Origin of the sequence: Pseudoalteromonas sp. Of7M-16, assembly GCF_022347805.1 — a bacterium.
In the GTDB taxonomy this organism is placed as follows: Bacteria; Pseudomonadota; Gammaproteobacteria; order Enterobacterales; family Alteromonadaceae; genus Pseudoalteromonas; species Pseudoalteromonas luteoviolacea_F.
This window is the reverse complement of the sequence record NZ_JAKRFY010000023.1, coordinates 1-111097: the sequence shown is the minus strand read 5'-3', so window position 1 is coordinate 111097 and position 111097 is coordinate 1. Positions and strand designations below refer to the sequence as shown.

81 protein-coding genes and 2 tRNA genes are annotated in these 111097 nt (G+C 41.9%); 63 read left to right on the top strand and 20 right to left on the bottom strand.

What is annotated here, in order from left to right:
- Positions 1 to 1302: 1302 nt before the first annotated feature.
- A complete protein-coding gene (locus tag MHN81_RS20815) occupies positions 1303 to 2343 on the top strand; it encodes a hypothetical protein (protein WP_023399329.1) in 1041 nt (346 codons plus the stop codon).
- Between the two features lie 114 nt (positions 2344 to 2457).
- On the top strand, positions 2458 to 4263 hold the full coding sequence (locus MHN81_RS20810) for a diguanylate cyclase (protein WP_239426598.1): 1806 nt from the start codon (positions 2458 to 2460) through the stop codon (positions 4261 to 4263).
- Positions 4264 to 4291: 28 nt separating this feature from the next.
- Here MHN81_RS20810 and MHN81_RS20805 read toward each other — a convergent pair whose 3' ends face one another.
- The gene (locus tag MHN81_RS20805) at positions 4292 to 5362 is read right to left on the bottom strand and encodes a DUF3083 family protein (RefSeq protein ID WP_239426597.1); all 1071 of its coding nucleotides are present in this window, start codon (positions 5360 to 5362) and stop codon (positions 4292 to 4294) included.
- Between the two features lie 215 nt (positions 5363 to 5577).
- Between MHN81_RS20805 and MHN81_RS20800 the strand changes: the two genes are divergently transcribed.
- From MHN81_RS20800 to MHN81_RS20740, 13 genes are all read left to right on the top strand, one after another.
- On the top strand, positions 5578 to 6819 hold the full coding sequence (locus MHN81_RS20800) for a WSD1 family O-acyltransferase (protein WP_239426596.1): 1242 nt from the start codon (positions 5578 to 5580) through the stop codon (positions 6817 to 6819).
- 289 nt (positions 6820 to 7108) lie between these two features.
- Positions 7109 to 7690, top strand: a complete 582-nt coding sequence (locus MHN81_RS20795) for a sigma-70 family RNA polymerase sigma factor (RefSeq protein ID WP_239426595.1) — start codon at positions 7109 to 7111, stop codon at positions 7688 to 7690.
- Positions 7691 to 8056: 366 nt separating this feature from the next.
- Positions 8057 to 8572: a UpxY family transcription antiterminator gene (locus MHN81_RS20790; protein ID WP_023399334.1), complete on the top strand. Its 516-nt coding sequence runs from the start codon at positions 8057 to 8059 to the stop codon at positions 8570 to 8572.
- Positions 8569 to 9000 (top strand): hypothetical protein, encoded by a 432-nt coding sequence (locus tag MHN81_RS20785; protein WP_023399335.1) that lies wholly within the window; start codon positions 8569 to 8571, stop codon positions 8998 to 9000. Before MHN81_RS20790 ends, MHN81_RS20785 begins: the two co-directional genes overlap by 4 nt.
- Entirely contained in the window at positions 9000 to 10937 is a 1938-nt protein-coding gene (locus MHN81_RS20780) for an ATP-binding protein (protein WP_239426594.1), read from the top strand. The genes MHN81_RS20785 and MHN81_RS20780 overlap by 1 nt, the downstream gene beginning before the upstream one ends.
- A gap of 1 nt (position 10938) precedes the next feature.
- Entirely contained in the window at positions 10939 to 11574 is a 636-nt protein-coding gene (locus tag MHN81_RS20775) for a Pvc16 family protein (protein WP_023399337.1), read from the top strand.
- 97 nt (positions 11575 to 11671) lie between these two features.
- Complete coding sequence (locus MHN81_RS20770; protein WP_239426593.1) at positions 11672 to 13735, top strand: tail fiber domain-containing protein; 2064 nt, start codon at positions 11672 to 11674, stop codon at positions 13733 to 13735.
- Positions 13736 to 13750: 15 nt separating this feature from the next.
- Positions 13751 to 15799, top strand: coding sequence for an Ig-like domain-containing protein (locus tag MHN81_RS20765; RefSeq protein ID WP_023399339.1), 2049 nt, complete (start codon positions 13751 to 13753; stop codon positions 15797 to 15799).
- Positions 15800 to 15907: 108 nt separating this feature from the next.
- Positions 15908 to 16333, top strand: a complete 426-nt coding sequence (locus tag MHN81_RS20760; protein WP_023399340.1) for a hypothetical protein — start codon at positions 15908 to 15910, stop codon at positions 16331 to 16333.
- 54 nt (positions 16334 to 16387) lie between these two features.
- Positions 16388 to 16777 (top strand): hypothetical protein, encoded by a 390-nt coding sequence (locus MHN81_RS20755; RefSeq protein WP_239426592.1) that lies wholly within the window; start codon positions 16388 to 16390, stop codon positions 16775 to 16777.
- A gap of 37 nt (positions 16778 to 16814) precedes the next feature.
- Complete coding sequence (locus tag MHN81_RS20750; protein ID WP_239426591.1) at positions 16815 to 17210, top strand: hypothetical protein; 396 nt, start codon at positions 16815 to 16817, stop codon at positions 17208 to 17210.
- A gap of 30 nt (positions 17211 to 17240) precedes the next feature.
- Positions 17241 to 19532, top strand: coding sequence for a GNAT family N-acetyltransferase (locus tag MHN81_RS20745; protein WP_239426590.1), 2292 nt, complete (start codon positions 17241 to 17243; stop codon positions 19530 to 19532).
- Positions 19533 to 19779: 247 nt separating this feature from the next.
- Positions 19780 to 20697, top strand: coding sequence for a hypothetical protein (locus MHN81_RS20740; RefSeq protein WP_239426589.1), 918 nt, complete (start codon positions 19780 to 19782; stop codon positions 20695 to 20697).
- Positions 20698 to 20959: 262 nt separating this feature from the next.
- Here MHN81_RS20740 and MHN81_RS20735 read toward each other — a convergent pair whose 3' ends face one another.
- Together MHN81_RS20735 and MHN81_RS20730 are read right to left on the bottom strand one after the other, a co-directional pair.
- Complete coding sequence (locus MHN81_RS20735; protein ID WP_239426588.1) at positions 20960 to 23323, bottom strand: TonB-dependent receptor; 2364 nt, start codon at positions 23321 to 23323, stop codon at positions 20960 to 20962.
- Between the two features lie 178 nt (positions 23324 to 23501).
- Entirely contained in the window at positions 23502 to 24209 is a 708-nt protein-coding gene (locus MHN81_RS20730; RefSeq protein ID WP_023399345.1) for an amino acid ABC transporter substrate-binding protein, read from the bottom strand.
- A gap of 382 nt (positions 24210 to 24591) precedes the next feature.
- On the opposite strand from MHN81_RS20730, the gene MHN81_RS20725 reads away from it, so the two are divergent.
- From MHN81_RS20725 to MHN81_RS20705, 5 genes are all read left to right on the top strand, one after another.
- A complete protein-coding gene (locus MHN81_RS20725; protein WP_239426587.1) occupies positions 24592 to 26082 on the top strand; it encodes a DNA/RNA non-specific endonuclease in 1491 nt (496 codons plus the stop codon).
- Between the two features lie 124 nt (positions 26083 to 26206).
- Positions 26207 to 29017: a hypothetical protein gene (locus MHN81_RS20720; protein WP_239426586.1), complete on the top strand. Its 2811-nt coding sequence runs from the start codon at positions 26207 to 26209 to the stop codon at positions 29015 to 29017.
- Positions 29018 to 29424: 407 nt separating this feature from the next.
- Positions 29425 to 32013 carry a hypothetical protein gene (locus MHN81_RS20715; protein ID WP_239426585.1) on the top strand — a complete coding sequence of 863 codons (2589 nt, stop codon included), beginning with the start codon at positions 29425 to 29427 and terminating at the stop codon, positions 32011 to 32013.
- A gap of 12 nt (positions 32014 to 32025) precedes the next feature.
- Positions 32026 to 35730, top strand: a complete 3705-nt coding sequence (locus tag MHN81_RS20710; RefSeq protein ID WP_239426584.1) for a DUF637 domain-containing protein — start codon at positions 32026 to 32028, stop codon at positions 35728 to 35730.
- 19 nt (positions 35731 to 35749) lie between these two features.
- Positions 35750 to 35947 carry a hypothetical protein gene (locus MHN81_RS20705; RefSeq protein WP_239426583.1) on the top strand — a complete coding sequence of 66 codons (198 nt, stop codon included), beginning with the start codon at positions 35750 to 35752 and terminating at the stop codon, positions 35945 to 35947.
- A 669-nt stretch (positions 35948 to 36616) separates the two neighbouring features.
- Here MHN81_RS20705 and MHN81_RS20700 read toward each other — a convergent pair.
- Complete coding sequence (locus MHN81_RS20700) at positions 36617 to 37597, bottom strand: hypothetical protein (RefSeq protein ID WP_023399348.1); 981 nt, start codon at positions 37595 to 37597, stop codon at positions 36617 to 36619.
- A 657-nt stretch (positions 37598 to 38254) separates the two neighbouring features.
- Between MHN81_RS20700 and MHN81_RS20695 the strand changes: the two genes are divergently transcribed.
- Genes MHN81_RS20695 through MHN81_RS20685 form a run of 3 tightly spaced genes read left to right on the top strand, consistent with a single transcriptional unit; the run spans position 38255 to position 45411 of the window.
- Entirely contained in the window at positions 38255 to 40846 is a 2592-nt protein-coding gene (locus MHN81_RS20695) for a hypothetical protein (protein WP_239426582.1), read from the top strand.
- A gap of 12 nt (positions 40847 to 40858) precedes the next feature.
- Positions 40859 to 44479, top strand: a complete 3621-nt coding sequence (locus MHN81_RS20690; protein WP_172642411.1) for a DUF637 domain-containing protein — start codon at positions 40859 to 40861, stop codon at positions 44477 to 44479.
- 2 nt (positions 44480 to 44481) lie between these two features.
- Positions 44482 to 45411: a hypothetical protein gene (locus MHN81_RS20685; RefSeq protein WP_239426581.1), complete on the top strand. Its 930-nt coding sequence runs from the start codon at positions 44482 to 44484 to the stop codon at positions 45409 to 45411.
- 596 nt (positions 45412 to 46007) lie between these two features.
- On the opposite strand, the gene MHN81_RS20680 is transcribed toward MHN81_RS20685, so the two are convergent.
- Positions 46008 to 46796: a hypothetical protein gene (locus MHN81_RS20680; protein ID WP_023399352.1), complete on the bottom strand. Its 789-nt coding sequence runs from the start codon at positions 46794 to 46796 to the stop codon at positions 46008 to 46010.
- Between the two features lie 423 nt (positions 46797 to 47219).
- The gene (locus tag MHN81_RS20675) at positions 47220 to 47822 is read right to left on the bottom strand and encodes a FecR family protein (protein ID WP_239426580.1); all 603 of its coding nucleotides are present in this window, start codon (positions 47820 to 47822) and stop codon (positions 47220 to 47222) included.
- 109 nt (positions 47823 to 47931) lie between these two features.
- Here MHN81_RS20675 and MHN81_RS20670 point away from each other — a divergent pair, with 109 nt between their 5' ends.
- Entirely contained in the window at positions 47932 to 48783 is an 852-nt protein-coding gene (locus MHN81_RS20670; protein ID WP_239426579.1) for an enoyl-CoA hydratase-related protein, read from the top strand.
- Between the two features lie 79 nt (positions 48784 to 48862).
- Here the strand turns inward: MHN81_RS20670 and MHN81_RS20665 are convergent, their stop codons facing one another.
- Together MHN81_RS20665 and MHN81_RS20660 are read right to left on the bottom strand one after the other, a co-directional pair.
- Positions 48863 to 49696 carry an SGNH/GDSL hydrolase family protein gene (locus tag MHN81_RS20665; protein WP_023399355.1) on the bottom strand — a complete coding sequence of 278 codons (834 nt, stop codon included), beginning with the start codon at positions 49694 to 49696 and terminating at the stop codon, positions 48863 to 48865.
- A 169-nt stretch (positions 49697 to 49865) separates the two neighbouring features.
- The gene (locus MHN81_RS20660) at positions 49866 to 50057 is read right to left on the bottom strand and encodes a hypothetical protein (protein ID WP_023399356.1); all 192 of its coding nucleotides are present in this window, start codon (positions 50055 to 50057) and stop codon (positions 49866 to 49868) included.
- Positions 50058 to 50379: 322 nt separating this feature from the next.
- Between MHN81_RS20660 and MHN81_RS20655 the strand changes: the two genes are divergently transcribed.
- The 20 genes from MHN81_RS20655 to MHN81_RS20560 all read left to right on the top strand — a co-directional run bounded on the left by MHN81_RS20655 (position 50380) and on the right by MHN81_RS20560 (position 79058).
- On the top strand, positions 50380 to 50790 hold the full coding sequence (locus tag MHN81_RS20655; protein ID WP_239426578.1) for a hypothetical protein: 411 nt from the start codon (positions 50380 to 50382) through the stop codon (positions 50788 to 50790).
- Between the two features lie 91 nt (positions 50791 to 50881).
- Positions 50882 to 51847 (top strand): hypothetical protein, encoded by a 966-nt coding sequence (locus tag MHN81_RS20650; RefSeq protein WP_239426577.1) that lies wholly within the window; start codon positions 50882 to 50884, stop codon positions 51845 to 51847.
- Complete coding sequence (locus MHN81_RS20645; protein WP_239426576.1) at positions 51840 to 52805, top strand: hypothetical protein; 966 nt, start codon at positions 51840 to 51842, stop codon at positions 52803 to 52805. The genes MHN81_RS20650 and MHN81_RS20645 overlap by 8 nt, the downstream gene beginning before the upstream one ends.
- Before the next feature lie 6 nt (positions 52806 to 52811).
- Complete coding sequence (locus MHN81_RS20640) at positions 52812 to 53651, top strand: hypothetical protein (protein ID WP_239426575.1); 840 nt, start codon at positions 52812 to 52814, stop codon at positions 53649 to 53651.
- Between the two features lie 13 nt (positions 53652 to 53664).
- Positions 53665 to 55302 carry a serine protease gene (locus MHN81_RS20635; protein ID WP_239426574.1) on the top strand — a complete coding sequence of 546 codons (1638 nt, stop codon included), beginning with the start codon at positions 53665 to 53667 and terminating at the stop codon, positions 55300 to 55302.
- A gap of 405 nt (positions 55303 to 55707) precedes the next feature.
- Entirely contained in the window at positions 55708 to 57447 is a 1740-nt protein-coding gene (locus MHN81_RS20630; protein WP_239426573.1) for a phage tail sheath C-terminal domain-containing protein, read from the top strand.
- Positions 57448 to 57574: 127 nt separating this feature from the next.
- A complete protein-coding gene (locus MHN81_RS20625; protein WP_023399363.1) occupies positions 57575 to 58021 on the top strand; it encodes a phage tail protein in 447 nt (148 codons plus the stop codon).
- 48 nt (positions 58022 to 58069) lie between these two features.
- On the top strand, positions 58070 to 58531 hold the full coding sequence (locus tag MHN81_RS20620; protein ID WP_023399364.1) for a phage tail protein: 462 nt from the start codon (positions 58070 to 58072) through the stop codon (positions 58529 to 58531).
- A gap of 12 nt (positions 58532 to 58543) precedes the next feature.
- Complete coding sequence (locus MHN81_RS20615; RefSeq protein ID WP_239426572.1) at positions 58544 to 58789, top strand: hypothetical protein; 246 nt, start codon at positions 58544 to 58546, stop codon at positions 58787 to 58789.
- 2 nt (positions 58790 to 58791) lie between these two features.
- Positions 58792 to 59529, top strand: a complete 738-nt coding sequence (locus MHN81_RS20610; RefSeq protein ID WP_023399366.1) for a hypothetical protein — start codon at positions 58792 to 58794, stop codon at positions 59527 to 59529.
- A gap of 1 nt (position 59530) precedes the next feature.
- On the top strand, positions 59531 to 61117 hold the full coding sequence (locus MHN81_RS20605) for a phage baseplate assembly protein V (protein ID WP_239426571.1): 1587 nt from the start codon (positions 59531 to 59533) through the stop codon (positions 61115 to 61117).
- A 13-nt stretch (positions 61118 to 61130) separates the two neighbouring features.
- The gene (locus MHN81_RS20600) at positions 61131 to 61532 is read left to right on the top strand and encodes a GPW/gp25 family protein (protein WP_023399368.1); all 402 of its coding nucleotides are present in this window, start codon (positions 61131 to 61133) and stop codon (positions 61530 to 61532) included.
- A gap of 147 nt (positions 61533 to 61679) precedes the next feature.
- A complete protein-coding gene (locus tag MHN81_RS20595; RefSeq protein ID WP_239426570.1) occupies positions 61680 to 65066 on the top strand; it encodes a hypothetical protein in 3387 nt (1128 codons plus the stop codon).
- 99 nt (positions 65067 to 65165) lie between these two features.
- The gene (locus MHN81_RS20590; protein ID WP_239426569.1) at positions 65166 to 67838 is read left to right on the top strand and encodes a hypothetical protein; all 2673 of its coding nucleotides are present in this window, start codon (positions 65166 to 65168) and stop codon (positions 67836 to 67838) included.
- A complete protein-coding gene (locus MHN81_RS20585; protein ID WP_239426568.1) occupies positions 67835 to 72829 on the top strand; it encodes a hypothetical protein in 4995 nt (1664 codons plus the stop codon). The genes MHN81_RS20590 and MHN81_RS20585 overlap by 4 nt, the downstream gene beginning before the upstream one ends.
- Before the next feature lie 2 nt (positions 72830 to 72831).
- Entirely contained in the window at positions 72832 to 76527 is a 3696-nt protein-coding gene (locus MHN81_RS20580; protein WP_239426567.1) for a contractile injection system tape measure protein, read from the top strand.
- Positions 76528 to 76678: 151 nt separating this feature from the next.
- Positions 76679 to 77260: a hypothetical protein gene (locus MHN81_RS20575; RefSeq protein WP_023399374.1), complete on the top strand. Its 582-nt coding sequence runs from the start codon at positions 76679 to 76681 to the stop codon at positions 77258 to 77260.
- A gap of 84 nt (positions 77261 to 77344) precedes the next feature.
- The gene (locus MHN81_RS20570) at positions 77345 to 77788 is read left to right on the top strand and encodes a hypothetical protein (protein ID WP_023399375.1); all 444 of its coding nucleotides are present in this window, start codon (positions 77345 to 77347) and stop codon (positions 77786 to 77788) included.
- A 102-nt stretch (positions 77789 to 77890) separates the two neighbouring features.
- On the top strand, positions 77891 to 78493 hold the full coding sequence (locus tag MHN81_RS20565; protein WP_023399376.1) for a hypothetical protein: 603 nt from the start codon (positions 77891 to 77893) through the stop codon (positions 78491 to 78493).
- A 112-nt stretch (positions 78494 to 78605) separates the two neighbouring features.
- Positions 78606 to 79058, top strand: coding sequence for a hypothetical protein (locus MHN81_RS20560; RefSeq protein WP_239426566.1), 453 nt, complete (start codon positions 78606 to 78608; stop codon positions 79056 to 79058).
- A 788-nt stretch (positions 79059 to 79846) separates the two neighbouring features.
- Here MHN81_RS20560 and MHN81_RS20555 read toward each other — a convergent pair.
- Positions 79847 to 80119: a hypothetical protein gene (locus MHN81_RS20555; protein ID WP_023399379.1), complete on the bottom strand. Its 273-nt coding sequence runs from the start codon at positions 80117 to 80119 to the stop codon at positions 79847 to 79849.
- A gap of 568 nt (positions 80120 to 80687) precedes the next feature.
- On the opposite strand from MHN81_RS20555, the gene glnS reads away from it, so the two are divergent.
- The 3 genes from glnS to MHN81_RS20540 all read left to right on the top strand — a co-directional run bounded on the left by glnS (position 80688) and on the right by MHN81_RS20540 (position 84679).
- Complete coding sequence (gene glnS / locus MHN81_RS20550; protein ID WP_023399380.1) at positions 80688 to 82349, top strand: glutamine--tRNA ligase; 1662 nt, start codon at positions 80688 to 80690, stop codon at positions 82347 to 82349.
- A gap of 98 nt (positions 82350 to 82447) precedes the next feature.
- Positions 82448 to 84259 (top strand): serine/threonine protein kinase, encoded by a 1812-nt coding sequence (locus MHN81_RS20545; RefSeq protein ID WP_239426565.1) that lies wholly within the window; start codon positions 82448 to 82450, stop codon positions 84257 to 84259.
- Positions 84260 to 84379: 120 nt separating this feature from the next.
- Positions 84380 to 84679 (top strand): hypothetical protein, encoded by a 300-nt coding sequence (locus MHN81_RS20540; protein ID WP_023399382.1) that lies wholly within the window; start codon positions 84380 to 84382, stop codon positions 84677 to 84679.
- Positions 84680 to 84819: 140 nt separating this feature from the next.
- On the opposite strand, the gene fur is transcribed toward MHN81_RS20540, so the two are convergent.
- The 5 genes from fur to MHN81_RS20515 all read right to left on the bottom strand — a co-directional run bounded on the left by fur (position 84820) and on the right by MHN81_RS20515 (position 87285).
- Complete coding sequence (gene fur, locus MHN81_RS20535; RefSeq protein WP_023399383.1) at positions 84820 to 85266, bottom strand: ferric iron uptake transcriptional regulator; 447 nt, start codon at positions 85264 to 85266, stop codon at positions 84820 to 84822.
- Between the two features lie 116 nt (positions 85267 to 85382).
- Entirely contained in the window at positions 85383 to 85910 is a 528-nt protein-coding gene (gene fldA / locus MHN81_RS20530) for a flavodoxin FldA (protein WP_023399384.1), read from the bottom strand.
- 13 nt (positions 85911 to 85923) lie between these two features.
- Positions 85924 to 86202 carry a LexA regulated protein gene (ybfE, locus tag MHN81_RS20525; RefSeq protein ID WP_023399385.1) on the bottom strand — a complete coding sequence of 93 codons (279 nt, stop codon included), beginning with the start codon at positions 86200 to 86202 and terminating at the stop codon, positions 85924 to 85926.
- Positions 86202 to 86423: a DUF2788 domain-containing protein gene (locus MHN81_RS20520; RefSeq protein WP_023399386.1), complete on the bottom strand. Its 222-nt coding sequence runs from the start codon at positions 86421 to 86423 to the stop codon at positions 86202 to 86204. The genes ybfE and MHN81_RS20520 overlap by 1 nt, the downstream gene beginning before the upstream one ends.
- An 88-nt stretch (positions 86424 to 86511) precedes the next feature.
- Positions 86512 to 87285, bottom strand: coding sequence for an alpha/beta fold hydrolase (locus tag MHN81_RS20515; RefSeq protein WP_239426564.1), 774 nt, complete (start codon positions 87283 to 87285; stop codon positions 86512 to 86514).
- 125 nt (positions 87286 to 87410) lie between these two features.
- Between MHN81_RS20515 and seqA the strand changes: the two genes are divergently transcribed.
- From seqA to ttcA, 7 genes are all read left to right on the top strand, one after another.
- Positions 87411 to 87959, top strand: a complete 549-nt coding sequence (gene seqA, locus MHN81_RS20510; protein WP_239426563.1) for a replication initiation negative regulator SeqA — start codon at positions 87411 to 87413, stop codon at positions 87957 to 87959.
- Positions 87960 to 87968: 9 nt separating this feature from the next.
- Complete coding sequence (pgm, locus tag MHN81_RS20505; protein ID WP_239426562.1) at positions 87969 to 89606, top strand: phosphoglucomutase (alpha-D-glucose-1,6-bisphosphate-dependent); 1638 nt, start codon at positions 87969 to 87971, stop codon at positions 89604 to 89606.
- Between the two features lie 68 nt (positions 89607 to 89674).
- Positions 89675 to 90706, top strand: coding sequence for a succinylglutamate desuccinylase (gene astE, locus MHN81_RS20500; RefSeq protein ID WP_239426561.1), 1032 nt, complete (start codon positions 89675 to 89677; stop codon positions 90704 to 90706).
- 245 nt (positions 90707 to 90951) lie between these two features.
- Positions 90952 to 92169, top strand: coding sequence for a thiamine pyrophosphate-dependent dehydrogenase E1 component subunit alpha (locus tag MHN81_RS20495; RefSeq protein WP_023399391.1), 1218 nt, complete (start codon positions 90952 to 90954; stop codon positions 92167 to 92169).
- Positions 92169 to 93146, top strand: a complete 978-nt coding sequence (locus MHN81_RS20490; RefSeq protein ID WP_023399392.1) for a transketolase C-terminal domain-containing protein — start codon at positions 92169 to 92171, stop codon at positions 93144 to 93146. The genes MHN81_RS20495 and MHN81_RS20490 overlap by 1 nt, the downstream gene beginning before the upstream one ends.
- A 9-nt stretch (positions 93147 to 93155) precedes the next feature.
- Positions 93156 to 94715, top strand: a complete 1560-nt coding sequence (locus MHN81_RS20485; RefSeq protein WP_239426560.1) for a dihydrolipoyllysine-residue acetyltransferase — start codon at positions 93156 to 93158, stop codon at positions 94713 to 94715.
- Positions 94716 to 94919: 204 nt separating this feature from the next.
- Positions 94920 to 95813 (top strand): tRNA 2-thiocytidine(32) synthetase TtcA, encoded by an 894-nt coding sequence (gene ttcA, locus MHN81_RS20480; protein ID WP_023399394.1) that lies wholly within the window; start codon positions 94920 to 94922, stop codon positions 95811 to 95813.
- Between the two features lie 38 nt (positions 95814 to 95851).
- On the opposite strand, the gene MHN81_RS20475 is transcribed toward ttcA, so the two are convergent.
- A complete protein-coding gene (locus tag MHN81_RS20475; RefSeq protein WP_239426559.1) occupies positions 95852 to 96688 on the bottom strand; it encodes a TIGR02285 family protein in 837 nt (278 codons plus the stop codon).
- 299 nt (positions 96689 to 96987) lie between these two features.
- On the opposite strand from MHN81_RS20475, the gene MHN81_RS20470 reads away from it, so the two are divergent.
- From MHN81_RS20470 to MHN81_RS20440, 7 genes are all read left to right on the top strand, one after another.
- A complete protein-coding gene (locus MHN81_RS20470; RefSeq protein ID WP_023399396.1) occupies positions 96988 to 97599 on the top strand; it encodes a hypothetical protein in 612 nt (203 codons plus the stop codon).
- Positions 97600 to 97622: 23 nt separating this feature from the next.
- The gene (locus MHN81_RS20465) at positions 97623 to 98582 is read left to right on the top strand and encodes a hypothetical protein (RefSeq protein WP_023399397.1); all 960 of its coding nucleotides are present in this window, start codon (positions 97623 to 97625) and stop codon (positions 98580 to 98582) included.
- 19 nt (positions 98583 to 98601) lie between these two features.
- Positions 98602 to 100848, top strand: a complete 2247-nt coding sequence (locus MHN81_RS20460) for an NAD(P)-binding protein (RefSeq protein ID WP_023399398.1) — start codon at positions 98602 to 98604, stop codon at positions 100846 to 100848.
- Between the two features lie 113 nt (positions 100849 to 100961).
- Entirely contained in the window at positions 100962 to 103199 is a 2238-nt protein-coding gene (locus tag MHN81_RS20455) for a TonB-dependent receptor (protein ID WP_023399399.1), read from the top strand.
- A gap of 48 nt (positions 103200 to 103247) precedes the next feature.
- Complete coding sequence (locus tag MHN81_RS20450; RefSeq protein ID WP_239426599.1) at positions 103248 to 105923, top strand: ATP-binding protein; 2676 nt, start codon at positions 103248 to 103250, stop codon at positions 105921 to 105923.
- A 99-nt stretch (positions 105924 to 106022) separates the two neighbouring features.
- A complete protein-coding gene (locus MHN81_RS20445) occupies positions 106023 to 106412 on the top strand; it encodes a hypothetical protein (RefSeq protein ID WP_239426558.1) in 390 nt (129 codons plus the stop codon).
- Positions 106413 to 106819: 407 nt separating this feature from the next.
- A complete protein-coding gene (locus MHN81_RS20440; protein ID WP_239426557.1) occupies positions 106820 to 108520 on the top strand; it encodes a hypothetical protein in 1701 nt (566 codons plus the stop codon).
- Positions 108521 to 108571: 51 nt separating this feature from the next.
- Here the strand turns inward: MHN81_RS20440 and MHN81_RS20435 are convergent, their stop codons facing one another.
- From MHN81_RS20435 to MHN81_RS20415, 5 genes are read right to left on the bottom strand one after another with little or no spacing between them, the layout of a single operon-like run.
- The gene (locus tag MHN81_RS20435; RefSeq protein WP_023399403.1) at positions 108572 to 108901 is read right to left on the bottom strand and encodes a TusE/DsrC/DsvC family sulfur relay protein; all 330 of its coding nucleotides are present in this window, start codon (positions 108899 to 108901) and stop codon (positions 108572 to 108574) included.
- Positions 108902 to 108904: 3 nt separating this feature from the next.
- Complete coding sequence (locus MHN81_RS20430) at positions 108905 to 109174, bottom strand: DsrH/TusB family sulfur metabolism protein (RefSeq protein WP_023399404.1); 270 nt, start codon at positions 109172 to 109174, stop codon at positions 108905 to 108907.
- Positions 109171 to 109530 carry a sulfurtransferase complex subunit TusC gene (gene tusC, locus MHN81_RS20425; RefSeq protein ID WP_023399405.1) on the bottom strand — a complete coding sequence of 120 codons (360 nt, stop codon included), beginning with the start codon at positions 109528 to 109530 and terminating at the stop codon, positions 109171 to 109173. Before tusC ends, MHN81_RS20430 begins: the two co-directional genes overlap by 4 nt.
- The gene (gene tusD / locus MHN81_RS20420) at positions 109527 to 109880 is read right to left on the bottom strand and encodes a sulfurtransferase complex subunit TusD (protein WP_036976152.1); all 354 of its coding nucleotides are present in this window, start codon (positions 109878 to 109880) and stop codon (positions 109527 to 109529) included. The genes tusC and tusD overlap by 4 nt, the downstream gene beginning before the upstream one ends.
- Positions 109881 to 109934: 54 nt before the next feature.
- Complete coding sequence (locus tag MHN81_RS20415; RefSeq protein ID WP_023399406.1) at positions 109935 to 110603, bottom strand: Bax inhibitor-1/YccA family protein; 669 nt, start codon at positions 110601 to 110603, stop codon at positions 109935 to 109937.
- A gap of 262 nt (positions 110604 to 110865) precedes the next feature.
- Here MHN81_RS20415 and MHN81_RS20410 point away from each other — a divergent pair.
- Both MHN81_RS20410 and MHN81_RS20405 read left to right on the top strand, forming a co-directional pair.
- A tRNA-Ser gene (locus MHN81_RS20410) sits at positions 110866 to 110956 on the top strand.
- A 43-nt stretch (positions 110957 to 110999) separates the two neighbouring features.
- Positions 111000 to 111090, top strand: a tRNA-Ser gene (locus tag MHN81_RS20405).
- Positions 111091 to 111097 lie beyond the last annotated feature (7 nt).

Below are 111097 nucleotides of genomic sequence, written 5' to 3'. Positions count from 1 at the left end.
TGAGTTAATTATCGTGGTCGGTAGCCCTTTACACTTAGTCGTATTACATCGCTGTTGTCCTTTGAACTTAGACCCTGAAACAAGTTCAGGGTGACGGAGTGGGGGAATGTGGTTGAGTTATTTATCGTGGTCGTTAGCCCTTTACACTTAGTCGTTTTACATCGCTGTTAGTCCATTGTACCGTCGTACTGAACTTGCACGATATCGCCCTGTACTTGCTTCGCTCGCATTTCGCATGATGTCATCCTGAACTTCGCACGATGTCATCCTGAACTTGATTCAGGATCCATGTTTTTAATACTAGCTACGTTTTAGAGGCGATGACCTCAACAACTGTCAAAGCTACCCATTTCCCCGAGCATAAAAGTGCGGGCTTTGTCATTGGGCTTTTGCACCTGACTTGCGTATTAGGAAGCGTCTTTGCCGCCTTCATTTGTTGTAGGCCTTTGAACTTAGACCCTGAAACAAGTTCAGGGTGACGGAGAGGGTGAATGTGATTGGGCTGTTTATCGTGCTAGGTAACCCTTTATGCTTAGTCGTTTTATATCGCCGCTGTCCTTTGAACTTAGACCCTGAAATAAGCTCTGGGTGAAGGAGAGGGTGAATGTGATTGGGCTGTTTATCGTGCTAGGTAACCCTTTACGCCTAGTCGTTTTACATCGCCGCTGTATTTTGAACTTAGACCCTGAAACAAGTTCAGGGTGACGGAGAGGGGGAATGTGATTGAGTTATTTATCGTGGTCGGTAGCCCTTTACACTTAGTCGTTTTACATCGCTGTTAGTCCATTGTACCGTCGTACTGAACTTGCGCGATGTCGCCCTGTACTTGCTTCGTTCGCACTACGCAGAATGTCATCCTGAACTTGATTCAGGATCCATATTCTCAATATTAGCTACGTTTTAGAGTTGGTAACCCCAACAACTGTCAAAACTATTAATTTCACTTTGCGCAAAAATAATGTCAGCACTGCGTGCATTGCCATTAGACTTTTGCACCTGCCTTGCGGGCCTGTTTGTTGGCACTATAGTAAAATTCATATGTTCGTATTTTCTCATGCTAATAATGAAATACTGTTGCTTTAATGGCAATAAAATCCTGGTGCACACGTAGTGCATAGATAGACCGAAATTGTGCTCTCATTGAAAAAATAAGCTAACCTATTTCATCTCTTATTATTAGTTTTTGACTTTAATCTAACGACTTATTTATTTTTAATATTTATCTGTAATTGATTGTACTTGAAGTAATACCATAAACCCTGTTATAAACTTCTTTTCGGCATAATAACAATAGGTAACACTATGTCCAAAAAGGACTTTGTTAGTCATTTACTTACAGAATGTGATGTCATGATCCGTTACGCGTCAGGCGAAGGGAAAACCATGCCAAGCTATATTCCAAATACTGTTTATCAACTACAAAATAAACAAGCGGTAAATGATGGGGATGGCCTGAACCTGCTTTTAGAGCATGAGTTGTCAGCGCTGACTAAATGCCATAAAGAATTATCTTTACTTGTCTATCCAGCTAAACCGCTCACATTATCTATTATGGACAAAGAGTCAAGTTCCGTTAGTTTGTTGAGGTTTTTAGGTCCAGTAAAGCTTGTTCGACATATGTCTTTACTTGCACTATTTTTCTTAGTTTCAATCATTGCATTGTCAATTTCACCAGAAGTAAACCAAAAGACAATCAATGAGGGGCTATTTAATTCAGAGGGCAAAGTATTATTGCTCAACCAACTATTTCTATTATGTTGTGCAGGGCTTGGAGCCACATTCGCGTGTTTACACAAATCTCGCAGCTTTATTCGCATGTGCAACTACGACCCTAAGTTCGATTCGACATATTGGTCTATGGTGATAATGGGCTTTATGGCTGGTTTGATGATTGCCGAGTTAATCCCCACTCAAGAAATTACCCAAAATCATTCTTCTTTAGGTGACTTTCACAAACCTTTGGCAGCATTGCTTGGAGGTTTTTCCGCAGATGTTATTTATAGTGTCCTTAGTCGTTTGGTGGAGGTTGTGAACCAATTGATGGGAAGTGCTGATCAAAAAACCAAAGAGAAGGTAAAAAATACGCTTACACAAGCCGAGTTAGCTGAACAATTACAACAGCAAAATAAAGACATTCAAGACTCTATTTCTCAGAATCAGAAAATAAACCAACACTTGCTGTCGACTATTGCAGATGAGCTTACTGTCTCACAGAAAAGCCAAGAGCAATTAGGTTTGCCAATGGAGTCAATGAAAAAATCTACTGCAATGAAGCCTACATCGTCTGTACAGACCGCTCGAAAGGTTACTTTGAATAAAGCGGAGGCAGCGGTAGCTGAATAATACTCATAATTATGTGCCTTGAAAGTATAGATAAAACTAGAGCCTGTAATTTATTGTACATTCTAAAATAAAGGATTACATTTAAAACGAGTGTTACAAAACAGGCTTGTCTATTTGCAATTATTTATCGTTTTCGCTGTTACCTTGCTTTGCTCGTTATCTGTATCCGCTTTTACTAAAAAGCAGTTGTTGGAGCATGAATTGCAGGTGGTCTCATCACCTTCTCTTGTTCTGTCCATGCAAAATCCACCTGCTGATATAGATAATGTATTTTGGTTAACCCTAAAGGCTCGGGCTGCTTTTTTTCGTGGAGATATCCAAGCTGCATCCTCGTATTTCGATGTAGTAAAATATAATGTACAAGATGCACCGTTACAGCTATCTTCAGGCTATTGGTTTCTATACCGCGCTTTTTTCTCTATAGAACAGGGTGACTTGGATAAAGCAAAGCAATATATTAACCAAGCTCGTTTAAGCTTCACTCACAATAAAGCGACTGATTTTCTTATCCGAACTTATGCTATGGAAGCCGTCATTTCCGTCTGGCGCGAAGAATACAGTTTCGCTCTAAAGTCGTTACAATCCGCTCAAAGCTATATGTCGAGAGGAAATTCTGAGCTCGATAGTATTACAAAATTGATGGTTTTTGATGGCCTGACAGCCTACTATTCAACATTGAAATTTTATGTTAAAGCGCTGGGCTATGCGCACCAAGCACAAGAGCTGGCGAGTAAACACAATAATATTTTGGATGGCTTACCGGTAAAGTACAACCTTTGCTTGACCTTACTTAGGGCACAACTTATTGACAAGGCTGAGCTATGTTATCAGCAAATGTATAAGTTATCTGAACAGCATAACTTGCCGAGATATCAATTTTGGTCTCTTTCAGGGCTTGGCAAAATAGCTCTGTCAAAAAAAGATTTTAGCAAGGCTATTTCGAACCTAAAAGCGGCTCAAAATACCCAGCATAATGCGATTATTAACCCAGCACATATTATTGTATTACATAACAATTTGGCTTATGCGTACTCTCAGGTTAAGCAGTTTGATAGTGCGCTTGCGCAAATCGTTCAATCCAAATCAGTACTTAAGTCATATCACAGTCCATTGAATAACCGCTATGCTCGTCAGACACTGAAAATTGAAGCCGATGTGCATCAATCGAAGCAAGATCTACCACAAACCATTTCCACATTGCGTACCTACATTAAGTTACTGGAAGATAACACGGCACAATCGCAAGAAAGGTTAGAGCATAATGCAATTGGGGCAGCTGTTTTCGACAGAAAAGACCTACAAATGCGTACCCCACAGCAAGGCAATGACTATATCTCAAGTTCATTCCAACGCAAGGACCAAGAGCTCACAAAGGCGTACATTATAATTGGTTTATTGGTCACGATTTTACTGGTCGTGGTTGTGTACTACAGACAATCTAGAAGTAACTTAACCAAGGTGTTGCATTACAAAGATCTGAATACTGGCCTATACAATCGCCGCTATTTTATTGAGCAGTTTGAGCGGATTACCAATAATGGTCTTGATTACGCTATGGCCCTTATCGAGTTCGATACGGACAATACTAACGAGTACGATAGATCTTTACTTAGCGAAAAAGAAGTTAAGTTTGCTGCGGAGCAGTTATCAATGCAATTTAGAGATGACGGTGACTTAGTTTGTAGGGTGAGTGAGCGTGAGTTTGTGATCTTGTGTCAGGGCATGAAAAAACCAGTTTTGCAAAAGCGTTTATCTGTATTACAGCACTTTTTTACAGCGCAAAAGCAGTTACACCCTATCAACTTTTCTGGTGCACTAATATGCTCAGAAGAGGGCGACTTTGGTAATATTTTTGCAGAGCTGGAGAGTCGCCTTATTCATGTAAAACGAACAGCGCATGGACAGGTCGTTGCCTTTTAAGCACCTGCCCAATACACCTTTAGTATTATTAATAGCTATAGCTAATGTGTTGGAAAAAGCGCATAGTCACGTCTTGTTTTTCAGGATTTATAGGTAACTGGGTAACAAAACGTCTTACCATGGTTTCAACATTATTCATAAATTTACCGTAACCAGCATCTTTGTTATCGCTATCATTTGCAACAAGGACAAAATGCATTACATCGCATAAGTGAGTGGCGTCCCATATTGTGTGGGTTTGTCCATCAACCAAAGAGGTATCAAAGCTGAGTTTTTGAAGCTCTCTGTTGTGGGCTGATTTGTCAATTTGGCTATTGCGAATAATGGGCATTCTTCCATCAGCGACAAAACCGACATGCGACAATTGAAGTTGGCTGCATGTTGTTAACAGCATATCTTCAATATGTCTGTAAAATGCGCCGTAGTCGCCAGGGCGTAACAAGTGCTGATATTCGGTTTTAATGGCACGAGTAATCGGGACAGAAAAGGTTACATAAGTAATTTCACTGTGTGCTTCGGGTAATGAGCAATTACGAGCTTGGTATCTAGGATACAGGCTTCTTAACTTGTAGCCATATGTCTCTCGGTGACCCTTAATTTTGGAGAAAATGTCATAAGTTAGATGCTGATGATCTCTGACTTTGAAGCTTATATTTTCTTCTTCATACTGAGTTTGAAGCGCGTCCAGTGCACGTTTAACTTTACTATGAAATGCTGCCGCATTTGCTCTTAGCTCATCACCAGTTGCTAAAAACAACAGTCGAATCTTTCTCGCTTGATGACCTTCATCACTATAAATTTTGTGCGCTTCATGGTACTTAGGGTTGTAGAAAAATAAAATTTGTTTGTCTGTTTGTAAGCTATATGCTTCTTCGTGGTAGCGCACAACAGGGAGCTTATCGTTGACAATAAGCTGTACGTTGTAAAGTTCATATTCATCACAAAGCGCAAACAGCTTTCTAGCGAGGCGCTGATAAGCACTTCCAACGTCGTCGAAACGATCATAGAAAGAGCTTTCAGGCTTAAATTCCGCCAAGATATAGTGGTTATTTCGAGCATTGGTTGGAATATAGACGCGATGTAAATTCAATGATGCCATTTTTAGTCCTTAACGATACACCTAGTTTTAGCTCATATTATTGAATTTAAATGACGATTTTATTGCGCTGGAACAAAAGTTGTCACATTGTTACAAGATCAAGTGTAACAATTATTAACGAGCCGGGTGTATTTGTACCGTAAATTAGAATAGCTCATTGGACAAGTAAATGATTCTCGTTTAAAGTTTGTGTAGTTGATATAGGAACTTTGAAAATGAATTTATTGCCTTTAAGCGATCGGTCTCTCAATTTTATAGCATTAGCAGCTGCCAACAAAAATAATGCAAATTCATGCGATCTCGCCATTTTGGAAGGGCATTATGACATTGATGTGCTAACAGAATGTGTCAATAAGATCGCAAGCACACATCCAATCATGCAAAGCCGTGTTGTTAAAAAGGGGTTTAGATATTATTGGCAATTTGATGCACAGCTTTACCCAGAAAAGCGATTTTTAGACTGGAGTGAGCAATATAGTAATGTTGAGCAATGGCATGCGGCTCTCCGCCAGTTTGTCATTGATAATCCCATAGATCCTTTTGACGGCTCTGGGGTTGCATTTGTATACGTTAAATTTAGGTCATACAGTGCGCTGATGTTTCTATCGTCACACGCTGTGTCAGATGCTCGAAGCGGTTATATTTTATTTGAGCAGTTGCATGCATTGCTGACTGATCAACCGATCCCAAATCAGGATAATAGTTTTTGTGAAGATCATTTGCTTTTTGATAGCGTGACCTATCAAGCGATGTTTAAAGCCGCAGCCCGTCTAGCATGTGAGTTATTCAAGGCAAAAAAAACAATTCCTATCAAGGCCTCAGGGCAGTGGCAGATTGACTATCACGACCTTGGCGTTGAAGCCACTGAGTCTGTTCTGGCGTGGGCAAGAAAGTATCAGTTTTCGGCAAACGTTGTACTGAACTATGTATTCAACAAGGTGTTAAACAATGGCAAAAAATACACCATGATAGAAACCATGTCGGTACGTACACTGTCTAGCCGAAATTTGTCTTCATCATATAACAACTTAATTCTGTCATTTGGCTCGGATATAGGTGGTGATAGTAATTGGATGCAAGTATATCAATCACGTTTAAACAGGTTGAAATCAGGTGACCATACAGTTCATCAAGCTGAGCAGCGTTTGCAGTCTTTGTCAATAAACTTGATGCCCAGGCGAGGGCTTAAGTTACTCGTAGATAGCTATAAAAGATTATTTCTTAATGGTAATGTGATCTTGTCAAATTTAGGGAAATTAGAGTTTGATTTAAAAAGTATCGGAAAATGTAAAATTATTGATATTTATAACTTTAGTGTTCCATTACCTCCAGCAGGATTGGCGATTGTCGTCAGTACTTATCAAGGAAGATTGCGAATTTCGTATGCTCATGAGGGTGGGGATATTACGTCTATCAAACGTGCTGTTGAGTGTGAAATCGCCTCGCTTAATGAGTAATTAGTCGTGTTGAAAGCATGCAAAACATGGCGGCAAGTTTTTAGTGAATGTTGACGCCACAATGATTAAGTGAGCATGCATTTTGTCTCTCTCATCATAACACTTTTTGTAATTGCGATTACGGGAAATTATGTTCACAACACCGCCTATTCTCGATTGAATTATTTTGTTCTACACAGAATTTGGTTATACATCAATTAAGTAATGGTTTATATATTGTATTAATTTTGTTTTCACATAATTCTTAAATGTACGTCTTTCCTCCGATATAAATTTTTTTATTGGAGAAATGATGTTACATACAGGGGAGTTAGTTGCAGCGAAACAAAGGCAACTAAAAGGACATAGTGAGTTTTGGACAATTTGGTTAGAAAACAAAGAAAAGTTATTAAGCTGTTGTCACCGATGGCTGAGAAATGATGGCGAAAAGGTTGAAGATGTTTTAGCTCTGACATGTGAAAAAGCATTTAGAGCTTATAGTCAGTCAAACTATAAGATAGAAAATGAATTTGCTTGGTTGTGTCGTATTGCTCATAACTTATGTATGGATGAGCACAGGGCAAAAGCAAAACATCAAGATATTGTGAATCACGTATCCGAATTACCCGACCATTTTTTTTTCGCAGATAACCAATCCGCATCATTAGAAAGCGACCACTGGAATACCAGTTTATATAATAAGCTCGTTAAAGAAATCGCTATACTACCCACAGACCTACGCTTGGTAATGCAATATAAATTTTTATACGAAATGGAATACGCCGAAATTGCATCCAGGCTTCAACTATCACTAGAAAATGTGAGGAAACGAGTACAACTAGCGCGGCGTCAATTGATCAGTCTTAAGGAAGAATATAAGAAGTACAGTTAAGACTTAATAAAACTTAAAATTTAGTATGAAAATAATAATATAAAAACTCTATACAGTCTCAGTGCATATCAATAAATTAATTCACAAATATCGATAGCTAGCGTTTATAAGTTGCTAGGTTTTTGAACATTAGCCCAACCTTTAAAGTGGCCTCTGTACTGAGGCCACTTTCTATTTCAACTGCAATTTACAGACTTCGTTTTAGATATCATCGAAAACTTTTCACAAAAAATATGTTGCTTCGTCAGTAGGGTATTACATTCGCAATAACCAGTCTAAAGCTGTTTATTGTTAAATCAATCAATAAGACTTTTCCGACTTGTCCCATGTTGTGGGAGATGTGGCGGAGCGTTTCTAGGATTTGAGATGACAACAATAAGAAATTGGTACGTTGTTTATACTAAGCCGAATACAGAAAAAAAATTCACGGAGCAAGTTTCGTGTATTAAAAGTGGTTGCGATGTCTTTTTACCTTTGCAGGTTGAAAAAAAGCAATGGAGCGACCGTGTAAAATCTATATCCACACCTTTGTTTAAATCATACGTGTTTGTTTATGTGGATGACTTTGAATACCACCATATTAAGCGCCTTAATGGCTTTGTTGACTACATTAAATTCAACGGTAAGCCTAGTATCGTAAGTCCTACCGAGGTAGCCAAAATTAAAGCCGTTATTGCATCTGGATATCGATGTGAGCCTGTCCCAAATCAATTGTCTGTTGGCTGCATAGCTGAGATAAAAGTGGGGGCTTTAAAGGGGTATCAAGGAAAATTACTTGAGCACAAGAATGATTCCGTATTTGCAATAGAGATTCAAGGCTTAGATCAAAGTTTACTGATGTCTGTACCTAAGGATATGTTGCAGATTGTGGAGGCATCATGAAGCGGTCTGTTTCACAAGAAGCCATTGAGTCTTTAAAAGTGCAATTGATTTGCCACGAAGGGTTGATCTGCAAGCCAACCCGAAATGCGCAGGGAGAACTGATAATAGGTGTTGGCAGAAAACTAGAGCATGTGGGAGTGAGTGAACAAGAAGCTGAGCGCATGTTGGAAAACGATATCACGAGTTTAATTCGAATACTGACCCATGAGTTACCGATTTTTAACCAACAGAGTGAATTGCGAAAATTAGTGCTTGTAAATATGGCATTTAGTATCGGTGTCGAAGGGTTAAAGAAGCTGAAAAAGCTATTAGCTGCGCTGTGTGTTGAAGACTATACATTGGCCGCTGATGAAATTTGGCATGGTGGATGGATAAGTGAGCATAGTGATAGGGCCATGGAACTGGCGATTATGATGAAGCAGGGGTGATGACGATGAATTCAACTGCGCAGCAGGCCCAATCACAGATTAAAATTGAAAAACAGCTTGCACAGCAGTTTTTCAAAGTTGGTGCTGCACTGGCAAACAATGATCAGGACTTGCAACAAAATTTGGCTGCACTGCAAAAAGTCTTAGATAAACTCGTTCACACACCTAGGTTTGAACTTGTAACCCGGGTTTTTTCACTCGAAGACTTTGAAGTAAGACTGATCGCATTAATCTATATCCAAACTCTTGAGCCTGACATTTTAACGCCTTATCTAGGTTTAAGTTGGTATGAGCAAGGGCCGCTACTGAGCTTGGATAAATTACTATTCCTTTGTCAATTTGGTGGTAAACGACAACTGCTTGCTCAAGGGGTTTTTTGGTGCTCTGCATTTAAATGGGGCCTATTGCACGCCGGCTCTGTGCCAAAGTTGCACGAAGGTGTTGGCTTGCATTCATATCTTTTGCAATTTTTGCAAACTGGGAAAGTTGTTTTGGCCCCAGAGCATCCCATAAAAGTGTTTGAGGATATAGAAACTGATCCGGTGTTTCTCGCTTGTAGCGAGAAATCGTGGGATCCCGAGCAAGCCAATTGCTTTTCTATCAATACAAAGGAGTCAGAAACAGCGAGATGGTACGCACAGCAGCTCGCTGCTAAATCAGATGCACTATTTGGCGTTATAAATAACGAGCAATTCGGTCAGCTCGAGAGCACCGACATGCTGCAAATACTTGCAGGCGTCATATTGGCGGCGAATGGCCAACGCATATTTCTCTATTTATCTGATTTTGAATGCCTTTTACCAATTGAAAATAAGCTACTTTCAAATCAGTGCCTAGTTGCGGCTAAGCTCCACTTATTTTCATTAAATTTGGGCCTTGTCGATAAAACACAGTTTAAGCCACATTTGGTCGAGTATCACGCGCCAAGTATCGACTCTTTGGCACGAGTTTGGAATACGCTATCACCAAATCACGATGATAAACAGGCTCATTCAATTGCCGCTCGATATCCAGTGTCCTTGTATAGAATGAACGAATTGGCACAGCAAGCGAAAGCTCACTCTAGTTCATCGTTTTGGCCTGCTTTGCAAGAGTTATGTTTACGGGAACTAAATCAAGGACCTGAGGAGTTAGCTAAGCTATCAGAGCCACGCTTTATGTTATCAGACATGGTTTTATCGTCTACTACTGCCGATCAGCTGACTGAATTAGTCGGGCGAGTTGAAATGCAGTCCCACCTCAAATTGAAGTTACCGAGGTTCACTCCAGGGTGCAAAGCACTATTTTGGGGAAAACCAGGTACGGGTAAATCTATGGCGGCTGAGGCCATTGCTGGAGAATTGCAGTTGCCACTTTACGTCGTGAATTTGGCAAATATCGCCAGTAAATGGATTGGAGAAACAGAAAAGCACCTTGCAAAGTTGTTTGACGAAGCTCAGAAGCACAATGCAGTGCTGATGTTTGACGAAGCCGACGCGGTTTTTGCTAAACGCAGTGCAGTTGAGTCTAGCCAAGATAAAAACGCCAATATGGGGGTGAGCTATCTACTTCAACGTATGGAACACTACAGCGGGTTGCTGTTGCTAAGTACCAATTTAAAATCGAATCTAGACGATGCATTTCTGCGCCGTTTCCATAACGTTATTGAATTTACATTGCCGACACCATCACAAAGGCTTCAAATATGGCGCCAAGTACTTGCAAGCAATGCAAACGAAGCTCTGATGCAATCCATCGATGACTTGGCGCAGCGATTTGAACTCAGCGCCGCGCAAATTATTAATATAACTGAATCTGCATTATTACAACGTTTAATGGTGCAGGAAGCGCACATTGATCCTATCTCATTGGCTAATGCACTTAAAAGAGAGCTTGCTAAACAGCATGAAGGGTTTATGGCGCAGCATGAAATTAAAGCTTGGTTGCAAGGAAACTAATATGGACCCAAAAATTGTTTATAACACACAGCAGGCACTGGAAACCTTTTTAACAGAGCGGATCTTGTCAATGAGCAAGGGAGTAGACGCGGAGTTAGAAGGCGATATCGCGCTGAGCTTTGTCGCGCCAGATAAGGCATTTTATGACAATAAAGTGAGCGACGAACCAACTGTAAACTGTTATTTGATAGGTGTGGCTGAAGACGTAACTCGTCGACAAAGCGAGCCACCAAGAAGTTATTTGAATACGGCGCAAACCCACCGCGTATATCATAAAGAGCCTAGATTTGTTTCCCTCACTTATATGTTGACAGTGTGGAGTAAAGCGGATGCAGGAAGTGCAGAGTTGGAGCATATGGTACTCAGTTATTTGCTATGTGGGTTAGGTGCGTATGACTTTTTGCCAGAGGATATTCTTGAAAAGCACGGAGTGGACGACAAACCCTATGGTGTTCGCACTCAGTTATTTGGCAATGAACACAGTGAAAAGGTCAGTGGGCAGGTTTGGCAGGCTTTAGGGTCAACGCCTAAACCAACGTTATTACTGTCGTTGTCATTACCTGTGCCGGTGTTTACTCCGGATATCTTACCTATTGTCCAAGACATTGAAACGCAAATGAATAATAAACAGGCTTAAGACCTTCATCAATAATCTAGCTCTATTTTACTTGCTACTCCTAACTCCCCTGAGTAGCAAAGCTTCTTAATTTACGACTAATCACCAAAGGTTAACTATGAAACATTCAGAACTTAATACTGAACTCCGTGGCTATTTCGAAAATGGAGACATCCCAACCGAACAGGAATTTGAAAAACTGATCGATGCAGCGACAGACAACAGCACCACGTTTAGCTTACTGGCACATTTATTTGGCACAACAGTTGATTGCGCAATTAGTGACATGATTGAAGACTTAAATAATACAGACACTTTGGCAGACGCGCTCGAGCCTTACTCTCTGGTCCCAGGAGAGCGTGTCATTTTATACCAGCAAAATAATGCCTCAGAGAATGGAGTGTATATTTATAGTCTGGTTGAGGCTGAACAGAGTGCTACGCCAAGCCTGACAAAACAGTCTGTCAACGAGTTTGAAGGGATGCTGATTAAGGCCAATCGATCTTTGGACGATAGAGCGAGCTACTATCACTACGTTATGCAAAGCGACTTACAAAACTTAGATTGGTCCAAAATTGAGAATTTTGATGTACCTGAATACTACTCTGAACACCTTCAAAATGCTCGTTTCCCAGCAACAGTAGACTTGACTCAACAAGGTGATATTGCCAATAGCCGACTCACGGCAAGTTACTTAGTTGGTAATGGTGAAGCGATAACAGATCTGAATAACAATAGCTTACCTGCGCAAATCGATTTGACTCAAGTAGCAAATGACTCAAGTATCACTGCTAAACATATTGTCGGCGATGGACAATATTTGACTAACTTAGACGCAGGTGAACTTACATTAGGTCAAGTGCCGTCACAGAGACTGAACTTTGCGCATATAGGTGACTTGAAACTCGGCAGTGACGAAAAGATATTAAACGCAACTCAGGGCCATTGGTTGAATCAAAAAATTCAATCGTTAGGTGCCTACACCTTCAATGAAACCGTGGTTACTTGTGCAGAGACGCAAGTCAGTATTGACCCTGCATTGCCACTAAACACATTAGATGGTGTTGCGCTTCAATATGGCGACCTAGTGCTGTTAAATGCGCAATATGACCCCCGTGAAAATCGAATTTGGCAAGTTCAAATAGATAAAACGTTGGCAATCCCGACGTCAGACATCACTTTGTACCCTGGTGTTGCTGTGGCAATTGCGGCTGGGACTCAACATCAACACAAGGTATTTGTATTAACCTCTCAGTTTACAGATGCACAAGGGCGCAATGAAAACCATTGGCAAGCAACTGCTCAGATAACACTGCCAGGGGCTGGGATTAAAGTCATCAATAACCAACTAGGAGTTGATGTCGCTACGCCAGCAGATATAGAAGCGGGTGTATCGGATAAGTTACTTGATGCAGCACAATTTAAAGCACAGCAATCGTCGGGTTCTGATGCGTTAAAAGCAGATTATAATGCCAAAATCACAGTTCAAAAAGAGCGCATTGATAGCATATTAGAGGCCAGTGACGCTGATGCTGATTCATTTAAAGAAATCGTAGACCTCATCAACTCTGTTGATACCGAATCAGATGAAGCATTTGCCAATTATGTATTGACCAATGATGCCCGTAGTTCGCAACTAGAAAGTGACTTGACGAACGAAACAAATACTCGTTCGCAGCAGGTGTCTTCATTGCAAACTAGCTTGCAGCAAGAAATTAATAATAGGGTGGCTGACTCGGCAAATCGTTATACAAAACCGGAATCTGACCAACGTTTTCTAAAAGCAGTGAATACCAAGTTAGTAGGTCAAGTGGATATATCACAGGCGACTTTTGCAGGCGACATGGCTGTAACGGGCGCAATTACTGCGACTGGTGATGTGACGGCATTTTCAGATGCTCGGTTAAAATCAAATATCAAAACAATTGATAATGCGCTAGATGTGGTCAATCAATTAGAGGGGGTGACGTTTGAGCGTGTTGATACACGTTCTGATAGACGCTATACAGGCCTGATAGCCCAAGATGTAGAAAAAGCCTTTCCAGAGGCCGTCTATAAACAAGATGAGCACCTATCGGTTGCGTATGGCAACCTCGTTGGATTGCTGGTTGAAAGCATTAAGGAACTCAACAATAAAGTGACTAGTCTGCAAAGCCAGTTAGTGGAACATGAGTCCAAATAACAGGGATAAAGTAAGATGACGTTACAAACAAGTGGTCCAATTTCGCTCAAAGATATCGGTGATGAATATCGAGATGAGCAGCCTCATGAGCTAGGCTTTTTTAGTGAGCATGTTAATAAACTACCAGGCGACACCATAGCTATCAGCGAGTTTTACGGAAAGTCTGCTAAGACTATTCGATTACAAGACAAGACATTTGAAGTTTATACGCAACGCTCTGCAATTATTCCCATTGCTAATGTGCTCGATGGTAGTTTTGATGAATACAGTGATGGGCAAGATCCCGTTAGCTTAATCGCGGTACACAACCCGCAATTTGGCACTGTACGAATAGATGGTGCAAATATTGAATTTACATCGACAAGTGGTGTGGGGAGCGCTGCGCGCTTTGATTATGTTGTTGAAAACAGCATTGGGATCAGAAAAACCCATTTTGTAACCATGTCAGTTGTGGCCGTTCCACCAATCGTCTGCAACCCCGATACATTCTCTTTGCAACAGGGAGAATCAATTTATATAAGCAAGCAGCAATTAATTGCAAACGATGAAGATGGTTCAGGCACGGGCTTGTCTTTGGTCGGAGTGGCTAACGCGCAAGGAGGTACTGTATCACAAAGCGGAGATACCATTACTTTTGTCTCAACAGGCCTTGCTGAGCAGCCAGCGCAGTTTAATTATCGGGTAAGAAACGGCCACGGTGTAGAGCAAACTGGTACTGTGTATATCAATATTACTCCATTGCCAGAGCTTGAGTCGTTTGTCTATCGCACTGAGGAACAATCTGATCAAGCGAGGCAAAGCTATAGCCCTCCGACGATGCAAGATATCTTTAACAATTGGGCGAGATTCAACGGCAACGAGTACTTTTTAAATAAGCAAGATGCGGAGGCGCGCAACAGTGCCAACGCTAAAGCCTGGTATTACAATGCGCCGACAGATAGCGTAGTAATGCCTCTGAATGTCTCACCGCCAAATGGATTTGTGTCAGCGGAAAAAGTAGACAATTACACGTTAGAAGCAACCTTAAGTTCGGACAGTAGTGATAACGATACCATCGGAGTTGTTGCAGCATTTGTCAGAGAAGGCAGTATAAATTATGTGTTGACTATTGTACTCAATACGGGCGGAACACCTCCTAGCTCCACCGGTTGCGGGGTGTATTTTGGCTACGTAGGTGTTGGATCTGGTGGGGATAAATTACTCGGACAATATAATATAGGTACTGGCGGTGGTTGGAGTAATAAACGAGTAAGGGTAAAAGTGCAGCGTCAGGGAGACATATTTAAGTTTTATGTCACACCTTGGAATCAAACAGACAACTTCCAGTCGGCCAGTGAAATTGTTGTTGATTTGAATGGTGATGCTGATCTACACCGCTTTAAAGGAAAACAGTCATACGGTTACATCACTTACTCGCAACCAAATTCGACTTATTTAGACACCGATTTACGCGGTGGCTTAGATGTTTCAAAAATCTACGATGCGCAAAACAACTATGTCTGGGAGTACATCAGCGGCAGTTGGCAGCGTATTGCAGGAAGTATTCAAAGTCACTTGGGCTACATTCGAAAAGTGTTTAACCCACAAAGTAAAGAACGCTTTTTAATCTCTCAAAATGCGGTTACTTATATTGGTAACTTGGTTGATAAGAACCAGTGGAATGATTCCTACTTGTTGAATGAGACGCAGAATGTTTTGGCAGATCAAACGCTATCGCAAAATGGTGCTCCTACAGGCAGACGTATCTTGGCGCTCTACACGGCTGGTAAAGAAGAGAAAAACTACCTTAAAGAAAAGCCAAGCGTTTCGACAACATCTGCGCATACTCACCATAACAGCAACCCAGGTTTTAATAACTTAGGTGCGAAAAACTGGTTTGCGGACAACCAAATAGATTTGACCATTACCGACTTTATTGGCGGCACGGTTGTCATTGAGGGCGGTATTGTTGGACGCATCACGCGAATAGGCAACGACAACGGCACCAGCGCTTTTGTGCACTATCAGGTTACGGATTATCGCTTATTTGAGCATATCCCTGATGTCTCTTCCCAATCTCTTTAGTACATACGCCGCAAAGTAGAGACATTGCGGTGGTTTTACTGAAGCACTTTATTTTCTAACCCATAGCGCACCAGTTCAGGTGCGCCACATTTATCCAAGGAGGCCACTATGGCTCAAAAAACACTTTCAGGTATTCTCGCAGCTATCGATGCAGAGCAAATCGCGGTAAATATGACTGCAACCAAATCTCTATACCGCTATACAGGTATTATTGATCGTGTAAATGCAGTCAAAAAAGACACCAATGTTGATTTATCGACAGCAAACAATGATAACTTTTTAACCAATACATTAAACCTCGCGGATGGCGATAAAATTTTGCTTACCAAGCAATCTACGCCATCTCAAAACGGGGTTTACCAAAGAATTGCAGACACTTTGAATAAAATTACTTATCCAAATGTAGAACTGGGTAACTTAGTTGAGTTGCTTGGTACTCCGCCTACGTCTTCCACAGTGTTTTATAAACTGATGGATGGCGATCAATGGGGAGAAGTGTTGCTCAGTGATGGTGCCATTGCTGCGGCCGTATAACTCGTTGACCAAGTGAATTCACTTGGTCTTTTTACATTGAGGTGAGCACCATCAATGATTAATAAATATATAAATATTAACGCGCTACTCAATCGTATTGTCGGTCATCAACAACATGTAGAGCGCTTTGTGGGTTTTATCGGTGTTGTTGACCGAGCGTTTCAGGTGCCTATGAACATCGCGCAGCCGCTGCCGCCAAGTGATTGGCAGTCTACTGTCCTGTTAACTGCACAACAAAACCTGAGTGAAAATGGGTTGTATCAAATTGACGAGCGAGGGCTATGGCAATCGCTTCCCACAGATCTAGAGCCTGGCAATATCGTGGCGCTTGGTAGCCAAAACCCAGAGTCGAATCGATATTTTAAATTGATTGAAATTAACTTACAAAAACAGATTTGGCAGCCTTTTGAGTTGAGTGGACTAAACCCGTTGCAGGTTCAATAGGTGTAAATCGGGTGGGTACAATTGAGCGGGAAACAGTATGGCTAATCTGCTGAGGAAAACCCTAAAGTCGTTCTTTAAACGTGGCAAAAAACCAACGGAATCACAATTTGCACAGTGGTTAGATGCGTGCTTACTGCAAGGTGAAGATGGCATTGAAAAGAGCGAAAAAGGTCTTGAAATTACGCAAAACTTGAGGATTAAAGGTGATCTGACGGTCGACGGCACATTTTGGCTTGCTAAGCACTGGCAATCATCGCCGCCTGATGTCGAAACTCAGTCGTCAGAATCGCTCCCTGAGGGTGCAATTTTTTTATGGTATGGTTCCAAGCTACCCCCAGGCTACGGGCTTTGCAATGGTAAAGAAGGAAAACCTTTACTGCATGCACCGCTCAATAGCACCCATCAACTCCAGTACATTATTAAATTGCCATAACCTTAATTCAAATAAAAAACAGGCATTACCATGATAGATGAGAGACTCTCCAAAAAACCGGAGGAGGTGTTTAATGGCGTCGAGTATGCGACCTTAACACCTGCTCCTATGTCGACCCTTTTAAGCGAAAAACAAAAACAACAGTGCAATTTTCAGAAAACCCTAAATGCTGGCATTTGGCCGACAAAACAAGTGCCATCATTTACGGACAGTTGGCACAGCCAAGCTTGGATTGAGGTATATTTGGATTCATTGCTTGCATGGTTACACGATTTAAAAGACAGTCAATTACTGAACAAATCTGAGCCAGTCTATTTAGTGTTACTGGGGGGCGAACGCTACGCGTTTGGTTTGGCGTTATTGCAAAAGCTATTGCAGGGGTGCCAACAGCAAGGTATCGGCGATATAAATGTCTGTTTGCTATTGAGTACAGTTGACCAAACCATGCAGACACAGCTGGTCCGTCATCCAGACTTTAATGAGTATAATCAAAGCGGGCAGGTCCGCATAATAAACTGGGATATGGCCTCGGGCCAGTCAATACCAAGTCATGATATCGACGGCGAACCTCTAGCGATAGAAGCAAATCCCGCTGCATGTTTAGCTCACGGCGTGCTTTCTCAATTACCACAAGCAATTTATTACATGCACTATCAAGATATCTATTGTGCCGAAATTGCCTGCATCCAAAACTCTGAACATGTTGAACATACACATAGCGATGAAAATCATCAAGAGCTACCACTCTTGTGGGATTTGAAGGTAGCTGAAAGCGCCGTAAAGAAAGACGATAAATGGTGTGCAGTTTATCAGTGGAGTAAGACTACTGTAGGTAGAGAAGTCGAACTGGTGGAGGGCGATTTAGCAGCTCAATTAGGCGAGGCGTTAAAAAAGCTTATCGCAAGAGGGGTAAGTAGAGCGGTTGCGATACCACTTTGCGCGGCTCAGCTTTTATTTCAGCTTGAACAGACTTTTTCCAAAGGTATGCTCCAGTTGATTAGCGATAATATGACCTCTGATAGAGGGGTTAATTTGCCAAAAGTTTTATCGAATACAGGGATGAAACTACCTGTAGATATGAATGTACTGAGTTGGATGAACCCTTGTCCATTCAACACCCAACTTGAACAGTTGCAGGGAAGTGATGTGGCGATATATATGAGCACAAGTCATGAGAAATCAAGTGAATTCAACTACACGCGGCATATATTTGAAAAGGCTTGTGCTTATCACTCACCAATTTGCCAAGCTGAAATTACTCAAAGTATTAAAAGCAGGGCGAAGGAATTAACTGAACCACAAATCTTAGCTTACATCAGACAAAGCAAATTTGATCCAAACGTGTTGGCTTTTTTTATACCTAGATTGCTTAAAGAAGGAGTACTAGTCGAAAACCGTATGCAGTGGTGTCACGTTCTATCGCAAGTATGGCAAAACCATATTATTGACTGTTCACATGAGTCCTTTGCCTTTGAACTCGGCCTGCTGGCCATTGATTTTAGTCATTGGATGTTGGCAAAAAACTGTATGTTAGCGTGTATGGAAGTAAATGGTCCAAACACCGTGTATTTACATAATTTGGCGCTGGTGGCATGGGCTACAGGTGAGCTTGAGATTGCAGTTCAAAGCGCTGAATTGGCGCTCGACTTTAGCCCTCAAGATGCACAGGTTAAAAAGCTTAATACGGATATTGCGAACTTCCAAGAATACTGTCAACACCTAGCTTGGTTTGACATGAAACGCAGTAGTACTCAATGTCAGGATTCCGGTTTGAAACTTTTACCCCTTGGCGAGCACCAGTTGGGCGAGTTTTATAGCCAATACCGGCAAAGTGAAATCGCTGAGCGTTTGCGCGGAGTAAAGCTCAATCAATTCAGCCAGCTAACAGGAATATGGCCAACTTGGCTTGAAGAGGGTCGCAGCGGCGAGAAGGGCCACTTTGCACTCATTCATGATTCGTTTGGTTTTGTCGGGGCTATCGTTATTGATTTTGCCCCACTAACTGATGGCGTTGACAGTCACATGTCATCAAATGATGCACATTTATCATTTTGGATAGGATGTGACTATCAAAGTCGCGGGTTTGGAAAAGCTGGTGTCAACTTAGCGATTAAAACTGTCCAGCATATCGCAGCAAAACTCAATATTTCTTATTTAAAGACTTCTGCTTGGGTACACAATACAGTCTCTAGACATATTTTAACACAGGCTGGATTTACTGCTTTGCAGGAAACAAAAGGTACTGGAGTTGAACAAGAGGTGTTTTATCAATTGACGTTGGCTAAGGGCGTTGCAGCGCAAAGAAACAGAATCTCTATTTAGTTAATGGATTATGGGCCAAATTAACACTTTTCTGTATAAATAAACAGTGTCAAAAGGCTGGTTATGATTTGTTGAAATAAAAAGGGAGTGGCTTATTAACAACTAGATTGGGAGTTAAAAGTTCACGTAATAATAAAGAGATAGTCGGGATAATCGGCACCGAGTTACAGTTTAGTCTAGTGGTGGTGTTGTAGACAATGAAAGGAAGCCTATAACAATGATTAAAGGAAGTTACTAAGGTTGAAATATGTACGCAAAACAAAAAGAAAACCCTAAAGAAAGTGCAAATAGTTCAGCTGTTCATGAACAAGAAATCGAGGCTCCCCATGCTACGTATTGGCACGAGCGTTTGGTACGTGATGATGGTTACTATTACACTCAAAACAACAGCGTTGCGGATACTACGGAAGAGTGGACGAGGATACGAGATATTTTTAAGGGACAGCGTGGATCCATAACCGAGAATATGAAAGCTAAACTAGGAACTTATTGGGTGATCGATGATGGGGAACTCGAGTATCAGGCAGATACAACCCATGGTAGTGACCACATAGAGGATCGAAAATTGTTGCGTGAAACGCATTTGGGAGCGCTAGATTTCCAACTTACATTGAGGCAGGAGGGCGAAACCCTATCTCTGGAAAATATACTTGTAAACCCGGTTATCTTTGATAATGGGTGGGGGGAAAATCTCACCCGGATAGACCCAACTGGCCAAGAACTGTTGAACGCAGTGATGAGTACCAAAGACGACTTTTCGAAAGCGCAGTTGATGGAAACGGAAGAGGAAGGAGGTATCCGTACCAGCCACAACCACAACAAGGTCAGGATCGGACATATAGTACACGGACGAGTTGATCAGGCATCTAAAGACATTCTGGACCCGATAAACTCAATAGCTAAGTGGGGCCAATTCCTCACTCAGAGTACAGTAACAGCGGTAGAGGCAACAGTTGAAGATGAAACAACGGTAATGATTAAGAAACTACGAGTTATAGCAAATCTACAAAATTACCCCGATCTAAACCGTGGTCCAGTGAGACTGGGTATCGGAACTATACAAGCACCTAAGGTAGTAACCGTGGAGTACCAAGGCTTGACGTGGTCGATTGAGGGCGAGCTTGAATTCGACGAGCTGTACATAGATGCGTATGCAAATAATTGATATAGACACTCGGCTTTATCTACGAAACAAATTTTGTATAACTGCTCGTCACCATATACTCTATTGAGAGTTAAATACGGTATCTACTTAATAACTCTGATAAAACGCAGGTTAGTCATATTTCGACGTAGGTTATGCAATTCAATAAAGTATGGATGGCGACCATAATAGGCACAGAGCTCATTAAATTGGCGTGACATAGTTGACTTCAGCGCCACAAAATCCGGCTTTATGTGTGAGCTGTTTAGTAATATAAACTCAACTAAAACTGCATGCTTAGCGTCAGCATAAAGCTGCGTTTTGGCTGTGGGATCAGAGAGTTTGCCCAGCCTTGTGAACGCTGTTCAAAATCGTCACCGCTGGCTGCGGCTTCTGCGCCAGAATGGTAATAGATTTCATCGAAGAGGTTCTTCACCTTTAATGCCACCGAGAAGGACTCCAATTGGTAAGAGATATTGGCATCCACGGTTAAGTAGGCGTCATTCTCTCTTTGCTTTGCGCGTAGCGCGTTTCTTAAATACAGTGGCTTGCTGGCTACCCAGTTGGCTTTTACATTTACGTTGAGCTCGTCACTGACTGGCACATTAATACCTACATTAATTTTATGTGGGGAAATATCGCCAAGCTCTGCATCTAGGTTACTGCATGGATCATAAGACAAGCTATGTTCTTGCGCTATTTGACTGCAATTCTCGATCCCTTCACCAACCCAAACACCGAGATCATGGTCGTAACTTACGCTACTTTTTGACTTGGTGTAGGTATAGTAGAGATATCCGGTGATATTCGCAGCGTCTGTTATGAAGTTACTAAACTCAAACTTGCCGCGATATTCCAACCCATAGGTGCTGCGCTTTCCGGCATTTTCTGCCTCTTCTTTAATGACATCATCGTATCTGGCAGTAAACAGCGACAGGTCGTGCAGCCAGTTGTCCTGCTGGTACATATAGATGACTTCAAAGTTCTTTGCTTTTTCGGGTTTCAGATTTGGATTTGCAGAGCGGCCGCTCCAGCCTCCCCACAGTTGTATTGGGGCAGGTTCCTGAAAAGCCGTGCCGTAAAGTAGCTTGATAGTGGATTGGTGAGAGAGAAAATAAATGGCTGACGCTCTGGGATTGGTAGTGCTGCCATACAGGCTGTTTTTGTCATGTCTCAGCCCTGCATTAATACGCCAGTCATTAATATTCCAGATCGCTTGAATGTAGGCCCCTCTGTCTGTCAAACTGGCTAAGTTTTCATCCGGCATCTGGCTTAATGTATCAGGCTGAATGTTAATGGTACTGTCTATGTTGAGTGCAACGCCATCACCTGCAGTTTCGGGCGTATCTGATGAGCAGAAGGTCTCGGGAAAATAGCCACAGGCATCATATGCTTTGGTCAGCTCTTTGTCTTCAAATTTAATGCCGCCGCTTATTTTTAACTGTTCGCTGTAGTCGAACTCGTAATCTTGTTTGAACAACCAGCTTTTGTTGCTGGTCCGCCAGTGCGAAATAGTCAGTGTTGAGACAACTTCAGGACCAGTTAGTGCGGTTGATCCCGGGAAGGACTCAACCCAGTAGCCACCATTATTACTTTTTCTGCTGAGCAGCATGGTGTCTACCTTCACTTTGTCTTTTAACGACCCGACATGACGTAAGTAATACTGTTCAGAGGTACGATACCACTGAGCCGCTGGTTGGGCTCTGTCGTGCGGGTATTGTGGGCCCCAGCCGTGACGCATATCCCATTCAATAATTCCAAAAGTCAGGTTTTTAAATTTCACATCGGCTAGAATTCCCCATTCCCTCTGTGGGTCATGGTAGCTGCCAAAGTCGTTGTATTTAGAGCTGTGGGGACAGCCATCAGCGTCGCAGTTAGCAGACAAAGCGGTGTCGTAGATCACCGGTCCCCAGATATCTCGGTTGCTCAAAAGCTCGTTACTCACAAACCCCCAAGGTGCCAAGTCATTAATATCCGCTTCATCACTGGAGTAGTATTTTGCGGACAGGTTATAGGTCAGCTTTTTGTGGTTGCCACCTGCGGCTAAATCAACGCTCTGGGTATCATAACTGCCTGACTGAACATTCACGGTAAAAAAGTCATCATTTTTATACCTGTCTTCGGCATTAGACGTAACTAAGTTGATGATACCTAAAAATGCATTGGGTCCGTAAACTGCACCAACCGGGCCATAGAGGACTTCTATCCGCTCCATGTTTGACAGCGGATAGTTTTTTGACAGGGTGGCTTCGTGATACCACAAATGGTTATCTACTATGCCATTGACCAGCATCAGTGTGCGTTGTGTAAGCGGTGTTCGATAGCCGCGCTGATAGGTGATCACGCCGCCATTACCGTTGGTGACAGTGCTGTCAAACCCAGGTAAGTCTAAGATGACCTCATCAATACTGGTGTAACCACGTTGTTCGATATCTTTGGCTGTAATGATCACCATGGCGGCAGGGGCATCACGTAGTGTTTCTTCAATACCTGAAGCAGATGACACGGTTAGGTTGAGCAAGTCCTCCAGACTGAGATCCATCAGTGCGCTGGGTTGCTCATTTTGCGCATAAGTTTTTGAGCTGGCGAGTAGGGCGGCGGAGCACATCAGGGCTATCAGGTTTTTGTGGTGGTGTTTTTGAGTCATGCTCTCGCCTTAACCCTACAAACTGCAGCGGATCAATGATTGTATCGCACAATCAATACGATGATCCTTTATAGTCAGTGAGGGTCTTACCTATATCTTTGGAGGGTAGGCTATACCGCTTGTTTGTCAAGGTTTGATGATAAGAGAGCTCAGGATTGGAAAGTGGGGGAATCACAAACTAAGGGGGAATTGTTTCCAATTGCTCAAAGGCCTGCTTAAGCGCTTCAAGAAAATGCTTCTCGGTTGACAAGCTCGCTACAACGTAAAGCCCTTGGCTGTCGTCTATGGCCTGATGACGTATATATTGAGTGGTATGTTTTGCCGCGACTCTGTCGGGGATATGAGATGCAAACATAGTGTGTACCCTGCCTTTGTTGAGCATTTGCCAGGCTTTGTCCATATCGGCAACGAGTACAAGGTTATCAGTTTCCGTAAAACCCAAACTTAGGAGCTTGCTTTCTTCATAGCTGCCCCGGATTGCGACAGTTGTATAAGTAAGGGCTTCCTCGATACTCGCTATTTTGACCTTGCCACTGCGCAGAGAATAAAAGTCGTACTTTAAGGTAGTGACTCTAAAAAGCCAGTGAAACAAGGGAGTTCGTTGGTGCGTTTTTGCCATAGAAAAGAGCAGCACATTGGGTTGGCTCAAAGCCATATCGTAGGCACGTGCCCAAGGGGCAACCTCAATATCGGTATCAATACCAGCCAGTGTAAGTGCCAGGTTGACTTGAGAAACGGCACTACCAGAAAGCCTTTTACCTTCTTCCACTATAGTATATGGGGCAAAGTGTTCGGTATATACAGATAGTGATTTTTCCTGAGCACCTATGGTGATACAAAAAAACAGAGCACCAGAGATGAAAGAAGAACTAAAGATTCGCAACATGCATGCTCTGCCAAGCCTGATTAATGATAAGTCTAGTTGCCTTCAGCCTGTTTTGCATGGTCTGAATTGACATACTCATTGTGCAGCCAGAATGTGTAATGAACTAATTTGTCAAATATATAAATGCGTTACCTAGTAAACAGGCCAACAGTGCACTAATTTGTGTCAGCTGTAATTACTGAGAGTCTCATACGCATTTTGCTACAGAGCCCAACACAACTCTGTAGCAAAATGTTTTTGTTCAACCATTGCATTCAAAATTTCAATACTAGTCAGCTTTTACGATAGGCCTTGATGTTTTCTATCTAGAATGGGTCTTTTCAAACTTACTTCGTATAACACCATCCAAACACAAATTAATTTCACAATAAGGCGACGCATTATGATGTCAGATATGGACTCCTCATACCTGCCTGATAGGCAAAAACAGCAACAAAGAGACAAAGCATTTCGACAGCGAAGACACAAATTGGACGAAGAGTCGTCGCGTTCGCGGGATCGCAGCCCTATTCGAGGCCCTAAACATGCGATTTCGAGGCAAAGTTCAGATATGAGTGTTCAAGACGAAGACATTGAGACAATTTTTCTTGATGATTTAGACTACGGTGAGTCCATCTCAAAGGACGAATATGATAGTTTTATACCGATTTTAGACCAGTACACGAACGACCTTGGCAGCACCGAGCAAGTTGAGCAAGCGGTCGAGGTTATAGCCAGCAGTTACTTTGATGTCTTATTAGACCCTGAGCAAGTTCAGGATGTTGCGCAGCTTTACTACCATGTAGTAGGTGCGCGGTTAAGCCATATCTACAAACTGCTTATTCCAGAAAGCCAGAATATTGATATGGCTTTTAGTGCAATCAATGAGTTAGCGTATAGCGAAATGCCCGGCGTCAACTTGATACAGAACTTTGCATATCAATACAATCAATATCAGGTGGGGACTTCGTTTTCAATTAACCCGGCATGGAATATTACAATCCCCGCAGGAGGTAGTGAAGAGCGGATCCGTGAAACAAGTGGTACTGATTCCATAAATGACACAAAAATAAAATTTTATTCAGCCAAAGACTTTAAGTATAAAAATGCCGCTGGTGGTGATGTCACCATCAATACAATTGTGGGTGACAAGGTTGAAGCCCGTTTATCCCGCTTGGCGCCGCGAGGTGAGTCGGCTGAGGTCAATGCTGATCAAAGTGATTTGATGAAAAATGTATTGGTTTATAACAATAATGGAAATAACGCCAATGAAAAGGGATGGATCCGAGGCCATTTACTCAATGACAATTTGGGGGGCTCAGCGCTGAAGTTTAACCTATACCCGATCACAGGATCGGCAAATAAAGAGCACCACTCACGCGTAGAGTCCCACGTAAAAAATCTAGTTGAAGCGGGCTACATCGTTGAATATAAAGTTGAAGTGGTACCTACAGTACCTGCACCCCATCAAAAAGAAACCGCCCCCGGATACAAAAGTGGTGCTGCGCCAAAAGCAAATTTTGTGTGTTCTGTAAAAGTATTGAGTGACACCAGTACGGATGCTGCCAGTAGTTACCATCCCGAAGGGTCATTTTCAGTGACCATCACATCTGAATACAAAACAAAACATGCCTCGACGGGAGATGTTGCAACTTTAAAAGCGTTTGCAAACAAAGCTGTCAAAAGTAAAGACAATAAGGTCGATAGTAAGGCGTATATGAGACCCTGGACAACCAAAAAAGGGTTGACTAAGCCGCTAGGTTTATCTCAGAGCGACGACAAACACATTCGTGATAAAGACTACAAAGATTGGACTGACAAGCAAAAGAATAGCAAGTTTTGGACCTGGGATCAGACTCGCATTGATGCTTTGAAAGCCGCTTTAAAAGGCTAACTGTATATTTAACTCGCCAAGGGCATATATTTTTATCTCTCTCAGCAGAGTTTGCAGCTTGTAAGCTCCCAGCAATTCTCCCAATTATTCATTTCAATACAAGCAACAAAAGGAAATCATCTACATGCTTCAAAAAGAAGAGTTAGCTACTTATCCAACGCGCACAGCGTCGTCGGTAAGTAATGCACTCAACTCAGACTCAGTGAACGTCGATTTGCTGTCATCAGGTGTCGATGTCGCCAAGCGTTATGCTTCCCAAGTAGTTTGGGACCATTTCAAAGGAGATGCCACAGCTAAACTGATCATCTCAAGTGTTTTCAATTATGCGGTTACGTCATTAAAGTCCTTAAATCCATGGGTAACGGCCATTTCTCAAGCTTTGCTGATGCTAGCAAAAGTACCACCAGGTGTTGTGTCTGCAGTACTGTGGGCTGTGGGGAAAATTTGGCTGTGGGCGGCCAATAAGTTTTACAATGGTGGCTGGATCGCTACCGCGTGGGGTGATATTGATGAGCCCTATATTTATCAATGGCTTAAAAAAGGAAGCGATGCTCATGGAGCATTGCGCGCATTAGTTGCAGACTTGCAAGCTTGGGTGCAGTACATTCAAGACAAACTTGCGAGCCGCGTTGCCCGTTTAATTGGGGTATCTGAAACGGATGAAGATGCTGATCCTGCTCAGTCGACAGATGAAGAGGAGCAGTCGTCGCCAAATATCGTTGATAATAAATTTGTGTCACTGGGTATAAATCAACCGGAGCTGATGGATTGGGAAGATGGAGTAAGCAAGTCAAAAAGAGCGGGGCTACATGGTACTGGCGTGGCAAAAGTAAACTTGCTCGGCCAACAATTTGGTGGGGACGTAGATATTAAACTCCCCTTTGGCAGTGGCTGGGAAGTGTCTGTTAAACCTGTGTTTGCCAGTCAGCAGGGGGTTGGTTTTAGTGGCTTTATCGCAGCGCATCAGGTGTTAGGTGATGAACTGGTGATAAATGAAGAAGGCTTATCTCGTTTTAAGGCCAGCATTGTTGGTCTCGATATTGCTGATAAGCGAGTGTATTCAGACTTAATGTCATTGGATTACAACAAGCAGCAAAAAGAAGTGCATTTTGCCGGTGATGCACATGTTCCTTTGTGGGACAAAAAAAAGCTGGATGGAGAGTTTGACCTAAAACTTGACACAGCTGGTAGATTCAAATCGGGCAGAACAAAAATTGCTTCGTCAGATACTTTTGAAGTGTTCCCTAATTTCCTATCAATTAGTAATCCTAGTGGTGAAGTTGACATTGCAAAAGACGCCGCACCAGAATTTGAGGTCAGTACTGATGCCTCTTTACATGGTTTACCTGGGGGCGTTAAGGCGTCGATTAGCCAAGCAAAAGTGATGTATCACGACGAGCAGCTAGGTGGTGAGATTGAGCAAGCAGATGTTGAGATCCCAGTCAGTAAGCATACGACTATGACACTGGCAATGACCAAGGCTAAGTTTACTAAAGATGCCATTGAAGCTGAAAATGCTTATATGGACCTTGAACACGACAACTCTAAGGTTTTAAACAAAAAGGCCATTGTTGAATCAGACTTTTTCTCTGGCAATTTTGATTTTGGAAAAGTATTTGAACTTAAACAATTAAAAGTGCACCAAGGGCTGAACTCACTCAAGTTTGAAGGTGGAAAGTTCACTTATGAAAAAGATGAGAATAATGGTTTACAGTTACTTAGAGCACGCATTTTAGGACTAGAAGCTTACTACGATAACGAAAAACGCGAAGGTGGAATATCGGGAGAGTGGAAGAAGGGCATTAGTTTTCCTGCATTTTCATTAGACTTTCCGGTTGGTGCAGGCGTCGCCGGAGTCGGTGTAGATATCACAGGAGGTTTTGATTTCGCTGCTGGAATTGGTGCTAGGATTCAAAACAAGGAAGAAGATAACACCGAAACTCAAATGCTCTTCAATGTATTTGGTGAAGCCTCTGCCAGTGCAAAGGCTAAAGCCAGAATCGAAGCCGGGGCGTTTGTTGGCGTTCCATATTTGGCAAAGGTTCAAGGTGGATTGTTTGGCGAAATACGCGGCGGTATTGAAGGCAAGATATTGACGTCGGGTCGTTTAAAATACACCCGCGGGCAAGGTGGAGATAGCTTTGGGCAGTTTGGAATTGATAAAGATTGGCCAATGCAAGGTGACTTTAGTTTAACTGGCTCGCTGGAAGCTGAGGTTGGAGCATCCATCAAGGCTAAAGTGCTGACATTTGAAAAAGAGATTGCATCTGTCTCCATAGGAGATTGGACCCTAGGTGAATATACGCTAGATGGTACAATTAAAAGGAGTCCAAATGGCAAAGGCTACATCGTTGAACGTTCACAAGGCAAATTTGTTAAAGATAAACCTGAACCCGTTAAGGTAACAAAAGAAACACTCTCTGTTGACAAGTGGGTCAATCAGTTAGAGAAAGACCACAGCCACATTGAATACACAGAAGATGAAGCGAAGAGAAAGCTACCGGAAGTTGCGAGGAAAACAGTTTATAGCCATTTGAGCCCACTGCAAAAAGAAGATGTGAGTGAAAGATACACTAACTTACTCAAGTTGATGCCGCAGCGTCTTAAGTTTGCAAAAACCTATCAAAAAATCAAAGCGGAGAGAGATAAGCTGCCAACTAGTGGCACTTATATATGGACACCCAAAGTGTGGAATGAAGCGGTTCAGCGCAAAAGTATTTGGATTTTTGAGTTTAGTACCAGTAAGGCACAAGTCGCAGAGCAATTGGAGAAATACCATAAAACCCACTCAATATTAGAGCGTAGAGTGATCCTCGCAAAACTTGAAGAGATTGCCACAGATTATCGTCAGAACAAGTCTAAAAATGAGGACAATAAAGAAGCAGCAAAAGACTTTTTAGAAAGTATAGAAAAAGAGCGACTCATTTTGATGTAGTTCAATTGCTACCATTGTCGTTTATTCAATGTGTGTAATACGTTGTAATAGCTATTCACTTATTTGTTTATTATGTTGCTCTCTATATTTGAGCGGGTGTCATTGCGCATCTACTTATATCGATACGACATGCTAAAGGAACAAATAACCATGCCAAAACTTAATTGGCAACACACAACTATGGTCAGAGATGGCCCTAAATATGGTGTATAAAAATATTCATAATTATGCATATAAGTTGAAATTTTTATTACGACTGAAATCTAAAAAAGCAGCCTTATGGCTGCTTTTTTATTTATATATCAAATACATCCTTTTATTTTGGCTAAGTTAACTTTCGGTACGTAAAAGTTGATGTTGTTTCTAATATGTATACAATGATTTTTTTTGTGAAATTAAGGATAGATATGGAAACAAAATGTTCTCAGCCTTTTCGGGTTGTGCTCTTATGTATGTTTTTCTCTGCATTAAGTACGGTAGTAAATGCTACTGAGCGTGTATCGGGATATATATATAATCAATCTTCTACTTTTTCGGTGCACCATGAACCTAGTGCCTCCACAGACTTTATGGTTGTAGAAAGTTCAGCAGCAGTGACAACGCTTAACTTTAATAAATTTGCAACAATTAAGCCTGTACTTATCAAGATCCCAAGTGACAGTAATATTGAAACCTTAGTGGTTAATGCGTCATCAATTGATATTCAAAATGCAGTTTCGGTGATGGGTAAGCCCGTGGATTTAGTGTTTATATCGAACGGAGGCTCTGTAAGTTGTAATAACTGTTCTTTTGATAATGCTGGGAGAGTTTCGTTTGTAAATGGCACATTTTCTGGTGGTATTGTTAGAACACGAGTAGGTGGTAAAGTGACTCTCTCAAACCTAAGTGCGCCAGGTTTGCAATCTCTTGAAGTGATGTCCGATAGTATTGTTACATCAGGTGTTATTGATTTGAATTTACGCGCAGAGCGTCATCCTAATAGCGGATTCATTCAATCAAGTAGGGGCACGTATGTGCTGGGATCAGGAGGTATTAACCTGTATCCCGGTCGCTTTTCTATTCGTTATAGCAATCTCGATATGATCTCTTCGACGACCCTTTCGAGTAATTACCAACCGTTTGGTACTTTTAAAGCTGCAAGTATTGGTATTGTTGCGTCGCAGCCAGTGACTATTCCTGCAAGCACTGTGCTCAATACCATGTCGGATGCTTTGGCGACCAGCACACGACAGGGACAATTTTACGCGCCAGCAGAAGGAGTGTTCATTCAAATAGCAGAACATGAAAGTGCGGCGCTGAATGTCTACGGTAAGCTTTATAGCGACCGTATCATCACAACGAAAGCTATCGGTGCGACGACTTATCGATCTGGGTCTAGGCTGATTGGTCAAACAATCAAGAGTTTTTCAGACCGCGGGATGTTAAATCAGGGCTACGTTGATGCAGATAGTATTGAGGTTGCTGCTAGTCGACTGATTAATTCAGGCACTTTAAATGGCTCAAAAGTTAATATCGAAGTCGAAGGTGACGTATATAATACGTTTGGTGGAGTGATAAAAGCGGGCACTTTGAGCGTCGATTTGAATGATGGTATTTTTACCAATGGCTCACGAACCAACAGACTATACTGGCCAACAAACAAGTCATTAAAGGCACCTTCTATTAATGTCAATAGCTTAAAACATGGCCCATATTCTGGTTATAGCACCGCGGGCACTGCACAAAGCCGCCTCAGTGCAAAAATTCATGCGAACACCATAAAAATTGTGGCTAAAGCTATAGAGAATATTAATCCTTACCACATTGAAGAGCCGAGTGGTGTTGACTGGAGTGTTGGTATTCGCGTAAACACCGCTCAGTCGGAGCAGGTCTCTATTGCGGCTGAGTCAAAAATAGAACTTAAAGCAAGTCAGTATATTCGAAACGCTTCTGCTATTTTGCGCCTCAACCAGCAGGGGTTATTCCATATTGACACACCGCTGTTATTTAATGAACGTTACCGCCTTGAGACGACCTCTTACATTATTTCTCGTTACGCTTATACGTCAGAAAATAAAGGAAGTCGCGATACGGTAGAGCAGGGAGTCGGGACGAAAATTGCGGCTTACTCACCTCCGGGGCGAATAGTCAGTTTTGGCGAGTTTCAAATTGGCAGTAAATCAGTACCTTCGAACAGACGTCGTTTTGTAAATGCATTTTCCTACATTGAGCTTTTCGGTAACGCGCGTTTCCAAAAACTAGATTTGGAATCAATTGGCATCAAATTGAGTAGTACTGTCGCAACAGATAATTTTTACGCCATTAAGCAGTGTATGGCCATCGGAAACTGCAGCGGTACATCAGTTGATACTTCTGTTGAAGGTGAAACCTTACTGGCCATTCACGGCAATGTGTATGGTATTAACCCCAATGTAGAGAGTCAAAGCGACCTGACTGTCACTGATTCAAATTCATTGAATGCGACGACCAACGCCAAGATTAGAGAGTACTTCCAACGGTATGTAAAAGTTGTGGATGAAGATACTTATGAAGGCTACTCATCTCCTAAAGTACAAGATCAATGGGTTACTGCGTATTTGTATAAATGTGATGGCTATCGATATGAAGAGCACGGTTTAGTTAAAACTGAGAACTGCAGTTATTCCACAGTAAGAGTGGCATTAAGTACGATACTTGGCGAAACATCAAGCGCAGAATTTGAAAATACAGGTTACACCTTTAAAGAAGTGACTGATGCTGCGAAATCTTATGCGAGTCGCAGGAGATATGTGAGCCGCGCTGAAGACTACCGCTGTGATAATCAACGTTACAGCTGCACCGCACAAAACTTTAAATACCAGAATGTTGTAGTCAGTGACGGCGGTAAAAAAGTGACAGTGAGTTACAAGTATGAAATCTCGATTGATGATGAGTTAGACGATTTCGACACACCCTTTATTCGCTATATCTCCAAATCACCCACGATCACAGTGGCGGAATTGATGGCTGGTAAATAAATGGAATTTAAAATGAAAAAAAATAATGAGGCTGATAAGCCCGTACCATTTTACAAGAAGGCCATTGCCTACTTAAATATTTTTATGTTGCTAGGGCAGGTGTGTTTGCCAACTCTAGCTCACGCATATAATGCTTTTGACAAGACGAATGCTGCACAAGTACTGGCAAGCTCTCCTGCTTTTACTAAGGAGCCAGGCAATCGTCAGACATTGTATGTTAAATCTGAGCACATCGTGGAGCAATCACGCGCTCAAAATGCTCAGACCATAGCTGGTTTTCATAAACTGCTTCTGGACAATAGAAAATCTGTACTGCCTTCACCACAATATATCCCTATTTCCACAGGCTCGATCACGGTTATTTTCCCGCATTACCCGCCGGCAAAGCTGGTGGGGGACAGGTTTGTTCAATCACGCCTGATCCGCTCGCAAATTTATGCCGAGCTGAACCGCAACATGATCTCAACCGCGTATGCTGATGAAACGGCTCAAATAACGCAGTTATACCAAAATGCATACGAACTGGCTAAAAAGGGGAGTGTTACTTTTGGTGAGAAAGTACCTAAGTCAGTTTACGACAGTTTTGGTAAAGATTTTATCTGGCCAGAGTTTAGAGATATCAATGGAGAAAAAGTACTGTCTCCAGTGGTACACCTGAGCGCATCGACAATAGAAACGCGCACCGTAAACGGTCACCTAGTCGAATTTACAGGCTCCGATGTAAACTTTAGAGACATTACTGTTAACAATGGCACCTTGCTAACAGGCCGTGATACTTATTTACGCACAGCGCGAAACCTTACTGTTAATCCTGGAGCACAAGTCGCTTCAGATGGCGATCTTAACCTATTTGTTGGTGGTACTTTAAGAAACCTATCAGGCAGCCTGACAGCAAGAGAAAATGTAGACATTATTGCTGGTCAATATGAGCAGAAAACGTTAGTACACCGTTTTTCTAGCCGCTATGAGCGAGGCTCTCGCTTTGGTGAAATTGCCTCGGTCAGTGGCGAGAATATTCGTATTCGAAGCATGGGTGACATTGTTATTCAGGGTGGCACGATAACTGGCAATACTATCGGTTTACGTGCTGATGGCAATATTCGACTAATTTCTCAACAAACTAGCTACGTTAACAATGAACCGGTTGGCGAATATTCGCAATCAACTTCTGAAGTCAAACACTTGACTACAAAACTGTCTGCTAAAGACAGTATCTACCTAATGGCGTCTGGTGCGATTGAACTCAAAGCAGCAGAGCTATATGCCGATGAAGGGGTTATTGAGCTATTGGCAGGCCAAGGTATTTTTGTATCCAATGAGTTTAATCAGTTCCAGAAGCAATCTAGTGCAAAGTGGGGTAAAACTACAGAGCAAGAGCAGGAGTTCCAGACTATTGCTGTGCGTTCAGCATTGGAGGCGGGCAAAGGCATAATGGTAGCGTCGGATTTCGGCGATATTACATTAAAGGCAGTCAAAATAAACTCTGGTGAAGGGACTACGATAGATGCCCGCAATGGCAAAGTAAATCTGTTGCTTGCCAAAGAGCAGGACCACTACTTTTATAATAGGGTTAAAAAAGGCACTTGGAAAATAAAGACCGAAACTAAGCAAGATACGGTTGATACTGCGGTTTATAACGAGATCATCGGCGGAGTTAAGGTCAAAGCGACTCACGGAATTACGCTTGAGCTGGGACAGTATGAAGGAGAAAGCCTACAGAATACGCTAAATACATTTAGCAGTAGCAACAGCTTAAGCTGGATGTCAGATCTGCACAATGATCCTGAGCTTTCAGGCAATATTGATCTCGTTTATCAAAAATTAGAAAGAATCCATAAACACGATAAAACCAGTACATTGAGCCCAGCAGCTATGGCGGTTATTGCTATTGCTGTATCGGTTGCGATGGGCCCTGGCGGCGCGGAATTAATAGGTTCAGGCGGAATTGGTTCCTTCGGTGTGATCAATGGTGCTGCGATGCAAGCGGGTGCTTTGGCGTTGGCAACACAAGCAGCTGTAGGAATAGCCAGTGGCAAGGGAATCGATGGTACTTTGAAGTCGATGTTACAAGAAGACAGTATCCGTTCTCTTGCGACTTCCATGGTTACAGCGGGGATAATAAACAGCGAAGCATTTAAAAGTCTGAAGTTTTTTAGCAATGCAGATATTGGCTCTGCATTGTTTGAAAGCCAGAATGCGATTGATTTAGCAAACCAGGTTTCGATGGCTGTTGCAAATGCTACAGTTAGTGCTGGCGTATCAACGCTAATTAACGGTGGTGATTTTGGAGACTTTAAAGGTCAGTTTGTAAATTCATTGAGAGCTTCTGCCATTAACACCGTTGGTGAAAAAATGGCGTCCAAAATAGGTGAGCTGGCGGATGATGGGACGATAGATCAAGCTGTAAGATACTTGTCACATGCTGCACTTGGCTGTGCAATAGGAGCTGCTTCAGCGAGTGCAAATAATGCTGAAAAAGGCACTGCATGTGCATCTGGGGCTGGCGGTGCCGTAATTGGAGAGGTAGTCGCAGACAAATACAAATCGAGTCAAGATTATCATACCAAGCAAGCTGAGCTAGAGGGTATCTTAAAAGACCTAGGTTTAGATGAGTCAAAATTTGTTGGGTTAACGCACGAGCAGAAGAAAGCACTTCTTAAATCTAATGCGCCAAATCTAATGAAACAACTTAGCGAAATCAAAGCCAAGGGGGTTGATCTTGCGAAGTTGGGTGCTGGAGTAGGGGCATTTATCGCTGGGGCTGAGGTTAATATAGCTGCTAATGCGGGCGAAAATGCAGCGGAACATAATGCATTTTGGTTTGTTTTACAGGCCGGTTATATGCTCTACAAAGCATACGACTTGTATCAAACAATTGAAGGTGCTGTCGCTATTGGAGAAGAGTTAGCCGCAGCAAAAGACAACCCTCAAAAACAGATCGAAATTATCAAAAAGCATGCTATTTCGCTTGGTATCGATATTGTTATTGGAAAAACTGCCGCAGAAACATTAGGCAGTTTGATTAAAATAGCGAAGTCTAAAGGGATTGTTCCTGAGCGTGTTGTTGAAGAGCTTAATTCTATACTGATTAAGCTAGAGTCTGGAAAACCTCAGAACTATAAACCTGGTGAAAGCCAGCAGTCTCATGTCGACTTTGAATTCGGGCCAGTTGCTTGGGGCGCCAAAGTTGAGAATAAACTTGAGTTAGGCAGCTTCATTGAAGACAATAAAATTAGTTTAAAATCAGGCTGGGATGCTAACAGGTTATATAATGAAGTCCTTAAAAAGCCAGAAAACGGAAAGAGGCCTCCAGTTGAAGACTACCTGTCACAGGAGTATATAGATTCTCACTTAGATAGATTCAAAGGGGGAGCAGTTCGATTTACTACAAAAGATGCCATCAATCAGTTTGATAGTATTGGCCCAAGTGAAGCTTTCATTATGCCTAAAAGTGACTTTGATGAAATTGTTCGACGTGCTAATGGCAATGTTTCTGAAATAGAAATTGCGCTGGGTTTAAATTCAGGTGATTTGAGCAATGGTGGTACCGTAGCCGCGCATATTCTACCTTCCGAATTAGGAGGTATACGTTTACCAAGTGGCAATGAGATGGGGGCAAACGATATGTGGGTACCTGGAGGTGTTACTTCTGGGGGGGTACGAGAAGCTATCTTAGATGTAACTCAGGTTCCCTTAAGAATGCTCAAGTTTAAGTAATTGTTTGGAGTATAAGATTATGAAACCAGATTATGAAGAAATAAGAGGGGTTTGCTGCATGGTTGTCCGAGAAAGAGGCAAGTTTTTTGTCAATTATGACAGTGGTGCACATGGATCAGGCGTAACCGTTAAGGAAATTACGGAACAGGACTTCAATGCAGTAAAAAGTGGCAAGTTAAAAATTGAAAATATAATAGATAAATATCGTTTTCAATAATTCGGTAAGACAAATTGACGGACAAGGCAGCTGCAAATTTATTGCTTAAATCAAGTTTTTCTGTTGTTTAAACATTCAGCTTCAGTTGATTTTTAAATTGAATGGCGAAAGCAATGAATACTTAATAGACTTGCCTTTGATGCCTTATTGTCAATTTAAAGCACGGTGTTTACACCGTGCTTTTTTTGTACAAGAGTAATACAGGGCATGACGGCTTATGTAGATTAAGATCCAATACGAGTGAATATGGTAAATAAGTTAAAAGCACGCGATTTTATCTCAATGTAAGCGCGGATCTCAAAACCGTTATCCCGATAAGGCCAATCAAAATAATTAACTCGCTACATCTCTCAATGACAGGATATGGTTGGTAGTTTACTTGGTACGCGTGTGGCAGAAGAGTTGAGTCGTTCAGTGCTGATAAAACGAGATGGCTTGGTGTGTATTCGGCTGTAGCGAATATTGGGAGCTGTGCTTAAATTTTAGTTAAAGCCTGCTCAATATAAAACGGTCTAACTTAATAAACACATGTACTTTTTTGGATGCGCTTAGTGGTATTGCAGAAAGTGTTGATTCTGTCCGATTTCCTTCAAGGATAAAAACAGTTGACTAAGCTCGTATCAGCAGCAAAGTAGTCAACTGTTTTTTGTTGATCAGACTAGCTGAAAATTAGTAGCAGTCTATTCCTTCGCGAGGTGAACACCATCCTTTGACGTTTAGTTTCTCTTCAATTTTCTTGAAGTCGCTGTTACCATTTTCATCAGTCACTACGGCCCATCCAGAGATTGTGAGTGCCTGATCGTACTTATAGCTGAAAGACAGAGTTAGGGAACCGTCTCTTGAGTCTTGCCCGAATGCTCTTACGTACGTTTCCAGTTTTTGGCCATCAGCTGAGTATTGAGGAACACTTAGTGTGATTGAGGACTGGTCAATCCCTTCAACTTTATTCACGACTACGAGCGCTTCAGGGCCAGATACATTAATTTTGCTCGTCGCATAGGCGTCAACTGCAATTCTGAAGCTACTTAAGTCACCACCATGTGTTGGATTGTACAGCTCAACCATATCAAACTCTTCATAAGCTGTAGGCTCACGGCTGGTAATAGAGCGGAAAGTGGCTTTAGCTACGTTCAGCAATGCAGTGTCAATGGGCAGATCAGCAGCGTGTTGGAAACACTGGTTTGCCTTAACCTTTTTGCCGATATTGGTATAGCGAGTATATGCGTCTTGTTGTCTCGGAATATAGTAGTCTTCATCTCGAACCCCAGCCATAACTTTCCATGCTTGCTCGACTAACTTCCATTCAGGCCCAAGCTTCTCGAACCATGATTCAGTTGCTTCTTCTCTGAAATCTGCTTTAAGCTGTTGGTCAGAACTGTGCCTCGTTTTACCAAGTGTCCAATAGTTTCTATCGTGTGTATTACATTCATCGGTGTACTCTTCAGCAATTTCGTTGACAATATCAAAGAACCAATTTTCTAGTTTGTCAGGCACGCCACCGATGTCAGATTCAACAATGGTGCAACCATCTACCGGTATAGTGAATGTCGGGCAAGCATAGATTTTTTCAGCCTGATGAGGTTCCAGTGGTGCAGGTCCATTTGCCTGTAGCACAGAGATTAAAATTGGTACAAATAGAGTAGAGTCCATTTTCTTATCCTTATTATTAGATTTATATCTTATGATATCCCTAATATTCACTTAATCGATTAAAGCTTGTCCTGTCCTGTAGCGATAATTGATTGATATTAGATGATATTAATTAATAGTGTACCACTTATTGCTCCTGTAGTTCAATTTATTAACTTGTCAATATAAGTTTATTCATAATGAGTGTTTTTAATTATATTTTCTGTTTGGCATATCCACTCCAATAAGCACACTTTTTTGTGTAAAAAATAGGCGTGTTCCGATTTGGAATGTGCCATCTACGAAGCAGTATTTACGCAGAAGCAGTAATAAATGAACGAGTTTCAAATTTTAATGAGCACGCTGCTGAGGCCTAGGGAACCAGCTAAGGTCAATGGTATTGGTTGTTAGCCAAAAGAGGGAAAACTTATTGGACAGACACAAATCTTTTTTGATGGAAATTGCGATTTAAATCAGGTTGAGCTCAATCTGGCGTATAAATATACTCATTAAAAAATCCGACTTTTTGTCGATTTAAGGATTGAGGATAAGTTATTTTTTATATTTATATCAGATGTAATTTAAAAATTAAAAGTCTTTTAAATTTTTAATTTGTAAAAGTTGATACCGTTTCTGATTTGTATAAAATTGGCGTTTTTTGTGAAAGTGAGGATAAAAATGAAATCAAAACGTTCTCAACCGTTTGGAGGAGTGTTTTTGTGTATATTTCTCTTTACGTTATGCACTGCTAAAAGTGTTGCTGCAAGCGTATCGAGTTATATATATAACCAGTCTCCGATTTTTTCAGTGCATAAAGAACCAGATGCGTCCAGCGATTTTCTGGTTGTTGATAGTACAGCTGCGATAACAACGCTTAATTTTAATAAATTCGCAACAATTAGTAAGCCTCTACTCATCAAAATACCTAATGATAGTAGCACTGAAACTTTAGTAATTAATGCAACAGAAATTGACATTCAAAATACAGTTTCAGTGATGGGGAAGCCGGTCGATCTAGTGTTTATCTCACAAGGTGGTACTGTTCGTTGCAGCAACTGTTCTTTTGATAATGCGGGAAGATTATCGTTTATCAATGGCACACTTTCGGGCGGCATCGTGAGAACGCAACCAAGTGGTAGGGTGACTATCTCAACTCTAACTGCACCAGGCTTGCAATCTCTTGAAGTGATGTCAGATAGCATCGCAACGTCAGGTGTTATTGATCTAAATTTACGCGCAGAGCGTCATCCTAATAGTGGATTCATCCAATCAAGTAGGGGCTCTTATGTACTGGGCTCTGGCGGTATTAACTTGTATCCGGGCCGCTTTTCTATTCGCTATAGTGATCTTGATATGATTTCATCGACGACTCTGTCGAACACTTATCAGCCGTCTGGTACTTTTAAAGCTGCGAGTATTGGTATTGTTGCGTCGCAGCCAGTGATTATCCCTGTTAGCACTGAGCTCAATACCATGTCAGATGCTTTGGCAACGAGCACAAGGCAGGGACAATTTTACGCGCCAGCAGAAGGCGTATTTATTCAAATTGCGGAGCATGAAAGTGCGACATTGAATGTTTACGGTAAGCTCTATAGCGACCGTATCATCACAACGAAAGCAATCGGTGCGACGACTTTTCGTTCTGGTTCTAGATTGATTGGTCAAACAATCAAGAGTTTTTCAGACAAAGGCCTGTTAAACCAAGGTTATGTTGATGCTGGAAGTATCGAATTCGCTGCAAGTCGACTGATAAACTCCGGTACTCTAAGTGGCTCAAAAATCAATATCGAAATCGAAGGTGATGTCTACAATACCTTTGGTGGAGTGATCAAAGCAGGTACTTTGAGCGTTGATTTGAACGATGGCATTTTCACTAATGGTTCTCGTACCAACAGGTTAAATTGGCCGGAAAATAAGTCACTGAATGCGCCATCTATTGACGTTAACAGTGTTAAGCATGGCCCATATTCTAGCTACAGCGCTACCGGATCTACACAGAGCCGCTTGAGTGCAAAAGTCCATGCGAACAACATAAAAATTATAGCTAAAGCGATAGAAAATATTAACCCCTACCATATTGAAGAGCCAAGCGGTGTTGACTGGAGTGCAGGTATTCGCGTAAACACTGCTCAGTCTGAGCAGGTCTCAATAGCGGCAGAATCTAAATTGGAACTTAAAGCAAGCCAGTATATTCGCAACTCTTCAGCCATTTTACGTCTTAGCCAACAAGGGATATTCCATATTGATACTCCCTTATTATTTAACGAGCGTTATCGTTTAGAAACTACCTCTTTCATCATATCCCGTTACGCTTATACGTCGGACAATAAAGGAAGCCAAGATACAGTTGAACATGGAGTTGGGACTCAAATATCGGCTTATTCTCCACCTGGGCGAATAGTCAGTTTTGGCGAATTCCAAATTGGCAGCAAAGCGGAACCTTCGACTAGGCGTCGTTTTGTCAATGCATTTTCGTATATTGAGCTTTTTGACAATGCGCGTTTCCAAAAGCTGGATTTAGAGTCAATCGGCATTAAATTAAGTAGTACAGTAGAAACAAGTAACTTTCATGCCATTAAACAGTGTGTTGCTTTAGGTAATTGTAGCGGTGCAGCAGTCGATACTTCTGTAGAAGGTGAGACCTTACTAGCCATTCACGGTAATGTGTATGGTATTAACCCCAATATGGAAAGTCAAAGCGACCTGACTGTAACAGAGTCAAACTCACTAGATGCAACGATCAATACCAAGATTAAAGAGTACTTCCAACGGTATGTAAAAGTTGTGGATGAAGATACTTATGAAGGGTATTCATTTCCCAAGGTTGACGACCAATGGGTTACAGCAAGTTTGTTTAAATGTGATGGCTATCGCTATGAAGAGCATGGTTTGACACAAACAGAAGATTGCACCTACTCCTCAGTTAGAGTTGCCTTAAGTACAATACTTGGCGAATCCTCAGATGCAGATTTTGAAAACACAGGTTATACCTTCCAAGAAATAGACGATGCTGCGAAAGCTTATGCTAGAAGCAGGCAGTACGTAAGCGGCTCTGAAGACTACCGTTGTGCCAATACTCGTTACTCCTGTACTGCGCAAAATTTCAAATATCAAAATGTTATTGTCAGCGATGACGGTAAGAAAGTGACGGTGAATTACAGATATAAAATTTCGATAGATGATGAGTTAAACGATCATGACACGCCAACTCTTCGCGACGTATCCAAATCACCAACGGTCACTGTGGCAGTCTTGATGGATGGTAAATAAATGGAATTAAAAATGAAAAAAGATAATTTGGCCGACAAGCCCGTGCCATTTTACAAAAAGGCCATTGCCTATTTAAATATAGTTATGTTGCTCGGGCAGGTGTGTTTACCAACTCTAGCACAGGCCTATAACGCTTTTGATAAGACCAATGCAAATCAACTGCTGGCAAGCTCTCCCGCATTCACTAAGGTGCCTGATAACCGCAGAACAATGTATGTGAAATCAAAGCACGTTGTGGAGCAACCTCGCGCTTTAAATACTCAGACCATAGCTGGTTTCCATCAAGTCTTGTTGGATAATAGAAAGGACGCATTACCTGAACCTAAAAAGATTCATCTTTCTGGCGGCTCGATCTCAGTCACTTTTCCAAACTACCCGCTATCAAAACAGGTTGGAGACCGGTTCGTACAATCACGCTTGATCCGCTCGCAAATTTATGCCGAGCTGAACCGAAACATGATTTCAACTGCCTATGCTGATGAAACGGCTCAAATAACGCAATTGTACCAAAATGCGTACGAACTGGCTGGAAAAGGCGGTGTAACGTTTGGTGAGCAAGTACCTAAATCAGTTTATGACAATTTTGGTAAGGATTTTATCTGGCCAGAATATAGAGACATCAACGGGGAAAAAGTACTGTCTCCAGTGGTACACCTGAGCGCATCGACAATAGAATCACGCACTGTAAATGGTCACTTAGTCGAATTTACAGGCTCCGATGTAAACTTTAGAGATATTACTGTTAACAATGGCACCTTGCTAACGGGCCGTGATACTTATTTAAGAACAGCGCGAAACCTTACTGTTAATCCGGGCGCACAAGTAGCCTCAGATGGTGATCTCAATCTATTTGTTGGTGGTACTTTAAGAAACCTATCTGGCAGTCTGACTGCCAGACAAAATGTTGACATTATTGCCGGTCAGTATGAGCAAAAAACGTTAGTGCACCGTTTTTCTAGCCGCTATGAGCGAGGCTCTCGCTTTGGTGAAATTGCCTCGGTCAGTGGCGAAAACATTAGTATTCGAAGCATGGGTGACATTGTTATTCAGGGCGGTACGATAAACGGTAATACAATTGGATTACGTGCTGATGGCAATATTCAGTTAATTTCTCAACAAACCAGTTACGTGAATAATGAGCCTGTTGGCGAGTATTCTCAATCGACTTCAGAAATCAAACATCTGACCACAAAACTATCTGCTAAAGACAGCATCTATTTAATGGCATCAGGTGCTATTGAACTCAAAGCAGCAGAACTGCATGCAGATGAAGGCGTGATCGAGCTTTTGGCTGGTCAGGGCGTATATATTCTTAACGAATTTAATCAAAATCAAAGTCAGAAATCTGGAAAATGGGGCAAGACCACTGAGCAAGAGCAGCAGTTTCAAACCATGGCTATTCGCTCAGCGCTAGAGGCGGGTAAAGGTGTTCGAATCGCTTCTCAATTTGGTGATGTCACCTTGCAAGCTGCTCAAATCACCTCAGGGGACGGCACGTCCATCGAGGCGCGAAATGGTCAAGTGAAGTTCTTATTGGCCAAAGAGCAAAAAGAATACTTCTACAACAAGGTCGAAAAAGGCACTTGGAAAATTAAGACCGAAACTAAGCAAGATACGGTCGATACTGCGGTGTATAACGAGATCATTGGCGGGGTAAAAGTACATGCGACCCATGGGATCACGCTGGAATTAGGGCAGTACGAAGGAGAAAGTATTTCATCGGTGATCAGTGACTTTGCGGGAGTTCCTTCACTGAGCTGGATGCAACAATTGCACGATGATCCTCAGGTTAACAGCAACCTAAGCATCGTCACTACAGAGCTAACAAAACTTCATATAGATGAAAGCACCAGTACCCTGAGCCCTGCGGCAATGGCTGTGGTAGCCATTGCCGTGTCGGTTGCGATGGGACCAGCTGGCGCACAATGGATAGGCACGGAAGGAGCCATCGCGAGTGCCTTTAGCCCAGCAATGGGGGCCGCGATGTCGGCAGCAGCAGTGACTTTAACTACGCAAGCTGCAACCAGTTTGGCGTCTGGCAATAGTGTTGGCGATACGTTAAGCCACATGCTAAGCAGCGAGAGTATTAGATCCTTGGTTATATCAATGGCTACAGCCGGTATGATGAGCCACTTCAGCGATCTACAGTTTTTTGGGGAAGTTAACCCTGATGCTGCGTTATTAAGTAAAGATACACTTATATCAATAGGTAACCAAGCAACTCAGGCTGTTGTTAATTCAACAATTAGTGCGGGAATTTCGACTGTAATTAATGGTGGAGATTTTTCTGAGTTTTCCTCGGGCTTCACTAACTCACTGAAAAGTGCTGGTATCTCGGCAGTAGGTGAGTATATGTCATCTACAATAGGCTCCGCGTATAGAGGCGGTGACATTACCAATTCTGTTAGATATTTAGCGCATGCTGGTGCTGGTTGTATTTTGGGTATAGCAACCAGCGAAGCAGGCCAAGCCTCTGGTGGAGGAAGCGAGAGCTGCTTGACTGGTGCCGGCGGTGCGGTTGTTGGAGAGCTGATAGCTGATACATATAAAGCAAATAAATTAGAAGAGTTTTACCAAAGAGAAGCTGACAGGGCTCAATTACTACGTGATGCTCAGTTTAGTGATGCTGAAATTGCCGCATTTTATAAGTCTGAAGGTGCTCAAGCATATTTTAACAAGGAAGTGGCTAAACTCAGTGCCATTGGGGTCGATTTAGCCAAGCTCGGAGGGGCAACTGCGGCACTTATCGCCAATAGTGATGTCAATTTGGCTGCGATGACCGCCGAAAATGCGGCTAAGCACAATGCATTTTTCTTGATCCCGCTCGGTTTAATGGTTTTGAAAGGGATTGATATCGCGCTTACAGCCAATGAACTATATGATATCTATGACACCATGGGTAAGGACCCTACTAAGGGTAAGGAAATGCTCCAAGAATGGCTTGTGGAGCAAGCAGCTGGTGGGCTAATTAGCAAGGCTATTCCCGGTTTTAAGTCTTTTGAAGAGATGCTTGACTGGCTAAAACGCAATGATGTACTGTCGCCAGCCATGCTCAAGGAGATTGAGGACAATATTGCTTCGGGCAAACAGGGCAAACCCAGTGGTGAAATTGGCGATATTAAAGTGGCCGATGCTGTTAAAAACCGTCTTGATTTAAGTGAATTTAAAGATGAGCACGAGTTTTTGGTTAAAGTTAATGGTTCACATGTGGCAGACCGCAACGACGGCTTTTATGGTGAGCAAATAGCCAAACAACTTTTTGAAGACAGTACGGGCATTGAGTTTAAAGACATTGTTAAAAATAAGTCTAACCATGGCGCTGACTTATTAGGTATCGACCCAGATCCAACAAAGAAAACGATTTGGTTAATTGAAGTTAAATCCAGTTATAGGAATAAATTTCCAAAACCGGATGACTTAAATTTGGCAAAACGTGGTAAAAAGTGGATAGAGCAGGTGGCGATAGGTAAGTTAAATGGGCAGAAAGTGACACCAGAAGCAGAGAATTTTGCAATTGAGTTGCAAAAGTTGATGAAACAGGGATATAAAATTAAACCCATTTTAGCGAAAGTCTCTGTTCCTGAGCCTAACACTACAGGTACAGCAACGGTTAAGATAGTACGAGCGAAATAATTATGATAAACGAGAAGCAACTAGAAAAGTTTTTACGCAAACGCAAGCGGTCGATAAAAAACCCGACTAAATATGCTGATGTAGTTAGGCGTAACGAAGAGAGAGTAGGCTTTTATTTAAATAATGGGAGCACAGGTGTTAGTGAAGATACAACTGTAAGTTTACCATTTTTGCCTTGGGAGTTTTTAGAAACAGAATTAGAAGTACCGACAGATTACTATGAAATGTCTGCACAGAGTATGCTTATTCAAGAGGGAAAATTGTGTAGTAATGCGTTAAGCCATAGTTTGTGTTTTGCCCATATAAATTGTATTATTACCTATTTTACTCACAAGCGTTATGTTATTCGCTTTGATAGGGAGCGAGAAGGAGGAGTTTCACCGGACAGTGTGTTTTATTTGGTCATGGCGGTTATTTTGCAGCAGTCTACACGGGCAGAGCATATATTTAAATTGCTACAAGTGGGTTATCCAAAGTTCTGGATAAACCGCTCAGAAAGCCATATTGGCGATTTTATTATACTCTTGTTTGATGCAGTTAAAGGCGGTAAACAGTTGGTGCCCATTGTTGATGATTTTGTTTATACGGACATTATTGCTCGTTGGGATACCGATGATGTACAAGAACTAACGGGTTATCTAACTCAATTATGTGATGACCAAGTAGCCCAAGTCGCGTCGCCACCGAGTAAAATGTATTTTGAATTCGATAATATGAATTGGCAGTTTACCCCATATGCAGCCTTGCTGTTATTGGCCCTTCGTGCGGAGCGTGGTTTACCTAATCCAGATTTTAGCCATCCTGGGTTTGGCAATATCACACAATTGCTACCTGATGAGCCTGTTGCGCCAGTAGAAGATGAGCTATTAAGCCAGCTCCTAGCTTGTATTCGTGACCAAGGCTTTGATGAAGAAACGTTGATGAATGCGTAATCAGCACTAAGCAACTATAACGAGACAGTATTTACTGTCTCGTTAATCGCTTTGAATGATCACTGGCAGCCAAATTAAGTACCCCTTCGTTCACAGTAAATTCTAACTTACCGGCAAGTTTTAACGCTCTTCTTACTATTTACCTTTCTCAATCATTATTCTTAGCGGGTTAAAATGACGCCGCTTTATTCTGTGTATATAGCGTGGGGTTGAGGTTTTTCTTACAATTTAGTTTTAACTAAAGCTGGTGCTGTTACAGAGTGTTCTGGTCTAGCTAAGGGAGAATATATTCTCCTATAGATCAAGAAATTGACTCCTACTTATTTTATGCAAAAATCTAAAGTGGTGTTTACTGCATTAATAGTAACTCTGAAAACTTACATAAAAAGCTTAACTCAGTTTCAGGAGTGATAATTAAGTTTTCAATATATATAGAGCGACATGGAGCAAAATATGAAGTGGGAACTGAAGATTGGATATGACTTTTCGATCTAGAAGCTAGACCACCTTACTAATTTTTATACATGAATCTTCGTTTAGATTCACATTCAAAAACTGATTAAAAGCAGCCCTTGGGCTGCTTTTTTTCGAAGAAATTACTTGATGATAAGTTGGTCTTCGTATGTGTAGATGCCGTTTGGATCTGTTAGGTTGAATACCTTAACAGCCATTGTTTTACCAGCAGCGTTTTCACACTGTACGATTTGGTATAAAACTGGCTGAGCAGTGTCGTTGTTGTACACTTTGTCTTGTGTGAAAACGTCAGAGTGGAACGTATTTGAAGTATCACGGCCGTGGAATAGACCTAGAGATAGGCCACGGTTTGCAACAGTGTGACAGTAAGACTGGCTCTTGTTTTGGTTGTTTACGTTAAGCGTGCTCTTTACACGGAACGCAGTGTGGTAACCAAAAGAGTATGGTTGGTTAACGAACTCACCAGCTGGCTCAACTGTGATGTCCCAGTTTACAATTGGTGCGCCAGGTACGTTTACAAGTACATTGTACCAAGTGTTGTCTGCATCGTAACAGCTTAAGTGAAGCGTTTTGTTGTGAGTCAGTTTGTCTTCTGCAATTGCATTTGTTACACCAACACTTGCTGCATTAGCGTTAGAAGCATCTGCTTGAATACCTACATTTACAACATGGCTGCTGTCAACGTTTGAATATAGGTTACCGTTATCGCAACGTGCGCCATCACGAAGCTCAATATCAGCTGAGAAGTTATGTGCGAATTCACTTGTGATAACCACGCGGCTAACCGGGCCGTATGAGTAAACAGTGTGACGATCATAACCATTTGTATCAGCGATATTAATAGGCGCAGCAACTGCACTTACAGTAGTTAACATAGCAGCAGCGAGAGTACCTAATTTAAACATTTTCATCTTCTTTCCTTTGGTCGTTCATTAGTTCGGTTGTTTATCACTTGTTAGTTTTGTCATTCATCACTTGGGCCCAAAGTGTTGACGAGATGCAAAGTAGCAAACGAAATGGGTACGAGCAAATTAGCCAATATAAGTAGCTATTAAATTGGATGATGAATTAATATTTTTATAAATATCAATGATATAAGGGTTTCTCTGGGCAGGGTTTATAAATTTAAAAGTATACCTACTATTTTATTCATAAGGTTCAATCACCATTACAGATAAGTTCATTGTTTATAAATAATTAATAATTTGAACTTTATGTAAAATAAAGTGTGTTTTTTTGATTTTTACAGCTTACTAGCGGTTCCCTCTAAGGGGCAGGAGAGAGTAATTTCAAACACTTTGAAAAACAGATGTGTTGTTTTACATGTCAATTAATTATTGAATCGTTTTGACTGCGTCCTGAAGTTTTTTATCTGACCATGTCTCAGGTGCTGTTGGTGCTTTGCCTTTTTGTAACGTAGTACCCATTCCTGGTTTTGAAATAACCACCCGTCCATACTCATTCTCAACCACGATTGGATGTTCACTGTCTAATAAAATGACATCAATAGTATCTTCGCTGTAGAGGTTTCCACCCCAAAAATCGGTGCCTCGTATACCGATAGAGCCCATTGGTGTTTTAATTTTAAAATTTGGATTGGTAACTTTGGTTATTTCTCCTGTAACTATCCGAAATGCGCCCGAGATAAATTCAAAGCTGGCATCTGAGCTTTGCTGATACTCAAATTGATTAACGACAAATTGCGTTTGTTCTCCCAAAGACAAGATGGTTCCCTCCGAGAATCTCACTTGTGCGCGTGCGTTTTTACCCGTATGCAGAGCGTCCTCGATAAATATAGGGGATTTACGCGTGAGATCACGATGCTGGTTGTCTGACTGAGCTGTGACCTGTTTTTTGGCAAGCATGACTTTTGCCACCTGATTATCAGCAAAACTGCACGTACTTAAAATAAGCAAACTCAGTAACAAGGCTTTCATTAATTGACTCCAGAGGTTTTATATAAAAATAGAAGCAGAATCGCCGAGTGTCGAATGCTGTTGGAAGGATAAGATTATTTCAAAGTATCTAATCACAAAGTGGCTGACAGTGCGTCAGCACTATGAACAACACATCAAAACAGGTAATGAATTTGTGCAAGTGAGAGCAACTTCCGTTTATGCCAGTGAGCCCTTGGCGATCATGCGATCTGGGTCGTTACATTGGGCAACAATGCAGCTAGATAAAGCTCCGTACTTTACTAAATCTTTGTTACAGCAGCTAGGTCACTTTTATCTACCAGAGTCCCGTGCTCAAAACCATACGATTAAGGTTTTGAGTAGTGATAAATCGGGGGTTTTTAGTCTGGGTGGCGATCTAGTGAATTTAACAAACTGTGTAAAACAACAAAATGAGCCTTGGCTCCGAGATTATGCTTTTAACTATATGACCTTGCTACATCGAATATTGGCAGGTTCTAGGCATAATCTAACCAGCATAGTGTTGGTACAGGGCAGGGCTTACGGAGCAGGAATGGAAGTCGCTCTTTGTGCTGATTGTGTTGTGGCAGAGGAAGGAGCAGAGTTTTTCTATCCGCCCGTAGCTTTTAATCACGGGCTAGAGCACTTACTGGTATCTAAGTTAAAGCACAAGGCGTCACGCTGTGCACTAATGGAAGTCATGTATTCTAATACACGTTTTAGTGCTCGTGATTTATATGAATTGGGGTTGGTCGATGTTTTGACAGAGTGTGGCAAAGGAGAGCAGAGTGTACGTGGTCTAGTTCAGCGGGCACAGGCCTGCGATATTGGTCACACAGTGTTGCAAAAATATCGGCACCGAAAAGAAACACACTCTGTCGGTCAATTTAGCTCATTGGCAGAAGCCTGGGTTAAAAAAGCCGTCAAGGTTGACGAAAATCAGCAAAAATACCTGCGTAGACTTGGGCGCGTAAGGTATTAAATACGGGACATGGCGATGAAGGCCGTTTACGCGCAGGGAAGGGGAAACGGCCTCATATTAAAACTAGCAGTAACGGTGTTTACTCGGTTGTCTGCTTACGGTGCTTTTTAACAGCTTTGGCTATACGTTTAGCGGCACGTTGCATGGTTTTTCGATTTGGATGTAAACCATCATCCATAGGTTCAAAACCGCGCCATATATCGAGAAAAATGGCATCAGGTACCTCATTTTTAAGACGGTTTAGCCTCAATTCTGAAAAGGTTTCATAGTTATCTTTGCTTATGATCCACGGCCAATTAAACCGTTGTCTAAGGGTTTCCCAGTCAATCGCATCGTAATCCGGTGCCTTTGAAAAAATCGGTGTGATCCCAGCGGCTAGCGCTCGGTTGGCAACATTGACGAAGGTGTCTATATAAGAGTGCATTTGTTCTAGAGTACATTCCGAAGTTTCTGACATTGGAATACCAAAAGCATCGGGGTGGTTGCAATCATTTCCACGAATAATAACGATGTATTGGGCGGATACTTCTGTGGAAAAGGAGGTCACTCTACTCAGTGCTTTAGTAAATTGCTTTTCATAACCTTCCCAGCCGGGCCCCACACACTCAGGACCTGGAAAACACGTCAACCTATCGAATGTGGTTGCGCCAGCTTGTCCTTCGTTGATTAGATGACCTGAGAGGCGAGGTTCTCTTATTAAGGCATTTCCTAGAGAAAGGTATCGGCCAGAATTAATGGCGATACCATTTAGTGGTGCTTGTAGGTTGTCAAAATAGGGCATTTTAGCATTGGCAAAAGAAGCACCGATCAAAAGCAGTGGCGCTTCTTCCGATTTTGGTGCTGCATGCAAGTTTGATGTAAAAGACAAGCTGAGGCTCAACAACAGGGTTTTTATAGTTTGAGAAGTGAACATGATAATCCTTTTGGTTAAATTGTAGCCATTACACGTTAGGTGATACGGATCAGTGAGTAAGTTAGACTTTGGTAGGTTATAGAAAAGTATTTTGATGAATATAAAGAGGGTTTAATTGTTTTAAGTAAGCAAAAAAGCGCCTTACGACGCTTTGGTAAACCTAAAAGTACTAATTTACACCGCCGCAGGTCCAACCCATACCGCAGGTCTTTGCTTCTCTATGGGTAAAGAACGGACAACCTCTATCGTATTCAGTCTCACGGCCGGGTCTGCCACCAGCAATAGCTGGTGTTGCATTTAAATCAAGAGATTGATTATTAGAAAGATTTTTAATTTTTGACTTGTTTAGTTTTAATTTCATTTTAATTTCCTTTTATGTTCCTAGAGACTATAAACTAGCCATAGATGTGAATATTGTCAACAGTATATTGTATGCAAAATTGCATTCTATCGAACTATTATTCATTTTATTAACGCGCCAATCCGGCGACTCGCGTTGGGAAGCAAACTAAAAGGTAATTATTGTTCACACATGTTTGGCTCACGCGTTGTAAGAGTAATAGTCCTTAATTTAAATAGCACCATGTATAAAACGTAAATCCAGCACAGTATTTGTTTTAAAAGTCTGAGTAAATTCGGGTTGCTAGATGTTTAACTATTTATTGATGGTGCGGGTAAAAGCAATGATTAAAATTCTTAACGAAAGTACGGTCTTCAACTTGCTGCTAGACAAAGGTGTATTGGTTGTGCCAACAGCAGGACCACTAGAAGTCGCATCTCAGGGAATGATTTGTCATGGTGAGATAGCTGTGCAAGACGATATCGAAAAGTTTCTGACGAAAAAGGTCAATATGTCACCTTACATTAACGGTGCATATGCGGCAGGCGGCACAGTGACGTTCAGCGCTATCAATGACATTGTTTTATCTGAAGTAACGTTCAAAGGAGGGGCGCCAATTGTGCTCAAAGGAGACATTGTGTGTGCATTAAGTGTGATACCAGCACTCAATCCACAAGGAGTACCAGATCCAGGCCCCCCCACTGAGCTTACGGTTAAATTTGAACCAACACAACCTGTTGTTATTTCTAAATAAAATTATTGCGTGGTTATTTTTTGTCGCATTTAATTTTCATTTTATATACAAAAATGGGCGCTATCGCTTGCAGGCTACGAAAGGATATCCAATGACTTATGTAAAACTCAGTACTTATTTTAGCCTAGCTATTGTGGTTGTGGCGCAGTTTGGTTGCTATAAAGAAGGGCTTATTAGAGGGAGCAATGAGCTTTTGCTCAATGGCAGTCTTTTGAAAGGACCTCTCGCAAATGCTTCAATTACCGTTAGTGATATTAATCACTTAACTGTTTGGCAAGGGCAAAGCAATGAGCTTGCGCAGTTTGAAAGTCAATTCAGTGTTCATGAAAATAGCTTATTTCATATCAAAATAGATGTACTAGATAATACTACTATGGTCTGCGATGCCGCAGAGTGTTTTGATCGTAATGGAAACTTAATCGCCAATTACCAAGAAGTTGTTCCTGCGTCAGAACTGACTGGGTTGAGACTCAGCCATTTGTCATCGTCCAACACCGAGCGTAACTCACTGCAAGTAAACGCATTGACAACTTTAGTTTATGACCAGCTCGTGAATCAATTACAAGATGGGGTTAACCAAAATGGGGTTGATTCGGCCTCACTTCAAGCAAGTCGGTTAGTTTTGACCGCGCTGAACTTGAGCGAGGATGATATCAACCTTTTGGACAGTACTTTGTCACAGGTTGAAAAGGTAAATGAGTCTTCAGATCAAACAATGACGACCTTAAGTCTTGTAAATGCGTCGATTGCAGAAAACATCACTTTATTGACCCCTTTGTCCTCGGCTATCAGCCAATTTGTATCTGAGCCCGATAATCACCAAGTCCAAGATACTTTGTCTGATCTTAAAACGTCAGTAATGGCAAGTGCCGTTAAGCTTGCGCAAAGTGGCTTAGTTAAGGGCGTGCCTGCAACGGTTGAAGAGTCACTTTTTGAAGCGCAAATAAACGCAATTGATTTTGAGTCGCTGCAAAAACAAAGTACCGAGCTACAGATGCAAATTCAGGCAGCCAATGCGGCGGCCTCGTTAACGGGGGCGACCGGTGCAAATGGCTAAAAAGAATCTGTTATCACGGCTAAGAAACGTGTATTTTCTCTCGCTAAGCTTGGCGGCGCTAATTTTCAGTGTAGATGCTGAAGCTCAACCGCTATTTGCTTTAAAGAAGAAACCAACTAGCAGCCAACCTTGGTATAAAAAAATCAATTATTTCAGCAATGTTGCCGTTTTCAATCAATCTCTTTCGTTGTCGAAACAGCCAGTAAATGATGCGGTGATCAGTGATACATTCGAAGGCGACTCAAATACCTTAGAAGGTCGTTTTTCTGTCGGTGGCAAGCTGTTTGCAAATTCCTCAATCTATGGAGAGTTAACTTTAGATCAAACGGCATTGAAGGGTCGAATAAATCGTAAAGGCGCGGCAAATTTTTCCGATTCTGTGGATTACCATAGATACAAATCTAGGTTTGAGCTTTTTTATGAGTATGCGCTGCCTCATGGGTTTTCTGGCGGTATAGATCTATATTTGGGTTCTGAAAGGTATCAGCATCGAGAAAACCATGTAACAGATAAGGAGTTTGGTGGAGCCCTCTTGCTGAGCCATGTTCAGTATTTTCACCTTGCTCATCTAGATTTTGATTATGTCATGAGCTATCGAAAACTAAATTTTGGCAGTACTTCTCTTGTTGATACTAGTCAGGTATATCACTCGCTGCTGGCCGAGTATGGCCATCATTTTTCAGAACAGCTGACAGGCTATATTGGTGGCCGTTTTTCTGTCTTTCCAAACTATAATAAACAAAGCTATTGGGGCAGCAGTAGGCAATATGTGTTGATGTCAGAAGTAGAATATCGGCTTACTTCCAGTTCCCTAGTTGCTGTTAAATATGAAAAGTTATGGTTGAGTAAAAACCGCTATACCCATACGGTATCAGCCCAATACGAGTATAAATTTGGCAGTAAAAAAACGAAAAGGCGCAAAAGGAAATATAAAACGCCCAATTTATTAATAAGGTAATTAGCTTTGGAAAACCAAGTAGATCTAAAAGTAGCAGTGTTTGGTGGAGCGGGTATTGGGTTACTGTTCGGTGTCGTCATGGGGACCAGCGTGACGCCAACCGTGACTATTTTACTTGGTGCCTTGACCACCATTTTAGCGGCAATTTTGGGGCTAAACGATCGTCACTTTAACGATGCAAAAGCAGCACGAATAGGCGCATTCGGCATCGCATGTGTAATCGGTGCATATTTGGGCATTTATGTGCGCTCGCATAACCTGTTAGCGCCATCTTTAGTTGAACTGAAAGCCCAGTATGTAGCTGCGGGGTATACTGAACAACAGGCGTTGCAACTACTGACTTTGAAAGAGTTTGGAATGCAATTAGATAACGCCTATGTCGATGATGAAATGCCGATTAAATCTGAATTTCGTTTTTCTGATCAGGCGGTAAATATATCAAATCAACATAGCAGTTTGCTGTTTAGTTCTAGTATCGTCGTGAATGGGTGTGATGAATTGTCCTACACGGATGGCAGTTTAGAGCTTGACGAAATCGTTAATAACTTCGAGTTAACAGGCGGAGTGTGGGCGACCTTGAGTGAAGCTATTGTTTCTGAGTTTGAGGGTTCTGAGCAAAAGAAAATGTTACTGGTGATCCGCGATTCTGTATGTGCTCATCAACAAGAGAAAATGCCATGTATTGGCAAGTCACAGCTAACAGATTTGCAGAATTTTACGCAGGTAAAGAGCGTGTTCGGGGCTCCTTGGACACATATTTACAAGCGCTTTGAAGAGCAAACATTAACAGAAAACAGCAAGCTACGTGGAATTAGTTTAGTCCATGATATGCTTTGTCCTGTCTGACAATGGAACGGTGATGGGAAAGTTAATATGTAGACTAAAGCTGTTGATATGCATACTGGTTTCGATTCAGACACTGGCTAATATCAATCCTGAACAGCTTAGCTTGAGTACCGTAAGAGTGGTTGTCAAAAAGCCCCACAATGAAATGAATGTAGCCTCGGGATTCTTGTGGCAAAAACCCCAGTGGGTTGTTACTTCGTTACATGTATTAGACGCACATGCCAAAAGTCGGATCATTATCGAATTTGGAAAAAAGAAACGCTTAGCGAAGGTATTGCGAGTGTTGCCTGAGGCGGATTTAGTGCTGTTGGAAGTAACGAAGCCACCAAAAGGGTGGTTACCTGTGACCTATTTCAAACAAACTAAGCCAAAGTATCGTGAGCACGTAACTGCACTGGGCTTCCATCATGGCGCTTTAGCAATGAGTACGAGAGAGCTGCTAAAAGGGTACGCAAAACCCGAAACTTTAAAACAGTTTCTGCCACCTTATGCTGTAGAAACACTAAAGAAAACGAATATTCCAGATATTGAATTTCCAATATATTATTTGGATGGTAGTTTACTCCCTGGCTTTTCTGGTGCGCCGGTATTTGATAACCAAGGTAAATTGGTGGGTATAGGGAATGGGGGTTTGGAAAATGGGGCTGCCAACGTGAGTTGGGTTATCCCGGCAACAAATTTGACTGCCTTGGTAAATTCCAAGCAGAGCACATTGCCAGCGGGGTTGCATAAGACTTCAAAGCTATTCACCTTAGATAAAGTGCAAACAAAAGCAACGCTCAATAGTCCGCCGAAACGGCGTATTGTGTTCAAGTCATTTGACGTAATAGCTTGGCTATTTGCACCTGCCTATGCAGCTTCTGATGAGTGGGACTTTGGCAGCAATTTAGTGGCTGAGCCAAGTGTAGTTCAGTATCAAAATTTCGAATTTTATAAAATTAAAACGCGCAGTATGTCTGAGCTTATTTCAAGTACTGCAACGCCTAGCGAACTGCACAGTATTAATCACTTGTTCAAAGCAATATTTGGTGAATTTAGCATTGATTTCGAAGCGACAAAGTTCGATATTTACAGCGATGCCTACTATGGCATCAATATTGTTGTTCCAGCTGGTGCCCGACTGTATGTTGATGAGCAAGGGTATTTGTTAGCGAAGAGCACCAGCATGTGCAGGCTGTGCTATTACGAGTTGCAGTACCATGCACGAACACTTAGCGATAAAAGTCAGAATGCTTTGATTCAGTCACCAACGGCTTTTTTTGACGAAAAATTAACGCAGCATTGGCAGGAGCTTAATGACGAAGGTGAATTTGAAGAGTATGTTGATTTTCGGCTTTTGACTAAGTATGGCGGCAAACGATTTGTTGCCAATGCCCTTTTTGCAAACTTTAATGAGCCGCTGGTTGAGCGCTTCGAAGTTAACTATGTATCGGTTGCGACAAACAGAGAAAGTTGGCTGCAAACACAGGCAATTAATAATCGGTTTGATGCCGAATATATGCAGCAATTATCGACTCATGCCGGGTTAAATTGCCAACGTGTTAACTTGTCCAGTAATGAAGTCCAATTATGCCAATCCCTCGTCTACGCATACACCTTACTTGCGAGTGTACACTTAACAGGCTTTTCTAACCGTTTCTACCCACTGTAACACGTTCTAATTCTCGCTTATGTTTGTCACCTGATTAACTGGTAGCGAGTAGCCTTTAAACTGTTTTTGGCAAATGTACACACTTTTGCTCTATATGATTACCCCTCATCTTTATTATTTTAAGTACTTAAAAAACAGCTATTTAAAAAAAGATCAGATTAATTTTCACAGCTTCCTACCCATGGCGTCATAGCAATACAAATTAATTAATAACACACATCGGTTGGGACTGATGTGGCGGAGCCGTGGAAACGCTCTTTGTTTTCGAGGCGCAGAGAAAAGGGTGGGTTTGTTCCCATTGATTTGCCACCTGAACTGTGATGACCGAGCAGCTTTGCGCCTCTTTTTCCCAAATTCTTGCCGAACCGGCTAATTAGAATGTAATTATCAACGTAAGGAAATATTATGCCTCAATATAAAACCCCAGACGTCTATGTACAAGAGAAGTCAACACTGCCACCATCAGTTGCAGAAGTGGCAACCGCTATCCCTGCATTTATTGGTTATACAACTAAGCTAGATGATGAAGGTAACGTTGCTTATATGAATTCCCCTGTGCGCATTACTAGCATGGTGGAGTTTGAAGCTGTTTTTGGTGGTGCATACCAAGAAAGTTTCGCAGTTGCACCAAAAGCTTCTGGTGGCTTTAACGTCACCTCAGACGGCGCAAATTTAGCGGACGCGTTCTTCTTTTTACACCAAGCGGTAAGTCATTTCTTTGCCAATGGTGGTGGCGCATGTTATGTGGTCAGTATTGGTCAAGCGAGTTCAACGCTTATTACAAACAGTGAACTTCAAAGTGCGCAAGCAGATAAATTTACCGCTGCAATTGCACTGTTGAATAAAGTTGACGAAGTAACCTTAATCTCTTGTCCAGAAGCCATTGGCCTGAGCACAGTTAAGCACTACGAAGTACAAAACAAAGCACTTGTTCATGCTGAAAAGAGAATGGATCGTTTTGCATTGGTTGACGTTCAAATGCAAGCAGACTCTATGAGCATTGACCCAATTTCTGATGATGCAAAAGCGCTAAGAGCTGGCGCAACGCTGGGTCTAAAATATGGTGCTGCGTACTACCCGTATTTAACAACAACAATGGCACGTACTTATGATGCCAAGCAAGTTGTTGTTAAATCACCATTGATGGCGCAAGTACTTTGGCCAAAGGATGAAGCGACTCATACATTGGTTTCTTTGAAAGCCGATGGTACCTGGGAAGATATTGCCAAAGATTATTTATCTCCAAATAATGCACAGAGTAATAATGCTGATGATGCAGTGTACGATCCTTCTGGCAAGCAATACCTAACTGCGGAAACTGTATTTATTGAAGCTGGTGACGGCGCTGCATATTACCGTCTAACTGATGGTAAAGAAGTTGTACTTGTTGAAGGTGAAATCAAAGACAAAGAGCAAGGCGGTAGCGTCGTGATCAATGACGTGTGCGAGCTTTTAGATGTCACTTTACCTACTTTACAGCTCGCTGCAATTGGCGACCCTGCTTATCCGTTCTCATCAGCAGATGTATACAACCAAGTAAAAGCTGAACTTGGTAAAAACTACCTGGACCTTCCTCCTTCACCTGCTATCGCTGGTGTGATGGCTAAAACTGACAAAGATCGTGGTGTATGGAAAGCACCAGCTAATGCGGCGCTTGCGCAAGTATTAATGCCAAAACTGGCTATCGACAATACAGAACAAGAAAACCTCAACGTAGATGCAACGTCCGGTAAGTCTATTAATGCTATCCGTACATTTGTTGGCAAAGGCACTTTGGTGTGGGGCGCGCGTACGCTTGCTGGTAATGACAACGAGTGGCGCTATGTTTCTGTTCGCCGTTTATTCAACATGGTTGAAGAGTCAGTACAAAAAGCAACGCACTTTGCGGTATTCGAACCAAATACACCGTTCACATGGTTAAAACTCAAAACCATGATTGAAAGTTACCTAGAAAACCTTTGGCGTTCAGGTGCATTCTTTGGCGAAACGCCAGAGCAAGCATTCTTTGTCAATGTGGGCCTAGGTCAAACCATGACTGAGGACGACATCAATAATGGCTTAATGAATATTGAAATTGGCCTTGCGGCAGTTCGCCCAGCTGAATTCATTGTTCTAACTTTCTCTCACAAGAGCCTAGAAGGTTAATAATCAACGCCTTTTTTGGGCAATTAGCTAATCAAACATGTCTATTTGACGCCTTTTTAGAGCGTCAGATAGACCACAATTATCACTACAGCTTGGCTGTAAATACCGAATTTTTTGGAGTTATTACATGGCTACTACTAAAGCAGATATCGCAGCAGAATATCCAATTCCCGTCTATCGATTTGTTGTCAGCTTCGGCGAAGAAAGCATCCCGTTTTCAGAGGTGTCTGGTCTAGACATTGGTGTTGAAACTATCACTTACAAGGATGGTTATGGAAAAAAACACATGCCTGGGCAACCAACGGATGTCAACATTACATTGAAGCGTGGTCTAGTTAAGCAGAAGAGCCAATTCTACGATTGGATTTCTTCTATCAGCTTAAATCTAGTGGATAAAAAGGACATCACGATCTCATTGACTAACGAAGACAGATCTCAGCCTATTGTTACTTGGAAAGTGATCAATGCATTTCCTAAGAAACTTACAGCACCTAGCATCAATGGCGGTTCGAATGAAGCCAGTGTTGAAGCACTAGAAATGATGGCAGACGACATCAAGATCGAATTCCATTAATTTTTAATTTTCTTTTAGGGCACGAAAGTGCCCGCTTAGGTGGCTAATATGTTTCAAGATCCTAGAACACCTATGGTTGGGTATCGATTTTTGGTTGGTATCATGGCCGCCGGTGTGCCAAATCCCATTGATATTTTGTTTAAAGAAGTCAGCGGTCTTAAGATGAACCGCACGATTGAATATACCAATAATCGAGTCAGTATCGCCAACCAAAAACAAGCAAAAACATTAACTCTAAAACGAGGCGTGTTTCAAGGTGGTAGCCTTTTGATGCTACAAAACCTAGTTTTTGGCGATGCATGGAATACTTACTTAGTTAAAAACCACATTTTGATCACCACCTTAGATGATAACTACTTACCATCACAAGCTTGGCTTGTGCAAAACGCATTTTTAGAAAGCTGGGAGTGGGAGGGGATTGATGCGAGCCGAAATGATGTACTTATTGAGTCTCTCAGTTTTAGTTATCGTGATTTGGTGGCAGTGCCTATTCCTGGCTTGCCAGTGTAAGGAGCCTCAAAGATGGAAATTAAGTGCAATCAAGTGCGGGTTAAAGCACGGATCCGTGCTGATCGCCCCTCCCAACCAGCAGAGCCAAGTTCAGGCGGTATGTCCAATGATGCGCAACAGCAGGCGCCCCAAGCAGAGCACTTTAGTAATACAGTGAGTCGATTTGAACTACAAGACTTATTGTGTCAGTTAGAGTCGGACATAAAACGACATATTGAATTTAGATTTGCGCGGCAAGGAAAAGAAAAAAGGCCCTGATTATGAACAAAGCGGACGGTATTAACGCAAGTGGTTTACCACTTTGCAAAGTGACATTTTATAAAAAAATCGAACGAGGTAATGGCAATAAATTGGGAGAATTAACCTTACCTTATGATCCCAAGTCACTCAACGTGACTCATCAAAATTACCTGATAGAGTCAAAAGCGATTGGCTCTGAAAGTGGCTCAGCCCGCTACCAAAAATCTCCTACGTCAATTTTAACGATTAAGTTTTTGCTAGATGACACGATTATCGAAACGCCTGCGCAGCTTGCAATGGGTATCAGTGGAGAGACCACAACCGAGGACAGTATTCAGCAAATGCTACAGTATGGTCTTGCCGTTCAAGGAGAGACACACTTACCCGCGTTTGTCACTATTATGCCGTTGAACATGGTTCTTAATCATGGCGCAGATGGCGGTTTCCACGGCATGTTCAACGATATTAACGTGATCAGTGAACTAGTTAATGCCAAAGGTAACCGAGTTAAAGCCCAAGTGGAATGTAATATCTCAGAGTGTTTATCTAATAAAGAAATTAAGCTTAGAACAGGCAAAAGCTCACCAGATCTTACCCACGAGCTGCAGTTTAAAGATGGAGACAGCTTAGTATCAGAAGTGGCCTCCATTTATGGTAAAGCAAACTATGTACATCAAGTTGCTAGTGTAAATAGGCTACCTTCGATTCGTAGTGCATCGGTCGGAGAATACGTTATATATCCGCCTTTGGAGCGCTAAAATGGATATTCGATATACGATCTTAGTGGGTGGCAGCGAGAAGAAACTAGAGGTCGGTGTGCGAGAGATTAGCACCCACCGAGGGCTCAATCAGATCTCTGAGCTATCGATTGTGTTTGAAGACGGTGATATGGCCGAAGAGGCCTATACGCTGGATCTCAATAAAGATTTTCAGCCAGGCAAGTCTATTGAGGTGAAAGCAGGGTTTGGTGAAGACCCGCAAATTACTTTATTTGTAGGTGTGATAACCGGTGGAAAAATTGGCTATTGCTGCGATCCGTATGTTGAAGTATTTGCAAAAGGAGAAGCCAATAAACTAATTCAATCTAAAATCAGTAAGCTCTACAAACCGGATTCGACCGATACAGATATCATCACTGACTTGCTCAAACCCTGTGCAGGAAAAAAAACCGTAGCTGACAGTAAAATAAAACACTATCAATATCTTATGGTTGAGAAAAAACCATGGGAAGTGATCATGAACCGGATTTTGACCAACGGTTTTGCACTCTACGAAGAGGAAGGGATCCAAATCGTTGATCTCACAAAACATAAACCTGCTGCCACTGAGTTTAATGTCGCAATGGACGGGTGTACGGAGTTTGAATTATGCCTAGATAATAGTTCTTACGCGCAAAAGGTTGATCACAGTGCCTGGGATATAAAAACCCAAGCTTTGTTAGTAGAGAATTATGATTCGGGAGAGAAAAAAGAAGGGGCTGCGGCGGATGTTGTTATTAAATCTCAGATGCCTATTGATAAGTTAGAGCTTGCAGCAAAAGCCAAAGCTGAGCAAGTTTATCGTTTGTTAGATACCAGCCAAGGCCGTATTCAAGTAGATATGTCCGTTGCAACCGCTTTACACAGTTTGAAGTTGTTAGATGCAATCAAGGTATCTGGAGCTGGTGAAAACAACAAAGCCGACTACATGGTGACAGAAATTCATCATCATTTGAATAACCAAGGTTGGTTTTGTGAATTTACATTGGGCTTATCTTTGACCAAAAGCGGCTGGTCTAAATGGGCTGAGTTGGCACCTACCCCGATGTTAGTTGGCACAGTTGCACCTTTTAAAGCAGATAAAGAGAAACTGCATCGAATACCTATCACACTGAACACGTTAACGACGGAGCCGATTTGGGCAAGGTTATTGACCACCTATGTAGGCAAAGAAGAAGGTTTATTCTTGCCGCCAAACCCTGATACCGAAGTACTTGTCGATTTTATCGGTGGAGACGCTAGGCACCCAGTTATTGTCGGTGCATGTCACAATCCAGTCGCGCCACCTCCGCTAGGCGGGTACAAAAAAGAATACGATGTTCGGGGGTTGTTGTTTAAAGAGCAAGCAACCGCAATTAAGTTCACTTTCAAAGATCCGCATATCATTTTAGAGGGCAGCAAAGAGCACTCAATTTCACTGGGTGACAGCTCAGGTTATGCCTTATCGCAAAAAGATAAAGCAGGTATGACGGCAAAAACAGATGTGGTTATAAAAACCCCTGATGACAGCCAAATTAAAATGGATAAGAGCATTACCATAGAAAGTGCAAAAGTGGTGGTTGCGACGGATAAGATGGAAATAGGATAACGAGGAGTTTTGTATGGACAATTCATTTCTTGGTCGGGGATGGAGTTTTCCCCCGAAGTTCACAAGCCCTGATGCAGGGCCAGACATGGCTAAAGACGAAGAATTAGTAAAACAAGCGATCACTGTAGCATTAAACACGCTGAAGGGGGAGCGACCTTATTGGAGTGAGTTAGGTTCAGGCTTGTCTAACTTCGTTTTTGAAGATGCCAGTGAATCTGCGTTGGTGACGCTGAAGCAAGAGATATCTGCGGTGTTGTTAAACTATGAACCAAGAATTATCTTAGAAGATATTTCATTCGATATGTCAGACGTTTACGAAGGTGCTCTGTTAATAGAGCTGACTTATATGATCCGCAAAACCAATAGCCGAAGCAACATGGTGTTTCCTTTCTACCTTGCAGAGCAGTCAGTTTAAACCCGTTTTTAAACTTTTATTGAACACGTCCTTTTCTTCTTTACTAGCCAAGTATCAAGCAGAACCACGCCGCTTACTTTTAGCAACGGTCAATCAGGCCAAGTAGCGCATAGATGTGCTCATATATAACATTAATAAGGTACTCTCATGACTTTTAAGTCTCGTAGTCAATCACTTGATTCAAAAGAAATAAAGGGGTTAAGTCAAACCGCACGACAGATCCCAGAGCTTTCTAGTGAATTTTTTAACATAGAGCCGCGTACTATAGAACAGTGGCTAAGTTACTTGTCGACGGTTGCACAGCATACTCAATTTATTGGTCAAGCAACTTGGCAGCCTGTTCAGACTTGGTACAAAGTGATCCCAGAGCCTGATAAATTTGCGGCATTAGCAAAGCTAATCGTGTCAGGCAGTGGTGATGCACTAATTAAGGGTTTAGCAAGCAGACCTGATTTGGCTTTATTGCTCACGTTTGTGGATTTATTGCAGCATACTCAGCAGCAATTTAATGGTTTTGTGCAGCGCCACTTAGATCACTACTATCGTGATGTTTTAGGTTTCGACCTGTTAGATGCGACACCTGACTCGGCGCACGTATTAATCGAACTCAACGAAGTTGACTCCTTGACCCTGCAACCAGGTACACAATTTGATGGTGGAAAGGACGAGCACGGACAAGACTTAGTTTACCAACTCTCTGAACCAAGCGCGATTAACCGTGCCGTGGTTGACAATGTCATCACGGTAAACAAAGCAAACGATGACTCAGGTATAAAAATCGGCCGAAATGTTTTGTTGGATACGGTACAAGGGGTAGAACTTGAAAGTAGCGCAATGACTTTTGGTGATATAGAGCAAGCACACCTGCAGCCCCCTGTGGAGATCGGCTTTAAGATTGCCTCTCAAGATCTATTTTTGAGTAGTGGCAAGCGGGTAATAGCACTGCGCTTTTCCACTGATGAGTTTGGCGAAACACCAATAGACTTAAGCTTGTGGCTTGAAAGTTTTGATATTCTGGTGAGCACCGAAGACGGACCTATTCAGCTAGACACGCAGCAAGTGTCTTTGAGTAACAATAATGAGCTGGTTATTCTTGTTGATGAACTGTTTGCGCCAATTGCGCCTGTAAAAGATGTGTTTATTGGTCGCGACAAAGTATTGCCTTACATTGCATTTGTGTTGAAGCAATCCAAATATGATGCTCTGTACGCGCTTGATTTGCAAAAAAGAGACGAAACACTTGCCCAGTTAACACGCAGCGAGATACAGGAAATTCAGCTGGCTGCTACGGTATTAGGTGCAGATGGTCTAATTGCCAATAATGGAATTGGTTTTTTGGATACTTCAAAGCCCTTTGAGCCGTTTGGTTTTACTCCTCAACTGGCTGAAAAGTTTGAGTTTACACACCCTGAGCTACTGTGCAAACGGGTTACGAGAGCGAGTGTTGAGTTTAATTGGGTAGGCAGACCAGAAGATTTTGATACTCACTACCAGACCTACCTGCTTTACAAAAAAGTTGTCACAAAATCGCCAGTTAATGTCGCAGATAGCAGCGATACTCTTCCTTGGCCGAAAAACCAAGTGCTGATCTCGCAGTCTGATGTAGCTTATAGCAGTGAGCAAACGAAAAAGGTATCAGATCTTTTTTACAATGATCCTGCATGGCAATTATCAGATGAAGATGCGGGGTTAGAATTGTTGCCACTTGTTGCCGTGCAGCAGAGCGAAGAACTACCAGAGCTGGTTAATAACGTTGCCACCAACCGCCTAGTTTTTACCTATGATGATGATAACGGTGGAGCTGATTATCTATCTTTACCTTTTAACTTAACTCAAGCAAAGCAGTGGCCTAAGTGGTACACATTAGAGCTATCTAATCAGGATTTTGGTCACCCACAATACACAAAAGTGTCTGAGTATTATGCATTTCAAAATAGCATGAAGTTAGCTAATTGGGATCCCAATGATGGCGACTTTATTCCGACGCAGGTTCTTGAGCCATACACGCCATTATTAGACTCTGTGAAACTGCATTACCGGACACAAAGTATTTCTCGGGCTCAAAGAGATGCGATAGGCAATGCTATTTGGATAGAGCATATTTCGCCAATTGGTCGTCAGTTGCAGATTTTAGAAACCCAAAATAGCCTTCATTTACTGCCAGAAATTGACGAACTTGGGTATCTATACATTGCGCTTGGCGAACTGCCAACGCCAGGGCAGTGCAGTGTTTTGTTCCAATTGGAAGCGGTGGATGGTTACAATTTTAGCGAACCACCGCAATTTAAATGGGAATACTACAATCAGGGGAGATGGCATCATTTTAGCCGTGATGACTCACAAGGCAGTGATCAAGAAGGCAGGATCTTACAAGACAATACTTATGATTTACTTGATTCAGGGATCATCATTTTTTCACTTCCTGAGTTTGATTTGACGGACCAGTTTAACCAAGATGGGAAAGTGTGGATAAGGGCTGTAATCGATTCAGAAACGCTGGCGGGAGATTACAAGCAACCTATCTACTCAAAACTAAAAGGGGTGTACTCGCAGGCTGTACAAATCACACTTAACTCCACGGAGCATGCGCAATCTCATTATTTAAAACCTCTCGAAGCGGGCAGTATTGGTAAGTTGTTGGTGACGGATCCGTCAATTACGTCGGTTGTTCAGCCATTTGATAGCTTCGGTGCCAAAGTTAAAGAGGACGATACCCGTTTGTATCGTAGAGTCAGCGAACGATTGAGGCACAGAGACAGGCTACTTACTGCGTGGGATTATGAACACTTCATTCTTCAGGCATTTCCAGAGTTACACTCAGTAACGGCATATCAAACAAAAGATGGTGTCAATATCACGGTGATCCCGCTGAACCACGACACGGATATTTTACAACCTAAAGTGCCGCGTTATTTGATGCGTAAAATACAGGAAGAAGTTGAAGCCCGCTCTGTTCCCGGCCTTAACGTCCGTATAGAAGACCCCAAATATGTGGAAGTGCAGCTGGAAATCATTATTCAGATTGATCCTAGATTCGATATTCAGACCACTGTCGTTGAACTCAATGAGCTGATTGTCGAAACGTTAACTCCCTGGAACAAACCAGACTCAGAGCTCTCAAAAACAATCTTCTTAACTGATGTGGCACAAGCTTTGGAAGCTCACCAAGCGGTCAATATGGTGCAAGTTATCCGTGGTAAACGCCTAGGTGAACAAACCAAAGAATACGCACAGATCTCGCCAAAAACTTGTTGCCCAGAAGGTTGTTGCTCTGAGGATTGCTGCCCGGATGGTAATTGTTCTGATGATTGTTGCCCAGAAGGTTGTTGCTCGAAGGATTGCTGCCCAGAAGATTGTTGTTCAGAGGATGGCTGCCCAGAAGGTTGTTGTTCAAAGAATTGCAACCCATCCGATGGCTGTCGCGAAATACTGGTCCCTACTCGCAACCACAAAATCTCTTTGACCAACGTTGATGGGGATGTGTTTGAAGGGATCGGTAAATGGAAAATTCAACATAACTTTGTTGTGCAGTGACCCAATTTACTTTCACTTGACGCTGAATTAAGAAAACCGTTCACAGTTTAAATATTTTGGCGTCTTCTCCCATATCGAATTACTTTCCAAAGGAAAATCATGGAAATCAACGCACTGAAAATTGCTTCAGATGCCACGCTACATTCTGGGCAGGACCTAGAAGAGCTGCGCGCGCAAGGCATTGCGCAGTTGCAAAAGTTAGCGCCGGATACCTGGAGCGACCACAACGTATTTGACCCAGGCATAACCTTGCTGGAAGTTTTAGCATATGTGCTATCGGACCTCAGCTATAAACTCAATTATCCAGTGGAAGATTTGCTCAATGCTGAGTACGACGAGCAGTCGACCTTGACACAATTTCTAACCTCAGAGCAGGTGATGTTTAGTCATTGTGTTACCTTGGCTGATTATCGACGCCTGCTATTAGACATACCGGAGATTAAAAACCTAACAATCGATGTGCGCAACGATGGGGAAAATGGAGCAACCGTACTCGATTTAGTTGTGCAGCCACATCAACATGCGCAGGCTTCACATCAGAGCTTACAACAAGAGATCCATAAAACTTTTGCCAAATCGCGTACAGTAACGCACCAACTCGGCAACATTGAATTTTATCAGGCCGCGCCTGTGCATGTAGGGATGCACTTAGTACTCAAAGATGCACAGGATCTGGTGCAAGTGTTGGCGGATATTCTTACAAAAATTGCATTGGAAATATCGCCAAATCTTCCGCGCTACAATGCACAGCAGTTGCTGGCACAGGGAATGAACATCGACGATATCTACGTCGGACCAGCACTAAAAAATGGTTTTATTCTAGATGCCGATTTAGACGACACACCAGTTAAAAAGCATCTGTATAGCTCTGATATTTTAGATGCACTGCGTGTACATCCAAACATAGAGCAAATAGAAGAGTTTCGCTTCATCGTTGAGCATGGTGCACAACCTGGATATGAATATTGGCAGATTGAAGTTCAAGATATAGACCCAAATTCAACAAACCTTGCACCGGAGCTGGGCTTTTTGTCAGAGCTGTTTTTTGACGGTATTACTTTGATGATTGAAGGTCAAAGCTACACATTAAGCAGTGATGAAATAGCGTCGATTAAAACAACCATTAGCGACAATATCATCAGTCAAAGTTTGGATTCTATCTCTCAAGAATCAAGTAGCTCACAGGCATTTTTACCTTTAAGTCATTATCATTCGTTGCAGCATGAACTGCCAAAGACTTACGCAGTGACAGAGCTATCCTTAAGCCGTGAAATAGACTCAGCACAAAAAGCGCAACTTCTGCAGTTCAAAGGCTATTTGCACCTATTTGACCAGCTACTAGCAGATCAGCATAAACAGATAGATGTTCTACCTCATATATTAGCTTTACCACAGTATATGCATTTTGAGCGACTTGGTCAGATCATGGACCTAATGCTCGCAAGTGAAGCGTTGTCGTCACCTTTGCTGGATGAATTTTGGCAGCGTGTTGCTTTGCTACCACATACCCAACTTAGCCAAGCTGTAAGTGGCATAAGTGGTATCAATCATTTGGTTAAGATGGTTATGGCAGAGTATCAAGAAAGTGGGTTGCAGCAGCAACTCGAGGCGGATTTTTCAATTTCGCAACTGACTCGTTTGAATGACAGTCTAGCGCATTTGCTTGCGCGTTTTGCAGTGAAATTACCCAATGCCAACTTACTAAAATACCGTGAAGTATTTGCTTTTTACGTCAATATACTAGGGGACTGTCATCAAGACCCAAGCCATCAAGAGGACTTGTTATCTCGGCTCGTTTTATTGCGCCAATACATAGACAAATGCCGTTTACTCAATGAGATGGGGATACTTGGCGAAAACCGGTGTCGCGGTTTTAACTATTTGTCTAAAACACCTAAAACAGCGCATCTGGCCAGCCTTGGTCGTTTAATAATGCGCAACCTTGGCTTTTCACATCACGGTCAAATGCCGATGGCAACACATAACCGTGAAAGCTTTTACTTGTTAGAAAGTGACTTACTTGGAAATACACGTCAAGGCATTTTGTATTGCATTTTGCCCAACTGGACAACGCGTATGCAAAGCGTTGAGTTTAGAGCCCTAGTAGAGAGCCAGATTACTAAGTTCAAACCCTTACATGTGAAAGTCCAGTGTATATGGCTAGATTCGGAGCAAATGAGCTTATTTGAGCGGTTGTATTTCGGATGGCTTAATTTCTATGGTCAGGCGCAGCGCGAAAGGTTTACAGGTGAATATGAGCATATTTCAAATGTTGCTCAAGATATCGGTGGCTTACTTGAGGAAATAGTGTCTACCGAGCCACAGAAGATCATCGAGAACATCATTGAATATGTGCTTGGCAAACCGCAAGGAATGGAAGTGCTCAACACGTACTGTGTGCAAATATTAACCGAGTACGCCTGCGAACCCAAACCAACGGATATTGAAATTAAAGGGCAAACTTATTTGCAGGTACTGAAAGCTGTAGAAACAGTAATTGATGATCACAGTGAATTATACCCTGATGGGTTCAATGAACATCACGTAATTTACTTAGCAGCGCAGCTTTGTATTGATCACATTTGCACGCCTAATGCATTTGCGCAGCCAAATGATACTAGGTTTACGGTCGGGTATTCACCCCTGCCATTTCTTAAACCAATTTTACCTGTGTCTTTTTCACAAATTAACTCAGATACCGCGGTGGTTTCGAAATTTATCGTGGCAACCAGCGAGCCGAATAGCATAAATCCTGAAGGAAACGAAGAATGAACAAATCCAGTGACCAAGAAGTGTTAGTCGAATGTGACCAACCATCTCTAGCCGAAAAGCGCAATCGCGCTGAATTATTTAAAGAGTTTGACGATCTCGCAACGCCGTCAGGGGATGATTTTAAATCGTTAATTCTCTCTGGCTTTAACCAATTAGATGATCCAATCGCTGTGGTTGAAAAAGATACGCTTAACGAAATTGAAGTAACTTCACCGCTAACGGTTAGCCCTGATGGTGAGAACGAACGGTTACGCGTAGACATGGAAGCGGTCAAAATTAATCATGATGTCGTGGTGTCGAATGAAGATAGCGAAGTTGATGTGCTATCCGCTGATGCACAAAGCGTTAATGTATACGACAAAGTTGTGGTTAACCCCAGCGCAGACGATGTTTTGCGTGTAACAGGAAATGTGAGAGCAACGCAAGCGCTTAAGTCTCAAACGGCGAATATTAGTCAGCATTTACAAGCCGGTGAATTATCTGTTGGCAAAGGAGCTGTGAACACCTTAGATGCAGGTTTGGATGATGAAGGCAACCCAACTATTACGGCACACGGCCAGGTAAAAGCGAAACAAGACGTTGCAGTTGGCGGACATATTCAAACCCAATCAATCACCGCATCGGGTACTGCAGAATTTCAAGGCAGCACGTCTGCGCACATGCTCACTGTTGAAGAGCGTACTGAACTCAATGGCGTGCTAGAAGCGCAAGAGGCGATTTTTGATGGGCATGTTGAAGTGCCAATGATGGGAGTTGGCCTTGAGCAGAACAGTACTTCGGCAAAGCTTCATATTGGCAAGCGCTCATCAGATACGACAGATTTGTTTCGAGTTGATGATTATAACAAGGATACGACACCATTTATCATTAACCCTGAAGGCAAGGTTGGTGTTGGAACTGATATGCCTCAGGCAAGTATGCACATTGCCCAAGATTTATTGGTCGGCCAAGGTGAAGCGCAAGCACATATTGCATTAAATAGTAATGGCGATGCTGAGTTTTCCGGTACAGTCACCACAGAAAACGCAATTGACGTAGGCACTGATATTTCTGTCAGCAATAACGCGTACATAAGCCAAATGCTTGCAGTTGGTAGTGAGTCACCAAGTGCGAAAGTAGATATTCAAGCCAACACAGGAGATTTGCTCCATGTAGGTGACAACAACTCGGCTTTTTTGAAGGTGACGAATACGCCGGGAGCAAAAGAGAAAAATGTCAACATCTTAACCGATGGATATGTGTCTGAAAATCTTACTGTCGATAAGCAGATAAATGCACAGACTGCGCAGATAGAAGAAGCTCTGAGCGCTGGTACAACAAGGGTAAGTGACATCAATGTACAAGCTGATGCACAGATCAGCGGACAAACTCATACTCAAAAATTACGAGTAGGTAATCCGCTAGGCACACCTACGAATGTTGGTGCGCTGATCAATACAACGCTTGACGTTCAAGATCATGCTGAATTCACGACAATTCATGCAAATAGCGACGTGACCATTGATACTAAGCTGACAGCTGCGGACGCGCTGGTGAAGCACAATCTAACTGTCGGGGAAGCGGCGACTAATGAAGCAGCTACGCTTACAGTGAAAAGCACAGCGTCTGAGCGCACGTCACTGCTGGTCGCGGATCAAGAAGGTAATTCGCTGTTAAATATCAATGATACTAAAACAGTGATGGGTAGTGCGCAGCAGCCATACACTTTACATGTTAAAGGCGACATTGTTACACCACTGCTTAAAGTCACTGATCGCGCGGATTTTAGTGAACAAGTGAAAATTGCCTCAGAGAGTGTGCAAAGCGATTGGACAACAAGTGCTAAATTGGGCGTGTTGGCACATAACGGCCAACCTCAAAGTGTTGATATAAGCTATTTCAATGGTCTAAATACCACCACTCTTATCAGCACACAGGCTGAACGTATAGGCCTATTCAAGCGCAGCCCTGAAGAAAGTCTGCATGTTGGTGAGTCGGCATTATTTGACAAGAATGTAACATCTCTCTCGGGTGTGCACGTTGTCAGTGATAACAGTGAAAGCGGCGGGTTTAGTGCGACGCTGACGCACACTCAGATTGGCACGAGTGACAAGTCTGCACACTTTAATGTTTACGGCGATTCATATCTATTCGGTGAATTCACGATCACAGAGAATGAACTTACGGCAGTTAATTTTGCCAATAGCCAGTTTGTATTAACTCAACTCTCAGAAAGCCCGGTTTTCAGAATAACCAACACCGCAGAAGATGCGGAAATATTGGCTGCTGCTGGCCAGTTGGCGATAAACCAAACCCTGCCAACTAATGGCGCAAACCTTGCGGTGACAGGTCAGGCAGATATCTCGGGTCAACTTAATATTTCAGACGCAGATTTGGCATTACACGTTGATGGCAAAACCAAATTACTGGGACATGCTGAGCTTAAAAATGGTGCGCATGTAAGTGTTACAAATAACTCTGGGGATATACCAAGAGCAGCCCTGCATGTGGCAGGAAAGACGCTGCTGGATGGCCAATTACACTTAACCCAAGAAGCACAGTTCGACTCCCAATTGACCGTAAATGGTGATGCTGAAATCAAGTCAAACCTGCAAGTTGGACGCAATACACAAATTAACGAAACTTTGAGTGTCTCTGGCGAACATTATGCTGGTGGCAGTGTTGAGATCGAAGGTACAGAAGGGCGAGATGCACTCACGGTCAACAATGACGCTACGTTTAGAGCTGACGCTAATGTGGGGGGCAACTTATCATTAGCCCCTTATCAGGCAACGGCAAGATTGCATATTTGTGAAACAGATCAACAGGCTATTCGAGTTGATGACCCCAGTGGCAAAGCACAGCTGGTCTTTAGTCATGGTAATTTAGGGCTAGGCGTTGAACGGCCTGATTATGTTCTTGATGTCGGTGAAGATGCTTGCTTTAGAAGAGACTTATCCGTGCAGGGTCGTGTAGAAGTTGATGACAGTTTGCATGTTAACGAATACGCAAGTTTCAGAAGTAATATCAATATTTACGGAACCTCAGAGCTTCAAGGTGAAACACGTATCGGATTGGCGATGCACACATCTGAAGAGGAAAAATTATCTACTCGACGTAGTGCCCAGGTAAGCATTGAGCAAAACCACTTTGAGCATGCATTTGCGGTATATCACAAAGGGGTTAACCCAATAGTATTCCAAAATGGCAAAGTGGGGATCCGCAATGACCAACCAGACGCGGAGCTAGATATTGTCGGCGATGTGAAAGTTGAAGGTGACATTGAATTAAATGGCGTGTTACGCGGTACAGGGCAGTTAGAGTGCTTAGATGGCGCGAAAATTTTAGGCGATGTTGAGCTTCGTTCTGACTTAACGGTTTATGACGATGCGTTGTTTAAAGATACGGTGACCATTGAAGGTTTAACCACAATTGAACGTAAGTTGAACTTATTAGCTGATGCCAATTTTGCTAAGAGCCTAATGCTTGGAGAAGAGTTAACTGTAAATGGAAATGCTTTCTTTAAAGAAGCCGTACACTTTGACAAAGATACCACTATTCGCGGTAGCTTGGTTGTTGAGGGGCTAGACGCCGCGAACCAAGTTGTATTCAAGCCTCATGTCGATATCCATAGTCATTTAGCGGTTAAAGGTGAGACAAACTTTAGCAGTGATACTCACGTCAAGGGCGACTCGTACGTCAGTGGTTCAATTCACGCAGCAAAACTGGCCACCCAGCATGGCATTCAAGTCGGTGAGTCACTCAATGAGAGTGCCATGGTGGCTGTCAATACCAGTGAGGGTGAAGCAGCTTTAAATGTCGCTGTGCGCGGAACTTCAGAATTCATCGTTGACGGAAGTGCTAATGTAGGTATTGGCTGTAAAATGCCGGAGCATAAACTTGATGTAAAAGGTGATGCACGCGTATCGGACAATTTAACCGTTGAAGGAGACTTAGTCCTCGCGAATACACTGAACTTAGAGCAAGGTGCAGAAATTATCGGTGATTGCTCAGTTCAAGGTCAGATTTCGCCGCAGCAATTTCAACTCCCAGAAGGCCCTCATATCGAGGCTGTTTCACCGGATTGCGAGCTTGGTGGGGACATGGCGTCTGACAATGTGCTTGCAACACAAGCCGCTGTAAAAGCCTACGTCGATGAACATGCATGGCGTTTTGGCCGCGGTAAAAAAGTCGTTGCGATACATAATCAGGAAGAATTTGATGATGTCTTCTCTCGAGATTGTTTGAGCAACATGACGATTTTATTGTTCCCTCACAATGGTCATCGCCAGGTTTCAAGAGCGTATAAACTCAAAAAAGCTGTGGAAGTTGGTTCAAACCTAACGATTGTTGGCTTCAACGAGCGGGAAACGCGCATTGTTAAAGCGCATTCAGGTTGTCGCTTCTTAATTCGCGGAGACCGCGATGCAACGGTTAAACATGTAAGTATGCATGGTTTCACGTTTGATGGTGCTATTCATGAAGTTTCTAAAGAGCTTAGCGCTTATGAAGGCAATGGCGGCGCATTCAATCTACGTTACGCCGATCAAATCGAATTAAACTGTGTAATTGAAAACCACGCAGTGAGTGGTGATGGTGGTGCTATTTATGGTGAAGACGTTACCAACATCGAAGCCAAAAACATCCGTAATTGTAGAGCTGGGCGACAAGGTGGTGCTGCATACGGCTTGAGGTATGCCATGATCCATGCACAGTACTGCTCAGCTGAACGGGGTGGGGCAGTTGCTCATTGTGATGATAGCGAAGTGACCGCTTTAAACAACACTGCACAGCTACATGGCGGCGGCGCTTACAAGTGTCAAAACCTGATTTGTAAAGGTTTTTGGCGTCGCAATAATGCGCAACAAGGTGATGGAAACCATATATTCAGCATGGGTTGCTATCACCTTGAGGAGCAAGAGGAGCATCACGGTGACTTCTTATGGCATGCTCTATTCTTAGATAAGCCATTGAACCACTCGCGTTTCTTCTGGCGTAATGACCACGTTTAATCATGAACTTGTCGATTGAACATATCGGGGCTGAGCTTGAGGCCCCATCTCACTTAGTGGACTCAGGGCAGCATAGCATTGCTGACCTTGAGTCGCTATTTAAGAACTGGTTGCATAAGGAGATCAACTGCTTACAAATTGAAATCCCAAACGTCAAGACATCTGTTGACTCACTGACTCTCAATGACATTGAGCTAGAGCTACCTGATATTGATTTACAAGCGTTAAAAGATAATCCAAGTGGATATTTCGCCCAGGTATTTAGCCCTGTTTTTTATGCAGCATTGGAACAGCAGTTATACAGAAAAATAAATGCGTTGGGAGTCGACGATTATGCGTTTGCGACGCCAGTTATCGATCATGTGTTGCAAAAGAAGCGAGGGCATTTGAGCTCACGCTCATGGCAGGAACTAAAAAGTGCGTGTTTATATAGTTTGCACAACCAACCAAAGATATTTTTAAAACTGCTCAATTCGCCAGAGTGGCCAAGTTTGCGAAGGCAACTGATATTACTTTTGTGTCAAAAGACATCGGATTTTAAAGCATTGCTCGCGGTCATATCAGCTGGGGTTATCAGTCAGAAAAGCGCTGATTTCATTAGTAAACTCTCGGTGCAGACGCGGATTGATTTATGGGCAGACATTGAATCGCTGTACACGGCTTATGTGTTCGATGCCGAAATACCTAAACAGCGAATGAGGTTGCTGGCAAAAGCATATCAGTTTTATTCTGAGCAGAGCGCTTTTGATAAACGCACTCGTACAGTTGTGCTCAAAGCATTATTGAAGCGCGGAGCAGCTTTGAATGCGCTTACAACATGGTTCGCCATCAAAGAAAAGTCTCAGTTAACGTCTGCCGACTGTAACACTCTGATATGTTTGGCACGTAAAGCCGGTGATAAATCTATGCCCGAACTTACCACTAGTGTCGTAGCGCAACCGAATCAGCAAAGTGTACTCGCAGAGCTGTTGAGTGTGAGTGATGATGTAGCAGATTTAGGTGGAGAGGCTCAGCATCAGCCATTAAGATCAACTGAGTATTTAGTCGCTCAAGTCAGATCTCAGATAGGCGGTGGGTGTAGAAAGACGATCCGCGCTCTTGATGCCTTATTAAAGCTGCTCCACAAGCAGCTTGCACACGCGGATTTACCTGCCATGAATCAGCTAAGTTGGCTCCAGTACTTAGCACAGCATGATATAGACCAATACTTACCTTCACCCATTCTAAAATCTTTGCAGCGCTTTTTGAACGAAGTATTACCTGAGCAGAAAGAGCAGTATTTACAATTACGAGTGATGGATCGCGCTTTGACACTGATCGGTCGTGAAAAACGTATACAAAACCAATTGGCTAAAACGCAGTATACGCTGCGTTATGCAAAACGAATTTTTGCCTTGTTGTGCCAAATTAAAAATATACCGCAACAATTTATTGAAAGCCTGAACACCATTTTAGTGAATCAACTAGATTCCAAGCAAGGGGTTGATTTGCAAAGAGGTATACCAGTATACCTCGAATCTTTATTGGCAATTGAAGCCTGGTTGGTTCGGGCTCGAACAGTCGCTGAACCGCTGCAAAATAGAGAGCTAGTCATTGAGCAGCCCATAGTGGGACGGCAGATGCACGAAGGTGCCTTGACGGTATCAAATAAAACAGCAGCAGACAGTGGCACGGCGCAAGAAAAGTCTCAGCTTGCAAGGGCTGCGAATTTAGCACTGAGTAATGTGAGTACAGCTGAGCCGTCAGCTCGAATTGTATTTCACTGTGGGCAGTCTTTGTATGTGGAAAGTATTCAACAGGCACAACAGAGACTCACACTGAGCGTACTTACATCGCAATTGAATATTCAGGCCAAGAACGAACTGATACAAAAAATTGCTGGTTTAGGCAGTACCGAGCTTGACCAATTTATACAAGAACATACAGAACGCTTTTTGGCAGAACAGGCACTGCCCATTAGCTATCAAAGCGATATGCATGGTGATGAGGCCGCTTCAAAAAAACAAAGTCATCCCCTCATTTTGAACCTCGTTCAAATTTGCGCGTCGCTAGTTAAAGAGCTCGATGGGATTTTAATATTGATCAATTCGGCGCAATCGCAGTGGACTCGGTCGACTCGTCAGGCTGATGATGGGTTTATAGCTAACCACTCTGAATGTGTGTTAAAAAATGAAAGCCAAATTAATGCCGGTGTGGACCCCACGTCAGAAAATGTTACGCAGCGTGTAGCAGTTGACGAATCACCTTCGCCTCATGCACAGCTTGATTTTGCGCGCGAGTTGCTATTGGTCTCACAGTTAAAGCGTTATTGCATGGCGTTTCATCAAGCCATCAATGTAAATAGAACTTTGTTTCAATTGCATAGTACGCATGATGTAACAGTGCAAATGATGGGGTATATCCAAAGCTGGCAAAACATGTTTACTACATTAGAACAATCGCAACGTGTCACCGCTTTACACCGTGCGCTCTCATTGAGCTTAACGGCGTTAAATACACTTAGGCAAAGAGTTTATGCGTTGAACCCGTATATACGAAGTCAAGCTCAAAAGCACCAAATGTGGTGGTTAACGCTGTTAGATATTGCGCACACGCCAGAAGAATTCTCCGCAGAATTAGCAAAAGAAAATCAACAGGTTGCTGAGCCTGAGACAAACGAAATAGCCTTAACTTCGCATGACAAAGCGCAACTCCTTGATACTGATAGTAGTTCCTCTATTGAGGTACCGTTATTTGATATTGGCGAATTGCAATCGGCTAAATCCTTGACAGAGGCAACAAAGCTGCTCAACACATACAAAACACACAACGGAACTGTCGCAACCAAAGTCAACTCGCTCCGCCCCAGTATAGCGACGAAGACACATGATATAGCAAAAGAACAAGGCTTTGTCTCGGGTGTTGCTGATGTGGCGCTGGGCCAAAATGAGTCACTAAACTCGTCGCTTGATGACCGTTTTGTAAAAACTGAAGGTGCAAGAGGGTCAATGCAACAGGACGCGTTAGGTGCCCTTAAAGCGGGCGCAGTAGATAAGCATGTGAACCGTGTCATTGCGCAAGTGTCGGAGCAGGCCAATAAACATCAAAATATCATGTTGCGTTTGGGTATTGAATCACTCAAGACCCATAGCGAACAGGTGGCTTCAGAATTAAAACATCAATACCAACAACCTTCAGAGCAATTGATCAGTGATGACGCTGGAGTGGTATTACTGTGGCCATTTTTTGAAATATTGTTCACAAAGATGTCGCTCTTGGATAAGTCTCAATCAGAGCAAGTCACTTTTAAAGATACGGCAGCCCAGCACAAAGCATATTCACTGCTTTGTTCATTGGCATCGCTAGAGCCAAATAGCACCGAAACTTATGTGATCAATGCTTTACTTGGCCTGCCTATTGAGTACGAATTTGAAGAAGTCGACTCGCTCAATGAAGAAGAGCTAGATGAGTTACACACTTTGGTGTCTGCAGCCGTTGCTCGCTGGGATGCGTTGAAAGGCATGCCTGTTGAATCGTTCAAGGCTATGTTTTTGCAACGTAGCGGAGAAGTGAAGCTCACAGCTAATGGCGTCAGTGTTGTGGTTGAAAGTAAACCGCAAGACGTTCTGCTAATGAAGTTACCGTGGGGGTTAGGCATTGTGCAACTACCTTGGTTAGGCAACGACTTGGTCAATATTGAGTGGCAATATGGATTCTAAAGTATTTAGCAAAACCTACCTTATTTAAACCGAATAAAACTTAAAACAAGGGCGTAATAGTAGACCTATTTATGCGCCTTAAAACCCAAGACCAATTATCAAATGGGATAGCCAATAATAAAGCTAACCGAAATTTAAAATGGAGAAGTGTATGCCTGTAAATAATCGTTCAAATCTACGCGCTTTAATTGAAGAACATCAAGTGCGTCAACAGCAGTATCAAGTTGCAGAAAACAAAGTGCAGTCCTACTTGGAGTACAACCGTCATTGTTTGCTCCAACATTTGAATAACTTATTTACAAAGAGGGTATTGCCACATTTAGAGCTAGCTAAGGCATTGCTAATGGAGCAAGGCTATCAAGCAGAAATTGAAGTTGAGAAGCAAACACTGCATGAAGAAAACTCTGCAATAGAGGTGATCACACAGGTATCGTTGCTTTTTTCCGGCAATCCGGACGACCAGGATGTCAGCCTTACACAAAATAGGTTATTGATTTTTACTAGGCCAAATCACGCATTTATTTATGCAAAATACATTACGGATCTGGTAACAAGCCAAACACAGCCACTGTTTTTCGCAGATGAATTTTACTATCAAAATATGCCGAATGTAGATGTTCAATTTCCGCATTTTCCGTTTCCACCAAATTTTGATGATCACAGTGAATTTAAGTCTATGCTCTCGGATTTCTTAAGTATGGTGTTTTTACAAATTAGAGGAAAATTGAGTTAACGAAAAATTGAGTGCAAACCTTGGTTTTTTGTCACAAAGGGATTTCCTCTGCGTCAGTGATTAAAGCAACTAAGGAGAGACATTGTGGCAAATTATCAAGAAGCGTTTGCATATGCTTTTTCGCACCCTAGTAAATACTTGCAGGGTGATTACTCAATATGGCGTTGTTTGACGTTGAAGCCGCTTTTGTTAGCTGAAGGGTTTTCAGACGATGAACAATACACCTTATTTGAAAAGATATATGCACCTGAGCTTTGGCGTGAGTGCAAAGGCGATCAAATTACAGATCAAAAAGTGGCAGGTTTATTATTATTGATCAATGCCAAAGGTTATTTAGCAACCATGCTAAAAGAGATGCAAAGCTATTTCAACATCACACCTAGTAGTCAAATGTGTGAGCGAACCCTATATCATATAAATTTATTGCCCAAAAGTGCATTGCTAGATTGGCTTGACACAGGTTTGCAGTATTTTTCTCTTGTTCAAAAAAAGAGACATGAATCGTACTTTCTCTGTGAGAGTGGTTGAAAACTAAATTTATTACCCGATATAGGAAAATAAGATAATATATGATTTCAAAAACGTAGCTACTTGATGGTGGGTACTAAAACGAACATTAGGGAAAGCACAATGACAATACAACTCCCCAATTTTGGTCAGTTCACTTTTGAACAAGAAGGGCAAGAAGGTGGCCCTTATCATAGCCGTACACTGCATGTTCCTTCTCAAAGTTCAGGCCTCACAATAGGGCGCGGTTTTGATTTAAAACACCGTAGTGCCGAACAGATAGTCGAACAGTTATTGCAAGCAGGTGTTGCGTATGACGATGCGAATAAGCTTGCTAAAGCATCAGGCTTACATGGCTCTGAAGCAAAACAATTCATAACAGAGCACGGCCTTCAAGGATTTGAGGTGAGCCCAAAAGAGCAAGTTAATTTGTTCGAACAAACGTATGAAGTGATGGCCAAAGATGTCAAACGCATTTGTGACAAAGCGGACTGTGTAGAAGTCTATGGCCCGGTCGACTGGGAAAATTTACATCACAAAATTAAAGATATCTTAATTGATTTAAGGTATCGAGGTGACTACACACCAGCAACACGCAAACGGATCCAACGTTATGTTGTTCTAAACGACCTGCAAGCTTTCAGCAAGGAGATGTCTGATAAAGAACTGTGGCACAAAGTACCAATAGAGCGCTTTAAACAGCGTTTGGCCTATTTAACGACTTAAAAAGCTGCTTATGCAGCTTTTTTTGTGAAGCTTTCATATTTTTGAAAAACAGAAAATAACCTAAACTGGTTTAACTCACGAATTAGAATATGGCTAAGGGGTTGATTTAGGCATGCAAAAAGTGACTATTTCTATTGTGATTTTCGCGTGTGGCCTAATGGCGATGTTCACCTTACAGCATTATGCTGAGCTTAATAAGCCCACACTTGAAGATTTTTCTGTTGTATCTCAAGCAGCCAGTGTGGATGTGAGTGAGAAGCTATGCAAAAGTGGTAAGTGTTCAGACTATCTTAATTTTACCGTAAAAAGTGTCTCATTTACTGTGAGTGAGTATTTTCCATATTACAATCAGATTAAAAGTAACTTACCCAATGGGCGAGTTCGAATATGGTATGACTCTAAGAATCGCAATAAGATTCTAAAAATCACTCAAGGCAACAAGGTCATTGCACCATTTGAAAAGCTAGTACACATTAAAGGGGATGCTAATAATGTTTCTGCACTGATACCGTTTGGTTTAGTTATTGTTTTTTTAATCGCATGGTGGAGAGATGAGCGGAAATAGCAATTAGGTTGACATGTTATCAATAAGCATACTTAGAATTTTGTAAATACGACGAATTTAGAAATGCAGCTATGCTTACTAAATAGCATATTAATCATGAATAGTGCCGAAGCATTTTATTTTTTCAGTTTATTGCTAGAAGGGTGTGAATACCCGTCAATTTCAGGAGTGGAGAGTAAGTAAGAATGAAATGTAATAATACCGGTACTTCTGCGGATCCGCTCTGCCCAAAAAAAGCCGAGGATTGAACCTAGCAGTGCACATCCAGTAGTTATGTGTATAGCTGTGCTTTGGTCAAAAAACTGTATTGATATCAACCCCAAAATCCCCATGAAAAATACGGGCGATAAGACGATTTGCAGATATAACAGGGAAACAACAACAGAGCCCAAAAAGATGAGGTGCCACTCAAGTACTTTAGTGATCATATTTATAAATATATTCCGAGATTTTATGTATTTAGTGCAAGCAGTAACAAGAGAGAGTATTTTAAATCATTTCTAAGAGGTTTTATACTGGTTAATAATTTGCACTGCAATAAGTATTTTTCTATTGGCGTTAACCCCAAAAGAATGACCCAAATAGGTGTTTAGTGTGTCATTGATTTTTTATAAGAGTTTTGGGAGTGCAGCTTGGCTTGCTGTTTGACACATCTGATTTGTTTGAACAGTGAAAAAACAAGTGAAGCAGGTACTAGTTAAGGGGTATGTACCCCAGGGCAATAAACTCAGTGCCACAATACAATTTGTAGCACTGCGGTCGTGCACGCATAGGGTGCCTTTCATCAATTAGCGAAATGTATAATATTGATAAATATACACGCCGCCTGGAGCCCAACCACCAGGGCCTGCGATAGTCCAGCTTGGAGGACAGTTTTGCCAAGGTCTTACTGTTTTTGTTTCCCAAAGAGGCGCTGTTGAATCGTTGTGAGCAGCAGTCAGCTTATAGTGGCATACCTTATAGGTTGCACTTGAATTGATGTTTTCTGACGCGTTGGCTGATTGGCCAAAAGTAACAGCCCCTACCATTAGAGCTGATAGCATTAAGGTTTTCTTATTCATCACATTTCCTTGATTACGTTCATTTAGTCGATGAAGATACTTAAATTCAATATGTCTTTAGCTTTGAATTAGACCCCATTACTTAAACATAATCTGAATGAAAAGTGAACGAGTGGAACTTGTTATATTTTCATGCTGTGTATTAACGAAACAAGTATAACTGAACGTGATATTGAGCCTGCGGATCACTTACAGTCTGCGGGCGTCAGATTTGTTTGGGTCTGAGCTTCTGTTGAGATAAAAGGATGTTGTATCGGGTTTGTTACACAATCGAGCATGTTGCTTCAATATTGACGAGGTTGTATGGACTGCGTGTTTGCAAAGTAATCTACTTTAACTTGACTTGTGCATGTATACGTCGCCATGGCAGTGTCTTGAAAATGATATTCGGCGGACACATAACAGTAATTTAAACAGTCAAAATGGCGTAAATTAGACTGTAATTTGCACAGCGCTTAAAAAACACAAAATAAATCTACTTTATGAGTAGATAAGCGCTGTAAGTTCCCAAATTATTTTGTAATAATGCGTCAGTTAACAAGCTACAAATTCAGAGGAAAGACCTCCTATGGCGGATACAGAGAATCGCCCAACTAACTTCATCAGAAATATCATTGACGGAGATCTGGCAAGTGGCAAACACGCATCTACACATACGCGTTTCCCGCCAGAGCCAAATGGTTTTTTACACATAGGTCATGCAAAGTCTATCTGCCTAAACTTTGGCATTGCACAAGACTACAAAGGCCTTTGTAATTTACGTTTCGACGATACTAATCCAGAAAAAGAAGACATCGATTACGTAAACTCAATTCAGAACGACGTTAAGTGGTTAGGTTTTGACTGGGATGGTGAGATTTGCTACTCATCAAACTACTTTGACAAGTTATATGGCTACGCAGTAGAGCTGATCGAAAAAGGCTTAGCGTATGTGTGTTTCTTGTCAGCAGAGCAAGCGCGTGAATATCGTGGCACACTTACTGAACCTGGTAAAAATAGCCCGCACAGAGATACTTCTGTTGAAGAGAACTTAGCCCTTTTTGAAAAAATGAAAAATGGCGAGTTCAAAGAAGGCGAGTGTGTGCTGCGTGCAAAGATCGATATGGCAAGCTCATTCATGGTGCTTCGAGATCCGATTATTTACCGCATACGTTTTGTTCACCACCATCAAACGGGTGACAAATGGTGCATTTACCCAATGTATGACTTCACGCACTGCATTTCGGATGCGCTAGAAGGTATCACGCATTCACTATGTACCCTTGAATTCCAAGACAACCGTCGCCTTTACGACTGGGTATTGGAAAACATTAGTATTGAATGTCAGCCACAACAGATTGAGTTTTCACGTTTAAATCTTGAATACACGGTTATGTCAAAGCGTAAGCTCAATGATCTTGTGGAAAACGGCCAAGTCGAAGGGTGGGATGACCCTCGCATGCCAACTATTGCTGGTCTGCGTCGCCGTGGTTATACACCTGCTTCTATTCGTGAGTTCTGTAAACGTATTGGTATTACAAAACAAGATAATATGGTTGAAATGGGTATGCTTGAAGCGTGTATCCGTGATGACTTAAATGAGAATGCGCCACGTGCGATGGCAGTTTTAGATCCTGTGAAGATTGTGATCGAAAACTATGATGCGGATAAAGTAGAAATGTTATCTGCGCCAAACCACCCAACTTTAGAGATGGGTGAGCGTGAGTTACCATTTACGCGTGAAATTTTCATTGAGCGTGAAGACTTCCGTATTGAAGCGAATAAAAAGTTCAAACGTTTAGTGTTAGGCAAAGAAGTACGTTTACGTAATGCCTATGTGATTAAAGCTGAGCGCATTGAAGAAGATGATTCAGGCAATATCACAACGATCTACTGTACCTATGATTCTGAGACACTAGGTAAAAACCCAGCAGATGGCCGCAAGGTTAAGGGTGTAATTCACTGGGTGTCGGCTTCTCATTGTATTGAAGCAGAAGTGCGTCAATATGATCGTTTATTTAGCGTGCCAAACCCAGCGGCTGCAGATGATTTCACTGCAACATTAAACCCAGATTCACTGGTTATCATTGCAAACGCGAAGCTTGAGCCTTCACTTGCCAATGCAAATCCAGAGCAGGGTTTCCAGTTTGAGCGTTTAGGTTATTATAGCCGTGATAACAAGTCTGAAAGCTTAACATTCAATCAAACAGTGGGTCTTCGTGATTCATGGGCTAAGATTGAAAAAGCATAAAGCTTGGTCAAACTAATCATTATTTTTTGTAAAAAAGGTCGACATTTGTCGGCCTTTTTTTCAATATATTCATCAAATTAGTTTTAATAAGTTGCGCCGTGAGCAAACAGTCAATTCACAACTTCTACATCAATGAACAGCAATCGATTTATTTGCTATCGCACCACGATGCGAAAAAACATCGTCAATGGCTAAACATTTGTAAAAAACAATTGTCGCTACTCGGATATCAAGATGTCGAGTTGATAGGCTCTGGCGCGTTTGGCTTTGTATTTGCTGGTGTTGAGGAAAGCGGTGCACAGTGGGTGTTTAAATTTTCGAGGATCACATTAGCGCAGAGTGTACGAGATCGACTCGAAGACGAAGCTTACATGTTATCTCAAATAAATAATCCTATGGTGCCTGAGTTTTTTGCTTTTGAGCGAGTCAAAAAGCAAGGGATATTAATGATGGCCCGCGCAAAAGGTGAGGATCTTGAGCAAATATCCTTAAAACAAGGGCGCTTAAAGCCTCGAGATCTCGTTAACTTAGCGCTAAAGCTTCGCAACGTCTTGCTTGATCTGCGTGAGCGAAAAAATGGTATGTCATTACAACCAGTTGTGCACGGTGATATCAAGCCATCAAATATTGTCTGGGACCAACAATCAGATGCGTTTTCTTTGGTCGACTGGGGAAGCTCTGTTTATGCGCAAATAGATGTTCATGGGGAGCCTGTCGCCAGTAATATTATGGATTTAATGTCTTCGGACATTGCCAGCACGAATGCTCGCATGGGAGATGTATACTTTATTGGCGACGAGCAAATGTCCGGGGCGCGCTCTTCACCTCGCTTTGATGAGCAGGGAGTTGCTTCGACAATTTATGCGCTGGCGAGTGCCCAATCTTGCCGTTTTGGCGCACAAGTAATTCCTGCTGCGAGCTTGGGTTTGCCAATAGAGTTCGCTCGTGTCATTGATGGTATGCTAAGCAAGGATAAAGTCACCAGAGACGCAGCAGGAGATTACTTTATTCGTAATATGCCTGCTATGGCAAAGGTATATCTCCCTGATATTTCTTTACCTCAAGCAAAGCCCTATATTCCATTTTGGACTGTACAACAAACTGATTTGCCAGACACTGTTGTATATAGCTCTCGGAAACAGTTTTTACGCCGAGCTGATCATAATCAGCAGTTACTTGATGTAAATGATGCTCAGCTCGACAGATACTATAAAGAGTTCTTGTTTGATACTGGCGATACCGAAAAGGCGTTTTTGGCGTCTATAAGCCGATTGGCAAAATATCCGGTAGTAGGCGGGCTGAGTTTTCACTGGCAACAAGAATCTCTATTTGTTGAGTCTAGCCTTATGTTGCATGACGAGGGTTTGCAGGATGCATTTACCGACGCCGTCAATGCTACAGTGATGTTAGCGCAAGGAATAAAACAAAAGGGGCTGTTTAAATGCTGCTTGTTTGATGCGCGACAAACCATTCAGTTAGAACGGGATGAAACGGGAGCATATATCTTTGAGCAGTTGCCTGAACTAAATTATAGCGTAAGCCACGTTGCTGCCTCAGAGGTAACGAGGCCTCATTCCTATTTTGAGGATGGAAAAGACCCTGATGAGCAACTTCAGTTACCTAAAAAAATAATTCAGTGTGTTTTTGAGCTGAACAAAATTCACCATACCGGATGTATTATTTTTGAATCACTCAGTGATCGTTTAAAAATACACTACTATTATCGGTTGCTGGACGCGGAGCAAGAAATCGCGTTTTCTGCACTGTTGAGAGAAATCATCCAATATACGGTCAGCATTCAAGACTATGGTGTAGCGGGGTTTATGAAGCTTCCTTATAAAAACACCCGTGAATTTGAACTGTGTACAACCCAACAAGTGCAATATTATCCAAAAAACCCCAAATGTTAAGAACGTAATGAACAACTGAAAGTTTGTACATGTTGTCTAGTAACAAATGGACTAGTATATGACGAATTGTCAATTGAAATTCCGTGATGCATATAGCACTCTGTTTCTTAGGAGGGCGCTATGGATAAACAAAAGAGACAGGAGATCTTAACCTTAAGTTGGGGGATCCATGATGACGTAGAGCAAGCTATTGCTCGACATTCAGCGGTAGAAGGGGATGACAATTGGGCTGATAAACAACGCTTGCTTATCGCCGATATGTCTTTGCATCTATTGCAGACAGCACTTAAGCCGGAGCCAATCAGTCATGAAAAGCTTAAAAATAACTTGAACGCTATTTTAACCTTGTCTGATGACTTTGTCAGTGAAGTAGATCTAAAGCGAGTGGCAGATGCGTTATATGGACTAGAAAAAATTTAAGCTAAGCGAATTCAATAAACGTTGAGCAGTAAACATGTGACCTTTTAGTGAATGGCATAAAGCCTAAAGTAAGTATTCTTAAAGCAAAAAAAAGCCAGCAATGTGCTGGCTTAATCAAAATTATACAGTGTATATTGTCATCAAGAGTCGTCAGATTCTGAAAACTTTTTACAAGCTTCTGCATCTTCACACTCACCGTAAAGGTATAGTGAGTGGTTAGTTAGCTTGATACCATTGCTTTTTGCAATTTCAAGCTGACGAGTTTCGATCACATCATCTTCAAATTCGATAACCTTTCCACACTTCAAACAAACTAAGTGGTCATGGTGTGTGCTACCTGATAATTCAAAAACTGACTTGCCGCCTTCAAAGTGGTGGCGTGTCACAATACCAGCATCATCAAATTGGTTTAATACACGGTATACTGTTGCTAAACCAATTTCTTCGCCTTTATCTAGCAAAATTTTATAAACATCTTCTGCACTGATATGTTGGTTTTCAGGAGATTGCAAGATCTCGAGAATTTTTATACGTGGTAAGGTGACTTTTAAGCCCGCCTTTTTAAGCTCTAAGTTGTGATCAGTCATTTAATCTGTCTCAATCTATTATCTTTTACTTCAATTCTTAAGAATAAGCACGACCATTTTCTTAAGAATAACGTGCACGGGCAACAAGTCAAAGCTTGTTTGACTAATTTGAAGAATTAATCTTCTAACTCGCTTAAACACATTTCATCATGCACTTGCGCGCACCAATCTTTAATACGCTTTTCAGTGAGCTCTGGTTGACGGTCTTCATCAATACCTAAACCAACAAAGTGGTTGTCATCAACAAGGGCCTTAGAAGCTTCGAATTCGTAGCCTTCAGTTGACCAGTGGCCAACCACGATAGCACCACGTTCTGTCACGATGTCATTAACCATACCCATCGCATCTAAGAAGTACTCAGCGTAATCTTCTTGGTCACCACAACCGAAAATTGCAACTAGCTTACCTTCGAAATCAATTTCTTCTAACTCAGGGAAGAAATCATCCCAATCACACTGTGCTTCACCGTAGTACCAAGTAGGGATACCAAATAAAATTAGGTCAAACTCTTCGATGTCTGCTTTGCTGCTTTTAGCAATATCTTTTACATCAATTAATTTTTTACCAAGTTCTTTTTGGATCAGTTTAGCAACGTGTTCGGTGTTACCCGTATCACTGCCGAAAAAAATACCTACGCTTGCCATTAATTACTTACCTTTATCTATTAATCGCTAATTTCTCTTGCAAGATGGTTTCTATGAGTGCGCTACGACTGATATTTTGTTCTTCAGCCATATCACTCAGCGCTTGGTAAAGTTCTGAAGAAACTTTGAACTCTACGCGCTTTAACCCTCTTGCTCTATCTCTTTTAATTTGATTACGCTTATTGATCTTGAGCTGCATTTCCCTGGGTAAGGGATTTGTTTTTGGCCGACCTGGGCGTTTTTCATTCTCAAATAAGTCGATAGTTGTTCTATCTAATTCAGACTTGGCCATTAACCAACACCCGCACCTTGCCAAAACACTTGGATAACTCCTTTGGCTATGAAACCTGAACAACCTAAAAACAACACCAGCCAAACGATGTATCGACCAAATTTAGGCACGTCACCTTTCTTTAAAACGTCCTGAATGGCCATTCCAATAAGAAAGAATATACATGCGAGAGCAAAGTAAAAACCAAGAGTTTCAAACTCATTTATGTATTGACTGATCATCTTTGCACTACTAAAACCTTAAACGGCGGCTACTATAGCATATCTAACGACAATAAATTAAGTTTCGCCGTATAAAAAAATCCGACAATTATTGAATAAAATCAATAATAGAACGATTGACAGCCTCGGGCTTTTCAGCATGCAGCCAATGACCAGCTCCTTGGATGATTTTTGCTCGTGCTTTTGCAAAAGCACTGACAATTGCATCTTTATGTTCTGGCAAAATATAGTCGGAGTTGTTTCCTTTGATAAACAGCGTATCACACAAACAGGTACGAGGTGTATCTATGTTCTCGATAATATGGGAATAATTTTCTTCTATTATCGGTAAGTTAAATCGCCATTCAAGCGTACCTTGCTCGTTTTTGGTTAAGCTTTTCAACAAAAATTGTCTTACACCAAGCTCTTCAATATACTCAGACATCACTTTGTCTGCTGCGCTTCGACTCGTCGGCGTTTGCTGACTGACTTGGTTAAGAGCATGAATGATAGTGTCATGTCTTGAGTGGTATTTTACCGGCGCAATATCCAAAACGACCAGCTTTTCTACTTTTTGCTCGTCAAGCATAGCCACTTGCATCGCTACTTTGCCACCCATTGAGTGACCTACAAGAGTCACCTTATCCAACCCAAAGTGGTGTATCAGAGAGAGTATGTCCTCAGCCATAACTTGATAATTCATGTCATCACTTTTGAACGACCGACCGTGATTACGCAGATCTACGTTAATGACATTGAAACTTGACTCCAATGCTCTAGCAATCACGTTTAGGTTTTCAAGAGAGCCAAATAAGCCATGGATCAAGATCACAGTTTTGGCGTTATTTTGGTCTAATCCACTTTGTTTAAAATTAAGTAACATACTACCTCCAAGTTTGCGCGGCTATTTTGCCAGTCTTAATTCAAAAATCAAAGCCGTAGAGGAAGAAGAAAAATTTAGATATAATCCCCCCAGATGCGGTAGATGTATAAAATGACAGGACAAGCATGAAAACAATAGAAATAGATGACGAGCTATATCAATACATTGCAAGCAATACGCAGAGTATTGGTGAGAGCGCCTCACAGATCCTGCGTCGTTTATTAGAATTAGAGCCAACTCAAGGCAATTCGGGAACCATTCAAACCGAAGTAAAAGAAGCAGAACCTGTTCAAATTGAGAACAAGGTAGAAGAGAAAATAGAACCAGTACGAGAGTCTGCAAACGTATTTAACATTCTAAATAAAGAAGAACTCGCTATGCAAAAAGGTGTAGTAGGGCGCTTTTTATTTATTTTGGCTGCATTTCATCGTACTCATAAGGCCCAGTTTAATAAGGTTCTTGAAATCAAAGGGCGAGACAGAATTTACTTCGCAACAAGTAAAGAAGCGTTGCTTGAAAGCGGGAGCAGTATGAATCCAAAAAATATCACTGAAAGTGAATATTGGGTCATGACCAATTCAAACACCACGCGTAAGAAAATGATGCTGCACGAGGTTGCGCTAATTTTAGGCTACACTCAGCAGCAAGCAGAAACCGTTCGAGACTACCTATAAGGAAATGTGATGGCAAACCATCCAAACGCAGGCAAAAAAGCTCCTAAGTCACAGCTCGCTAACATACCAAAGCTGGTTTCAGCTTATTATTTAAATGAGCCAGATCTTGAATCTAACCCGGAACAATGTGTTGCATTTGGCACGTCAGGTCACCGCGGGTGTTCGTACAACGTGAAATTTAATGAGTCACATATTTTAGCGATTACTCAAGCTATTTGTGATTATAGAAAGGCCAATAACATATTCGGTCCGCTTTATCTAGGTAAAGATACACATGCACTTTCTGAGGCAGCTTTCAACTCAGCGATTGAAGTATTAGTTGCAAATGAAGTACAGGTTATTACCCAAGAAAATGACGATTTCACGCCAACGCCCGTAGTGAGCCACGCTATAGTTTGCCACAATCGCACCCATCCCCATGAATTGGCGGATGGCATCGTAGTAACACCTTCGCATAATCCACCCGAGGACGGCGGCTTTAAGTATAACCCGCCAAATGGCGGACCAGCAGATACCGATGTCACGAACTGGATTGAGCAACGTGCAAACCAATTGCTGCGTGAAGATTTAGTCGAGGTGCAGTTATTTCCTTATGCAAAAGCAAAGCGTTCTGGTTTTATCAAATATGAAGATTTGATCACGCCTTACGTTGAAGACTTAGCGAATGTCATAGATTTTGAGGCCATTTCAAAAGCAAACGTCAATATTGGCATTGACCCACTCGGTGGTTCTGGGATTAATTTTTGGCCGGTTATCGCTAAGCGATATGGCTTAAATATGACGATTGTGAATGATGAGGTTGACCCTAGGTTTGCGTTTATGCCGTTAGACAAAGATGGCAAAATAAGAATGGATTGCTCTTCTCCTTTCGCAATGGCCAACCTAATTGCACTTAAAGATGACTATGATATTGGCATTGGTAATGACCCAGACTATGACCGCCACGGTATTGTCACTAAAGATGGTTTGATGAACCCCAATCATTTTTTAGCTGTTGCAATTGATTATTTGCTGCAAAACCGTGATTGGGCAGACAATATTAAAGTGGGCAAAACTTTGGTATCCAGCGGCATGATTGACAAAGTTGTGCAAAGCCACGGCAATGAAGTTTACGAAGTACCAGTTGGTTTTAAGTGGTTTGTTGAAGGGCTCAGTGAAAAGTGGCTAGCGTTTGGCGGTGAAGAAAGTGCTGGAGCTTCATTTTTACGAAAGAATGGTGATGTTTGGAATACCGACAAAGACGGCTTTATTTTGGGGCTTTTAGCTGCTGAAATTTTAGCGGTTACAGGCAAAACTCCTTCTGAACGATATAAAGAATTAGAGCAAGCATTTGGTGCACCAAGCTACAAACGAATCGATGCGCCAGCAAACGACGGGCAAAAAGCCAGATTAAAAGCGCTCAGTGTAGATGATGTCAAAGCTGATACACTAGCTGGTGACAAAATCACAGACATTCTTACCCATGCGCCAGGTAACGGCGCAGCGATAGGTGGGTTAAAAGTAGTTACAGAGTCAGGTTGGTTTGCAGCCAGACCGTCTGGTACTGAAGACATTTATAAAATTTACCTTGAGTCATTCAAAGGTGAAACGCATTTAGCTGAACTTGAAAGTGCTGCGAAAGCGCTAGTAGATAGCGTGATTAGCTAATAATCCAATTATTAAAGGCCATTTTAGATGGCCTTTTTCTTTTTTCACTTCTCTCATAAGGTGACAGTATGTACCTTGATACATTAAAAGCAACAGGGGACTTTTTAACCATAACTCGTGAAAATGAGTTTGAATTAGCGCCGAGCCAATTTACATTGGAAAACGGTACTGAGGTTAAAGTATTAGACACCGGTGTTATCCAATTTACGCCTCAATGTGAAACACAAAAAGACTTTGTGTTTTCAAGTGCGGTCCATGGAAATGAAACAGCACCAATCGAAATTTGCGACGAGTTGATCAAGCAAATTATCCTCGGTGAACTTGAATTAAAGCAGCGAGTTCTATTTATTTATGGCAACCCAAAGTCAATTAATATTGGCAAGCGTTTTGTCGATGAAAATTTAAACCGCTTGTTTAATGGTGCGCATGAAAACAAGAGTGATAACCCCGAGCAACTCCGCGCCGCGAATCTAGAAAAATATGTGCGCGAATTTTTCACCAGTGTTGAAACTGGCCGATATCGTGCCCATTACGATTTGCATACGGCGATCCGAGGCTCAAAAAACGAAAAGTTTGCGGTCTATCCTTTCTTGCATGGCAAGCCTTGGAAAAAGTCACAGTTGCAGTTCTTGTTGTCTTGCGGAGTCAATACTGTGCTAATGATGAGTTCGGCTGCCACAACATTCAGCTACTTTTCGTCAAAGCAATTCGAAGCTGACGCATTCACTGTTGAACTTGGGCAAGTGAAACCGTTTGGCCAAAATAATATGGCGAGTTTTGAAGCAACAAAGCAAACTCTTAGTGCATTAATTAGCCAAAAAGAAGTTAAATATAAAGATTTTGATGCAAAAGATTTTGAGCTGTTTACTGTTCATCGAACTATTAATCGGACATGTGAAGATTTTTCATTTCCTTTCCCTGATTCTGCGGTCAACTTCACTGGATTTGCAAAGGGTGAACTACTTGCAACTGATGGAAATACAGAGATATTTGCAGAAGTAGAAGGCGAAGCAATTATCTTCCCGAATGCTAAAGTAGCACTAGGTCAACGTGCATTATTAACCGTAATCCCTATGGAAGTGAACGAAAACTTTGTTTAACCCTCTGAAATAAAAGTTTTTTTGTAACCGTATCGAAATCTTTCCAGAATAAAAATGCAAATTATCGGTTATTCATCTAGGATTAGTTGAATAACCGTTTACGTTAACGTAAAGTGGCAAAAGCTTTAATTTAAGTAATTTGCATTTACCGCACTAATTATTCAAAAATCAATCCGCGGGCTTTATGTCAATGCTATTGGCTGCAAGTATTGCAAATTGGCGATGACAACAAGAGAAGGTAGGTTATGACTAACCCCAATAACATATCGTTAAATATAAGCCATGCACTCGAGTTTATCGATGGTCATGCGCTTAACATCCCAACATTGAAAATTTTAAGTGAGCAGGGAGATATCTTAGATGGCGCAACTAAGCCTGAATTAGATAAAGAGACTGCACTTAAAATATATAGCACGATGAGATTTATCCGTTTGTTGGATGAACGTATGCAGGCTGCTCAGCGCCAAGGTCGGATAAGCTTTTACATGCAGTGTTTAGGCGAAGAGGCGGCAATTACAGCCAGTGCTGCTGCGTTAAAACAAGATGATATGATCATGGCTCAGTACCGTGAGCAAGCAGCCCTCCACTACAGAGGTTTTACACTAGAACAGTTTATGAACCAGCTTTTCTCAAACGAAAAGGATTTGGGTAAGGGCCGTCAAATGCCTGTGCATTATGGCTCGAATGAACTGAATTACCTGACTATCTCATCACCTCTAGGTACGCAGATCCCTCAGGCAACTGGATATGCTTATGGTCAAAAGCTAAAGCATATTGATAAGGAATCAGGTGAGCTTAGCTCAGAAATCGACAACGTAACGATTTGTTATTTTGGCGAAGGTGCTGCTTCTGAAGGTGATTTTCACGCGGGTTTGAATATGGCTGCGGTTCACAAAGCGCCGGTGATATTCTTTGCGCGCAACAATGGCTACGCAATCTCGACTCCTGCGGACGAGCAGTTTAAGGGGGATGGTATTGCCGCTCGTGGTGTAGGTTACGGGATCAAAACAATTCGTGTAGATGGTGCCGATACACTGGCTGTTTACGAAGCAACTAAAAAAGCCCGTGAAATTGCAGTTTCTACAGGTGAACCTGTATTAATTGAGTCAATTGCTTACCGTTTAGGCGCACACTCAACATCTGATGATCCTTCAGGTTACCGCACAAAAGATGAAGAAGCTGAATTCAAGAACAGCTGCCCTGTGGCCAGATTTAAATCTTGGTTGTTGAAACAAGGCTGGTTAGATGAGAATGAAGACGAAGCGATTAAAGATAAAATTCGTGAAGAGATCCTAGCCGCACTGAAAGTAGCAGAAAAAGTACAAAAGCCAGCACTTGAAGAGCTTGTTTCGGATGTTTACGACACGCCAATTCCAGCACTACAAAAACAATACGAAGAACTCAAAGAGCATATCAAGCAATATCCAGATGCCTATCCAGTGACAGCAGGGAGAATTAAATAATGGCTAAAATGAATATGTTACACGCCATTAACTCGGCGCTAGATATTAGTATGGCAGAACACCCTCAAGCGTGTATTTTTGGGGAAGATGTTGGTTATTTTGGTGGTGTTTTCCGTGCAACGTCTGGATTGCAAGAAAAATATGGCAAGCACCGTGTGTTTAACACGCCATTGACTGAACAAGGTATTTTAGGGTTTGCCAATGGTCTTGCTGCTTTCGGCGCTCCAGCATTAGCTGAAATTCAATTTGCAGACTATATTTTTCCGGCATTTGACCAGATCGTCAATGAATCGGCAAAATTCCGCTACCGTTCAGGTAATGAGTTCGACGTAGGCAATTTAACAATTCGCACCCCTTATGGTGGTGGCATTGCCGGTGGTTTGTATCATTCACAATCACCTGAAGCATATTTTGCGCACACACCAGGCTTGAAATTAGTTGTACCGCGTAACCCGTATCAAGCTAAAGGTTTATTGAGAGCTTGTATCAAAGATGACAACCCGGTGATCTTTTTTGAACCGAAGCGTTTGTACCGCGCATCTGTTGGTGAAGTACCAGAAGAAGATTACAGCATTGAAATCGGCAAGGCTGAAGTGGTTAAAGAGGGCTCTGACATTACAGTGCTCGCTTGGGGTGCACAAATGGAAATCATTGAGCAGGCAGCTATTAAAGCAGAGGAAGCCGGGATCAGCTGTGAAATTATCGATCTTCGCTCAATTTTACCTTGGGATGCTGAGACGTTAATTGAATCGGTGACGAAGACCGGTCGATTGGTTATCAGTCATGAAGCACCAATCACGAACGGCTTCGGTGCAGAAATCGCGGCGACTATTCAAAAAGAGTGTTTCTTACACTTAGAATCACCCATTGAGCGTGTTTGTGGTTTAGATACGCCATATCCTTTAGCACTTGAAAAAGAGTATGTGCCAGATGCACTAAAAGTGTTTGAAGCAATTAAAAAGTCAGTGGAATTTTAAGGATAAGTCATGTCTAAAGAGTTTATTTTACCAGATATCGGCGAAGGCATTGTTGAATGTGAAGTTGTCGAATGGTTAGTGGCAGTCGGCGAAACAGTTAAAGAAGATCAGCCAATCTGTGATGTTATGACTGACAAAGCCTTAGTACAAATTCCTGCGGTCCATGACGGTGTGATCACACAACTGCATTATGAAAAAGGCGACATCGCAAAAGTACATGAGCCGCTATTTGCAATGAACGTAGCAGGTGAGGCACCACAAGAGGCTGCGAACAATGCTGTTGAAGAGAGTGAACAGGCAGTAAGCACACAGGGTGAACACCTTGAAGACTTTATCTTGCCAGATATTGGTGAAGGGATAGTTGAGTGTGAAATCGTTGAGTGGTTAGTAAGCGAAGGTGAGTCAATCAAAGAAGATCAAGCAGTTTGCGATGTGATGACTGACAAAGCGCTTGTCCAAATACCTGCTAAGTATGATGGCATTGTTGAAAAGCTTTACTACCAAAAGGGCGATATTGCTCAAGTACACAGCCCATTATTCCAAGTTCGTTTGGCGGACTCTGTTGGTGCTACATCAACACCTGCGAAATCAGTTGAAGCTGAGCTTGCTATACATAAACCACAAGCTGTCGAAACACCAGCAGCCCAGGCACCTGTCGTCAATGGTAAAGCGGTCGCTTCTCCAGCAGTTAGACGCCGTGCTCGCGAAATGGATATTGATATTCGATTGGTCCCAGGCAGTGGCAAAAATGGTCGTGTCTATAAAGAAGACCTAGAAAAATTCCTCAAACAAGGTGCTGCGCCAGCTGTAGCGACAACTGAGCCTCAAAGTCCAGTTGCGCCAGTAGCGACGCCAAGTGTTGGTGGCACACGCGTTGAGCCTATTCGCGGCATGAAAGCTGCGATGGCCAAGCAAATGGTAGCATCTGTTTCTACAATTCCGCATTTTACCTACAGTGATGAAATTGATTTAACAGATCTAATCGCACTGAGATTGTCTTTGAAAGAGCAGTATGCGAAGCAAGGCATTAAGTTGACAATGATGCCATTCTTTATCAAAGCGCTATCATTGGCAATTAAAGAGTTCCCAATCTTGAACTCTCAAGTGAATGATGACTGCACGGAAATCACCTATTTTGATGACCATAATATTGGTATGGCAGTCGACAGTAAGTTAGGTTTGTTGGTACCAAATATCAAAGGGTGCCAAAACAAGTCGATTGTCGATGTTGCTGAGGCGGTGACAAAGCTTACTGATGCGGCCAGAGAAGGGCGTGTATCACCAGATGACTTAAAAGGTGGCACGATATCGATATCTAACATTGGTGCAATTGGTGGCACGACTGCTACACCGATCATTAACAAACCTGAAGTGGCAATTGTAGCGCTCGGTAAGCTGCAACATTTGCCAAGGTTTGATGCAAACGGTAACGTAGTATCACGCTCTATTATGCAAGTTAGTTGGTCTGGCGACCATCGAGTTATTGATGGTGGAACCATTGCTCGTTTCAATAATTTGTGGAAGTCATACTTGGAAGAGCCAGCAAAAATGATGATGGCTATGCGCTAGATTCATTATTGTAAAGGTCCTTTACAAGCCTCAAAAACGCTGATTTTTGAGGCTTTTTTATGCCAGAAGAGCACTTTTTCGAAATGTAATTTGTTTATCTAAATTGATATGTTCCAACCTCATGTAAAAGCCCGTATAATTCACACCTTAAAATTTTTACCCGTAGCAATTAAAAGCCATCCGTTTTGGGCTTGAGAAGTCGTAATGAATCAAACAGACGATAGAAAAGAAATCCTAGAGTTTAATAAGTTGCAGAAGAAACTGCGCAGAAATGTAGGTAACGCAATTAAAGATTACAACATGATCGAAGAGGGTGATGTTGTAATGGCTTGTATTAGTGGCGGTAAAGACTCTTTTGCCATGCTAGATATCTTACTGAATTTGCAAAAAGCTGCGCCCATTAAATTTGAAGTCATCGCCGTAAATTTGGATCAAAAACAACCGGGCTTTCCCGAGCATATTTTGCCTGAGTACTTCGAAACCTTGGGTATTCCTTATTATATCGTTGATAAAGATACCTACTCAGTCGTGCGCGAGAAGGTGCCTGAAGGAAAGACAACTTGCGGTCTGTGTTCTCGCTTACGCCGTGGCACCTTATATTCATTTGCTGAAAAGATCGGCGCGACTAAATTGGCGCTGGGTCACCACATGGATGATATTGTTGAAACGATGTTTTTAAACATGTTTCATGGCTCTCGATTAAAAGCAATGCCGCCAAAATTAAGATCGGACGATGGTAGAAACGTCGTTATCAGGCCTTTAACCTATTGCCGAGAAAAAGATCTGATCAAGTATGCGGAACATAAAAACTTCCCTATTATTCCATGTAATCTATGTGGCTCTCAGGAAAACTTACAGAGGCAGAATATCAAGGCGATGCTTATCGAGTGGGACAAAAAGACACCTGGACGCGTTGACAGTATTTTCAAGTCTCTTCAAAACGTAAGTCCAAGCCAACTCGCAGATACCAACTTGTTTGACTTCGAAAACTTACCCATTGATAGAGAAGCTGATCGCGACGAATATCAATTCAGTGAGGCGACGGTGTCATCTACTAACATTGATGAGTCGCTGTTTATCGATGTGACAAATATTTAATCGATGCGTCCCAGATACTGAGAGATTTAGTATCTGGGTTATTCTGCTTTAGAGGTTTTCATCAGCGTGCTGAGCTTGATATTGAGGTAACTTGGCAGCCACTTTAGCATGATCTCTTTAAATGCCTGACTTTTAGCTACGTCGTTTAAAACCTGATCAATTTCATTAATTATTTGCTTACCATCCTCATTGTTAGTGCACCCAACATACCCATATGCAATGGGTTGCACATCTTCAATTAATAGCTGAACCATTTCTTTTTGACCAGTTAATTGGTGTAAGTAAAAGTGTTCACTTGGATAGCCAATGACGGCATCTACGCGACCTTTGCTTAACATGTGTGTCAAACTTTCCAGTGCATCCTGACCAGGCCGAACAACAACTTGCCCTTTAGGCATTGAGCCAATGATAGTATCTAATTGTTTACCGTATGAGCGTTGCATCATCACGCCAAGCACTAGCTTGTGTTGTTCTATAAAATTTTTGAGTTTGATTTGCTCAAGATCCTGATAGCCCAATGCCTCTAGTGTTTTTTTGGCCATGACAATAGTGGGGGAGAGCCCTACCGTGGTGTAATGATTACTAAATTGAATGAACTTTTGACGTTGCGGCGTTTTATGTAAAGAGAGCATACAAAATGTGTGTCGCTTGTCACTGAGTGCTCTTATCGCACGACTTGCCGGAAAATACACTTTGTTGTCACTGTATGCTGGTAAATATTGATGAAGTAAGTCAATGATCAACTCGTCTCGGCCCGTACCTTCATTGGCATCACTGATCATATAATAGGGCGGGAAGTCTGTGATTATCCAGTCAATGCTTTTACTTTCAGCTGCACATGTCAACATTATTAATAGTAGCAAAGCTTTGCGCACATCAAGCCCTCATGTTGTTGTTACTAATAAAGCTTAGCAACAAACCCCCTTGAATTGCCAATTCAGAACAAATTAAATAATTTTTCGTTATGTATATTAATTGTAATTTGTTTTACAAATTATATGTATTTGCTACATTTAAATTCGTACACCAGCCTTAAAGCAAGTTAAAGCGGTGGCCAATGAGTTAATTCAAGGATTGGTCTTGTTGTTGAGTATTAAAGAGTGTTCTACAAATCATACTTAAGGTAAAATACAAGGTTGGCGAGTTAAGTTAATTTCAATAATAAGAGAAAACTATGAATACGCTTATCGTCAGTGACATATTTGGACAAACGAAATGTTTAGAGAACTTCGTCAATGAGCTAGATGGAAATACCTCAATATGTTCTCCATACCCTTTTAGACAAGGGCATTTGAATAGAGACGAAGAAAGTGCCTATAAGCAATTTATTGGCTCTGTAGGTCATGATAAATATTTTCAAAAAGTGGTTGAGGCTATCTCAGACAAGCAACCTGATCTGATTATTGGCTTTTCAGCAGGTGCTGTAGCTAGCTGGCGTGCTCTTTCGGCAATGCCAATTAAAAGTACCACAAAACTTATCGCATTTTATCCAGGTCAAATTAGAAACTATTTGCAGCTTCACCCTAGATGTGATGTTGATATCTATTTCCCTTACCAAGAAAAGCATTTTGATATTAAACCTGTGATCCACCACCTCTCAACTATGCCCGGTATACAATGCTATCGAACACGGTATGAACATGGCTTTATGAATTCATTGTCTGCTCAATTTAATGCGTCTGCTTTACAGCATTTTACGGCATTGTGTCAGTACAGTATTGAAGAAGCAATTAAGTTGAAATTAGCCAACCGAAGGATAAAAAGTGGACTAGAATTGACTATGTAAAACTTAATGAAAAGGAGTTATGTATGTCAGATCAGCCCCGTATTCCTTATAGACACTTCCCCGGTAACCCAATTGCTAAACCGCCATGCAGAATGCTAAATGCAATGATGTATGGCTTTTTTGTTAAAGGGGAGCTGGAAACTATTCAAAGTTACGTTGACTCCACGCTCAATAGTGTTCCAAGTGAAACCATCGCGTTTAGGGCATTGTCGTCGTACTGCCTCTTAACATTTACAGATATTGAAAATATTGCCTCAAAAGTACCGCCGTTTAGTGATTATGGCTATATGCAAGAGACAGATATTATCGTTTGGTTGCCTATTGCTCAGATCAATAAACAACAAAATAAAATGACCCATCTGTATTGGTATCCCGCATTTATTACAGTGAATAATATCAATGCATTGGTCAATGGCCGCGAAACTTGGGGGTACAACAAGTATTTATGTAAGTACCAAATGCCAAGTAGCCAAGATAGGGCCGATCATTTTTCATTGAGCTTAGAGACATTTCAGCCTTTTGAGCCAAACAAAAAAATGGCTTGGTATGAACTGTTGTCGATCAATCGTGTTGCTGATGATGATACATGGTTTGAAGAAGCCATAGAGATTGGCAAAGAAGTGGCTGATTTGATCCACAGTAGTGTGCATGACTTGGGCGTTAGCATCGACTTTTTCAAACAACTGTTCACAGGTTTTACCAATCCACAACTCGCACAAATATTATTTAAACAGTTTCCAGATGGTTATGCTGAAAACAGTGTTTATAGTGCGGTTGTTCACTCTCCATCCACAGTGAAAAAAGTCCACAAGTTGGGCTTTTTGAAAGATGAATATAAGGTTACTTTTAACCAAGTGGATGCTTTTCCCTTACAAGAAATGTTCGGCATAAAAGTGGGTGAGCAATTTGCAAAGCTTCCTTACTTTTTATGCATGGACTTTGATCAAGACGGTGCAAAAGAGATCGTCACCGCAGATCTATAATACAAAGTAAGGGAACAACATGACTAAAGAACATATTGCTATTTTGGGCGGCGGTGTGTCTGCAATGACGGCCGCTGTCTATCTAACTGAAAAAGAAAATTGGCAAGACCTTTACGACATCACTGTTTATCAATTGGGGTGGCGTTTAGGCGGTAAAGGCGCAAGTGGCAGAAACGCACAGTTAGGTGAGCGAATCGAGGAGCATGGTTTGCATGTTTGGTTTGGGGCTTATGTAAACTCGTTTCGTGCGATAGAGACGGTTTATAATGAACTGAACCGACCATCGACCGTGCCTATCCATACATGGCAGCAAGCACTTAAGCCCCATAGCTTTGTTGTATTACAAGAGTATATTGATAATCAATGGGAAACGTGGCCAGTTGACTTTCCACTCATTGACGGCAATCCTGCCGATGGCACACTCGATCTACATTTTTGGCAACTGATCGAGCTGGTTGTTGCCTGGTTGCATAAATGGATTGATGAACTGGAAGAGGCCATTGAGGCGTCTAATCGGCAAACTCAACTGCAAACGCGAAAAAAGCGTGACCGAAGTCTATTACAGCATTTGGCAGGTGAAATTTCCGATGCTTTTGACAGTGTGGAAGACAAGGTAAAATCATTTTTTGACAGTGCCGTTGACGAGGCTCAGGACATTTTGTCTACACCAAAACTGCTTATATCTCAGTTGCATGATTTAATGAGCCTCAGAGCAAAAGACAAAAAATTATCAAATTCCAAAGATCGATTAGTCACTTGGTATATTGTCAGAAAGTTAAAACGCTGGCTGAGATCAGAGGCGCTCGAGTTAATTGATGATAACCCCAATGTTCGACGCGCGTATATATGTGCCGATTTGGCAATCGCTATGACTGTAGGGATGATCAGAGATAGAGTTCATGCCAATGGCTTCGGTGTGCTCAATCAATACGATTTTAAGTATTGGTTGGCGCGAAATGGCGCTGACAAAGAGTACGCGGTTGAATCTGCTCCAGTTAGAGGTTTTTATGACCTTGTATTTGGCTATGTGGATGGTGACTTTGAGCGAGGTGATGTTGAGGCTGGTGTCGCATCTTTGGCAATGCTGCGAATTATGCTTTGCTATAAAGGCGGTGTAATGTGGAAAATGCAAGCTGGCATGGGAGACATCATTTTCTCGCCAATTTATGAGTTGCTGAGCGAGCGGGGGGTAAAATTCGAGTTCTTTAATCAGGTCGAACATCTCAAGCCTGGACAGGATGAGAACGGGAACTATGTTGTCGATGAAATTTCGATCATTGAGCAAGTAGAGCTTAAAAATGGCGCGTATCAACCCTTTGTAGATGTTAAAGGCCTACCATGCTGGCCGGCAAAACCTAACCTTGATCAAATTGTCGATGAACAAGCAGATCTCATTCGCGCAAATAACATCAACTTGGAGTCATTTTGGAGTGACTGGCCAAGTGTATATGAGCGGCACTATCAAAGACCCTTGCCAAGAAAAACGCTAAAACGTATGCGTGACTTCGACAAAGTTGTATTTGGTATTTCTGTTGGTTCATTAGAACACCTGTGCCCTGAGTTATTGTCGCTTGATTATGGGTTTGAACAACAAAGCACAAAGGTCAAAACAGTTGCAACGCAAGCGTTTCAAGTGTGGTTAAATAAAACTGACGAGCAACTTGGGTTTAACTATACTCCGCCAAGTGAAGAGCGACCAATACTCAGTGCTTTTTCACAACCATTTGATACGTGGGCTGCTATGTCAAACTTATTGCCCGTTGAAGATTGGCCTGCGGATGGCCCGTGCAACATAGCATATTTTTGTAGTGCATTTACATGTGATTATTACCCTCCTGAAAGTGAGCACACATTCCCAATAGAGCAAACCGCTAAGGTGAAAGCGAATGCTATTGAAAAGCTTAATAAAGAAATGAAACCTTTGTGGCCCTCAGCTTATACAGCTGCTGATCAATTCATCTGGGATGTTGTTTATGACCCTGAAAGTGCGCCAACGGAGCAAAGGTTTGATTCACAATATTGGCGTGTCAATGTCGATCCAAGTGAACGCTACGTATTGTCTGTTACTGGCAGCAGTGACTTTCGCTTAGCTACCGACGGCACAATATTTAAAAACCTTTTCATAACAGGGGATTGGATCAAAACGGGTGTCAACGCAGGGTGTGTTGAAGCTGCGGTGATGGCCGGTATGCAAACCTCTAGAGCAATTTGTGGGCTTCCAAACGAAATCAGTGGAGAAAATGGCTTTGAGCCAGATGGTACTTAAGAGATAATATGAGGTAAGTAACAGAAAAGACCTGCAATTTTATTGGAGGTCTTTTCATTTGGGCTATACTGAGTAGTGCAAGGTGAATACTGCAAAAACTAACGAGAACGGACATGTTTAAACTCTCTGTCATATCTATATCTTTAATGCCGGTACTTTTAAGTTCATATACAACACATGCAACCGATGACTCGATGGAAGTCATTGAGGTATATGCCCAAAAACGTAAACAAAATATCGAGGATGTGAGCGTCTCGATCTCCACTATCAGCGCTGAGCGCATCACACAGCAAGGGATCAAAGATGCCACAGAGCTTGGTCATTATGTGGCAAACTTGAAGATCAGCCAAAATGCAGCTGAAGGTACGCCGCCAGCAATAAATATTCGTGGCATTGGCCTGCTGGACTACAACACGGCAAATACCTCGCCAGTCGCTATGTATGTCGACGGCTTATCTGTGGGTTCTGCCAACAATCAAATTGCAAACTTGTTTGATATTGAACAAGTAGAGGTGCTTAAGGGGCCACAAGGCACTTTATTTGGCAGGAATAGTACAGGAGGGGCGCTATTAGTGAGGTCGAAACGCCCCGACGATGGTAATTATGGCTATGTGAAAGTTGGAGTTGGAACAGATGATTGGCGCAGGGCCCAAGGTGCCTATAATGCGACTATTAATGACGAAAGTGCTGTCCGATTTGCTTTTAATCACACAGATTACGAGTACACAAGTTACAACCTTTTGGAGTCTTCCCCAGAAGCGGGTTTAACGCAAAGCGATCTCAGAGTCAGTTACCTTGGTGAATGGGACAACTGGAGCGCATACATTAAAGGCTATTTCGGACATTGGGACGGTATAGTGCAGCCCGTTGGCAATATCGGTATATACAAAGATCCTAACCCTGCAAATCCGATAAAATGTTCACCAAGAGAAGCGGGGAGTGCAGGATGTGTTGACAGTTTTGGTTTTAATGATGGTAGCGAAGATTTTTGGGCTGTCAGTGTAAACAATAATTCTCCGCACTTAAGTATATATAAAGGGTGGGGGCTTGAGCTTCAATGGGAGGTTCAACAAGATGCCTACTTGACCTATTTAAATGGCTTTAATCGACTAGATAGAGATCACGCTTTTAATTGCGATGGTAGCCCAGCTCGCTTATGTGAAGGGGAGCTCGGGCTGAAAAGTGAACTTGTTACGAATGAACTAAGGTATCAAAGTCAACTAGGTCAAAACCACTGGACGTTGGGGGTATTCCAACTTGAAGAGCGGATCTATCAAAATAATCACAATGATATTTTACGAGACTTGAGGGGGGTTTTAGCACCGGCCTTAACGACGACATTTTTCTATGACAATGAAATAATATCTAAGTCGCTTGCGCTATTTTCTCAGTACGAATGGCGACTCGATAAGAAACACATGTTCACTATAGGTGCTCGATATTCTGATGAATCTGTGGAGTATGATTCTGTTTCTCGATTAAACTTTATTACCACCCCAGGTGAATTGGATGGCACGATTATTCCTTTTTATACAGTCAAAGGTGAAGTTAAAGACGATGGGATTTCAGGAAAGCTTGCATGGAATTACACACCCAAAGACAACTTGCTAATATATTACTCTCTTGCCAATGGCACTAAAAGCGGGGGGTATAATGGAGGTTTGCTCTCGTCTGCAGAACAAGCAAGGCTGGCTGATTATGGCCCTGAAGAGACTCTTGCGCATGAAGTTGGCTTCAAATTAAATGGAGACGGGCTATTCTTCCTCTCTGGTGCGATGTTTTATTATGACTACAAAGACCAGCAAGTATTTATGAACCAAGCGTCTTCTACGCCAAATGCACCGCCTCTACAGTTGCTAGAAAATGTGGGTGAGTCAACGATTTATGGCGCTGAGTTAGAACTTGAATATGTCTTTGTAGACAATTTAACAACACGTTTGGCAATTGGCTATATTCCCGAAGCAAACTTTGAAGAATTCATAGATCCGTTAGGTAATAAGTTGACGGATAACCGTCTACCCTTTACCTCTGAGTGGAATATTGGTGCTGAACTGGCGTATTCATATCCTATAAATAGCGGAGAGTTAAATACAGTGATTGGTGTAGACTATCAATCTGAGTATTACTTTGACCAAAACCAAAATCCTTATGCAATGCAGCCAAGTTACGCGTTGTGGCGAGCGAATATTACATATCAATATGAAAGCTGGCAGGTTGGCCTTTGGGGCAAGAACTTGTTTGATAAAGAATATAGTCACTTAAAGTTTGATTTGAGTTCATTTTTGGGAATGTTGGAAGACTTTAAAGGAGAGGGGCAAAGAGTTGGTATCGATGTTACATATAACTTTTAGAGTATTATTAGCTCATCTTAATGGGTTGTCAGGCCGATAATGTATCGAATTAGATTAATACTTAGTTTTATAGTTTTGTTGATATCGTGCTCTTTGAGTGCTCAGCAGTATGTTTACGATGGCATAGAGACGGGGGTTAATTTGCATGACAGGGGCTTGGTCCTTGCCGCAAAAGATGACACTCGTTTCCCCGAGTCATTTGAAAGCGTAACAAGCTGGGCAAGTGGGCTTGAAGCGCAACAAGATCGCGCGCTATTTTCAGGTCGCTATTGGCTTGTCACCAAAATAAAGAATATTTCCAATTACGAGCAGCTCGTACTATATCCGTATAACACTGTATTATCTAATATAGAAACTAGGATCTATTCTAAAAACGATGTGAAACGTTATTACTCCGGTGGCATGGTACAAAATGAATTTGCGTTTCATTATGGAAATACTATTGAGCTGCTGCCAAATCAAGACTATTACATCGTCACCTTGTTCGAAAGCGACTATTTCTATACTCCGATTAAGCTAGAGTTGGTGCCTGTAAAAGACTTTAAAGAGCAAGTTGTGATTGATAATTTAATCATGATGATATGCTTTAGCGTTGGTATCGTGCTGGGTTTATACAATTTACTCATCTACATTGGCTCAAAAGATTTAACTCACCTATATTATGCGATTTTTGCGGCGACCATGGTGTTTGCATGGAGTCATTTCTTTCATATTTCGGACCAACTATTTGGTTTTTATTCGGCTCACTTACATTGGCTTGGCTTTACATTATCACCAATTAGCAATGCGCTGTTTTATAATTGCCTATTGAAACTGAAGGAGAAACACCCAAACCTTTCTTCTGCGTCAATTTGGGTTGGCGTTATCGCTGCTATAGGGACACCATTTAGTATTCTGTTTCCTGGTTTTGGCTTTTTATGGGCAACTATGTCCACCGGTGTTGCATTGTGCCTTGGCGTTTATATCGGGATTTTACGTATATCAGAAGGGTTTAAACCTGCCAGATATTTCATACTAGCCTACGTATGTATGGCGGTGCCAAATATGATTGGCAACTTTACCAACCTAGGTTTGTTACCGCCAATTGCTGTTAATTTGTATTTGCTCGGACTAATTGGTGTCGCGTTGGATGCGATGTTTTTAGCATTTGCCGTAGCGGATAAAGTTCGTTTGACCAGTGAAGAGAATATTGAGCTGAATAAAAACCTAGAAGCGAAAGTACTTAAACGGACTTATGAATTGGAACAGCTTGCTTCGGAACTGCGCGATGCAAGCGAAGCTAAAAGTCGATTCTTGGCAAATATGAGCCATGAAATTAGAACACCAATGACCTCTATTATAGGTTATGCCGATGGCATCATATTGGGCGATATTAAACCGCACGAGAGAAATCATGCCATCACAGTTATATTGCAAAACTCACGACATGTATTAGGGTTGATAAACGACATTTTAGATATGTCTAAGATTGAGGCTAATCGCCTTGAAGTAGAGCTTATTGAAGCGAACTTGTTCCAATCGATTGCTCATGTTGAGTCTTTGCTCGGTAAACAAATACGTGATAAAGGACTCGAGTTTGAGCTCAATTATCAATTTCCTTTGCCCGATTTTGTTGTGATTGATCCGACCAGGTTAAGGCAAATATTACTAAATTTAACCTCAAATGCATTGAAGTTTACGTCGGTAGGAAAAATTTCAATTGAAGTTAGCTGTAAAGATGAAAGGCTTTTCATCAGTGTGAAAGACACAGGGATTGGTATGACGTCAGAAGAGCAAAAAGAATTGTTTAGCGCGTTTTATCAAGCTGATTCCTCCACTACTCGAAAATATGGAGGGACTGGACTTGGACTAAATATCTCTAAGAGTTTGGCACAAAAGCTTGACGGTGATATTGAAGTTGAAAGTGAGGTTGGCTCAGGCACGTCATTTACTTTGTCGCTGAGCTTGTTTACTACGGAACGCACTAAATGGGTAACTTCATTTGAAGATATTCACCATCAAGGTGATGTTTATGTGCAGTCCAATCATGAATTAGATTCCGAAGATTTAAAAGGAGAGGTGTTGCTGGCAGAAGATCACAGCGATAACTGCCGCCTTATTACTCGTATATTAGAAAGAATGGGCCTGAATGTTACTGCAGTAGAAAATGGCCAGTTAGCGGTCCAAGCTGTTTTGGACAATGAATTTGATTTAATCCTGATGGATATTCAAATGCCAGTTATGGATGGCGAACAAGCATTCAACTTTATACAAGCAACAGGCTGTACTGCTCCTGTCATTGCACTTACTGCAAACACAATGAGCCATGAAGTCGAGCGGTATATAAAATTAGGTTTCACAGATCACTTAGCAAAGCCCATAGACAGGGCGCAATTTGCGAAGAAGATTTCTCACTATCTCAACATTATTGTTGATGATGAGCTTAGTCTACCTGATGAAGAATTTAAGCAGCTTAAAATGCAGTATATTGACGGGTTGCACGAGCAACTCGTGCAATTACAGAATCAACTAAAATATAAGGACTATGAAGGCCTTGCACGCTCCATTCATGCTTTGAAAGGCACGTCAGCGATGTTTGATTGTCACGAAATATATCAAACTGTGTCACAAATTGATTTATTACTGAAACAAGAGAACTGGCAAGATGTTGAAAAAGTGCTTGCACGTTTATTTGACCTAATAAATAAAGTTATTGATGAATCTGATTGTGGGCAGGCTGTATGATCGAAGCGACGGCAACTTGAAAAATAAGCATTTGTTCATCGCAGTACCCTAATTTTATAATTGCCTTAAAAATAGTTACAAAGAATTAAGGTGATAATTATGAAGTATTTAGTGTTGATGTGTTTGCTTGTAAGTCCTATTACAATTGCAAACCCATTAGTTGGAACTTGGGAGTTCGTCAGTGGCGAATATGCCACTGAATCGGGCAGGGTTAAGGCTTCCGCACCTCAAGTAACCTCTACTAAGATAATCAATGAGTCTCACTTCAGTTATATAACAAGCAGCGGCAATAAGTTTCACTATGCAAGTGGAGGCACTTATCAAGTGAAAGGAAATAAGTTCATTGAAACAGTAACATTAGGAAATGTTGATAGCTTGATTGGCCGCACAATGTCGTTTACGTACGAAGTTAAAGACAATTTATGGCACCACAAATTGGTTGAAGATGGTAAGTTTATTGAATACGAGATCTGGAAACGGGTTGAGTAAGTAAGCGAGTTACTGCATCAGGTTTCGAATCCCCAACACCTCTCAAAGCTCACAGGTTAAGCCTCTCGGACCCGTCCAATTAGGCTTAACAACCCGTTTTACCGCTTTTGATGCACCTAATCGCTGAGAAAGTTCACTATTTGATGTAAGAAATTGTATAAAGCCTGTTGTTTTAGGCTAACATTTCTACATTAGAGAAAGTGTTTATAATTCTTTAAGTTATCTAATGGTTGAAATTAATACTCAATTTTAATGAATAATTATTCTCATTGAGGTGGCCGAAAACTCATCATAAGGTGGGTGTTTTATGAACAATTGATGACAGGTGTTAATGCTGTCAGTTTTGTTTCGCTGCACTTTTTAGCATAAGTTATTTGTACAGGGTTAGACAAAGAAGGTATGCAAATATGAAAGCTTATATTCCCGTAATTATGGCATCTTTGGTTGTTGGTTGCTCTTCGTCAGAGAGCGATAGTCCAATTCAAGTAAATAGCGAATCACAGCAGGACTCTGCGAGTGAACAAACTTCGAGTGATCAGAGTAGCAACTCGGGTCAAAGTAGTGGCAATCAAAATAGTGACGTGAATAATGATTCATCGACACAGGATGGCACAACAAATGACAGTAGCACTAATGAAGTGGGTGAAAGAGGGCTTTATTTTCCCAAGTCACTGGCGGTGGCCTCTCCTTTTTCAGATAGCAGTGATGAGCAAGATCGGCAGTACGTTTATCGAGCACATGAAGCAAGAGGGCCGGCATCGCCAACTTATTTCTGGGCAACTAGAAGAATTGACGCGTTATTAAGTGGAGAAACGCCACTGAGAGATGTATTTAGAATTGGCTCTTTTTATAGAAACAGTGTAAATGCTGACTGCTTTGGCCCTCAAGTTGCTTATCAGGGCCACCCTGATGCTGCTGATCCAAGCACTAGCTCAGGAACTTTGCCAACAGGTGATCTTGGCCTTTGGCTCGCAAGTGCAAAAAATGGTAATGCTTGTGCTGTCGCGCAAACAAATTCGCAACTTCGCGCGGTTAGAGAGCGCTCTCGTATGGCGCTAATGACATTGGCGAGTATGGTGTCCGCTGCGATAGATGATGGGGCAGGGTTACCGTCCGAAGGAAGCTCAGTTGACTTAACCACACAAATGAACTCGAAAGGGCTGGCTGATATCACCTTCAGTTCTGCGAATATAGAGCTTGCGTCAGGGGTTTGGCAATATAGTATTGGTTTGACTTATACAGTCTCAGGCTCGGACTATGAGATAATGATGTCGATGATGCATACACCAGGGAGCAGCGCGACAAACTATACAGGGTTATTAAACTTTTCAGTTGAAGGCGAAGTTGGCGTAGCTGGAATTGAATTCCCGGGTGGCAATTGCAGTCAAAATGAGCGTACATTGGTGGGATCGCTTGCCTATGAGCGTAATAACGAACAAATGTCATTGCAATCAAGGTCAGCTGTTAACTGTGGGCACTCTGTTGCAGATGCATTCAATAGTGACCAACAAGTGGATGTAAAAAATAAATATCATAGTACTGACAATAGCGACGGTTGGAGTGAAAACTTCGCAATCTTTGGTGCAAATTTCAACTTAACTAGTTTAGCTGGTGATTATGCTTACGTGTGGCAGGCTGGTGTCAATGATTCTCATAGTCGTATATTAAACATTGGATTTAATGATGAGACATTGGAAAATGGCGAGGCGCACTTTGGCTATGGAACTGATATTGACGAAACCAGTGGTTTGGTACAGGGATTTATTTGTAATTGGGCCGGTCCAGGTAATAGCCACAGTTTGCAGGAATTTACGCAAAGGCAATTCTTCGAGTTTGACTCTTCAACGAATGTATATTTAGGTACAGACCATAGAGCAAATATTGAATATGCGCCAACCAACTCATGTGGTTATGATGGCTCAGGATCTTTCGTATTTGATATAGATGCAAGCGGGGTATTAGGTGATATTGCCTCAGAAGATGCATCATCGGCGTTTAATTCAGATTTATGGGCTCCAACAGATCCAACGCTTAGTGTTGCAGAATCAGTATTGGCAAGAGGCCTTTCTATTCCTGACGTGCCGTTTACTTGGCCCGTTGATGAATGATATCAAGTTGTTAGAACAATAAGTTGAAGAGAAGGTAACACCTTCTCTTTTTCATATGCACTTTGCTGGTTTTGGCAGACCGGCAATTTTAGTTGCTTGTTTTGCTGGGCCTTTAGGGAAAAGTTTATATAAATAAATGCTTTTACCTTTGTCTTCACCAAGCTTTTTCGCAATTGCTTTTACTAGCATACGGATTGCGGGACTCGTACCGTACTCTTCATAAAAGTTGCGCACAAACTTGATGACTTCCCAATGTGCGTCTGTCAAAGTAATATTTTCTTGAGACGCTATGATTGGTGCGAGGCTCTCATCCCAGTCTGAATGATCTAAAAGATAGCCCTCTTTGTCGGTTTCAATTATTTTGTTATCTACTTCTAGCATAATTTACCACGTTATTGATTTGTCACATTTGGCAATAAGATCAACCCAGCTCAGGTCATCGACTTGCTGTATCGAGTCTATTGGCGTCACTGCGCGAGCTATCGCACATGTTTCCAGCATATAGATTTGAACAGGGCAGTTTAAAGCAAACTGAGATTGGTCATAACACGCGTCTTGTTGCAGTAAAACTTTGTCATGTTCGCTAACAAGGTTTATATCAAAAGCAGTGTAATAGCTTTTGGGCTTTGAAAAAATGTGTAATGTAGAACTCATAACTTAATCACATGCTCTTGTGTGCTAATCAACACTTTTTGCTGATCAATGTTTAAGGCCTCAATATCTATGCTCATTTGGTCGGGAGTCAATGCAAATTGTGCCAGGGCAGACTCGCAAACAAAAATTCGGTCAACATCGTAAATTTCTAATGTTTTTAGCTGTTTCAAAAAGTCTTTTATGCCTAGTTTACTTGGCTGCTGGCCTTTTTTAAGCGCCAGAACGGAGGGGCCCTTGAACAGCCAGCTTACTTCCTGATCGACAGCTGCAAAAATTAAGGCCATATCTAGACTGTCTCGTATTCTTTGGCTATCAAAAGGGGAAGCGTCACAAATCACTAATACTTTTTTGGTCATTTGAATTGTACCCATTTATCACTTTGACACGTTTCCATTGCGAACTCAGCGAGACCGGCAACTGTAAATATCCCAGTATCAGCGGTGTTGATACCGCGTTTTTCAGCTGCGGTGACACATAACTTAAGTGGAATACCTAGATTGTGAATGTTTTGCCAAACATTGCTGACTTGCAGCTCATCGCTGGATAAATGAAAGTGCTGGCTGGCGTGTAGTACAGCCTCTTGGTATAAAAAAACGCACTTGATTGTGTGCTTTTGTTGGAGTGCGGCGCTGACGAAGCGCTCTATACATTGTAAAGAGTCATGATCTTCAGGACCACAATGTACTGAAATAATAAATTGGCTCAAAGAAAACCCATAAAAAAAGCCCCAAGTGGGGCTTATTTTATCAGAATGACGAGATTAGTCATCATTTGACATGCCAAGAAGCATAAGCAATGACGTGAACAAGTTATATATAGCAACATATAATCCAACCGTTGCAATTACATAGTTTGTTTCGCCACCAGTAACGATTTTACTTGTTTCGAACAAGATCATTGCAGACATAAGCAGTACAAATACCGCATTAATTGCAATGAACAACATTGGGCTACCGATAAAGATATTTACGATAGAAACACCTACCGTAACTAAAATACCGATAGTCAAGAAACCACCCATGAAAGAAAAGTCTTTCTTAGTAGTCAATGCGTATGCTGAAAGACCGAAGAAGATCAAAGCCGTAGAACCTAGAGCTTGTGCGATCAACAGTCCACCATTTGGTAAACTTAAATAAGCGTTAAGCATCGGACCTAAGCCAAAACCAAGGATACCGGTGAAAAGAAATACTAAACCAATTGCAGATGGAGAGTGTGCTTTTTTGTGAATTACAAAAATCAGACCCATAGCCACGAGTGAACAGATCATGCCTGTGAAACGTGGCAGTGCCATTGTCATTGATATTGCAGCAGTAATGGCACTAAAGGCCAAAGTCATTGCTAACAGAAAATAAGTGTTTTTAAGCACTTTATTAGTTTCAGTCGTTGACAATACTGCTTTTTCAGTAGTGTACGAATGATTGAACGCCATATTATAGCTCCTTAAAAGAAACACGATGTTCCGATAATTAAACTTATCAAAGATTACCAAGAGTTACATGCTTGAGCAAACCTTTCTCGAATAGTAGACCATATTTTGAGACAAATAGTTCAGGGATAACAAGAGATTGATAAAAAAGTCACCAGAACAGATGGATTTGTCTACAAACGAGCCGAAAATTAGCCAAACAATCAAAAAAGCAAAAAAAAAGCTTCACATTCTAAAAGTGTTTCCCTATTATTCGCCCCGCTGCGGAGAGATGGCTGAGTGGTTGAAAGCACCGGTCTTGAAAACCGGCATACGTTAATAGCGTATCTAGGGTTCAAATCCCTATCTCTCCGCCACTAAATTTATAAATTGTGTCTCAGACATAATTTTACAAGTTTCGGAGAGATGGCTGAGTGGTTGAAAGCACCGGTCTTGAAAACCGGCATACGTTAATAGCGTATCTAGGGTTCAAATCCCTATCTCTCCGCCACTACAAT

Bases quoted from the DNA above. Each gene is read 5' to 3' on its own strand.
- MHN81_RS20760 (WP_023399340.1), top strand. From the start codon at position 15,908: ATGGCTCAAAAAACACTTTCAGGTATTCTCGCAGCTATCGATGCAGAG.
- MHN81_RS20770 (WP_239426593.1), top strand. From the start codon at position 11,672: ATGAAACATTCAGAACTTAATACTGAACTCCGTGGCTATTTCGAAAAT.
- MHN81_RS20630 (WP_239426573.1), top strand. From the start codon at position 55,708: ATGCCTCAATATAAAACCCCAGACGTCTATGTACAAGAGAAGTCAACA.
- MHN81_RS20580 (WP_239426567.1), top strand. From the start codon at position 72,832: ATGAACTTGTCGATTGAACATATCGGGGCTGAGCTTGAGGCCCCATCT.
- MHN81_RS20485 (WP_239426560.1), top strand. From the start codon at position 93,156: ATGTCTAAAGAGTTTATTTTACCAGATATCGGCGAAGGCATTGTTGAA.
- MHN81_RS20490 (WP_023399392.1), top strand. From the start codon at position 92,169: ATGGCTAAAATGAATATGTTACACGCCATTAACTCGGCGCTAGATATT.
- MHN81_RS20435 (WP_023399403.1), bottom strand. From the start codon at position 108,901: ATGCTAGAAGTAGATAACAAAATAATTGAAACCGACAAAGAGGGCTAT.
- MHN81_RS20575 (WP_023399374.1), top strand. From the start codon at position 76,679: ATGCCTGTAAATAATCGTTCAAATCTACGCGCTTTAATTGAAGAACAT.
- MHN81_RS20815 (WP_023399329.1), top strand. From the start codon at position 1,303: ATGTCCAAAAAGGACTTTGTTAGTCATTTACTTACAGAATGTGATGTC.
- MHN81_RS20720 (WP_239426586.1), top strand. From the start codon at position 26,207: ATGCTTCAAAAAGAAGAGTTAGCTACTTATCCAACGCGCACAGCGTCG.
- MHN81_RS20710 (WP_239426584.1), top strand. From the start codon at position 32,026: ATGAAAAAAAATAATGAGGCTGATAAGCCCGTACCATTTTACAAGAAG.
- pgm (WP_239426562.1), top strand. From the start codon at position 87,969: ATGGCAAACCATCCAAACGCAGGCAAAAAAGCTCCTAAGTCACAGCTC.
- MHN81_RS20540 (WP_023399382.1), top strand. From the start codon at position 84,380: ATGGATAAACAAAAGAGACAGGAGATCTTAACCTTAAGTTGGGGGATC.
- MHN81_RS20650 (WP_239426577.1), top strand. From the start codon at position 50,882: ATGACTTATGTAAAACTCAGTACTTATTTTAGCCTAGCTATTGTGGTT.
- MHN81_RS20780 (WP_239426594.1), top strand. From the start codon at position 9,000: ATGACGATGAATTCAACTGCGCAGCAGGCCCAATCACAGATTAAAATT.
- MHN81_RS20735 (WP_239426588.1), bottom strand. From the start codon at position 23,323: ATGACTCAAAAACACCACCACAAAAACCTGATAGCCCTGATGTGCTCC.
- MHN81_RS20430 (WP_023399404.1), bottom strand. From the start codon at position 109,174: ATGAGTTCTACATTACACATTTTTTCAAAGCCCAAAAGCTATTACACT.
- ybfE (WP_023399385.1), bottom strand. From the start codon at position 86,202: ATGGCCAAGTCTGAATTAGATAGAACAACTATCGACTTATTTGAGAAT.
- fur (WP_023399383.1), bottom strand. From the start codon at position 85,266: ATGACTGATCACAACTTAGAGCTTAAAAAGGCGGGCTTAAAAGTCACC.
- MHN81_RS20495 (WP_023399391.1), top strand. From the start codon at position 90,952: ATGACTAACCCCAATAACATATCGTTAAATATAAGCCATGCACTCGAG.
- MHN81_RS20615 (WP_239426572.1), top strand. From the start codon at position 58,544: ATGGAAATTAAGTGCAATCAAGTGCGGGTTAAAGCACGGATCCGTGCT.
- MHN81_RS20685 (WP_239426581.1), top strand. From the start codon at position 44,482: ATGATAAACGAGAAGCAACTAGAAAAGTTTTTACGCAAACGCAAGCGG.
- MHN81_RS20750 (WP_239426591.1), top strand. From the start codon at position 16,815: ATGGCTAATCTGCTGAGGAAAACCCTAAAGTCGTTCTTTAAACGTGGC.
- MHN81_RS20660 (WP_023399356.1), bottom strand. From the start codon at position 50,057: ATGAAATTAAAACTAAACAAGTCAAAAATTAAAAATCTTTCTAATAAT.
- MHN81_RS20725 (WP_239426587.1), top strand. From the start codon at position 24,592: ATGATGTCAGATATGGACTCCTCATACCTGCCTGATAGGCAAAAACAG.
- MHN81_RS20730 (WP_023399345.1), bottom strand. From the start codon at position 24,209: ATGTTGCGAATCTTTAGTTCTTCTTTCATCTCTGGTGCTCTGTTTTTT.
- MHN81_RS20695 (WP_239426582.1), top strand. From the start codon at position 38,255: ATGAAATCAAAACGTTCTCAACCGTTTGGAGGAGTGTTTTTGTGTATA.
- MHN81_RS20440 (WP_239426557.1), top strand. From the start codon at position 106,820: ATGAAAGCTTATATTCCCGTAATTATGGCATCTTTGGTTGTTGGTTGC.
- MHN81_RS20680 (WP_023399352.1), bottom strand. From the start codon at position 46,796: ATGAAAATGTTTAAATTAGGTACTCTCGCTGCTGCTATGTTAACTACT.
- MHN81_RS20585 (WP_239426568.1), top strand. From the start codon at position 67,835: ATGAACAAATCCAGTGACCAAGAAGTGTTAGTCGAATGTGACCAACCA.
- MHN81_RS20415 (WP_023399406.1), bottom strand. From the start codon at position 110,603: ATGGCGTTCAATCATTCGTACACTACTGAAAAAGCAGTATTGTCAACG.
- tusC (WP_023399405.1), bottom strand. From the start codon at position 109,530: ATGACCAAAAAAGTATTAGTGATTTGTGACGCTTCCCCTTTTGATAGC.
- MHN81_RS20785 (WP_023399335.1), top strand. From the start codon at position 8,569: ATGAAGCGGTCTGTTTCACAAGAAGCCATTGAGTCTTTAAAAGTGCAA.
- MHN81_RS20715 (WP_239426585.1), top strand. From the start codon at position 29,425: ATGGAAACAAAATGTTCTCAGCCTTTTCGGGTTGTGCTCTTATGTATG.
- astE (WP_239426561.1), top strand. From the start codon at position 89,675: ATGTACCTTGATACATTAAAAGCAACAGGGGACTTTTTAACCATAACT.
- MHN81_RS20620 (WP_023399364.1), top strand. From the start codon at position 58,070: ATGTTTCAAGATCCTAGAACACCTATGGTTGGGTATCGATTTTTGGTT.
- MHN81_RS20455 (WP_023399399.1), top strand. From the start codon at position 100,962: ATGTTTAAACTCTCTGTCATATCTATATCTTTAATGCCGGTACTTTTA.
- MHN81_RS20645 (WP_239426576.1), top strand. From the start codon at position 51,840: ATGGCTAAAAAGAATCTGTTATCACGGCTAAGAAACGTGTATTTTCTC.
- MHN81_RS20740 (WP_239426589.1), top strand. From the start codon at position 19,780: ATGTACGCAAAACAAAAAGAAAACCCTAAAGAAAGTGCAAATAGTTCA.
- MHN81_RS20775 (WP_023399337.1), top strand. From the start codon at position 10,939: ATGGACCCAAAAATTGTTTATAACACACAGCAGGCACTGGAAACCTTT.
- MHN81_RS20795 (WP_239426595.1), top strand. From the start codon at position 7,109: ATGATGTTACATACAGGGGAGTTAGTTGCAGCGAAACAAAGGCAACTA.
- MHN81_RS20805 (WP_239426597.1), bottom strand. From the start codon at position 5,362: ATGGCATCATTGAATTTACATCGCGTCTATATTCCAACCAATGCTCGA.
- MHN81_RS20665 (WP_023399355.1), bottom strand. From the start codon at position 49,696: ATGTTCACTTCTCAAACTATAAAAACCCTGTTGTTGAGCCTCAGCTTG.
- MHN81_RS20520 (WP_023399386.1), bottom strand. From the start codon at position 86,423: ATGATCAGTCAATACATAAATGAGTTTGAAACTCTTGGTTTTTACTTT.
- MHN81_RS20635 (WP_239426574.1), top strand. From the start codon at position 53,665: ATGGGAAAGTTAATATGTAGACTAAAGCTGTTGATATGCATACTGGTT.
- MHN81_RS20745 (WP_239426590.1), top strand. From the start codon at position 17,241: ATGATAGATGAGAGACTCTCCAAAAAACCGGAGGAGGTGTTTAATGGC.
- MHN81_RS20595 (WP_239426570.1), top strand. From the start codon at position 61,680: ATGACTTTTAAGTCTCGTAGTCAATCACTTGATTCAAAAGAAATAAAG.
- seqA (WP_239426563.1), top strand. From the start codon at position 87,411: ATGAAAACAATAGAAATAGATGACGAGCTATATCAATACATTGCAAGC.
- MHN81_RS20800 (WP_239426596.1), top strand. From the start codon at position 5,578: ATGAATTTATTGCCTTTAAGCGATCGGTCTCTCAATTTTATAGCATTA.
- MHN81_RS20755 (WP_239426592.1), top strand. From the start codon at position 16,388: ATGATTAATAAATATATAAATATTAACGCGCTACTCAATCGTATTGTC.
- MHN81_RS20675 (WP_239426580.1), bottom strand. From the start codon at position 47,822: ATGAAAGCCTTGTTACTGAGTTTGCTTATTTTAAGTACGTGCAGTTTT.
- MHN81_RS20655 (WP_239426578.1), top strand. From the start codon at position 50,380: ATGATTAAAATTCTTAACGAAAGTACGGTCTTCAACTTGCTGCTAGAC.
- MHN81_RS20610 (WP_023399366.1), top strand. From the start codon at position 58,792: ATGAACAAAGCGGACGGTATTAACGCAAGTGGTTTACCACTTTGCAAA.
- MHN81_RS20555 (WP_023399379.1), bottom strand. From the start codon at position 80,119: ATGAATAAGAAAACCTTAATGCTATCAGCTCTAATGGTAGGGGCTGTT.
- MHN81_RS20465 (WP_023399397.1), top strand. From the start codon at position 97,623: ATGTCAGATCAGCCCCGTATTCCTTATAGACACTTCCCCGGTAACCCA.
- MHN81_RS20690 (WP_172642411.1), top strand. From the start codon at position 40,859: ATGAAAAAAGATAATTTGGCCGACAAGCCCGTGCCATTTTACAAAAAG.
- MHN81_RS20560 (WP_239426566.1), top strand. From the start codon at position 78,606: ATGCAAAAAGTGACTATTTCTATTGTGATTTTCGCGTGTGGCCTAATG.
- MHN81_RS20605 (WP_239426571.1), top strand. From the start codon at position 59,531: ATGGATATTCGATATACGATCTTAGTGGGTGGCAGCGAGAAGAAACTA.
- MHN81_RS20705 (WP_239426583.1), top strand. From the start codon at position 35,750: ATGAAACCAGATTATGAAGAAATAAGAGGGGTTTGCTGCATGGTTGTC.
- MHN81_RS20470 (WP_023399396.1), top strand. From the start codon at position 96,988: ATGAATACGCTTATCGTCAGTGACATATTTGGACAAACGAAATGTTTA.
- glnS (WP_023399380.1), top strand. From the start codon at position 80,688: ATGGCGGATACAGAGAATCGCCCAACTAACTTCATCAGAAATATCATT.
- MHN81_RS20700 (WP_023399348.1), bottom strand. From the start codon at position 37,597: ATGGACTCTACTCTATTTGTACCAATTTTAATCTCTGTGCTACAGGCA.
- fldA (WP_023399384.1), bottom strand. From the start codon at position 85,910: ATGGCAAGCGTAGGTATTTTTTTCGGCAGTGATACGGGTAACACCGAA.
- MHN81_RS20445 (WP_239426558.1), top strand. From the start codon at position 106,023: ATGAAGTATTTAGTGTTGATGTGTTTGCTTGTAAGTCCTATTACAATT.
- MHN81_RS20765 (WP_023399339.1), top strand. From the start codon at position 13,751: ATGACGTTACAAACAAGTGGTCCAATTTCGCTCAAAGATATCGGTGAT.
- MHN81_RS20790 (WP_023399334.1), top strand. From the start codon at position 8,057: ATGACAACAATAAGAAATTGGTACGTTGTTTATACTAAGCCGAATACA.
- MHN81_RS20515 (WP_239426564.1), bottom strand. From the start codon at position 87,285: ATGTTACTTAATTTTAAACAAAGTGGATTAGACCAAAATAACGCCAAA.
- MHN81_RS20460 (WP_023399398.1), top strand. From the start codon at position 98,602: ATGACTAAAGAACATATTGCTATTTTGGGCGGCGGTGTGTCTGCAATG.
- ttcA (WP_023399394.1), top strand. From the start codon at position 94,920: ATGAATCAAACAGACGATAGAAAAGAAATCCTAGAGTTTAATAAGTTG.
- MHN81_RS20600 (WP_023399368.1), top strand. From the start codon at position 61,131: ATGGACAATTCATTTCTTGGTCGGGGATGGAGTTTTCCCCCGAAGTTC.
- MHN81_RS20625 (WP_023399363.1), top strand. From the start codon at position 57,575: ATGGCTACTACTAAAGCAGATATCGCAGCAGAATATCCAATTCCCGTC.
- MHN81_RS20590 (WP_239426569.1), top strand. From the start codon at position 65,166: ATGGAAATCAACGCACTGAAAATTGCTTCAGATGCCACGCTACATTCT.
- MHN81_RS20565 (WP_023399376.1), top strand. From the start codon at position 77,891: ATGACAATACAACTCCCCAATTTTGGTCAGTTCACTTTTGAACAAGAA.